At 39.6% G+C, this 85,335-nt stretch carries 84 protein-coding genes, 3 tRNA genes and 4 pseudogenes; 48 read left to right on the top strand and 43 right to left on the bottom strand.

All coding sequences use genetic code 11. The features are described 5' to 3' along the window. The 7 genes from dnaX to MOB01S_RS00405 all read right to left on the bottom strand — a co-directional run. Positions 1-1,205, bottom strand: a 1,205-nt coding sequence (gene dnaX / locus MOB01S_RS00375; RefSeq protein ID WP_157073845.1) for a DNA polymerase III subunit gamma/tau, incomplete at its 3' end; no start/stop codon positions are given. Positions 1,206-1,274: 69 nt separating this feature from the next. Beyond that, positions 1,275-1,943 (bottom strand): glutathione S-transferase, encoded by a 669-nt coding sequence (locus MOB01S_RS00380; RefSeq protein WP_066799941.1) that lies wholly within the window; start codon positions 1,941-1,943, stop codon positions 1,275-1,277. Positions 1,944-1,963: 20 nt separating this feature from the next. After that, complete coding sequence (locus MOB01S_RS00385; RefSeq protein WP_066799944.1) at positions 1,964-2,494, bottom strand: DUF6985 domain-containing protein; 531 nt, start codon at positions 2,492-2,494, stop codon at positions 1,964-1,966. 66 nt (positions 2,495-2,560) lie between these two features. Further along, a complete protein-coding gene (gene gyrA / locus MOB01S_RS00390) occupies positions 2,561-5,251 on the bottom strand; it encodes a DNA gyrase subunit A (protein WP_066799947.1) in 2,691 nt (896 codons plus the stop codon). Between the two features lie 129 nt (positions 5,252-5,380). Then, on the bottom strand, positions 5,381-6,478 hold the full coding sequence (gene zapE, locus MOB01S_RS00395; RefSeq protein WP_066799950.1) for a cell division protein ZapE: 1,098 nt from the start codon (positions 6,476-6,478) through the stop codon (positions 5,381-5,383). Between the two features lie 2 nt (positions 6,479-6,480). Next, entirely contained in the window at positions 6,481-7,026 is a 546-nt protein-coding gene (locus MOB01S_RS00400; RefSeq protein ID WP_066799953.1) for a hypothetical protein, read from the bottom strand. A 15-nt stretch (positions 7,027-7,041) separates the two neighbouring features. Beyond that, positions 7,042-7,398, bottom strand: coding sequence for a hypothetical protein (locus MOB01S_RS00405; RefSeq protein WP_066800150.1), 357 nt, complete (start codon positions 7,396-7,398; stop codon positions 7,042-7,044). Between the two features lie 142 nt (positions 7,399-7,540). Here MOB01S_RS00405 and MOB01S_RS00410 point away from each other — a divergent pair, with 142 nt between their 5' ends. Beyond that, positions 7,541-8,698, top strand: coding sequence for a DEAD/DEAH box helicase (locus MOB01S_RS00410; RefSeq protein ID WP_066800153.1), 1,158 nt, complete (start codon positions 7,541-7,543; stop codon positions 8,696-8,698). Beyond that, positions 8,695-9,909, top strand: a complete 1,215-nt coding sequence (hemW, locus tag MOB01S_RS00415; RefSeq protein WP_066799956.1) for a radical SAM family heme chaperone HemW — start codon at positions 8,695-8,697, stop codon at positions 9,907-9,909. The genes MOB01S_RS00410 and hemW overlap by 4 nt, the downstream gene beginning before the upstream one ends. 87 nt (positions 9,910-9,996) lie before the next feature. On the opposite strand, the gene MOB01S_RS00420 is transcribed toward hemW, so the two are convergent. Then, positions 9,997-10,287, bottom strand: a complete 291-nt coding sequence (locus tag MOB01S_RS00420) for a YbeD family protein (RefSeq protein WP_066799960.1) — start codon at positions 10,285-10,287, stop codon at positions 9,997-9,999. 80 nt (positions 10,288-10,367) lie between these two features. Between MOB01S_RS00420 and xthA the strand changes: the two genes are divergently transcribed. Together xthA and argJ are read left to right on the top strand one after the other, a co-directional pair. Continuing rightward, complete coding sequence (gene xthA, locus MOB01S_RS00425) at positions 10,368-11,180, top strand: exodeoxyribonuclease III (protein ID WP_066800156.1); 813 nt, start codon at positions 10,368-10,370, stop codon at positions 11,178-11,180. A 568-nt stretch (positions 11,181-11,748) separates the two neighbouring features. Continuing rightward, positions 11,749-12,963, top strand: coding sequence for a bifunctional glutamate N-acetyltransferase/amino-acid acetyltransferase ArgJ (gene argJ / locus MOB01S_RS00430; protein WP_066799963.1), 1,215 nt, complete (start codon positions 11,749-11,751; stop codon positions 12,961-12,963). Between the two features lie 425 nt (positions 12,964-13,388). On the opposite strand, the gene MOB01S_RS00435 is transcribed toward argJ, so the two are convergent. Next, positions 13,389-14,945 (bottom strand): aminotransferase class I/II-fold pyridoxal phosphate-dependent enzyme, encoded by a 1,557-nt coding sequence (locus MOB01S_RS00435; RefSeq protein ID WP_084349553.1) that lies wholly within the window; start codon positions 14,943-14,945, stop codon positions 13,389-13,391. A gap of 101 nt (positions 14,946-15,046) precedes the next feature. Next, a complete protein-coding gene (locus MOB01S_RS00440; protein WP_157073846.1) occupies positions 15,047-15,283 on the bottom strand; it encodes a hypothetical protein in 237 nt (78 codons plus the stop codon). Between the two features lie 115 nt (positions 15,284-15,398). On the opposite strand from MOB01S_RS00440, the gene msrB reads away from it, so the two are divergent. After that, positions 15,399-15,818, top strand: a complete 420-nt coding sequence (gene msrB / locus MOB01S_RS00445; RefSeq protein WP_066800162.1) for a peptide-methionine (R)-S-oxide reductase MsrB — start codon at positions 15,399-15,401, stop codon at positions 15,816-15,818. A 22-nt stretch (positions 15,819-15,840) separates the two neighbouring features. Here msrB and MOB01S_RS00450 read toward each other — a convergent pair whose 3' ends face one another. Next, the gene (locus MOB01S_RS00450) at positions 15,841-17,007 is read right to left on the bottom strand and encodes an MFS transporter (protein ID WP_066800164.1); all 1,167 of its coding nucleotides are present in this window, start codon (positions 17,005-17,007) and stop codon (positions 15,841-15,843) included. 153 nt (positions 17,008-17,160) lie between these two features. Here MOB01S_RS00450 and MOB01S_RS00455 point away from each other — a divergent pair, with 153 nt between their 5' ends. Beyond that, positions 17,161-18,039: a LysR family transcriptional regulator gene (locus tag MOB01S_RS00455; protein WP_066799968.1), complete on the top strand. Its 879-nt coding sequence runs from the start codon at positions 17,161-17,163 to the stop codon at positions 18,037-18,039. Positions 18,040-18,047: 8 nt separating this feature from the next. Here the strand turns inward: MOB01S_RS00455 and MOB01S_RS00460 are convergent, their stop codons facing one another. The 4 genes from MOB01S_RS00460 to MOB01S_RS00475 all read right to left on the bottom strand — a co-directional run bounded on the left by MOB01S_RS00460 (position 18,048) and on the right by MOB01S_RS00475 (position 20,120). Then, positions 18,048-18,839, bottom strand: a complete 792-nt coding sequence (locus tag MOB01S_RS00460; RefSeq protein ID WP_066799971.1) for a UDP-2,3-diacylglucosamine diphosphatase — start codon at positions 18,837-18,839, stop codon at positions 18,048-18,050. 202 nt (positions 18,840-19,041) lie between these two features. Beyond that, complete coding sequence (locus tag MOB01S_RS00465; RefSeq protein WP_066799974.1) at positions 19,042-19,551, bottom strand: peptidylprolyl isomerase; 510 nt, start codon at positions 19,549-19,551, stop codon at positions 19,042-19,044. Between the two features lie 67 nt (positions 19,552-19,618). Next, positions 19,619-19,876 carry a Txe/YoeB family addiction module toxin gene (locus tag MOB01S_RS00470; protein ID WP_066799977.1) on the bottom strand — a complete coding sequence of 86 codons (258 nt, stop codon included), beginning with the start codon at positions 19,874-19,876 and terminating at the stop codon, positions 19,619-19,621. Further along, complete coding sequence (locus MOB01S_RS00475) at positions 19,869-20,120, bottom strand: type II toxin-antitoxin system Phd/YefM family antitoxin (RefSeq protein ID WP_066799980.1); 252 nt, start codon at positions 20,118-20,120, stop codon at positions 19,869-19,871. Before MOB01S_RS00475 ends, MOB01S_RS00470 begins: the two co-directional genes overlap by 8 nt. 129 nt (positions 20,121-20,249) lie before the next feature. On the opposite strand from MOB01S_RS00475, the gene MOB01S_RS00480 reads away from it, so the two are divergent. Next, positions 20,250-22,007, top strand: coding sequence for a glutamine--tRNA ligase/YqeY domain fusion protein (locus MOB01S_RS00480; RefSeq protein ID WP_066799983.1), 1,758 nt, complete (start codon positions 20,250-20,252; stop codon positions 22,005-22,007). 101 nt (positions 22,008-22,108) lie between these two features. Here MOB01S_RS00480 and MOB01S_RS00485 read toward each other — a convergent pair whose 3' ends face one another. Both MOB01S_RS00485 and rodA read right to left on the bottom strand, forming a co-directional pair. Further along, complete coding sequence (locus MOB01S_RS00485) at positions 22,109-22,675, bottom strand: septal ring lytic transglycosylase RlpA family protein (RefSeq protein ID WP_066799986.1); 567 nt, start codon at positions 22,673-22,675, stop codon at positions 22,109-22,111. A gap of 74 nt (positions 22,676-22,749) precedes the next feature. Continuing rightward, on the bottom strand, positions 22,750-23,895 hold the full coding sequence (gene rodA / locus MOB01S_RS00490; RefSeq protein WP_066799989.1) for a rod shape-determining protein RodA: 1,146 nt from the start codon (positions 23,893-23,895) through the stop codon (positions 22,750-22,752). 562 nt (positions 23,896-24,457) lie between these two features. On the opposite strand from rodA, the gene MOB01S_RS12975 reads away from it, so the two are divergent. The 4 genes and pseudogenes from MOB01S_RS12975 (at position 24,458) to MOB01S_RS00510 (ending at position 27,610) form a co-directional block, all read left to right on the top strand. After that, a complete protein-coding gene (locus MOB01S_RS12975; RefSeq protein ID WP_439646408.1) occupies positions 24,458-24,862 on the top strand; it encodes a D-Ala-D-Ala carboxypeptidase family metallohydrolase in 405 nt (134 codons plus the stop codon). Continuing rightward, positions 24,861-25,643, top strand: a pseudogene (locus MOB01S_RS00500) (Fe/S-dependent 2-methylisocitrate dehydratase AcnD); the annotation flags it as partial. The gene MOB01S_RS12975 and the pseudogene MOB01S_RS00500, both read left to right, overlap by 2 nt. A 118-nt stretch (positions 25,644-25,761) precedes the next feature. Then, on the top strand, positions 25,762-26,061 hold the full coding sequence (locus tag MOB01S_RS00505) for an AAA family ATPase (protein ID WP_066799997.1): 300 nt from the start codon (positions 25,762-25,764) through the stop codon (positions 26,059-26,061). Further along, positions 26,051-27,610 carry an ATP-dependent nuclease gene (locus MOB01S_RS00510; protein WP_066800000.1) on the top strand — a complete coding sequence of 520 codons (1,560 nt, stop codon included), beginning with the start codon at positions 26,051-26,053 and terminating at the stop codon, positions 27,608-27,610. Before MOB01S_RS00505 ends, MOB01S_RS00510 begins: the two co-directional genes overlap by 11 nt. A 381-nt stretch (positions 27,611-27,991) precedes the next feature. Here MOB01S_RS00510 and MOB01S_RS12920 read toward each other — a convergent pair whose 3' ends face one another. The 4 genes from MOB01S_RS12920 to MOB01S_RS00525 all read right to left on the bottom strand — a co-directional run bounded on the left by MOB01S_RS12920 (position 27,992) and on the right by MOB01S_RS00525 (position 31,744). Further along, on the bottom strand, positions 27,992-28,120 hold the full coding sequence (locus MOB01S_RS12920) for a transposase-like zinc-binding domain-containing protein (RefSeq protein ID WP_157073848.1): 129 nt from the start codon (positions 28,118-28,120) through the stop codon (positions 27,992-27,994). Between the two features lie 95 nt (positions 28,121-28,215). Further along, positions 28,216-29,604, bottom strand: a complete 1,389-nt coding sequence (gene purB, locus MOB01S_RS00515; protein WP_066800002.1) for an adenylosuccinate lyase — start codon at positions 29,602-29,604, stop codon at positions 28,216-28,218. Positions 29,605-29,672: 68 nt separating this feature from the next. Continuing rightward, positions 29,673-30,968 (bottom strand): L,D-transpeptidase family protein, encoded by a 1,296-nt coding sequence (locus tag MOB01S_RS00520; protein WP_245639966.1) that lies wholly within the window; start codon positions 30,966-30,968, stop codon positions 29,673-29,675. Between the two features lie 92 nt (positions 30,969-31,060). Further along, a complete protein-coding gene (locus MOB01S_RS00525) occupies positions 31,061-31,744 on the bottom strand; it encodes an SIMPL domain-containing protein (protein WP_066800005.1) in 684 nt (227 codons plus the stop codon). Positions 31,745-31,948: 204 nt separating this feature from the next. Between MOB01S_RS00525 and glnA the strand changes: the two genes are divergently transcribed. The 3 genes from glnA (at position 31,949) to MOB01S_RS00540 (ending at position 34,406) form a co-directional block, all read left to right on the top strand. Next, the gene (gene glnA / locus MOB01S_RS00530) at positions 31,949-33,358 is read left to right on the top strand and encodes a type I glutamate--ammonia ligase (protein WP_066800176.1); all 1,410 of its coding nucleotides are present in this window, start codon (positions 31,949-31,951) and stop codon (positions 33,356-33,358) included. Between the two features lie 129 nt (positions 33,359-33,487). Then, entirely contained in the window at positions 33,488-33,985 is a 498-nt protein-coding gene (locus MOB01S_RS00535) for a hypothetical protein (protein ID WP_066800008.1), read from the top strand. Between the two features lie 130 nt (positions 33,986-34,115). Next, complete coding sequence (locus MOB01S_RS00540; RefSeq protein ID WP_066800012.1) at positions 34,116-34,406, top strand: CsbD family protein; 291 nt, start codon at positions 34,116-34,118, stop codon at positions 34,404-34,406. Positions 34,407-34,472: 66 nt separating this feature from the next. Here MOB01S_RS00540 and sodA read toward each other — a convergent pair whose 3' ends face one another. Next, complete coding sequence (gene sodA, locus MOB01S_RS00545) at positions 34,473-35,087, bottom strand: superoxide dismutase [Mn] (protein ID WP_066800015.1); 615 nt, start codon at positions 35,085-35,087, stop codon at positions 34,473-34,475. Between the two features lie 176 nt (positions 35,088-35,263). Here sodA and MOB01S_RS00550 point away from each other — a divergent pair, with 176 nt between their 5' ends. The 7 genes from MOB01S_RS00550 (at position 35,264) to bfr (MOB01S_RS00580) (ending at position 41,773) form a co-directional block, all read left to right on the top strand. After that, positions 35,264-36,619 carry a 3-oxoacyl-ACP reductase gene (locus tag MOB01S_RS00550; RefSeq protein ID WP_066800018.1) on the top strand — a complete coding sequence of 452 codons (1,356 nt, stop codon included), beginning with the start codon at positions 35,264-35,266 and terminating at the stop codon, positions 36,617-36,619. A 32-nt stretch (positions 36,620-36,651) separates the two neighbouring features. Then, complete coding sequence (locus tag MOB01S_RS00555; RefSeq protein ID WP_066800021.1) at positions 36,652-37,536, top strand: MaoC family dehydratase; 885 nt, start codon at positions 36,652-36,654, stop codon at positions 37,534-37,536. 69 nt (positions 37,537-37,605) lie between these two features. Beyond that, positions 37,606-38,886, top strand: coding sequence for a serine hydrolase domain-containing protein (locus tag MOB01S_RS00560; protein ID WP_066800024.1), 1,281 nt, complete (start codon positions 37,606-37,608; stop codon positions 38,884-38,886). 72 nt (positions 38,887-38,958) lie between these two features. Continuing rightward, positions 38,959-39,891, top strand: a complete 933-nt coding sequence (locus tag MOB01S_RS00565) for a branched-chain amino acid transaminase (protein ID WP_066800027.1) — start codon at positions 38,959-38,961, stop codon at positions 39,889-39,891. A 293-nt stretch (positions 39,892-40,184) separates the two neighbouring features. Next, complete coding sequence (locus MOB01S_RS00570) at positions 40,185-40,379, top strand: (2Fe-2S)-binding protein (RefSeq protein ID WP_066800030.1); 195 nt, start codon at positions 40,185-40,187, stop codon at positions 40,377-40,379. Positions 40,380-40,787: 408 nt separating this feature from the next. Then, the gene (gene bfr / locus MOB01S_RS00575; protein ID WP_066800033.1) at positions 40,788-41,282 is read left to right on the top strand and encodes a bacterioferritin; all 495 of its coding nucleotides are present in this window, start codon (positions 40,788-40,790) and stop codon (positions 41,280-41,282) included. 17 nt (positions 41,283-41,299) lie between these two features. Continuing rightward, positions 41,300-41,773, top strand: coding sequence for a bacterioferritin (gene bfr, locus MOB01S_RS00580; RefSeq protein WP_066800036.1), 474 nt, complete (start codon positions 41,300-41,302; stop codon positions 41,771-41,773). 86 nt (positions 41,774-41,859) lie between these two features. On the opposite strand, the gene MOB01S_RS00585 is transcribed toward bfr (MOB01S_RS00580), so the two are convergent. Next, positions 41,860-42,624, bottom strand: a complete 765-nt coding sequence (locus tag MOB01S_RS00585) for a MipA/OmpV family protein (protein ID WP_066800039.1) — start codon at positions 42,622-42,624, stop codon at positions 41,860-41,862. Between the two features lie 184 nt (positions 42,625-42,808). Between MOB01S_RS00585 and MOB01S_RS00590 the strand changes: the two genes are divergently transcribed. Beyond that, positions 42,809-44,065 (top strand): NRAMP family divalent metal transporter, encoded by a 1,257-nt coding sequence (locus tag MOB01S_RS00590; protein ID WP_066800178.1) that lies wholly within the window; start codon positions 42,809-42,811, stop codon positions 44,063-44,065. A gap of 74 nt (positions 44,066-44,139) precedes the next feature. Beyond that, positions 44,140-44,340 (top strand): NF038104 family lipoprotein, encoded by a 201-nt coding sequence (locus tag MOB01S_RS00595; protein WP_066800042.1) that lies wholly within the window; start codon positions 44,140-44,142, stop codon positions 44,338-44,340. Between the two features lie 65 nt (positions 44,341-44,405). Here the strand turns inward: MOB01S_RS00595 and purN are convergent, their stop codons facing one another. Genes purN through purM form a run of 6 tightly spaced genes read right to left on the bottom strand, consistent with a single transcriptional unit; the run spans position 44,406 to position 47,393 of the window. Next, a complete protein-coding gene (purN, locus tag MOB01S_RS00600) occupies positions 44,406-45,056 on the bottom strand; it encodes a phosphoribosylglycinamide formyltransferase (protein WP_066800045.1) in 651 nt (216 codons plus the stop codon). Then, on the bottom strand, positions 45,053-45,478 hold the full coding sequence (locus tag MOB01S_RS00605; protein WP_066800047.1) for a DMP19 family protein: 426 nt from the start codon (positions 45,476-45,478) through the stop codon (positions 45,053-45,055). The genes purN and MOB01S_RS00605 overlap by 4 nt, the downstream gene beginning before the upstream one ends. Positions 45,479-45,487: 9 nt before the next feature. Continuing rightward, entirely contained in the window at positions 45,488-45,877 is a 390-nt protein-coding gene (locus MOB01S_RS00610; protein ID WP_066800049.1) for a type II toxin-antitoxin system VapC family toxin, read from the bottom strand. Positions 45,878-45,882: 5 nt separating this feature from the next. After that, positions 45,883-46,161 carry a hypothetical protein gene (locus MOB01S_RS00615; RefSeq protein ID WP_066800052.1) on the bottom strand — a complete coding sequence of 93 codons (279 nt, stop codon included), beginning with the start codon at positions 46,159-46,161 and terminating at the stop codon, positions 45,883-45,885. Positions 46,162-46,163: 2 nt separating this feature from the next. Further along, positions 46,164-46,328: a hypothetical protein gene (locus MOB01S_RS12270; RefSeq protein WP_157073849.1), complete on the bottom strand. Its 165-nt coding sequence runs from the start codon at positions 46,326-46,328 to the stop codon at positions 46,164-46,166. Positions 46,329-46,355: 27 nt separating this feature from the next. Beyond that, positions 46,356-47,393, bottom strand: coding sequence for a phosphoribosylformylglycinamidine cyclo-ligase (purM, locus tag MOB01S_RS00620; protein ID WP_066800055.1), 1,038 nt, complete (start codon positions 47,391-47,393; stop codon positions 46,356-46,358). 187 nt (positions 47,394-47,580) lie between these two features. Here purM and MOB01S_RS00625 point away from each other — a divergent pair, with 187 nt between their 5' ends. Next, a complete protein-coding gene (locus MOB01S_RS00625) occupies positions 47,581-48,339 on the top strand; it encodes a DnaA ATPase domain-containing protein (RefSeq protein WP_066800180.1) in 759 nt (252 codons plus the stop codon). 23 nt (positions 48,340-48,362) lie between these two features. Then, the gene (locus tag MOB01S_RS00630) at positions 48,363-49,010 is read left to right on the top strand and encodes a DUF2057 family protein (protein ID WP_066800057.1); all 648 of its coding nucleotides are present in this window, start codon (positions 48,363-48,365) and stop codon (positions 49,008-49,010) included. Between the two features lie 67 nt (positions 49,011-49,077). On the opposite strand, the gene MOB01S_RS00635 is transcribed toward MOB01S_RS00630, so the two are convergent. Further along, the gene (locus tag MOB01S_RS00635; RefSeq protein ID WP_066800060.1) at positions 49,078-50,748 is read right to left on the bottom strand and encodes an FMN-binding glutamate synthase family protein; all 1,671 of its coding nucleotides are present in this window, start codon (positions 50,746-50,748) and stop codon (positions 49,078-49,080) included. A 239-nt stretch (positions 50,749-50,987) separates the two neighbouring features. Here MOB01S_RS00635 and MOB01S_RS00640 point away from each other — a divergent pair. The 4 genes from MOB01S_RS00640 (at position 50,988) to MOB01S_RS00655 (ending at position 53,774) form a co-directional block, all read left to right on the top strand. Then, positions 50,988-51,063 (top strand) — tRNA-Val (locus MOB01S_RS00640). A gap of 23 nt (positions 51,064-51,086) precedes the next feature. Beyond that, a tRNA-Asp gene (locus tag MOB01S_RS00645) sits at positions 51,087-51,163 on the top strand. Positions 51,164-51,270: 107 nt separating this feature from the next. After that, complete coding sequence (locus tag MOB01S_RS00650) at positions 51,271-52,872, top strand: nucleotidyl transferase AbiEii/AbiGii toxin family protein (protein ID WP_066800063.1); 1,602 nt, start codon at positions 51,271-51,273, stop codon at positions 52,870-52,872. Further along, a complete protein-coding gene (locus MOB01S_RS00655; RefSeq protein ID WP_066800066.1) occupies positions 52,869-53,774 on the top strand; it encodes a nucleotidyl transferase AbiEii/AbiGii toxin family protein in 906 nt (301 codons plus the stop codon). Before MOB01S_RS00650 ends, MOB01S_RS00655 begins: the two co-directional genes overlap by 4 nt. Here MOB01S_RS00655 and MOB01S_RS00660 read toward each other — a convergent pair. Then, positions 53,743-54,201 (bottom strand): hypothetical protein, encoded by a 459-nt coding sequence (locus MOB01S_RS00660; RefSeq protein ID WP_066800069.1) that lies wholly within the window; start codon positions 54,199-54,201, stop codon positions 53,743-53,745. The genes MOB01S_RS00655 and MOB01S_RS00660 overlap by 32 nt on opposite strands. An 84-nt stretch (positions 54,202-54,285) precedes the next feature. Between MOB01S_RS00660 and radA the strand changes: the two genes are divergently transcribed. Both radA and MOB01S_RS00670 read left to right on the top strand, forming a co-directional pair. Beyond that, positions 54,286-55,695, top strand: a complete 1,410-nt coding sequence (radA, locus tag MOB01S_RS00665) for a DNA repair protein RadA (RefSeq protein ID WP_066800072.1) — start codon at positions 54,286-54,288, stop codon at positions 55,693-55,695. Between the two features lie 14 nt (positions 55,696-55,709). Beyond that, positions 55,710-56,546, top strand: coding sequence for an Rpn family recombination-promoting nuclease/putative transposase (locus MOB01S_RS00670; protein WP_066800075.1), 837 nt, complete (start codon positions 55,710-55,712; stop codon positions 56,544-56,546). Between the two features lie 8 nt (positions 56,547-56,554). On the opposite strand, the gene MOB01S_RS12275 is transcribed toward MOB01S_RS00670, so the two are convergent. After that, entirely contained in the window at positions 56,555-56,980 is a 426-nt protein-coding gene (locus tag MOB01S_RS12275; protein WP_157073851.1) for a hypothetical protein, read from the bottom strand. A 1,000-nt stretch (positions 56,981-57,980) separates the two neighbouring features. On the opposite strand from MOB01S_RS12275, the gene MOB01S_RS00680 reads away from it, so the two are divergent. The 10 genes and pseudogenes from MOB01S_RS00680 to MOB01S_RS00725 all read left to right on the top strand — a co-directional run. Then, a tRNA-Leu gene (locus MOB01S_RS00680) sits at positions 57,981-58,066 on the top strand. A 69-nt stretch (positions 58,067-58,135) separates the two neighbouring features. Further along, positions 58,136-59,362 carry an FAD-dependent monooxygenase gene (locus tag MOB01S_RS00685; RefSeq protein ID WP_066800081.1) on the top strand — a complete coding sequence of 409 codons (1,227 nt, stop codon included), beginning with the start codon at positions 58,136-58,138 and terminating at the stop codon, positions 59,360-59,362. 76 nt (positions 59,363-59,438) lie between these two features. Further along, a complete protein-coding gene (locus MOB01S_RS00690) occupies positions 59,439-60,263 on the top strand; it encodes an RNA methyltransferase (RefSeq protein WP_066800085.1) in 825 nt (274 codons plus the stop codon). A gap of 43 nt (positions 60,264-60,306) precedes the next feature. Beyond that, the gene (gene cysE / locus MOB01S_RS00695; protein ID WP_066800087.1) at positions 60,307-61,095 is read left to right on the top strand and encodes a serine O-acetyltransferase; all 789 of its coding nucleotides are present in this window, start codon (positions 60,307-60,309) and stop codon (positions 61,093-61,095) included. Positions 61,096-61,155: 60 nt separating this feature from the next. After that, positions 61,156-61,785 carry a fumarylacetoacetate hydrolase family protein gene (locus MOB01S_RS00700; protein WP_066800090.1) on the top strand — a complete coding sequence of 210 codons (630 nt, stop codon included), beginning with the start codon at positions 61,156-61,158 and terminating at the stop codon, positions 61,783-61,785. A 15-nt stretch (positions 61,786-61,800) separates the two neighbouring features. After that, the gene (locus MOB01S_RS00705; RefSeq protein WP_066800092.1) at positions 61,801-62,277 is read left to right on the top strand and encodes a hypothetical protein; all 477 of its coding nucleotides are present in this window, start codon (positions 61,801-61,803) and stop codon (positions 62,275-62,277) included. A gap of 112 nt (positions 62,278-62,389) precedes the next feature. Next, positions 62,390-62,731: a hypothetical protein gene (locus MOB01S_RS00710; RefSeq protein ID WP_066800094.1), complete on the top strand. Its 342-nt coding sequence runs from the start codon at positions 62,390-62,392 to the stop codon at positions 62,729-62,731. A gap of 17 nt (positions 62,732-62,748) precedes the next feature. Further along, entirely contained in the window at positions 62,749-64,020 is a 1,272-nt protein-coding gene (gene purD, locus MOB01S_RS00715) for a phosphoribosylamine--glycine ligase (RefSeq protein ID WP_066800097.1), read from the top strand. Positions 64,021-64,539: 519 nt separating this feature from the next. Then, the gene (locus MOB01S_RS00720; protein WP_066800099.1) at positions 64,540-65,892 is read left to right on the top strand and encodes an ABC1 kinase family protein; all 1,353 of its coding nucleotides are present in this window, start codon (positions 64,540-64,542) and stop codon (positions 65,890-65,892) included. Positions 65,893-65,925: 33 nt separating this feature from the next. After that, a pseudogene (locus tag MOB01S_RS00725) lies at positions 65,926-66,285 on the top strand (DUF1287 domain-containing protein); the annotation flags it as partial. Between the two features lie 73 nt (positions 66,286-66,358). On the opposite strand, the gene MOB01S_RS00730 reads toward MOB01S_RS00725, so the two are convergent. From MOB01S_RS00730 to MOB01S_RS00760, 9 genes and pseudogenes are all read right to left on the bottom strand, one after another. Beyond that, positions 66,359-66,640, bottom strand: a complete 282-nt coding sequence (locus MOB01S_RS00730; RefSeq protein WP_169798101.1) for an SEL1-like repeat protein — start codon at positions 66,638-66,640, stop codon at positions 66,359-66,361. A 94-nt stretch (positions 66,641-66,734) separates the two neighbouring features. Then, the gene (locus MOB01S_RS12745; RefSeq protein WP_245639968.1) at positions 66,735-66,923 is read right to left on the bottom strand and encodes a hypothetical protein; all 189 of its coding nucleotides are present in this window, start codon (positions 66,921-66,923) and stop codon (positions 66,735-66,737) included. A 60-nt stretch (positions 66,924-66,983) separates the two neighbouring features. Then, a pseudogene (locus MOB01S_RS12925) lies at positions 66,984-67,088 on the bottom strand (hypothetical protein); the annotation flags it as partial. Positions 67,089-67,287: 199 nt separating this feature from the next. After that, positions 67,288-67,662, bottom strand: a complete 375-nt coding sequence (locus MOB01S_RS00740) for a hypothetical protein (RefSeq protein WP_066800112.1) — start codon at positions 67,660-67,662, stop codon at positions 67,288-67,290. A 30-nt stretch (positions 67,663-67,692) separates the two neighbouring features. After that, a complete protein-coding gene (locus MOB01S_RS00745; protein ID WP_066800115.1) occupies positions 67,693-67,962 on the bottom strand; it encodes a hypothetical protein in 270 nt (89 codons plus the stop codon). 3 nt (positions 67,963-67,965) lie between these two features. Further along, on the bottom strand, positions 67,966-68,766 hold the full coding sequence (locus MOB01S_RS00750) for a hypothetical protein (RefSeq protein ID WP_157073852.1): 801 nt from the start codon (positions 68,764-68,766) through the stop codon (positions 67,966-67,968). 380 nt (positions 68,767-69,146) lie between these two features. Further along, complete coding sequence (locus MOB01S_RS12525; RefSeq protein ID WP_169798102.1) at positions 69,147-69,257, bottom strand: hypothetical protein; 111 nt, start codon at positions 69,255-69,257, stop codon at positions 69,147-69,149. A 526-nt stretch (positions 69,258-69,783) separates the two neighbouring features. After that, entirely contained in the window at positions 69,784-70,752 is a 969-nt protein-coding gene (locus tag MOB01S_RS00755) for a hypothetical protein (protein ID WP_066800121.1), read from the bottom strand. Positions 70,753-70,755: 3 nt separating this feature from the next. Continuing rightward, positions 70,756-71,443: pseudogene (locus tag MOB01S_RS00760) on the bottom strand (IS1595 family transposase). Between the two features lie 89 nt (positions 71,444-71,532). Here MOB01S_RS00760 and MOB01S_RS00765 point away from each other — a divergent pair. The 3 genes from MOB01S_RS00765 (at position 71,533) to nrdA (ending at position 78,561) form a co-directional block, all read left to right on the top strand. Further along, the gene (locus MOB01S_RS00765; protein ID WP_157073853.1) at positions 71,533-72,264 is read left to right on the top strand and encodes a hypothetical protein; all 732 of its coding nucleotides are present in this window, start codon (positions 71,533-71,535) and stop codon (positions 72,262-72,264) included. A 57-nt stretch (positions 72,265-72,321) separates the two neighbouring features. After that, complete coding sequence (gene putA, locus MOB01S_RS00770) at positions 72,322-75,879, top strand: bifunctional proline dehydrogenase/L-glutamate gamma-semialdehyde dehydrogenase PutA (RefSeq protein WP_066800127.1); 3,558 nt, start codon at positions 72,322-72,324, stop codon at positions 75,877-75,879. Between the two features lie 408 nt (positions 75,880-76,287). Next, positions 76,288-78,561: a class 1a ribonucleoside-diphosphate reductase subunit alpha gene (nrdA, locus tag MOB01S_RS00775; protein ID WP_066800130.1), complete on the top strand. Its 2,274-nt coding sequence runs from the start codon at positions 76,288-76,290 to the stop codon at positions 78,559-78,561. 107 nt (positions 78,562-78,668) lie between these two features. On the opposite strand, the gene MOB01S_RS00780 is transcribed toward nrdA, so the two are convergent. Next, on the bottom strand, positions 78,669-79,943 hold the full coding sequence (locus MOB01S_RS00780) for a transglycosylase SLT domain-containing protein (protein WP_066800132.1): 1,275 nt from the start codon (positions 79,941-79,943) through the stop codon (positions 78,669-78,671). 355 nt (positions 79,944-80,298) lie between these two features. Continuing rightward, complete coding sequence (locus MOB01S_RS00785) at positions 80,299-81,063, bottom strand: Nif3-like dinuclear metal center hexameric protein (RefSeq protein ID WP_066800135.1); 765 nt, start codon at positions 81,061-81,063, stop codon at positions 80,299-80,301. 129 nt (positions 81,064-81,192) lie between these two features. Here MOB01S_RS00785 and xseA point away from each other — a divergent pair, with 129 nt between their 5' ends. From xseA to MOB01S_RS00805, 4 genes are read left to right on the top strand one after another with little or no spacing between them, the layout of a single operon-like run. Beyond that, positions 81,193-82,443, top strand: a complete 1,251-nt coding sequence (gene xseA, locus MOB01S_RS00790; RefSeq protein ID WP_066800138.1) for an exodeoxyribonuclease VII large subunit — start codon at positions 81,193-81,195, stop codon at positions 82,441-82,443. Positions 82,444-82,500: 57 nt separating this feature from the next. Further along, complete coding sequence (gene xseB / locus MOB01S_RS00795; protein WP_066800141.1) at positions 82,501-82,713, top strand: exodeoxyribonuclease VII small subunit; 213 nt, start codon at positions 82,501-82,503, stop codon at positions 82,711-82,713. Then, a complete protein-coding gene (locus MOB01S_RS00800) occupies positions 82,710-83,372 on the top strand; it encodes a TerD family protein (RefSeq protein ID WP_066800145.1) in 663 nt (220 codons plus the stop codon). Before xseB ends, MOB01S_RS00800 begins: the two co-directional genes overlap by 4 nt. 12 nt (positions 83,373-83,384) lie before the next feature. After that, positions 83,385-84,281: a LysO family transporter gene (locus MOB01S_RS00805; protein WP_066800148.1), complete on the top strand. Its 897-nt coding sequence runs from the start codon at positions 83,385-83,387 to the stop codon at positions 84,279-84,281. Positions 84,282-85,335 lie beyond the last annotated feature (1,054 nt).

The following is an 85,335-nucleotide window of genomic DNA, read 5'->3' on the forward strand; positions in this document are numbered from 1 at the left end:
GAATTTTCAATTTCTGAATTTTCAATTTCTGAATTTTCAATTTCTGAATTTTCAATTTCTGAATTTTCAATTTCTGAATTACGAGAATGATTATTATTAATTATTTCGTGATTGCTTAAGGGGCGAAATGCCAATAAACGCAAAATTGCCATCTCCAAAGCCTGCATGGGTGTGCTGGCTAGGCGAATGGATTCGGTAGATTTGAGGCAAATTTCATAATAAAGCTGTATAACATCAGCAGGAATGGTGTTAGCTAGGTGACTAAATGCTTGTTTTTGTTCGTCATTCATGTCAAGTGGTAAGTTGGGCAAAATCTGCGAAAGTGCCATATAATGTAGGCTGTCCACCAAACGGTCAAGCATGGCGGTAGCATCTACCATTTGTTCACGTAGACGAGTGATGTGATTAGCAACATTGGAACGGTTGTCATGATAAATATCACTAAGCAAGTCAAGAACATCAAGATTGTCAATGAGTCCTAGCATCTCTTGTACAGTCTTGGTGTGTATATGACCACCTCCAAAAGCGATGGCTTGGTCGGTCAAGGATAGGGCATCTCGTACCGAACCTTTGGCGGATTGTGCCAGTTGCCATAAGGCGGATTCTTCAAAACCAATATTTTCGGTTTGTAAAATTTTGTTAAGATGTGTATAAAGCAACTCTTGCGACATTGGACGCAGAACAAACTGCAAACAGCGAGAAACGATGGTAATGGGTAATTTTTGAGGGTCGGTGGTGGCTAAGATGAATTTGACGTGTTCGGGCGGTTCTTCTAGTGTTTTTAGTAGGGCATTAAAAGAATGTGTAGATAACATATGTACTTCGTCTATCAAATAAACCTTATAACGTCCTTGAGTGGGAGCGTAAGGGACATTTTCTAGCAAGTCTCTGGTGTCTTCTACTTTGGTACGAGAGGCGGCATCAATCTCAATCAAATCAATAAATCGTCCATCATCAATGCTGGTGCAGGTATCGCACGTACCACAGGGAGTGCTGGTGACGCCCGTTTCGCAGTTGAGGCATTTTGCCAAAATGCGCGCAATGGTCGTCTTGCCCACGCCACGAGTGCCTGTAAACAGGTAGGCATGGTGCAACCGCTCCATATCAATGGCGTGTGATAGGGCTTGGCTGACATGGGTTTGACCCAACAGTTGGCTAAAATCTTTGGGGCGGTATTTGCGAGCGAGAACTTGGTGATTGGACATGGTTTTGGTATTTAATTTTTTGCTTATTATACAACAAAAATGCCCAATCCCAAAATTTATGGTAACAGCTTAGGTAAACAACGCCCCACCTTTTTTGACTGCCTGCAAATAGGCTGGGCGAGCTTCACATTGATTGAGCCATTTTTGAACATTTGCCCATTGTCCGATACCGCCACGACTTTGCAATGCCTTTACCGCAAAATAGGTTTGTATGTCTGCCCCTGTGAATTTGTCAGTTAGCCATTCTTTATTTGCCAAATGAGTATTTAATAAACTAAAACTTTGGGCAATATTATCTTTAATCATTAAATTTTCTATTTTATCAGCAATCGCTTTGGCAATAGGGCGAATGAGAAAAGGAGATTTGGTGGCAACTTTACTCATGACAAGACGCATGACAAGCGGAGGCATCATGCTACTTTCACTAAAATGTAACCAGAAGGTATAATCTTCCCAATAATTATCATTGGGTGATAGTTTTTTGTCAGTGTCATAATATTTTAATAGGTATTCAATGATAAAACCTGATTCAATGAGTGTTTTATTTTGATTGTTATCCACCAAAATGGGAGCTTTACCCATTGGGTGAATGACCTTCATATCATCAGGGGCAAGGTGGCTTTTATTGCGAGTATGTGTAATGACTTCAAAGGGCGTGCCATATAAGGCATTTAATTCGCATAATAACCATAAAATACGAAATGAACGAGAGTGATTTAGGTGGTGGAGGGTGAGCATTATTTTTACCTTTTTAAGTTTTAATTATCTTTTAAATAAACATTTAATCCATCATCTTCATGATAGCAGGTAATGTCTGTAACGGCTGTTAATATCATACCTTGCTTAATGGTAAGTTGCAATCCGTGTTCTTGCTCCCAATCACAACCACAATACACCAAGATGAACATTTCATCGGTTTCTTCATTATGTTTGATACCGATTGATGTTGGTTCTACATATTGCCAAATGCCGTGTATGTTATCATCTTTGATAAGCTGATGAAGTGGCTCATCACATTCATCATATTCAATCGCCTCTAAAAACTCTTGGCAATTTTGCAAGACATATCTTGAAATCTTTTGGCGGTCTTCTATGGTTAATGCCAAAAATTCTGTCAAAATAGATGCCACTCTTTCCAAAAAAGCCTCATCATCTTCAAAATATTCAAAAGAAACACTGATTTTATCGCTATTTAAAAAGGGTACAAAAACATTGTGCTTAGCCTCATAACTTTCTGTCCACTCTGGGTGCTGATAAAAGTTAAGTGTATTAATAGTAATGGTGTTCATAAAATCTCCAATCGTCATCAATTTTAAAAATCAAACAAAAGGCGAATATCAATCCGCCTTTTATTCTTATTTATCATCGTTTTGGGTTTGGCTATTTGGTGTGATTTCGTCCGTTTCAAGCCCATCGCTCTCATCAGCCTCTTCGTGCTCCACACACGCCACACCGACCAGCACCTCATCGTCCGCTACACGAATCAGTTTGACCCCTTGGGCATTACGGCTGGCAAGCATAATATCAGCAACAGGCGTACGAACCAATGTTCCCTTATCGGAAATAAGCACCACATCGTCATTGTCCGATGTCAAAACCGCCTTCACAAGCTGACCATTGCGTTCCGAAGTTTTGATGGCAATCACACCCTTACCGCCACGCCCTTTGGTTGGATAATCGGCAATTGGTGTGCGTTTGCCAAAGCCATTTTCACAAGCACACAAAATCTCGCCACAACTGTCCGCCCCAAGCACCACCAGCGACACCACACGACTGATGGCAAATCCGCCCTCATCGTCTGCATTGTCATCATCTGATACCTCCTCTTCTTCAAAGGCATTGGCAAGCAGATTGACCTTCATACCTCGCACGCCTTTGGCAATACGGCTCATCGCACGAATGCTACTTTCCTTAAAGCGAATGGCCTTACCTTCATTAGAAAATAGCATAATCTCTTGATTGCCATCTGTAATGGCAACCCCAATCAAAGTATCGCCATCGGCAAGGTGTGTTGCTCTTAGCCCATTGGCACGCAAATTGGCAAATTCTGACAATGCCACTCGTTTGACCGTACCACTTGCGGTAGCAAAAAAGACAAATTTGTCGTCCGCTTTCAAATCGTCCACAGGCAAAATGGCGGTAACGCTTTCATCGGCTTCAAGATTGATTAAATTTACCAAAGGACGACCCTTTGAACCACGAGAAGCAATCGGCACTTCAAAACCACGCAAACCAAACACCCGCCCTGTATTGGTAAAGCACAAAATATGGGCGTGAGTAGAAGTTACAATCAGATGTTCAATAACATCGTCTTCTTTCATTGCGGTGGCGGATTTGCCCTTACCGCCTCGTTTTTGGGCTTGATAGTCGCTGATTGGCTGAGTTTTGGCATAGCCTGTGGCAGAAACAGTCATCACAACGGTTTGTTCTGGAATTAAATCAGCACGGCTAAAATCGGCTCTTGCATCCACAATTTGTGTTCTGCGGTCATCGCCAAAGTTATCTCTAATTTCAATCAATTCACTTTTAATCAAGTTCATCAACACCTTAAAATCTGACAAAATCAAATTTAGGCGTGCAATTTCTGCCAAGATTTCTTGATATTCTTTGCTTAATTTGTCCTGTTCAAGCCCTGTTAGGCGGTGCAACTGCATATCCAAAATGGCAGTTACTTGTTCAGGCGACAAACGGTAATCCTTGTCATCGTTAATCAACCCAAAGGGGGCATTCAAATCCTCACCATCAATGACATCAGGGCGTACTGATACAGCATTGGCGTTTTTGAGCATTGCCACCACACCGCCCGCCTGCCAGATTTTGCCAAGCAGATTTTCACGAGCTTCACTGCGGTTGGCACTGTGCTTGATGGTTTCAATCATTTCATCAATATTGGCAAGGGCAATGGTTAGACCCTCCAACAAATGCCCACGCACTTTGGCTTTGTTTAACTCAAAAATGGTACGGCGAGTAACCACTTCTTGACGATGGCGAATAAAGGCCGACACCAAATCACGCAAGGTCAAAAGGCGTGGCTGACCGTTGTCAAGTGCCACCATATTGATAGAAAAGCTGGATTCTAAGGGCGTTTGGTTAAACAAATTATTAACCATTACTTCACTGTTTTCGCCCCGTTTTAGGTCAATGACAATTCTCATTCCTTCTTTGTCGGATTCATCTCGCACCGCACTAATGCCTTCTAGCTTTTTGTCATTGACAAGCTGGGCGATTTGTTCAATCAGTTTGGCTTTATTGACTTGATAAGGAATTTCGGTAAAGACAATGCGTTCACGGTCTTTTTGTTCCATTGGTTCAAGGTGGTATTTGCCCCGGATATGCACCCTGCCCTTGCCTGTCATATAAGCATCATAAATGCCAGAACGCCCATAAATCACACCGCCAGTCGGAAAATCAGGACCACTAATATGACTCATCAGCTCCTCGCCTGTGATATGTGGATTGTCGGCATAGGCAAGGCAAGCATTGATACTTTCGGTCAAATTGTGCGGTGCCATATTGGTTGCCATACCCACCGCAATCCCTGCCGACCCATTGACCAAAAGATTTGGGATTTTGGACGGTAAGACAGATGGCATTTTTTCAGAGCCGTCATAGTTATCCTCCCAATCCACCGTGTCTTTGTCAAGGTCAGCAAGCAGTTCGTGGGTGAGTTTTTGCATTCGCACTTCGGTATAACGCATTGCCGCAGGTGGGTCATTATCCACCGAACCAAAATTACCCTGCCCATCAATCAGCATATAACGCAAACTAAACGGCTGTGCCATTCGCACAATGGCATCATAAACGGCTGTATCACCGTGTGGGTGGTATTTACCAATGACATCGCCAACAACACGAGCGGACTTTTTGTAGGGTTTGTTATAATCATTGGAAAGCTCGTGCATTGCATACATCACACGGCGATGCACAGGCTTTAAGCCGTCTCTAACATCTGGCAAGGCACGAGAGACAATCACGCTCATCGCATAATCCAAATAGGACTGGCGAAGTTCATCTACAATGCCAATGGGGGTAATGGAGTCGGTCATAATTATTCCAATTCTAAAAAAGTATGATTATACCACAAAACGCACAATTTTGCAGGGTTTTTGATAAAAAACCGCCATGATAGAATATAATTTTTATATATAAATCATATGGTTGTAAAAAAGTTCTATTTACTCCACACGATGTTCCTCAGACAGATAATCTTCAGATTGCATTTCTAATAGGCGTGAGCGAGTGCGTTCAATTTCAAAGGCTAATTTTTCACCTTGATACAGCGCCAAAATGGATTGCTCGGCACGCACCAAAAGTTTAACCCTACGGTCATAAAACTCATCTACAAGGTAAATAAACCGCCTTGTAGGGTCCATAAGGGTATCGGTAAGAGCAGGAACATTATCAACCATGACGGTATCAAAATCATGGGCAATCTCAATAAAATCGCTGGCAGAGCGTGGTTCCATACACAAATCTCTAAAACTTGCAAGTAGGGTGGTTTTTGTGCGTTTGATGATATTGATGGTGCGTCCGCCGATGATGATGGGGTCTGTATGAACTTTTTGACCATTTGCCAACGTATCAAATCGTTCTGACAGCCAATCTTTGGTCTCGTCTGACAATGGTGAGGTGTAGAGTTTTGCTTGTTTTAATAAACGCAAACGATAATCTACGCCTTTATCAATATTCATGATGGTGGTGTTTTTTTCAACTTGGGCGATGGCGGGCAAAAAGCGGTCTCGGTGAATGCCGTTTTTATAAAGTCCTGACGGCTCAATGTTGGAGGTTGCCACAAGCGTAATACCACGTTCAAACAACATGGTAAACAAATCCCCCAAAATCATCGCATCTGATACATTAGATACAAAAAATTCATCAAAACAAATCACCACCGCTTCGCCATGAATGATGTCTGCTACTTTTTTTAGGGGGTCTGATTGCCCTTGTAATTTGACCAGTTCACTTTGTATTCGTTTCATAAAATGATGAAAATGTAGTCGCATTTTACGCTCAATGGGCAAACTGTCATAAAACATATCCATAAGCCACGTTTTACCACGCCCCACACCGCCCCACATATACAGACCTTTGGGAGGGGTTGGTTTGGATTTAAATAGGCTTGCCAAAAATCCAGTCGGTGTATTTTGGTTTGCCATGATGTCATGGTAGAGTTTGTCCAAATAAGCAATGGCGGAGGCTTGGACTTCGTCATGGCTAAAATTCCCTGTGGCTAAGGCTTCTTGGTAGCGTTGCTGGGGGGATAGGTTGGTCATTGTTATTCCTTATTTAAATATCTGTCGGGCAAGGGATTGTGCTTGTTTAATTGGGTTAAGACATAATGCGATATGGCGATTTTGTAAAATGTATAAGACCAAAATATCAACGCAAAAAACATCGCCGTTAATGCGTAATATAATTTACTGCTCACGCCTGCCTGCAATTGGCTCTCACTTAGATTGAGATGGGGATTGTCTTTTACATAATATATCTTGACAGTATCTCCCAAAGGGTCAATACAAGTGGATGCTGTCTGTGGCGTCAAACTTTTGCGATAGGTGGTATTATTGACGGTAAATTGATAATACCTAACAGGGATTTTACTATTGCAAATTTCACGATAAGAAACCGCATAAGTTATTACGCCATTATCTTTTAGGGCTTGGTGCAATTTGATTGCTCGTTTTTCATAAGAATAACTCACACCCAAACACACAGACACAATCAGCGTGGTCAAAATAATAAACGTCCATAATAGGGCTTTATGATTGATGACAAATTTAAAAAAATCGCTTAGGTTTATGTTGTTTGAGTGTTGGGGCATTCTCATTCCTAGTCATTAATCGCATTTAAATTTAATGTGATATTCATAATCATCATCACGGCTTAGGTTGGGTGTTTTTGTACCTAATACCGAGCCGATGACCGCCATGCCATTTTCAAACACACGCCCCATTTTTTCATCAACCACGCCGTTGTAGATGACTTCATCACTTAAAATAATAGGAGTGTGTCTTTTGCATTGGAATTTGGCATTGTTGAGAGCTTGATGTTGGGCGGATACTTTGTCTTTGCCAAGTCCTGTGGTCTCAAAGGTGTCATTGGTGCGAGCAATGATAGGCGTGGTAGGTTGTGGTGTGCTTTGACAAGCGGTTATGGTGGCAAATAATAGGGCGGTGGCAAGTAAACGGTACATTGTTTTCTCCAAATTTTTTAAAATGTCTATTGTAACAAAAAAAGTCATCAATTTGTGAGAATTGGTCATGCTGTGTACAAATAATCGCTCTTACGATAAAAATGTGTTAGAATGTCAAGATGTTAAAAATATTGGATTTAAGATGACTTTTGAATATTTTGAGCAACTGCCTTTATCGCCGACCACCTTAAAAGCAGTCAAAACACTAGGATTTGAGCGACTGACGCCCATTCAAGCACAGATTTTGCCACACACCTTAGTAGGGCAAGACGCCATAGGGCAAGCCCAGACAGGCACAGGCAAAACCGCTACCTTTTTAATTACTGCCATTGAGTATTTATTAAAACACCCTTTTTGTGCTGACGAGACACGCTTTTTGGGTGAGCCACGTGCCTTGATTTTGGCTCCAACCAGAGAACTTGCTCAGCAGATTTATCAAGATTGTAGGGCGTTGGTGCAGTTTAGTGAGTTGTACTGTTTGTGCATGACGGGTGGGGCAGATTTTGATAAACAGGAAAAACAGCTAGACAGGCGACCACTTGATATTTTGATAGGGACGCCAGGGCGGATTATTGATTGGGTGGGGCGTGGCAAGCTATTTCTTGACCGTGTGGAGGTATTGGTACTAGATGAGGCTGACCGTATGCTTGATATGGGATTTATTCCTGATGTCAAACGTCTGATTGCCAAAATGCCAAAAAACACACACCGCCAAAGCCTACTTTTTTCGGCGACATTTAATACAGATGTGATGAATCTGGCATATCGCTGGCTCTATCGACCAACTTTTGTGGAAATTGCCCCAGAAACTCGCACTAATCAAGATATTGAACAAAAATTTTATCTGCTGGCGGATGACCAAAAACTGACCATGCTCACTCATCTACTCAAAGATGAGGGTGTTAAAAAAGCCATTGTGTTTGCCAATCGCAAAGATCAAGTCAATTATTTATATGGTAAATTGCGTTCACAATTTCGTCTCGCCATGCTTTCGGGGGACATTGCCCAAAACCAACGAGAAAAATACTTAGAACGTTTCAAAAACGGTGAGCTAACTGTCATGGTGGCAACTGATGTAGCAGGGCGAGGTATTCATGTAGATGATGTCAGCCATGTCATTAACTATACTTTGCCTGATATGCCTGATGATTATGTACATCGTATTGGGCGAACAGGGCGAGCAGGACAAAAAGGGGTGGCCATCAGTTTTGTAAGTGAAAGCGACAGTTTCAACTTTCCTGCCTTAGAACAGCATTTGGGCAAAAAACTAAAATTAGAACAACCAGCGGAGTTAGTATGAGTGAATTTGGCGACCCTAGCGATCATGCGTTGATTTTGGACCCTGCACGCATTCCCTTGTCTCTTTATATTCATGTGCCATGGTGTCTAAAAAAATGCCCTTATTGTGATTTTAATTCACATACTCTACCCAAAGAAGAGTTGATGAATGCACCTTTTGATGAGTATGTCAATGCCTTGATTAAGGACATAGACAGTCAGCTTGACTTGGTTCAGGGGCGTAGCATACATAGTATTTTTATTGGTGGCGGTACGCCGTCTTTGCTACCAACAGCAGAATTTGGGCGATTATTTACACATTTAAAAAATGTGCTAGCATTTGATAAAAATATAGAAATCACCCTAGAAGCTAACCCTGCGACACTTGAACACGCTCCTTTTGAGGAGTACTTATCGCTAGGAATTAACCGCTTGTCGGTGGGCGTACAAAGTTTTGACAATCAAGCCTTATCTGTGTTGGGGCGAGTGCATGACTGTGATGATGCGGTGCGTGCCATTTTGCAGGCCAAAAAAGCAGGCTTTACTCGTATCAATGCTGACCTCATGCACGGTTTGCCCATGCAAACACCTAAACTGGCAGTTAATGACATTCAAATGGCATTGCAGGCGGGTGCAACACACGTTTCGTGGTATCAGCTCACCATTGAACCAAATACCGCTTTTTATCGCACTCCACCTGATTTACCAAACGAAGATGTGCTAGAAGAGATAGAAAAGCAGGGTAGGGCGACATTGTTGCAGGCAGGATTTACCAACTATGAAATCTCTGCTTGGGTGGGACGTGATGACACCGCCTGTCAACACAATCTAAATTATTGGCAATTTGGTGATTATTTGGCGATAGGGGCAGGGGCTCATGGCAAGGTTACGCTCCTTGACCATGCTAGCCACCCAAATGGCGTGTATCGTTTTGCAAAAACACGCCTACCTAGGGACTATCTAAGTTATGAATATGCCCCAAAAATGGTGGATTTTCATAAAATTGATGAGATAGATTTGCCTTTTGAGTTTATGATGAACGCCCTAAGGCTTGCCAGCGGTGTTAGTGTGGATACTTTTGAGGAACGAACAGGGTTGCTCATCAGTACGATTGATAATGAGTTGTTGCCCCTACAACACCAAGGGTTTATGGTGTTTGACCCCAATCTGATTGCCCCAACCAAAATGGGCTTTCGTTATGCCAATCATCTCATGCAGGCATTTTTGCCCTGATGTGGGTATATTTTAACTGATTGATTTTAATTATTTTTTTATTAAAAGGGTGAATGATGTTCACCCTTGACTCAACTACTTTTTAAATTATACCACCGTTTTGACAGTTTTGGCTTTATCCAAAGCGGTATACAAACGATTGACTTCGTCCGCATTTTGTAAGTATAAATTGACTCGTAAAGCGTGAAAACGCCCTGTTTTTGATGGACGAACTTCCACGCTTGCCATGTCAAAATCAGGAAAAATCTCTGCCAAAATGAGTGCAACTTCTTGGCGTAAGCTGTCGTGTTCGCCTTCGTTGCCAATGATGCTCATGGGGTAATTCATGGGAAATTGCCAAAGTTCAGGTTTTTGAATGTGGGTGCGTGGTGCGTTCATGATTTTTCCAAAAAATTAAAAGTGCTGTTATAATGGGTGTTTATTTTGAATTTTCAAGGGTTTAAACCATGAGCAATGCCATGACATTTGTTAGCTTTAATATCAACGGACTTCGTGCCAGACCCCACCAACTCATTGCTGTGCGTGATGTGCTTGGGGCGGACATCATCGGACTACAAGAAACTAAGGTTCATGATGAGGCTTTTCCGCTAACCGATGTACAAAATTTGGGCTATCATGTGGAATTTTTTGGGCAAAAGTCGCATTATGGCGTGGCAATTTTGTCAAAAACCAAGCCGATTTTTGTCCAAAAAGGCTTTCCCTTTGCTGACCCAGATGCCCAAAGACGGCTGATTCATGCCAGATTTGAGATTGGTGGGCGTGAAATTGATGTGATTAATGGGTATTTTCCACAAGGCGAAAACCGTGAGCATGAGACAAAATTTCCCATGAAGCAGGCGTTTTATGCCGATTTGACCCAATACATCAGCGACCTAATAGGGCAGGGCAGAGAGTTGATTGTTATGGGCGACATGAATATTTCGCCCACTGATAACGATGTGGGTATTGGCGAAGCTAACGCAAAACGTTGGCTCAAAAATGGCACATGTTCGTTTTTGCCAGAGGAGCGTGAATGGTATGATAAGCTCATGGCGTGCGGTCTAAGCGACACATATCGCAAATTTAAACCTAACAATAACGATGAATTTAGCTGGTTTGATTATCGTTCAAAAGGCTTTGAGGACACACCAAAGCGAGGCTTGCGTATTGACCACATTTTATGTACAGACAAACTTATCGCTGATTGTGTGGAGGCAAAGATTAGTTATGAAATTCGTGCCTTAGACAAGCCGTCCGACCACGCACCGATTTGGGCAAAATTTGCATTATAAAGGTAAAAATATTTTTAAAAAACTCTTGAAAAATCAAGAGTTTTTTATTTTATTCAATTAAAACCTAATTTATTTAACATAATCCTTATAATTTTGTGTGATACGACAAATGCCTTATAAAAAGAAAGGGTGGGGGGTGATATTGATTTATAAGAATAGCAAAGTTTACCACCTAATACAAAGTGTGAGTAAGTGTGCGTATTCAAGAGCCATCATACTCAATTTATGTCAAAATCATACAAAAATCATTTGCCCTAAGCTAAGCCTTTGGATGAGGTGGTTTTTCTTTATAGTTTGACAAGCTCACCACGAACAAAAAAACTTTGTTGATTTTTGAATGGAATTTACCATATAAAAACCGTTCTGTCTTTTAATTGGACAAGGTTAAATTTCGCTGTTCAAAAATTCATTATCTTTTAAACTCAAATTTATTTAACATAATCCAGATTAAATCCAAAAATTATAATAATAAACAAAAAACTTTAAAAATCCCAAAAAATTCATTCACCAAACAAAACAGATTTTGGTAGAATAGGGGAAAATCATTAAATTCATTTAAGGAGCTATTATGCCAGTCGGTGATATTAGTTTGGTACCTTTACTACCCATTGATGGAGTTAGAATTGGTGTATGTGAGGCAGGCATCAGATATGCTAACCGCCGTGATTTGACAATTTTTGAGATTTGTCAAGATGCAAACGTTGCTGTTGTAACCACCCAAAACCAATTTTGTGCCAGTCCTGTACAAATTGTACGAGAATTTATTAAAATACAAACGCCGCGTTACCTACTCATCAACACAGGCAATGCCAATGCAGGCACTGGGCAAGATGGTTATAACAGAGCCAAAAGCACCTGTCAGGCATTGGCAGATAAAATGGGTGTGTCTATCAGTGAGGTTTTGCCATATTCAACAGGTGTCATCGGTGAGCCATTGCCCAGCGAACGGATTATCGTAGGACTAGACAAAGCGATTGAAAATTTAAAAAAAGATAACTGGCTCAATGCCTCATATGGCATTATGACGACTGATACCACCCCCAAAGGACATAGTGTGCAAGCCAGTATCCATGGTGTAACCTATACCGTAACAGGCATCAGCAAAGGAGCTGGCATGATACGCCCAAACATGGCAACCATGCTTGGTTTTGTGGCAACAGATGCGTGTATTGACCAAAAATTATTACAAAAAATGCTCACTCACTTAACCAACCAGTCTTTCAACCGCATTACTGTTGATGGCGACACATCAACCAATGATTGCTGCACACTCATCGCCACAGGTCAAGTGGGTGAATGTATTGATAACGAAAATCACCCTCACTATCAGACAGTTTATCAAGCCATTAAAGAAGTCATGTTAAAAATCGCCCAACTCATTGTCCGAGATGGTGAGGGAGCAACCAAATTCATCACTGTCAAAGTATCAGGTGGCAAAAGTACTGATGACTGTGCCAAAATTGCCTATGCGGTAGCTCATTCACCGCTAGTCAAAACAGCATTTTTTGCATCTGACCCTAACTGGGGGCGAATTTTGGCGGCAGCAGGTTATGCAGGTGTAGAATTTGACCAAGCCAAAGTTTGCGTGTCATTAGATGAGGTGAAAATTTATGAACGTGGCGGATTAGTAGATGGATATACCGAATCACAAGGGCAAACCGTGATGAGTCGTCCTGAAATCACCATTCACATTGAGCTTGGACAAGGCGAATGTACTGATACTGTATATACTTGTGATTTATCTTATGATTATGTAAAAATCAATGCGGATTATCGCAGTTGATGTCGTATTGGTTAATTTAGTATAAAAATCGTCAAAATAATCATTGTTTTGACGATTTTTTAAAAATATATTAGATGAATAACTAGGAGGGTGTGCTGAACATTGATAACATTATAGTCAATTCTATTCAAAACCAGACAAAGGTTTTTCGTTCGTGGTGAGCTTGTCGAACCATAACGGAAAACCACCCGCAGGCATAGCTCAGGACGAACGGTTTTGCTGTATGGTTTTGATATGAATTAAGTATATTTATAAAAACGATTAAACTTTAACGCTTTTTATTAATTTTTGCATGAAAAATGGCTAAATCTTGTTTTTCTTCGTCAAAAGTTTGTTTGATAGAATAACTATCAAACTTCACTTTTCCCTTGAAAAACGTGCAATTTTTCTCATTTCTCATTGCAAATACCAATATTCAACACATCCTAATCTGTGCCAAATTCTTTGCGTTTTTTAGCAAAAAATCGTTCCAATCTATCCATAGCGTCCTCCAAATCTATCAAATTTGGCAAAAAAACAACACGAAAATGATCGGGTTTATCCCAGTTAAAGCCTGTGCCTTGTACCATAAGCACCTTTTCTTCTTTTAACAATTCCATCATAAAGGTCATGTCGTTCTCAATGGGATAAATTTCCCTATCAATTTTAGCAAAACAGTAAAACGCCCCTTGTGGCTTAGTGCAACTAATGCCCTTGATGGCATTAAGGCGAGAAACTGCCATTTCACGCTGTTTATACAATCGCCCAGTTGGTGCGGTCAACGCCTGCATAGACTGATAACCCCCCATGGCTGTCTGAATGGCGTGCTGGGCAGGCACATTGGCACACAGTCGCATACTGGCAAGCATGGTAAGTCCCTCGATAAAATCAGTGGCATGGTCTTTTTTACCAGAAAGCATGACCCAACCTGAACGATAACCTGCAATACGATGCGATTTTGATAAACCATTAAAGGTCAAAACAAGCGTCTTATCAGTTATGGTACACATCGGTGTATGAATGGCATCATCATACAAAATACGATCATAAATCTCATCTGCCATGATGACCAAACCATATTTAACCGCCAAATCAGCAATATTTTGCAAGATTTGCTTGCTATATACTGAGCCAGTGGGGTTATTGGGGTTGATAATGACGATGGCTTTGGTTTTTTCGTTGATTTTACTCTCAATGTCCGCCAAATCAGGGTGCCAGTTATCCTCTTCTATACAACGATAATGTACCGCTCTTCCGCCTGCAAGATTGGCAGAGGCTGTCCATAATGGATAATCAGGCATGGGGATAAGCACCTCATCACCGTCATTTAAGAGAGCTTGCAAGGTCATCACAATCAGCTCAGACACGCCATTGCCGACATATACATCATTGACATCGGTGGCTGATAGCAACCCTTTTGCTTGGTAATATTGCAATATTGCTTTACGGGCTGAAAAAATACCCTTAGAATCTGAATAGCCAGAGGCATTTTGCAAGTTCATTGCCACATCTTGCACTATTTCATCAGGCGGTAATAACCCAAACGGTTCAGGATTGCCGATATTAAGCTTGATGATACGCTGACCTTCTGCCTCCATACGATTGGCGGTTTGTAGCAGTTCGCCACGAATGTCATAGCAGACATTGGCAAGTTTGGTGGATTTTTTTAAGGGAGTCATAAAAGTTGCCTTGTGATTGTTAAGATGAGTTGAGGTATTTGTAAAACTGCTTACATTCTCATGTGAATCAGTATGGTATGGTGTGGTGTTGCCTGTTAAAAGATAGCTTTCGGTCGTACCTAACACAAAAGCAACCGCAGGAAGTTTGTTGCTATTGATGCCGTTTTTGCCACATTCCCAGTTGGCAATCGCTCCACGACTAACAGAAGCACCATGTGCATTTAATAAATCAGCGAGGGCTTGGGCGGACAAACCTTTGGCTTTGCGTAAACTTTTTAGGCGTTCACCCTGTGTGGTGCGATTTTGTGAGTTTTCGCTAAACATGATAAAATTTTGCAAGTAAAAATTGCAACTATCATACGCCTAATTGGGTAATTTTGCAAGGGGATTTTAGTGGAATTAAGGTGATTGATTATTTGACTTTATCACAATCCAAGTAATTCATAATATCGGTTGGTTATTAACATACTGCTAAAAAGCCCAACAAGTGTCGCCACCTGTAAAGAAAATTCCCAAAAACTGGCAACCAACACATAGGTAAATAATGAGATTAGAGTGATTGCTAGTACCAAATACATCTCTACTTTGGTGGTCTTTTGCTTAGAAATATTGGCACTAACAACAAATGCTACCATGAGATTTACCATACAAGACAGTATCATACATATCTCCAAATTTCATCAGTTACGCCTTATGATACTTTTTAGTTACAAAAAGCAATTTGCTCCATCGTACTTTTATGCTAAACTTTGTGTTTATTTAATTTTTGAGAAAATCATGTCATCATCCTCACCCAGCCTAACTCCTAGTGACATCGCCCACATGAGCGAACATGACTGGCAAAATCGCCTAACGCCAGAAGAATACTATGTCTTACGTCAAAAAGGCACAGAACGCCCCTTTACAGGTTTTTATACAGACGTATTTGATAAAGGTGTTTATCATTGTAAAGGTTGCCATGCCCAGTTATTTGACAGTAGCAGTAAATTTCACTCTGGTTGTGGTTGGCCAAGTTTTGATAAAACCATCAACAACACCGCTTTGACCGAAACACTTGATTTGTCGCACGGCATGAGACGCATTGAGGTAACTTGCACCAACTGTGGTGGGCATTTAGGTCATGTGTTTGATGATGGTATTACCGACACAGGACTTAGATATTGTATCAATTCGGTGGCGATTTGCCTTGAAAATTAATAAATGCAAGTGATGGTGATGCTTACTCCTTTGCTTTTTTCATCAAAAGCATTACCACTGCCAACGCCATCACTTGCACGATGGCTATTGTCATAACGGTGTATGTCCATTGTCCGTACTTGTAAGCAATCGCACATACCCAAGCACCAATACTCCCTCCACCATAATAACCCATATAATACAGTCCAGACGCAAGCGAACGTCCTTCATTGACATGGCTTGCGATATAACTAATGGTCGCCGATTGGGTAATAAAAACACCCGATGACATCACAGTTAGCCCAACAATGATGAGCCAAAGTGGTGTGGTTAGCGTGATGAGTACGCCCATCATTGAGCAACTAACCGCAAAAATAATGGTATTTGTCATGCCAAAACGAGCAATGAGCTTGCCAGATAGTGGCGTAATCACCATGCCAATCAAATATAACGCAAAAATATTGGCAAGTTGGGAAGCACTTAGATGATGAGGATTTTCAGACAGATGTAGATTGATGAAAGTAAAACATCCCACCAAACTAAACAATACACACCCACCAAGCAAGCAAGCACTCATCACATGGCGGTTTTTGGTATGAGACAGTAGTGTGCGTAGAGCTTTACTAAAATTTTCACTTTTTTTAAAATTGATTGATGTTGGCAGTGTTTTTAATACCCATACCGCCCCCACCAGTGTCAAAAATGCCATCACAACATAGCCTGACCGCCAGCCGATAAGTTCATGTAGATGACCTGCAAAAAACCGCCCACTAAATCCCCCCAGTACAGTCCCAGCCACATACAGACTCATCATGGTTGCCAAATGGTCTTTGTACTCTTCACCGATATAGGCGATGAGTACCACCGTAATCCCTGGTACGCTAAGCCCCTGTAAAAACCGCCAAAAACTAAGACCATCTACCGAGTTTGCCATACCTATCATCAATGTTGGTATGGCAAGAAGTAGTAAAGAGCCAACAATAAACCTCTTACGCCCAAATGCGTCTGACAGCATACCCATAAAAGGCGACATCATCGCAATCGCCATGACCGTTGCCCCTACCGCAATGCCGATTTGGACTTCGCTAGCGTTCAAATCTGTTTTTAAAATGGGTAAAATCGCTTGTACTGAATACACTTGCAAAAATGCAAAAAAGCCAATCATGGCAACGGTGAATTTTTGTACAAAGGTGGGGGCGGTGGTAGTCATCGTGATATTGTTGTTGATAGGGAGTGATAATTTTAACATAAGGCAAAAATGAACGATAGCCATAAAACATAACAAAAAGTAAACAAATCCATTCCAATCAATCAAAAATTTGTTATAATATAAAGATACAATCCATTTTTTTATGAAAAAAAGATGAACACCACCAACCTATCCACTTTTTTGACTGTCATGCAACTTGGGAGTATCTCTGGGGCTGCCGAGAAACTTTTTATTACCCAACCTGCCGTTTCCAAACGCATTAAAAGCCTAGAAGAAGAGTTTGGCGTTACGCTGTTTGATGCGGTGGGGCGTGGCATTATCCCTACTGCATCGGCACATGAGCTTTTGCCCTATGCCAAAAAATGGCTTGAAGATTATGATATTTGTAAAGCCAACTTGCTTTATTCAAAAGAAGTGGCGACAGGGCGACTTGTCATAGGCACAAGCCATCACATCGGCTTACACCATTTGCCCCCCATGTTAAAGCAGTTTATCCAAACCTACCCTGCTGTGCAAGTTGAGGTTAAATTCATGGATAGTGAGACTGCCCATAAGGCGGTGATTGAAGGTGAAGTGGCATTGGCATTTTTGACCTTACCACCCACCTTTGATAGGCGTTTGGAATATCATACGCTTTGGTCTGACCCTCTTTATTTTGTAACAGGATTACTTAGTCCACTTGCCCAAGAAACAGATGTTACTTTATTAAAACTGGCTCGCACGCCTGCCATTTTACCATCTGCCACGACATTTACCAGTCAGATTACCCTTGCTGAGTTTGGCAAACATAACCTGCACCCCTATGCCACCATGAGTACCAATCCCTTAGAATCTATTCGTATGCTTGTATCGGTAGGGCTTGGCTGGTCAGTATTACCAAAAACACTCATCAATCAGGATTTGGTAAAAATTGACATGAAAGACGACATTGAACTGCAACGACATCTAGGCTTGGTCATCAACCCTGCACTCACCCGTTCGTCAGGGACGCAGGCTCTACTTGACATGATGGGCATAAAACTACAAAATTAACGCCATGTTCAACTTGTGATAAATTCCCACAAGTCCAACTCATCTGCCACCACAGCTCCGATGATTGCGTGAATGGTATTGCCATCTTTGTGCCAATCACCAAGCACTATTCTTTGCTTGGTATATTCAATATGTATATATGGTCTGTGCGTATGCCCATGAATCAGCACATCACAAGTATCTAAGGCATTTTTTACTGCCAACGCATTGACGTCCATAATGGCGGTGGATTTTTGAGTTTTATCATCTTGGGATTTTTGTTTGATTTTTTGGGCAAGTTTTCGGCGTTTGGCGAGTGGTTGTTTTAATAAAAACCATGAAATGATGGGATTTTGTATGATTTTGCGATAACGCTGATAATGTGCATCATCAGTACACAGACGGTCGCCATGTTCAAGGCGATAAGTTTTATCTAGTTTCAAAAAATACGGCTCTTTGATGAGTTTGCCATGAAAAATATCGCACAAACTTTGACGAATGGTAAAATCACGATTGCCATGCATAACATAAATATTTGTTTTAAAAGATAAATTTTTCAAAGCAGTTAAAATTGGTGTCAAAAAATGTGTCTGCTTTTCATCATCATTTAAACTTAAATAATCATCATCACCAATCCAACCGTCCAGCCAATCACCTAAAATAAATAACCTTTGCAGATTTGGCAAGGCGGTCAAATCTTTTAAAAGCACCAAAAACGCCTGATTTAGGGCAGGCGTGCTGTCCGATAAATGCAAATCACTAACAAATACCGTATGAATCTCATGGGGGCGTGTGGTTAACAGGTGGTCAAAATTTTGCATAATTATACTCAATTCATATCAAAACCGTATAAAAACCATTCGCCCTAAGCCTAGTTAAAGGGTAACGGTTTTTCATCATGGTTTAACAAGCTCACCACGAACGAAAAACCTTTATTTGTGTATTATGAAAAAAAGTAAGCCAAAAAAATAAGAGCGAGAAAATCGCCCTTATTTTATCAAAAATTAGCCAATGGCGGTTGGATTATTTATGAATCACTTTGGCAGAATTAATCACGATTGGCGTGGTGGGCACATCACTGTGATAGCCATAACGCCCAGTCGGTACGCCTTTGATTTGATTGACTACGTCCATACCATCAGTTACTTTGCCAAATACAGCATAGCCCCAACCTTGTGGAGTTGGACTGCTATAATTTAAAAAGTCGTTATTTTTGACATTGATAAAAAATTGGGCAGTAGCAGAGTGTGGGTCGCTGGTACGAGCCATGGCAATCGTGCCAATGTCGTTTTTAAGACCGTTGTCCGCTTCGTTTTTGATGGGGGTGCCAGTACGCTTTTCGTTCATATCAGCGTCCATACCGCCACCTTGAATCATAAAGCCATCAATCACACGATGAAAAATCGTGCCATCATAATGACCGCTTTCTACATAGTCCAAAAAGTTGGCGACCGTAACAGGGGCTTTTTCGGCATTAAGTTCAATAACAATCGCACCGTGTGTGGTGTCAAATTGTACAACAGGCATGTCCATAGGAATTCCTTAGGGGAAGTGAAAATTGGTGGCTATTATATCAACTTACCAATAATTTGGCAAAAACTTATGAGTCATAATGGTAACGACATGAAATGATGATGAGCGTCTCATTTTCATAACAATAAACCAAACGGTTGGTATCATCAATGCGTCTTGACCAGCAACCTGTCAAATTATGGCGTAACGGCTCAGGTTTACCAATGCCATCAAAAGGGCTACGCTGACAGTCTTTAATCAAAGCATTAATGCGTTTTAAGGTTTTCTTATCTTGACCTTGCCAGTACAAATAGTCTGACCATGCCTCATCAAACCAACTAATCATCAATCAAATCCCTTTGAATAAGCTTTCGGTCTTTTACTGCCTGTATGCCACGCATAAGATGTTCGGCATTGGCAGGATTTGATAAAAGATAATCCGTTTCTTTAAGGGTATTGTATTCGTCAAGACTAATTAGCACCGCCGAAGTCTTGCCTCGTTTAACAATCACAGGGGCGTGCGCGTCTTCGACATAATCAAGGGCGGAGGCAAGGTTTTGGCGAAATTCACTATAATTCATTACTTGCATGATTTTCTCCTTAAATAAGTACTTATAATTGTACCATTTTGTTGAATACTCAGCAAGAAAACTTTATGTTTATTTAAAAAATTATGCTAGAATAACCGAATTTACCCTTTTAAAATTTTGGAAAAAATCATGAGCGACATCAGCACTGAAAAAAACAACTTTATCCGCCAAATTATTCGTGATGACTTGACCTCTGGCAAACACGACAGTATCATTACTCGTTTTCCACCCGAACCAAATGGCTATTTGCATATCGGTCATGTCAAATCCATTTGTCTAAATTTTGGGGTGGCAAAAGAATTTAATGGTCTGTGTAACCTACGCTTTGACGATACCAACCCAACCGCAGAAAAGCAGGATTATGTGGATAGTATCAAAGCAGATGTAGAGTGGCTTGGTTTTAGCTGGGCAGGTCAGGTGCGTTATGCCTCTCATTATTTTGACAAACTTTATGAATGGGCGATACAGCTTATCAAACAAGGCGATGCTTATGTGGATTTTCAAACACCTGATGAAATTCGTGAACATCGTGGTGGTTTTGGTAAGCCGTCTGTGGAATCACCACAACGTAATGCCACGATTGATGAGAATTTGGCTCGTTTTGACGACATGAAAAACGGCAAATACCAAGAGGGCGAGGCAGTACTGCGTGCCAAAATTGACATGAATCACCCCAACATGAACATGCGAGACCCTGTCATCTATCGTGTGCTTCACGCCCACCACCACCAAACAGGCGATAAATGGTGTATTTATCCGATGTATGACTATGCTCACCCATTGTCAGACGCTACTGAGAACATCACACATTCCATTTGTACGCTAGAATTTGAAGACCATCGTCCCTTTTATGATTGGGTGGTAGAAAAAGTGGGTTTTGATGTGCCACCTCGTCAATACGAATTTAGCCGTCTTAACATTGACCATACCTTAACTTCCAAGCGTAAACTTAAACGTCTTGTGGAAATGGGTGTGGTGTCAGGTTGGGACGATCCACGCATGCCAACGATTGCAGGCATGAGACGACGTGGCTATACACCAGAGGGCTTACGAGATTTTTGTGAACGCATCGGCGTGTCTAAGGCAGACGGTGTGGTGAGTTTTAGTCAGCTTGAATTTAGTATTCGTAATGCCCTAGAAAATAGTGCAAGTCGTGGCATGGCGGTGCTTCGCCCACTTAAAGTTACCATCAAAAATTTTGATGAGGCGGTGGCAAATTTTGCAACACTCAAAAAAGACAGTGTCAAAGCTCGCCTTGATGATGGCGTGCTGTGGCTGACCCAGCCCAAACATCCTCATGCTGATAATGGCGAACGAGAGATTCCCTTTACCAAGACGATTTATATTGACAAATCTGATTTTGAAATCACACCCCCAGATGGTTATAAACGCCTCTCACCAGAAAATTCCGAGATTCGCCTGCGTAATAGTTATGTGCTAAAAGTGGAGGAGCATATTTGCGATGAGCGTGGCGAGGTGATGGAGCTTATTGCCACCATTGACGAAAAAACGCTTGGCAATAACCCCGAAGGTCGCAAAGTCAAAGGTGTGATTCATTGGGTATCTGCCACACATGGTGTGCCTGCCACTGTACGACTTTATGAACATCTGCTTTTTGAAGATGATGAAATTTCAGAAGAATACATCAACAACATCAAGGCACAAAATCCAGATGTAGATGATGATACGTTATGGGTTTTAACACACATCAATCCCAACTCTGTACAAATCATCAATGCTGTGGTTGAGCCATCATTGGCACAGGCAAATCCTGATGAAAAATTCCAGTTTGAACGTGAAAGCTACTTTGTGGCGGATAGGGTGGAGCATACTGCCGACAAGCCTGTATTTAATCAGATTGTTGGGTTAAAAGACGGATTTAAATAAAATAAACAAGGGAAATGATAAATTTCCCTTTTTTGTTTTTTTAAATTTTTAAAAACAAAAAACCAAACTCCATATTGAGTTTGGTTTTTTTAATCAATTATTTAGGGGTTATCCACACGTTCAATCACAACATTGCTAATGTCTTTTAGGTCAATCCTTTGGGCAGCACCATAAGATAAATCCAATGTACGGCTACTTTGTGGGCGGTCATTGACACGCACCACCACAGATTTACCATTGTCTTTGTTAGTAACCTTGATGTAGCAGTTCATGGGCAGGCTAGAATGAGCCGCTGTCAGAGCATTCATATCAAAGGTCTCACCACTGGCGGTGGGTTTGCCGTGAAATTGGCGACCATACCAAGAAGCAATGCCATTTTGCTTAAATTTACTGACCGCACTAGACGCTACCGCCGTCAATTGGTGAATGACATCGCCATCACTCTCCTTTTTGGCGACTGGTTGACTGGCAAGCACGCTATTTAATGCCAAAGATGTGGGCTGGCGTGCCTGTTTTACCAAATTTGAGGCGTTATTGTGTTGACTGGTTAATTCGCCCAATACCTTATCAATGTCTGTGTTATTTGCGTTGTTGGCGTAAGCAGACAATTGTAGGCTTGCTCCAATAATACTGGCAAAACCAATCTTTTTTAAATTGTCATATTTCATCAACAAATACCTATTTTATAAAGGGGTTATTATTAATATAACCCATTTTATAAAAATAGTCAAATTCATGTCTGTTATGGAATGTTTCGGTGTGTATGTATGCACGTTAATAAACCAAATCCCGCCATCAGTGTAACAATCGCCGTACCGCCATAACTGATGAACGGTAGGGGTACACCCACCACAGGTAAAAGACCACCTACCATGCCCATATTAACAAAAATATACACAAAAAATGATAATGTCAATGCACCGCCAAGTAAACGGCAATAAATATCAGGATTGACAAAGGCAATATAAAAAGAACGAATCAGTAAACAAGCATACAAAAATAATAAAAATATCACGCCCACAAAGCCAAATTCTTCACTAAATGCCGCCACAATAAAATCTGTATGACCTTCTGGCAAAAAATGTAAATGCGACTGTGTACCCTCCAAATAGCCCTTGCCCATCAGACCTCCAGAACCGATGGCGGTTTTGGATTGAATAATGTTCCAGCCTGCCCCCAACGAATCAGCTTCGGGATTCATGAGTGTTAAGACCCTTGTTTTTTGATAATCATGCATGAGATAATGCCACATAATCCACAAAAATGGCACAAGCAATGTCAATGCACCGCCAATAAACCACCAAGGCAATCCTGCCAAAAACAAGACAAATGCCCCACTTGCCATGACTAAAATCGATGTTCCTAAATCAGGTTCTTTGGCAATAAGCACCACTGGCACAATGATGATTGCAAGGGTGGTTAAGATGGTATTTAAGTTGGGTGGTAATTCTCGCTTGGATAAATACCATGCACACATCATGGGCATACCAAGTTTCATAAACTCAGATGGCTGAACACTACCAAATCCAGGTATGTCAATCCAACGTTTTGCCCCCATTCGCACCTCACCAATCAGCTCTACCAATACCAATGAAAACAATCCTAGCACATAAAAAATAGGCGTGAGTGTGCGATAAAAATTCGGTGGAATTTGAGCCATCATCGCCATGACCACAAAAGCAATGCCATAACTCACCATTTGACGAGTAATCATCGCCATATCCTGAGTGGAGGCACTGTACAATACTGTCAAGCCGATAAAACAGATACTCAAAAGCAATAAAGTCAGCCAGGGGTCAATATGAATGCGTTGCCACAGATTGTTTTCTGTGTCTTTGCTAACAAAGTGATGGCTTTGCCGAGAAAAGCGGTACTGTTGATTGGTCATAAGAAATTAGGGGCTTAAATGGCTTAAAATGTTACTAAGTATCATTTGTCTGCAATAAAAGTACACAAACAAACGCATTATTCTAATCCATATTTAATAATTTTGGTAGTATAATAGTACATATTACCATTTTATGCGATTTGTTATGAAAAAATATTGTGCCACTTTGCTGTTGTTATCCTTGCCTCTCACCACTCATGCAGGTCTTTTTTCATGGAACAACAAAAAGCAAGAAACTGCCTCTACACATACACCCTCTCCAATCATTGCACAAACATCAGTAACACCCAAACCAAACAACCAAGTGCAGTTTGACGACCATGACCATGATGGACATAGCCATGAGATAGAGCGTCAGGTAGGCACAGAAGCTGATTATCAAAAATGGCTCAATGAACGTGCTTATAACCGCCAAATTGCTACCGAATATCAACGTTTTTTGACCTATTATTTGGGTGCAAACAATGTGCCGCCAATGCGTGAGCTTTTAACCACCGCTCGTTCATGGCAAGAATGTGGTTATGACCCTTATCAAGTACCGCCCAAAGAACTGTGGGGGCAAATGTTACCCACCATTCGTCTTTATAATGAATTACGTCAGCGTGGTATTTTGCCAGCCAACACTCAGATTCGCTCTGTCTATCGCAATCCAGACCTTAACCGTTGTGCAGGCGGGGCAGTCGGAAGTAAGCACATGACCAATGGTGCGATGGATATTTGGGTGCCTGATTATGAAGTGGGTAGTTGGCAGTTGTATAATGTACAAAACAAACTGTGTCAGTTTTGGATTGCTAATGGTGAGAGACACCGTTTTGGGCTTGGGATTTATGCCACAGGGGCGATACACTTAGATACACAAGGTTATCGTAAATGGGGCGGACAATTTTCCCAGTTGGGTTCGCCATGTCGTTATAACCCACCAAAACCTGAAAAATTGTATATTGATGGGCAAGGTTGGTCGGAATAATTGGCGTGAAAAGTCCACCTATATCCGCCGTCCACCCTATTGGGAGGGAGCATTGGCAAAAGAATGTGAACTTAAAAACTTACGACCGCTTGCCATTTTGCCTGATAATATTACCACCGACCATTTGTCGCCCTCTAATGCCATTGTCAAAAATTCAGCCGCAGGCGAGTACCTTGCCAAAATGGGCGTGCCAGAGGAAGATTTTAACTCTTATGCCACACACCGAGGCGACCATTTGACCGCACAAAGAGCGACTTTGGCAAATCCAAAACTCTTTAATGAAATGGTCAAAAACGCTGATGGTACAATCAAACAAGGCTCACTGGCACGAGTTGAACCAGATGGCACAGTGATGAGAATGTGGGAGGCAATAGAAACTTATATGAACCGCTCACAACCTCTTATCATCATTGCAGGGGCGGATTATGGGCAAGGGTCAAGCCGAGACTGGGCGGCAAAAGGCGTGCGTTTGGCTGGCGTGGAAGTGATTGTGGCAGAAGGCTTTGAACGCATTCACCGCACCAATTTGGTGGGAATGGGCGTGTTGCCGCTGCAATTTATAAACGGTCAAAATCGCCATACCCTTAACTTAGATGGTACAGAAATTTATGCGGTACAAGGGGAAATTTCAGCTCGCTGTGAATTAGAGCTTGTCATTGAACGCAAAAATGGCGATATTGAAAAAGTGCCTGTCTTATGCCACCTAGATAGCGATGTGAAAACTTATAAGGCGGGGGGGGGGGGCGTGTTAAGGGAGTTTGCGAGTAAATTCCTAAGTTAATAGGCGTAAGAAATTGTGGTATAATCGACAGATAGCGTGGTGCTGTCTGTCAGTTAAAATAGATAGTGATTGTTGTAGAATAATTTTGCCATGGTACTATCCAATCAAAGGTGATGAAATGAAACTTAAAAATATTGTCATAAAAAGATTCCGTTCTATCAATGATATTAAACTAGAAATTGATACCAATCATAATTTTATTAGTATTTGTGGAGCTAATAATGTTGGAAAAACAAATGTATTGCGTGCATTGAATTTATTTTTTAATCCAAATAGCTATATCTTTGATAAAGACACTCCGTATTTAAAACAGAATACAAGAGGAGGGTCTATAGCGACGGAAATTCAGTTGCAATTTGACGATGGTACAGAATACAAGAGGAGGGTCTATAGCGACGGAAATTCAGTTGCAATTTGACGATGGTAATGGAAAAACATACGAATTAATCAGAAATATTGAGAAAAAAGATGGTAAAATTAATATAGAAAGCAAATGCACTTTAATTAATAAAGTTGGTAAAAATACTTCAAAAAGTAGTTTACCAGAAAGTAAATTTAATGAAATATTAAAGAATATTGCATTCTTTTATATTCCAGCTATTAATATTTCCTTTCCTGATTTAATTAATATTATTATTAATGATGTATATGAAATTGAATTTGATAAATCTAGGTTTTCTGGTCTTAAAGGGGAGCTAAAAGATTCTTTTGAAAAATACAATAAAGGATTAATAGACGTTTTAAGTAAATTGGCAGAGGAAATAAACCCACTTTTTGAAAGATTTAATGAAAATTGGTCTGTTGAGTTTAAAAGTAATGCGGAAGTGAAAAAATTCCAAGATTTAATATCAGCGGATATTAGTTTTCATATTAATGATAAAGCTGGTTTTAACAATGATACAAAGGGTTCTGGTTTGCAAAAATTAGGATTTATACTATTGCATCAAAAAATTATTGAGAAACTATCTAGAAAACATGTTATTTTTTGTATTGATGAACCAGATGCTTTTTTACATAGAGGACTTCAATTAAAACTCAAAACTATTCTATATGATATAGCTAAAAAGCATCAAGTAATTGTTACTACTCATTCTCCTGAGTTTATAGATTATTCCAGTTTAAGAAATGTGATTCTATTAGATCAAGAAATTAGTGAAGAAAAATTTTATAAGAGAACCCAAACTTATATTAACCCTATTAATACAATTGCCATAGATTTATCGCAAGAAGATGGTGCGAAAAAAATTAGAGAATACCTAGGTCTTGAGGAAGATAAAACAGATCTATTAGACCAGTATAACATTTTCGTTGAAGGAGAATGCGACAAAAAATACATTACTGAATTATGTCAGTTCTTTGGGATAAAAAACAAAAGAATTTTTTCAATAAATTCAGTTGATAAATATGACGTTCAGCTACAGTTCTATGATGATTGGTATGCTAATTTGCAAAAGAAACCTCATATCCTTGTGTTATTTGACAATGATAGTGCTGGTAGAGAAAGTTACAAATTGATTAAACGAAAGACTTTTAAAAATATTCAAGTTGATTGTCAATTTATTCCTAATGTTTATGGTGAGTTACCAGATCTGGAAAATTTACAAAAAGTGAAAAGTAACTTAGAAATAGAAGATTTTATCTACCCTGAATTATTTTTTCAACTATCTATGCTGATACTAAATGAAAAAACAAATTTATCTAAATTTAATTTTAAAGAATTAGATAAATATTTACAAAATAAGAGTTTTGCAAATGATGGTATCTTGGCCATTATGGATTTGTTATTAAAAAGCAAAAATCCTGATGGTTTAGGTTCTCTAAGTTTTTCCTCTCCAAATATGAAAGGTGGAGTTGCATCAAAATTGAATGTATCTGGCAATCTTAAGATTACAAATATATTAAATGAAGCTAATAAAAAATATCCTGAAGTTAAAAAATTTTTAATGCAGATAATGAGTAAAAATTAATAAAAGTAAGATGATTGATATATACTATTAAAAATTCACCAAAACGGTGCGTTCTACGCACCCTACACTCCACACTAAAAGGAATAAGGAACTTAAAATGCAAACCCCAATCCCAGCCACTTATCTTATATGCGTCGTGGCAGTGTCTTAGCATATTCTGACATACAATTGCCCTAGATTGGTAAGTTTAAGCTTGTAATTTTTATTAAAAATGCCAAAATAAGACCTAAATTTCATCTAGAATTTAGGTCTTATTACAATGAAACCTTTACCCTTGCTGACCTGTTCTAGTATCATACTGTCAGCAATGCTACAACCACGAGCCAACATTAGGTGTATTTTGCCATCTATGCAAGCTTGGCAACCTTTGTAAGTAAGCTGTCAATGATGAACAAACCGTCGGTGGCAGTGTTTACAAAAATAGTTCTGCTTACCATAGCTTTTTATGCCATTTTTCTTTATACTAGCAGATAGGCAACTTGAGCAAGTAATGGTAATTTGTGTCTTCATAACCCTAAATTACTAACTTTTGTTCAAGTTGCCTTTTTAGTTTTTGTTACAGCATACTTTTTGTATGAGTACCTATTTTTAAATAAGGTTAAAAACTATTTTAGATGGTCTTTTAATTGCTTTGCTTGCTCATTGGCATTACCAATATAGGTTGCAGGGGTTAATTCTGCCAAACGGTTTCTATCATTTTGAGGTACAGTCGATAATTCATCACCACTGACAAAACCTACCATCATTTCACGAGTCATTGTTTGCCCACGAGTGAGTGCTTTTAGTTTTTCGTAAGGTTTTTCAACATTATAGCGTCTCATCACTGTTTGAATCGGTTCAGCTAAGACTTCTTGAGCATTATCCAAATCTTCTGCCAAACGCTGTTCATTGAGTTCTAATTTACCAATCCCTTTTAAGCAGGCTTCAAAGGCAATCAAACTTTGAGCAAAGCCCACGCCCATATTACGCAAAACCGTACTATCCGTTAAATCTCTCTGCCAGCGTGAAATGGGTAATTTTTCACCTAAATGAGCCAAAACTGCATTGGCAATGCCTAAATTGCCCTCACTGTTTTCAAAATCAATGGGATTGACTTTGTGGGGCATTGTCGAGCTACCCACTTCGCCTTCTTTTAATTTTTGTTTAAAATAACCCAGTGAAATATAGCCCCATACATCACGATTAAAATCAATTAAAATGGTATTAAAACGGCGTAGGCTATCAAACAGCTCTGCCATATAATCGTGCGGTTCAATTTGTGTGGTATAAGGATTAAAGGTTAAACCCAAACTTTCTACAAAATTTTGGCTATGTTTTGCCCAATCAATATCAGGATAAGCGGACAAATGGGCATTATAATTGCCAACTGCGCCATTGATTTTCCCGAGTAATTCTACCGATTTAAATTGCTTAATTTGACGATAGAGGCGATAAGCCACATTTGCCATTTCTTTGCCCAGTGTGGTTGGGCTGGCTGTTTGACCGTGTGTGCGAGAGAGCATTGGTACATCGGCATACTTTTCTGCCAAGTTTGCAATATTATCAATGATGGCTTGCATAGATTGAATTAAAATATCTCGCCCTGATTTTAGCATTAAGGCGTGCGATAAATTATTAATATCTTCTGATGTACAGGCAAAATGAATAAATTCACTAGCGTTTTTAAGTTCGTCAATGCCTACAATTTGTTCTTTTAAAAAGTATTCCACCGCTTTCACATCGTGATTGGTGGTGCGTTCAATTTCCTTAATCCGCTTGGCATTTTCAAGTGAGAAATTGTCAATAATGGCGTTTAAGCGAGCATTGGTGTCAGCCGAGAATGGTGAAATTTCGGTGATTTCGGGGTGATTGGCAAGGGCTTGTAACCAGCGAATTTCTACGGTAACACGAGCGTGGATTAAACCAAATTCAGACAAATAAGGACGCAAAGCATCGCATTTACTAGCATAGCGACCGTCAAGCGGAGAGAGGGCGGTAAGAGCAAAATCGGACATGATTTTTCCTTAAAAATGTAATGGTTAAAAATAAAAACCCACCAAATAGGCGGGCTTTTGGCTTAAAACTACTTAATCTCAACAGTAGCACCAACATCAATCACAGAAGAAAGTTCTAGAACATCCCAGTTGGTTAGACGCACACAACCAAGCGAGGACTGACGGCTAATACCCTCTGGCATGGGCGAGCCATGAATGCCATAAGAAGGCTTGTTTAGACCCATCCATACCACGCCCACAGGGCTGTTTGGTCCAGGTGGTAGGATATAGCTTTTTGGATTTTCGCTGTCCTTGTCTACTGTTGCTTTATAATGTGGCATTTTTACTTTATTGACAATCTTGTAAGTACCGCCCGGCGTATTGCTGGCTGCACCGCCTACGGTGGTAGGATAGGCTGCGACCAATTTGTCGCCATTGTAGGCATATAGGATTTTTTCGCTACGGTCAGCAATCACACGAGTGATTTTACCGCTAAATGGTTTGCCTGTATTAATGACTGTAATGGTCTCGCCTGCGACAAATTTTTTATTAGGATTTAGTTTTTTAAGATAACCTACGTCCATATGAAAACGCTCACCAAACATCTCTACGATGTTCTCATAATAAAGCCCTTTGACTTTGGAGCGTTCTTCGGCACTTGCTGGCAGTCTAGCAAATCTATTGTTTACATCTTCTTGGGTGATGGTGTAGGATACAAGTGCAGGCTGACTGGCAGGGATATTGGCGGTCAATGCCTTCCAAGTGGCCTCGTCCATTTTGCCAGTGGCTGGCAAGCCTTTGATTTTTTGGAAATTGGTTAACGCTTTTTTGCTGTTCATGCCCCAACCACCATCAATAGGACCTGGTGAAGCATGATTCCAGTCAAGTAACACCTGTAATTTAACCGTCATGGCAGAGTTGACTTTCATGTTGGGCGACCAAACAGATTCATTGACTGCCTTCGCATACTCAGACAGATTGACGGTGGTATGACGTTTACCATCTTTTTCAATACTGTTGATGGCGGTATCATCAACTTTGGTTGGTGTGGTTGGGATTTCTACATCACCACTGCTGATATCTGCTTCTTCGGGGGTTGTGGTGGTGTTGACATCTTCAACGGTATCATTAGTCTCAAAAGACACTTCACTTTCACCATCGCCAAAAGAAACAGTCGTATCTAAAACGCCTGCTGTGGCAATGGTATGGTCAGTTGTGGTAGATGTGTCTTTGGCAAGAGCTTCTTTGAGCTTTTTAAAGCGTTGTTTTTTGGTATGTTCGGTTGTCTCTACACTTTCCAAAGGGTTGGCAACAGCTTGGTGAGCCATCAACCCAATATTAAGTGCAACAATCAATGACAATGTGGTCTTGGTAAAAGTTTTCATTGGTCAATCACTTCAATATCAATCAAAATAAATTTTGCTATTATCCCCAAAATTCTTGCAAATAGCAAGCGTATTTGGTGCATTTTTGTTGTTTATTTAACCAGCTCAATCACGCCTGCGATTTGGTAGCTGATTCGGCTCTCGCCTGCCTCAAATTCTTGGGGAGCAACTTTTGCTGAGGTGACACTTTCATTCATTGCCATCATGGGTCTGGCATGATTTGAAAATACATCAACATGGTTTAATTCAACTTTAACCAAACGATAGTCTTTTGCCCCAAAATTTTGGCTAACAAAGGAGGCTTCTTGTTGAAAATCAGCAATGGCTTCACTCATGATGTCTTTTTTGTGTTTTTTCTTGGTGGTATCTGACACACCAAAACTCAAATTGTCAATGGTCATGTATTCTTGTAGTTTGGCAATAAACTCGCTTGCTTCGTTAAAATCTTGGCTAGTAACATCAACGGTAGCCTGACCTGTATGACCGATGATTTTACCAGTACTGTTATAGCGTGGATAAGTGTGCTGACTGCCTGTGGTAACTTTGACATTGGGGTATTTTTTAGCCAATGCAGTTGCTTGGTTGAGTGTATTATTTAGAGTGTTGGCAAGCGTTTTGACATCACCAGCTTGGGCAGTTTTACTGAGTGTGGCTTGTAGCTCGTCATTGGGCAAGGTTTTTTCAATTTGAGTGGAAAAGCTAATTTGGTTGTAATGCTGTTCAGCCAACGCAGGCGTGGCAAATACCGCCAAAATCAAAGGTAAATACATTCTCATCATAATCTCCATTCAAAGATAAATAAGGCGTTATCTTAGCACAATTGTTCTTGCCAATTTGGTGAAATTTTGTTGTAAATTTGATAAATTAATTATCATTGATGACTTATGGCAAAAAACTTATTTTTTGGATTTACATGACGTTAAAATTAGCGTATGATTAGCCCTAGTTTTTGTGTTAATTTTGTTATTTTGGAGCAATCAATGGCAAATAAACTACTTGATTTGATAGAATCCTCAGGGGCAAAGTGGGTGGATTTTCGTTTTACCGACACGCATGGCAAAGAAATGCACTTAACTTTTCCAGCATATAGCGTAGACGAAGACACCCTAGAAGATGGTAAAATGTTTGATGCATCAAGCGTTGCAGGTTGGAAGGGTGTTGAAAGCTCGGACATGATTTTGCTTCCTGATGCTGATACTGCATACCTTGACCCATTTTTTGAAGTACCTACTGTGGTCGTAACCTGCGATGTCATTGAACCAAACACTCGTCAAGGCTATGAAAAAGACCCACGTTCCATCGCTCGCCGTGCCGAAATCTACCTAAAATCCACAGGAATTGGTGATAAAGCCTTAATTGGTCCTGAACCTGAATTTTTCGTGTTTGATGAGGTTAAATGGGACATTGACATGTCAGGGGCTAGACACACCGTCATCTCTGAGGCGGCAGCATGGAGTACCAACAAAGACTACCCATGGGGCAATAACGGTCAGCGTCCTGCGGTCAAAGGGGCTTATGCGGTTGTACCGCCCATTGACCATTATCATGACATGCGTTCGGTGATGTGTGACCGTATTCATGATGTGATGGGTGAAGGGCGTATTGAGGTTCATCATCATGAAGTGGCAAGCAGTCAGCTTGAAATTGGCATTTCATTTAACACACTTGTCAAAAAAGCAGACGAAGTCCAACAATTTAAATACATCGTCCAAAATGTCGCCAACCAATTTGGTAAAACTGCCACTTTTATGCCAAAACCTCTGGTGGGCGATAATGGCTCTGGTATGCACGTCAATATGTCTATCTCCAAAGATGGCGTCAATACCTTCTCTGGCGATGAGTATGCAGGACTTTCCAAAACAGCCCTATATTTTATTGGCGGTGTCATCAAACACGCTCGTGCCTTAAACGCCATCACCAATCCTAGCACCAACAGCTACAAACGTTTGGTGCCACACTACGAAGCACCCATTAAACTGGCTTATTCTGCCTCAAACCGTTCGGCATCTATTCGCATTCCGCATGTCAATAGTCCAAAAGCGGTGCGTGTAGAAGTGCGTTTCCCAGACCCATCTGCAAACCCTTATTTGGCGTTTTCAGCGTTATTGATGGCAGGACTTGATGGCATTGAAAATAAAATAGAACCAGGTGAGGCATCTGACAAAAACTTATACGACTTACCTCCAGAAGAAGAAGTGCTAATCCCAACCGTTGCTGAAAACTTGGAAGTGGCACTCAATGCTTTGCGTGATGACCATGAGTTTTTGTTAAAAGGTGATGTGTTTAGCAAAGAGATGATTGAGGATTACATCAAACTAAAAATGAAAGAAGTGCAACGCATGAATGAGGCGGTACACCCCTTAGAGTTTGATATGTATTATCGTTGCTAATCAACGATAGTCCACTCAAAAATAAAAAACGGCATAAGTTTTATCTTGTGCCGTTTTGTTTTTTCGTGCAATTTATTAAAATTTTGGGTAAAATAAATAAAATAACTTAAATATTAGCGGAAAAAAGCCATGAGCATACTTTTTAAAACCACCAAAATCGCAGGCGTGATGTTGTCTTTGACATTATCATCAATGGCGTGGGCTTATAGCATTACCATTACCGAACCTAGCGAAGACAGAGCCTATCACCGCCACGCCCAAAACATAGAAATTGAGGCTAACATCTCGCCTGCACTGGCGGTGGGCGACACTTCGGCGATTTTGTTTGATGGTAAATTGGTGGCGGACGGCAAAAAAACCACCATCCCAACAGCGGACTTGGCGTTGGGTGAGCATACCATTACTGCCATCGTGATGGATAAAAATGCTCAAACGATTGCCAAAGACGAACGTAAAGTCTATGTCTTGCAACGCAACAACCTTGTCAAAAAAAAACAAGAAGCCATAAAAAAACGTGAAGAATACGAAGCCCTACCCTTGCACAAAAAGCTCTATATCGGACTTCGTCAGGATTTGCACGCCCCTCAAGATGTGGACGCAAGTACACCCACATGGGCGATTAAATAATGCCACCAACATTACAAAAGGCATACAAAACACCCTTATCCATTCCCAAAGATTATGTTATGATAAACTTATACTTATTCAATAAGTATTTTTAATCGTTTTAATTTAATTTTTTAATAGGAGAATTGCAATGTCCATTGATGGTATTGTTGGCAAAGCCAAAGAAGTTGCAGGTAAAGCACTTGACGATAAAGAACTACAAGCCAAAGGCATTCTTCAACAAGGTGTCGGTGAAGTCAAAGACGGTATTGACAAAGCCAAACAAGAGGTTTCTGATACCGCTCAAAAGACCAAAGACGAAGCAAGTAGCTTGCTTGGCAATCTTGGCGATAAAACCAAAGGATTGTTTGATAATGCCAAAGAAAAAGTTGCCGAAACGGTCATTGATGTCAAAGAAAAAATTGACGAAAAAACCAGCTAAGTTAATCACTTAAATAAAATAACCCATTGTTTATCAATGGGTTATTTTATAAATCAATGCTTTTAATTAGGCATTATCAAAGTTTTCTTGGGCTTTGTCCCAGTTTACCACATTCCAAAACGCCTTGATGTAGTCTGGGCGTTTGTTTTGGTATTTTAGGTAATAGGCGTGCTCCCACACATCAAGACCAATGATAGGCGTGCCTTCACACCCTGCAATTGCCTTACCCATTAGTGGGCTGTCTTGGTTGGCGGTTGAAACCACTGCCAACTTGTCGCCTTGCTTGACAAGCCACGCCCAGCCAGAGCCAAAACGAGTGGTCGCCGCCTTTTCAAACTGCTCTTGAAAGGCTTCTACCGAACCAAAATCACGCACAATCGCCTCTTTTAGTGAACCACCAAGCGTTGTGCCAGTTTTTAGAATGTTCCAAAATAGGCTATGGTTGGCGTGTCCGCCGGCGTTGTTACGCACCGCAGTTTGTTTGTCGGCTGGCAACTTGTCAAGATTGGCAATCACTTCTTTGACACATTTGTCTGCCCACTCAGTGCCTTCTAGGGCGGCGTTGGCGTTATTGACATAGGCTTGATGATGGCGAGAATGGTGAATTTCCATCGTTTCTTTATCAAAATGTGGCTCTAATGCGTCATAGGCGTAGCCTAATTCTGGTAGGGTAAATGCCATGAATGAATCCTTATAAAATGAATGAATAAAACACAATCAAAAGATTGTCCTAACAATATAAGATTTGGATACAAAAAAATCAAGGGTGTTTGATTTATTTTTGATTTATTTTTTAAACAATGATGATTTTTGTGTTAAAATCACGCTCATTCATCAAAAAATTTAGGAGTGGTAACATGACAGACCGTTATGGCGAACTTGTCCAAAAAGGCTTGGGCAGAACTGTGGCAAAAAATCTAGGCTTACCCACCCCCATAAAATTGGACCGTCATGTCGCAGGTCAGCCTGTGATTCGTGGTGAGGTGGCACTGGGTGTGGCAACTGGCGATGACACATCGGTAGCAGACTGCCTAAACCAATTTTTACAAAACCATGATGCCAAAATCACCACCCAAGACAAGCTTAGTGAGCGATTGGCAGATGAAAACGCCCGTTTTAAAGTGGCAATTTTTGATGTTACCAACATCAAAGACGTGGCAGGTTTGACCCAAGTTTATGAGTTTTTTCACACCATTGCCAGACGCATCAAATCATCAGGACGTATCGTCATCATCGCTCGCCCTGAATGCTGTACGGACACAGACATTGGTTTTGCACTTGCCCAGCGTGCGGTGCTAGGTTTTGCCAAATCCATTGCCAAAGAGTTTAAAAAAGGCATCAGTGCCAACGTACTGTACACTCAAATTGGTGCAGAAAAACACCTGCCCCATGCCTTGGAGTTTTTCTTGTCTGCCAAATCTGCCTATGTCTCAGGGCAAGCAGTCAAACTCACCAAACGTGGCGATGTCATTGCCATTGATGATAAAAAACCCCTAAAAGGCAAAAAAATCCTAGTTACGGGAGCATCTCGTGGTATCGGTGAAGCGGTGGTGAATATTCTTGCCAGAGATGGGGCTGATGTGTATTGTTTGGACGTGCCTGCCTTACTGGCGGATTTACAAAAAGTCGCTGGCAAAGTTGGTGGTCATGCCTTACCACTTGATATTACAGACCCAAATGCAGGCGGACAGATTATCAAAGCCTGTGGCGTACTTGATGGCATTGTTCATAATGCTGGGGTAACTCGTGATAAAACCATTGCCAATATGAGTGCTGACAAATGGGAGATGGTGCTTAATATCAACCTAAACGCCATTTACCAAATCAACACCCATTTGCTGACCAATAACGGTTTTTCTGACATGGCTCGCATTGTGTGTGTGTCGTCCATTTCAGGGATTGCAGGTAATGTAGGACAAACCAACTACGCCATGAGTAAAGCGGGCGTGATTGGACTTGTAGAAGCAACCGCCAAAACTTTCAAAGACACCACCAAAACCATTAATGCGGTTGCCCCTGGATTTATTGAAACCAAAATGACAAGCACCATTCCTTTTGCCATACGAGAAGCTGGCAGACGCATGAACTCTATGAGTCAAGGTGGAGAGCCTGTGGACGTGGCGGAGACGATAGCATGGCTTTTGTCGCCAAAAGCGGTGGGCATTAACGGTCAGGTTGTGCGAGTATGCGGTCAAAGCATACTTGGGGCGTGATTTTATTTTAAAAATATGGAAAGGTAACTTTTATGGCAGAACAACACTTTAAAGAATTGCCCAAAATGCACACAACTTATGCCAATGTGGTTAAGAGTTTAATACCACTTGGCGATAACAAAGCCACCGATTTGCCAAATTCGGTATATTCTGTGGATAAACTGGCAATTGACGAACCCAATCTTAAAGAATACCGCCGAATCTGTGGTTTTGTTGATGATGGGCGTGTGCCACCAACCTATTTTGCGGTACTGTCGCAAACTTTACAAATGAACATGATGGCAAAACCTGATTTTCCTTTTGCCATGCTTGGGCTTGTTCATACCCAAAATAGCGTAACTCAGCACCGCATTATTTTTGATACCGAAACGGTCAGTATGTCAGTAACGCTTGGTAACTTACAACCACATGACAAGGGTCAAACTTTTGATTTTATTACCACCGTCAAAATCGGTGATGAACTGGTTTGGGAGGGTACTTCCACTTATTTGTCTCGCCAAAAAAAGAGTGCTGATGAACGTGCCAAAGACAAAGATAAACCCAAAGAGGACATCACTCCCAAAATTGAGGTAGGTGAAAACGGTTGGTCGGAGTTAATCAACATTCCAGAGGACATTGGGCGTAGATATGCTTTTGTGTCTGGGGATTTTAATTTGATTCATTTACATCCTTTATCAGCACGGGCATTTGGTTTTCCTAAGGCGATTGCTCATGGTATGTGGTCAAAGGCTGCCAGCATTGCCCAATTTTATGATTTACCCAAATCTTATCGGGTAGATGTTTCTTTTAAAACACCGATTTTTTTACCCTCAAAAATTGAATTTGTTGCTTGCCCAAGTGGCGATGGTTGTGAGTTTGGTTTGTATGTGCCAGACAGCGACAAACCACATTTGATTGGTAAAATCACCTATTTATAACGTTATTTTATACAAAACCGTTTTGCTAACGCATGGCGGTTTTCTTGTTTTTACAAAATAAAGGTTAATATGAATAAAAATTGGCAAGATTTTTCAAGCATTTTACAAAAGCTACAATTTGAGGACTCGCCTGCAGGCGGGTCGCTGGTTATCTTTAAAGATGGTCAAATGGTGGTTAATGAAAGTGTTGGCAAAGCAAGACTTGATGGTACAGATGAGGATAATGGCGATTGGCACGATAAGAGATTGTCGGTAAATTTTTCTATTGGTAAGGGCGTATTGGCGACATTGATTGCGGTACTTGTATCGCATGGACTGCTAGATTATGACAAACCTGTGGCATATTATTGGCAAGAATTTGGTTGTGCTGGCAAAGAGCATATTACTCTACGCCACATACTGACACATACCGCCAGATTGTTTGATGTTTCTAGTTTGACACATGATTTGGAGGATTTGACCAACTGGCAGATGATGCTAGATAAAGTTGCCCAAATGTCGCCTACCACCCCCAAAAATCAAGAACAACATCACTATGCCAGTGCATACAGTGCGTTGGTGTCTGGGTGGATTTTGGGTGGGCTTGTGGAGCGTGTTACCAAACTTAGCTTACAAAATGCCCTTGATGAATATTTGGCACAGCCTTTGGGTGTGGCAGGCGAGATGTTTTGGGGTGTGCCATCTGATAGATTGCACCAAGTTGCCAAACCTCTTCGCTATTTTAACGAAGAAGAAAACATCAAACGCAAACCCACCCTAAAACCAGAATCACTCCATGTGTTGGAGGTGCTTGGTAGTTTTGAAATAGCCAAACTTTGGCGTGATAAGTTGGCAGAGAGTCCACTAAACACTGCCAATATCAACAAATTGTATTTTGATGCTACCAAAATGAATTTGGCAAATTATAAAAACGCCCTCATGCCAAATGGTAAAGATGGTCTGGCATATCATGCCAATGCTGTACTACAAGCAATGATTCCTGCCGCCAATGGTGTATCCACCGCCAATGCACTGGCAACAATGTACGCCATGCATGCCAATGGTGGTGTATGGCAAGGTCAAAGACTCATCACTCCTTCTGTGCTGTCAGACATGAGACTTGTGCGTATTGATGGTTTTGATGCAGTCATGCCTGCCAATATGCGATGGCGGTCTGGATTTCATCGCTTGTTTAGCCTACAACATACACCTAGTGCCTATGGACACATGGGTTATAATGGCTCGGTGGCTTTTTGCGACCCTGACAGACGACTGGCAATGGCATTTATCCATAATTTTGATACCACCATGATGAATGATGTACGCCAATTTGTGTTAAGCGAAACGGCAATTAACTTGGTAAAATTTTAAGCATTTTTTATAAAAAACTGCTATAATGCAAAATATTTTTATGATTTTTTATTTTTCCAAAAGGAATATGTTATGAATATGGCAACTACCGAAGGCAAATTGTGGCTTGATGGGCAAATGGTGTATCAACCTGACGCCAAAGTCCATGTTTTAACTCATAGCCTACATTATGGCTTGGCGGTTTTTGAAGGCGTGCGAGCCTATCAAACACCAGATGGGCGTACAGCGATTTTTCGTTTGCATGAACATACCGAGCGTCTTTTAAATTCTGCCAAAATCTTTCAACTAAACGTACGTTTTGACCACGACACATTGGTACAAGCCCAAAAAGACGTGGTGCGTGAAAATGGGTTGGCTTCTGCTTACATCCGTCCCATCATTTGGGTGGGCTCTGAGAAACTTGGTATCTCATCAAGAGACAACACCATTCATTCAGCCGTTGCCGCATGGCAATGGGGAGCATATCTTGGTGAAGACGGCATCAAAAACGGCATTCGTGCTAAAACATCAAGTTATACACATCATCACCCCAATGTAACCATGTGTAAAGCCAAAGCGGCTGCCAACTACCCTGTATCTATCCTAGCCAACCAAGAAGCAACTCGTGCAGGCTACGATGAAGCGATTCTCATGGATCCACTAGGCTATGTATGTCAAGGTTCTGGAGAAAACCTATTTTTGGTAAAAAATGGCGAACTACACACCCCAGATCTTGCAGGCGGGGCGTTGGACGGCATTACTCGCCGTACCATTATCCAGTTTGCTCATGATTTGGGTATCAAAGTGGTAGAAAGACGGATTACTCGTGATGAGTTTTATTTGGCAGATGAGATTTTCATGACAGGTACGGCCGCCGAAGTAACGCCCATTCGTGAGTATGATGACCGTGTGATTGGTAAGGGTGGTCGTGGTGAGCTGACCGAAAAATTACAAACGCTATATTTTGATGTCGTGCAAGGTCGCAATGATAAATATAAACATTGGCTATCATTCATTGATGAGTGATTGTAAAATGATTGTAAGTTCTAACCCTAAGGTGTCTGCCTTAGGGTTTTTAAATTCTATTTAAAACAAACAAAGGTTTTTGTTCGTGGTGAGCTTGTAAAACCATGACAAAAAACCGTTTTTATGATTTTGATGTGAATTAAGTAAAACATAACAAGGATTATTTCTCGTGATTAAATTTTCTTAATTTTTTTGTTAAAAAATACAATTAACACTTGCAAATAATAACAATTACTGATAATATGGCATTATCAAGAGCCAAATATAACCATTCTCATTTAATAGGATTTGTTATGTACGTTTGTATTTGCCATGACATCAAAGACCGTCAAATCAAAAATGCCATGCTACAAGGAGTGGATAGCATGGAAGCTCTACAAAATGAATTATTGGTAGGAACGTGTTGTGGGTGTTGTGTACCAATGGTGCAAGATTTGCTTGATGAACATCATGCCAAATATGTGGCAATAGATGCTATGGCGGTATAGTTTTGTTAAAAAATGTAAATTTATTGCCATAATATTTCCAATTGGTATGGATAGAAGTTTTCTCCGTTATCATCTTGACTAAGTTACCAATAATCACTTTCAATTTAAAATAATAAAATAATAGCCATTTTTGTTTATTCATCATCATGATGATAACTTGTGGTTGTATTATTTTAAAAATTCATTAAAAATCATATAGATATAAATCTATATCCTTAATCGTCATCTTTTCACCCAAACAATTTGTTGGGTGAAAATTTTTGTCATTGTGATAGCCATTCTCATAGCGTAAGTCGTTCGCAGTTCGTTTGTTGTACAATTTTTTTCTTTTAAAAATTCCGCTTTATGATAAGATAGACAAAGTTGGGTTTATGCTCATTTTATTTCATTTTTATCATAGGATTTACCATGAAATCATCTCAAAAAGTCATTGACTATCTTAACTTTCTGTTGGCAGGCGAACTTGGTGCCAGAGACCAATATCTCATTCATTCACAAATGTATGCCGAATGGGAGCTTGGGAAGTTGCATGATCGCATTTATCACGAAATGGAAGATGAAACTTATCACGCACGCCTCATCATCAATCGCATTATCGTGCTTGGTGGCACGCCAAATATGCAAGTTGGCGAACTAAATATTGGTACTGATGTACCTTCTATGCTAAAATCCGACCTTGACCTTGAATATCGTGTCCAAGAAGACCTCAAAGAGGGCATTGCATTGTGTGAAGCCGAGAAAGATTATGTTACTCGTGATATGCTGGTTGGTCAGCTCAAAGACACCGAAGAAGATCATGCTCACTGGTTGGCAAAACAACTACGTTTGATTGAAATGATGGGATTACCAAACTATCTACAAATGCAAACCGCCACACCAAACATGGTAGATTCTGCTCATTGATAGATTTGGGAGGTTATATGCAAGGTGATAAAGACGTCATTCGTCAGTTAAATTTGGTGCTTGGTCAATCTCTAATTGCCATCAATCAGTATTTTTTACATGCTCGCATCGTCAAAAATTGGGGGGTGGAAGAGCTTAATGACTCATTTTTTAAACAATCCATTGCTGAAATGAAATGGTCTGATGAGTTGATTGAACGCATTTTATTATTGGAAGGTTTGCCAAACTTGCAAGAGCTTGGTAAGTTGATGATTGGCGAAGAAGTAGAAGAAATCTTGTCTTGTGATCTACGTTTAGAGCAACGCAAACATGATGTTTTGGTTGAAGCCATTGAAGTGTGTACCCAAAAACGTGATTTTGTCTCTCGTGAATTACTCATCAAACTCAAAGATGGCAACGAAGAATACGAAGATTGGCTACAAACACAACTTGAAAAAATTGAGGAAATTGGTATTCAAAACTACATTCAATCACAGACAGGTGAAGAGTGATTGGTTGTTGTGATTCACTATTTATCCAAAAATAAAGGCAAATATGTTATTTGCCTTTATTTTTTTTAGACCAAGCCAAGTAGGTGCTAAAATGTATAAGTAACACCCACATTGGTGCTTAGATTGATGTTGTCATCTGTCAGAGGGCTATTTTTTTGATCAGATGATAACCACTGAGCATTTTGATTACCAAACAAGCCCCATTGTTCGTTGATTTTGTATTTGGCACTAATGGCCACAAATGGTGCGATACTGTCTTTTAATGTGTACTGCCGTATACCTGAACGAGCAGATTCATCTGCCGAAACTCCGTAATAGTACTCATTATACTTATCACTTTGCCAAGTAACCCCAAATTTGGGATAAATGGTCAATTTTTCATCAAGTAACTCAAATTTACTGCGGTGGGCTAGGGTGATTTTTTGCCCAGAGCTATGACTTAGTACATCTGTCATGGCTTTGACTTCAAAACCACCAACAGGAGTAATGTGCATATAACTGATATGAGCATTCACTGAAGATTTGCGTTTGTCTAAGCTATGTAGGGCAGGGGTGTTGGCATCTTTTGGGTTAAAACTTGTACTGTCATAAGTTAGTCCAACTTTTAGCCAGTTTTTGTTATCTTTATAGGGGAATACACCAAATTCGGCACCTTCGGCATACAGGCGGTTATTGTCATACAAAACAAGTGGTACAGCAGAAACCTTGTCATCTACGGCGTAACCATTTGAGCCAAAAGTAGCAAGCACGCCTGCGGTAATTTTGGCGTTTGGGTCGGTAGGCAGACTTTGTGCAAAGGTGGTTACGCTTACCAAAGCAAGTAGTGATAATGAGAAAGTGGATTTTTTCATGTTATGTTCCAAGTGAGAGTAAAATTTACCAAATTTTAGTTAGTTTTACTTCGCATAATAGTAATTATGTTAAATAATGGATATTGTTATCTATGATAACACCCTATTGGTTAGAGAAATATCACACAAACGATACAATTTGCATTATAATACAAAAGCCCCTATTTTTATATGATTTTTTATGATGCAAAATTCACAAACACACACTACCCAAAACCAAAAATTAACTTGGAAGGCTTTTGGACCAGGCATTCTAATGGCTTCTGCCGCCATTGGTGGCTCACACCTAGTTTCATCAACACAAGCAGGTGCATTGTACGGTTGGCAATTGGCGATTATGATTGTACTTGCCAACCTATTTAAGTACCCTTTTTACCGTTTTGGCACAGAATATGCTTACAAAACGAGTGAAAGTTTGGTGGTTGGTTATGCCAAAAAATCCAAAGTTTATCTTTGGGCATTTTTTATTTTAAGTGTTGTCTCTGGTATGATTAGTACAGGTGCGGTGGCACTTTTATGTGCGACCATTTTGGGCTTTATGCTCCCTTTTGAGGTCAATCCACTTGTTTTATCTGTCACCGTCATGGCATCTGCATGGGGTTTGTTGATTGCAGGACACTATAAGCTTTTGGACAACCTTTCAAAATGGATTATCATTGCTTTGACAGTTGCCACCATTGTTGCCACCATAGTGGCAGGCGTGTCACCAAAACAAATATCACCAGATTTTATCCCTGCTTCGCCGTGGAATCTAGCTTCTTTGGGCTTTATCATTGCTTTGATGGGTTGGATGCCAGCACCACTTGAATTTTCTGTCATTTCGTCTGTTTGGACGTCCAAGAAAATTGCAATAGACCACCCTACCCCACAGCAAGGCATGCTAGATTTTAATGTGGGTTATTTCGTATCGGCGATTTTGGCATTATTTTTCTTGGCATTGGGTGTGTTTGTACAATATGGTACAGGACAAGAAATCGCTACCAAAGGCGGTGCTTATGTCGGACAGTTGATACAGATGTACACATCAACCATTGGAGGTTGGTCAAAAATGCTCGTGGCATTTATTGCTTTTTTATGTATGTTTGGCACGGTCATCACCTGTGCGGACGGCTATGGACGCACCAATGCAGAGAGCTTGTCGCTCATCAAAACAGGTACGACCGAAGCCACCGAAAAATATGTCGTCACATGGATTACTATTACGGTGGTTGCAGGTTTTACTTTGATTAGCGTGTTTGCAGGTCAAATGGGTGCATTACTCAAATTTGCGATGATTAGCTCTTTTGTTTCCGCCCCCGCTTTTGCTTATCTAAACTACTCTATCATCAAATCCGAAAATTTACTCACCCCAAAAATGAAGTATTTTGCCCTATCAGGCATTACCTTTTTGGTGGGATTTGGCATACTATTTTTATTACAGTTTATGGGTATTATTAAGTAATTATAAAAATAGGCATAATAAAAGATAAATTATGCCTATTTTTTAAATTGTTAATACAAATTAAAAGGTTTTTTATGAAAAAGTCACTTTGTCTATTCATGCTAACTCTATCTGCTTTACTATTACAGGGTTGTATTCATAAAGTAGTTACAACGCCTGTTAAAGTTGCTTACAAAACTACCAAAGGTGTGGTTAAAGGTACTGCCAAAGCGATTAATGCCCTAACAGATGATGACGAAGAGGAAAATAATAAAAAGAAGAAGGACAAAGACTGATTTGTGATGTGTGAGATTGTCAGATAAAGGGGTGTTTTTTCACCCCTGTTTTTTTGCTGTATTTGTTATTTATGGCTAAAAAATTGGTAAATCTGCTTTACATCATCTAGGTCAATCACGCCTTTGATGATAAAATCAATGGTGCGAGGAAGTAGTGTGTGTTCTAGTGCGTGTACACGCTCTTGCAATGTGGTAGGCGTGTCATTAGGCTTGACGATGAGAACGGATTGGGTTAATATCTGCCCAGCGTCCAGCTCTTCTGTTACCAAATGCACGCTGCAGCCGTGCAGTCTTTCGCCTGATTTTAATACTCGTGCGTGTGTGTCTAGCCCCTTATAAGCAGGCAAAATAGATGGGTGCAAATTAATCATTGGAATGTTTAAGTCGTTATTGACACCACCTATAAATAAGGGTGTCAAAATTTTCATAAAGCCTGCCAAAACCACCAAATCAGGCTGTAATTGCCTTAAAATATCCAATGCCCTTTGTTCAAATTCCACTCGTTTATAAGGTTTGCCTGTATCATCTTTATCAATAATAAAGGTGTTGATATTAGCACTCTTGGCACGAGTAAGAGCATAGGCATTTTCTTTATTGCAAATTACACAGGCAATGTCTATGTTTAATTCATTGTTTAATTGTTTGTCAATTAAAACTTGTAAATTACTGCCACTACCAGAGGCTAGGATAGCGAGTTTTAGGGGAATATTTTTCATAATTTTTCATCTTTTGGTTGAATATAGTAATTGTAAGCTAATATAAAAACTTCTTCAGATATTTCCCAATATTGCTCATCAAGTTCACCAATATCATCAAAACCTGCTTTATTAAAATTGGGATTGTCAAAATCAATATCTTGAAATTCTATATTTTTAGGAAATCCATCTAAAATGGATTGAAATTTTTGTAATATGTCTAAGCATTGAATTGCGCCAATCTTTTTATAAATTTGATAAATTTCTTGGCGAATTTCTGTGGTAGAATGTTCAAAAAATGATAAAAATCCGCCACTATTGATTTCTATTTCCGTAAAGGCGATTAAGGCAATTTCTCGTTTATCACTCGTTAATTCGTTTTCTTTACCCAAATATTCAGTCGCAATTTGTGAGAAATGTTGGTATTTTTCATCATTGGTCATTTTTATGCCTTAATTGATAAACTTAATTGGGTATTTAATAATATCTTCATCAACTGTTAATAAGGTCAAACCATCAATCATTGCCTGACTGATGATAATACGGTCAAATGGATCTTTATGAAAATATTCTAAATTTTGTAAATTTAAAATATGGGTTTCATTGATTGGTAATATTTCATAAAGATGATACTTTTTGATTTGGGCAATCAATTCTGCAATGCTTTTGGTTAAAGGCAATTTACCAAGTTGATGTTTAATTTGCATTTCCCAAAAAGTTGCCATACTGACACAAAAATCATTGTCTGAATTTTCTAAAATTTTTAAAATGCTTTTTGGTAAGCGTTCGGGATAACAACTTGCCCAAATAAAAATATGTGTGTCTAATAAATATTTTGCCATTGTTATCACTTATACAAAATATCATCTTCTGGAAACCAAAAATCATCGCCAAGATAGTCATCAAAATCATCACTCATTGTTATCTGACCTTGAAAAAATCCTAGGCGTTTTTTGGCGATTTCTTCACGGCTTAATGACAAGGTTTGCTCTGATTTTTTAATATTTTTTTTGGTTAAAAAATTGAATAAAAAATCATAATCTTCGTCTTTGAGATTTTCCAAGATGGGCAAAATGGCTTGCACTTGTGGTGATAAAGTAGCTTGATTGATTGTAGAAGTTTGCATTTTTATTCTCCTTCTTGACTTTCGCCAAACCAAAATTCATCGCCCAAATCCTCATTAAAATCGTCAGAAATATAGACAACTTCAAATAATTGACAGTCTAAGGGCGATAATTTTTTGCTTAAAACAGGGGTATTTTCTATGTTGTTTTCGTTATCATAGTTATTCATGAAAATACCCCTTTTTAAATGCGTTAATTACAAATAAACCACCGCTTTATCGTCTCGTTTGCCAATTTGCCCCAATTTCCAAGCCGTCTCGCCCTGTGTGGTCAAAAAGTCAATGGCTTTGTTTGCCAAATCAAAAGGAACAACCACCACAAAGCCCACACCGCAGTTAAAGGTGCGAAGCATTTCGTTTTGTTCAATGTTACCCTTCTCTTGTAGCCATTGAAAGACGGGGGGGAATTGCCAAGAATTTAACTCAATTTGAGCGGACAGCTCATCAGGCAATACTCGTGGCAGATTTTCGGTTAAGCCACCGCCTGTGATGTGTGCCATTGCGTGAATGCTTGTGTTGCCCAGCTCTTTTTGTAGGGCGTTTATGGATTTGACATAAATTTTGGTGGGGGCAAGGAGGACATCTTTTAGGGGGTTGCCGTCAAGGGTAGCGGTTTTTAAATCGGTGTTTGACACTTCAATCACTTTGCGTACAAGCGAGTAGCCGTTTGAGTGCACGCCAGAGCTTGCAAGTCCAATCAGTACATCGCCCTGTGCCACATTTGCCCCTGTGATGACCTCCTCTTCTTCCACCACACCGACACAAAAGCCTGCCAAATCATAATCATTGCCGTGGTACATTCCGGGCATTTCTGCTGTTTCGCCACCGATTAAGGCACAGTTTGAGAGTTTACAACCATCGCCAATGCCACGAATCACACTTTCGGCAACATCGACATCTAGCTTGCCTGTGGCATAATAATCTAGGAAAAACAGTGGCTCTGCCCCACACACCAAAAGGTCATTGACACACATTGCCACCAAGTCTTGACCGATGGTGTCGTGCTGGTTTAAGTCCAATGCCAGCTTTAATTTTGTGCCAACGCCGTCCGTACCAGATACCAAAAGCGGTGATTTGTAGCCTTGTGGAATACGGCACAATGCCCCAAATCCGCCAAGTCCGCCGATAACTTCTGGGCGAGAGGTTGCCTTTGCCACCGATTTGATACGCTGTACGAGTGCTTCGCCTGCGTCAATGTCCACGCCTGCGTCTTTGTAGCTAAGAGAGCTTGTCATAAAAATCCTTAATAACCAATAACAATGATAACACATCACGATTATACCAAAAAATTGCTATTTTTAGTGTTAATTTGCCACAAAATGCAAAATTATGGGGAAATTTAACAAAAAACTTGCAAAATTTTTTAAATATGTTATATATAAGGCATTTTGCATTATTATAAATCAATTGTCTGGGTCATACATGACATCATTTCAACCTTCTTTTAACCTTGATGTGCGTCAAGAGGCTAGCCTTGATGATTTTGACGCTCAAAACTACACCTCCATCATACAAGCAGTAGATAAATTGTGTTTGGGACAACTTTCTGAACTTTATATTTTTGGGGAAAAATACGTTGGCAAAACCCATCTGGCATTATCCATTTATAACGCCTATATCACCCAACAAAAAAATGCCATAAGCCTATCCTTGATAGACTTGATTGACGATGATGATGTTGATGCATTAAATAACCTTGAAATGTTTGATTTGATTATCTTAGATGACATACAAGCTATCAACAACAACTATGTCTGGCAAGAGGCAATGTTTCATCTCATCAACCGCATTCGTGAACAGCACAAACAATTGGTATTTTTGGCAGACACGCCTGCCCGTGAACTTGATATCGCCCTACTTGATTTGGTAACAAGATTATCACTTGCCCCCATGATAAAGCTACCTAGTAGCACCCTAGAAAGCGATAGAGCAACTTTACTTCGTGCCATTTTACGCCGTAAAAGCTGGCGATTGCCTGACAGCATTTTTGAGTATTTAGTCAAAGAAGGACCTCATACTGCTGGTGAAATTATTGAGGTCTTAGACAGTATTTCTCCCCTACTGACCCATTTGACACGCCCCCAAGTACCCAAAAAGACCATAGAAGAAGCCAAAGCCATCATTCAAAGAAAAACTGTTTTGTTAGAAATCAGCCGTTATACTGCTGATACTGACCAGTAACCACACAACACAAGGAAAAATTTATGAAAAAAATCACTCTCATCACTGCAATTATCGGTTCGCTTTTAACCATGAATGCTTTTGCCGAAGTTAAACTTATGGTTGATGACAACATCAAAGTTACCGCCATCAACGGTCAAGAAATCAAACATGGGGCATTACAACCCCTAAAACGTGAGTTTACGCTAAACAAAGGTCGTCATGTCATTACTGCTCGTTATGATCGCCTATTTGATTTAAATCGTGAACACGATTATCTAAAATCAGGTAACATCACCATTACCGCCGATTTGTCAGATGGTCAATACGAGCTTATTATGCCAAACCAACCAAACAATTACCATTCTGCCAAAGAATATGCCAAAAATCCAAGTCTTGCCATCTCTCAACAAGGTAAAATCTTATTTCAAGAAAACACCCAAACAGAACGCGAAGGTATTTTATCAGGACTGGGTGCCAGTTTGGGTGGCTTATTTCATCGTGATAATGCTGTTCAAGCCAACCAAAAAGTCATTGCTTCATTGGATACGCCTAGCACCAATACCACACCTGTAAACACCCCAAATCTTACCCCCAATGCTGGCGACGACAATTTGGACGGATTTATGAAAATTTGGCTCAATTCTAGTGAGTCAGAACGTGAAAAAATCCGTCAATGGATTGAAAAATAAGTATCTGGATTATCAGTCAACCAATAAAAAAACAGGATTTACTCCTGTTTTTTTATTGGTTGAGAAATTAGGAGATATGGCGAATGCGTAAATTGACCGCATTAACGATTTCATCAGCAATGCCCATCGCCTGAAAACTGTCAGGATCAGCCAGTTTCCACATATCATCTAACACCTTGCGACCACAATCACCAGTCAGTAGCGAGCCTGTGGCTATAAACTGATAATGCTCTGATAGCAGTTTAATCCAACCATCAGGCTGACGACGCACCACGTGATGAGGGCGAAGCTGACTTGGGTGGTCAAGCCCCACTGTGCCAACAATATCCGCCAATGCTTTTAAGGTATTGGCATGAAAATTTTTGACACGCTCTGCTTTGTCGGGTACATATAGTGCTTTTTGGCGAGATTGGTCTTGGGTGGCAACCCCCACAGGGCATTTGTTGGTGTGGCAGGAACGAGACTGAATACACCCCAATGCGAACATGAAACCACGAGCCGAGTTGCACCAATCTGCCCCCAACGCCATCATTTTAGCAATATCAAAACCGCTAACAATTTTACCACTCACGCCAATCTTGATTTTATCACGCACACCTGCACCGACCAGCGTATTTTGTACAAAAATCAACGCATCAACCAATGGCATACCCACCGTATCCATAAATTCCACAGGTGCAGCTCCTGTACCACCTTCTGCCCCATCAATAACGATAAAATCAGGATAATTATCTTCTTCAATCATTGCCTTGACAATCGCCATAAACTCCCATGGAATGCCAATACATAGTTTAAATCCGACTGGTTTTCCCCCTGACAACTCACGCAATTTTTGCCAAAATTTAACCAGCTCTCTGGGCGTGCTAAATTCTAGATGTCCAGCAGGCGAGATACAATCAATCCCCATAGGAATATCACGAGTACTGGCAATTTCTGCGGTGATTTTTGAGGCGGGAAGCACGCCACCCTTGCCGGGTTTTGCCCCTTGTGAGAGCTTGATTTCTATCATTTTTACTTGGTCAAGACTGGCTTTTTGGACAAATGTGTTGGGGTTAAACTGTCCATTTTCATCACGGCAACCAAAATATGCCGTACCAAGTTCCCAAATCAAATCCCCACCATGTTTATGATAAGGACTGATACTGCCCTCGCCTGTATCATGGGCAAATCCCCCCATTTTTGCCCCACGATTTAAAGCCTCAATGGCAGCGGCTGATAACGCCCCAAAACTCATTGCCGAAATGTTAAAAATAGACAAATCATAAGGCTTGGCACACCGTTCATTACCAATACGAACAGTGAATTTGCTATCTACGATTTTTTTGCTAAGTCCAGAATGCAAAATCCACTCACTACCCACTGTCTGTAAACTATTAATACTACCAAAAGCGGTGGTACTATCTAGGTTTTTAGAACGTTGATATACCAATGAGCGTTGCTGGCGTGAAAATGGCACTTCATCTTGGTCAGTTTCTAAAAAATACTGACGAATTTCTGGGCGAAAATTTTCCAAGAAAAAGCGAATATGCCCAGAAATGGGATAATTTTTTAAAACAGCATGGCGAGTTTGCAAAATGTCATGTGTGCCAATCAAGGTAAAAATTAGGGCGATTCCAAATAGCCACCAGTTGGCTATCCACGCTCCCACAACCGTCAGTACGATAGCAAGCCAATAAATGCTTTGGCGGGGTAGCACCAAAAATTCATAATTTTTTAATTTGTTAGTTGATGAACTCATATTAATTTTGATGAAATGATTGAAAATGCCTATTATAGTACAAATTTTTGTAAATTTTAATGATAAAAATATGATATTTTATCAATATTTTTAATAAAATAAACAACAAAACAGATAATTATTTGAAAAATAATCTATTAAATTCAATATATTATAAAATATTTAATGATATTTTTACAAAAAGAATTTGACAATATAAAAATAACCGATATAATACGCAACACATCAAGTGATGTAAGGGGCGGTTAGCTCAGTTGGTAGAGCGTCTGCCTTACAAGCAGAGGGTCAGCGGTTCGAATCCGTTACCGCCCACCATACATACCTTGATAGCGACCTTAGCAGCGGTAGTTCAGTTGGTCAGAATACCGGCCTGTCACGCCGGGGGTCGCGGGTTCGAGCCCCGTCCGCTGCGCCATCTTAGTTGGTTTTACAATTTATACCCCAAATCTCCCCTGATTTGGGGTGTTTTTTTATATCTTTAAAAGAATTTAAAATAATTATTTTAAAATGAAAGGAGTTATTATGTATTTATTTGAAATCCATTTAACGGTTAATGAATTAAATAATGATAAAATTAACGATTTTGAAAACCTTTGTCAAAATTTGGGTGGTAAAGCCATTTTGATTGAATTGCCAATGGGTGAATATACCCAGCAACCAATGATGACTTATGTCAAAAAAGCAAATAATGTAACCGAAATTTTGGCGGAAATTGATACACTAAAACCGCAATTTTTCAATCAAGGCTTTGAAATCATTCGTACCAAAATTGAAATCCCTGCTGACCAATACGATGAGTATATCACAGAATTTCCTAATACCAAAGGGTATTTTGAATGGCATGGGAAAGTTGAATTTTATAAAGATAATCAAGGTTTGCAAATATTAAGATATGCCGTAGAAAGTCTTGACATTCCAGCTCATATTTCCAAAAACGCCTTAAAACATCAACAAAATATCCGTTTTATTACATATAGAAATTATGATAAAAATGAATTTTATCAAGGTATTGAAAAAATTATTGATAAGTTAAATCGTAATATTCTGGGTAAGGATTATTTCAATTTAATCAAACAACAATCCGAATATTGTATTTATGATGATAAATTAACGCTTGATGATGGATGGGCAAAGCCGTTTTTGGAAAATACCATTTTAGAAAAATATTATTCCGCTTTTCCTGATATTGATGATAAGGAAATGATAAGAGATTTATGTATTTTTGAAGCCATTATTCGTAGAACGGCAAAATTAGAAAATTCCCCATTTATGTTAAAGGGCAGTTTGGTTACTCGCCAATATTTTAACAGCCCCAATGACCGTTTTCCAATGGACATTGATTTTGTTTGCTTAACACATTTACCTGATGCACAGACCGCTCGTGAAGTGTTGGATAATTGGTTGATTGAGATAACCACAATGCCATTAGATGACGGATTGCATTTTGTGGATTTTAGAGAAAATCAATTTTGGCGGTGTATTGACTATGCAATGCACGATGATTTTCCAACGGTAATGACGGATATAGATTGTTATATTGGCAATGAGTGTTACAGATTATTTTTAAGTGTATCATTTAATTTACCCATTCCCTTTCCGCCTGTGCCATTAACTTATAAAACACCGACTGATGAATTTATTTATCCCAAAACCACGCCATTATCTCTACAAATTGCGTGGAAAATTCATCAAACCATTGTCCGTCCACGCTTAAAGGATATTTATGATTTGACTTATTTGGTAAAAAAGGTGGATAATCAACAAATGATTGATGATGTGATTTTTGCCTTATTACAAGAATGCGAAAAAGACAATATTGAAATTGATAAGGTAAAATCATTCTTTGAATATGATTATCAAAAAATATTTTTTGAATATAGTTACCATTTTGAAAAATGTTATTTTCCATTGCTACCAGACAGTTCACCAGGTAATAATAAGATTTTGTTTGAACAATTTAAAGAAAGTATGCAACAAGCGGGATTTGTATTGGAAAATTTAACGTTGCACTATCCTAATTTACAAAATGAAATCACAGAAATGCCAATACAGGATAATATAATGCCAAATCAAGAACCACCAAAAAATTTATGGCAAAAAATGGTAGGAATATTTAAAGAATGAATATCATTGAACATTACCAAAACCATTATCCCAATTTGCCAGAGCAACAATTACTAAAATTGATTGCCAATGAAGCGTTTTTAAGGCGAATGGGTGAGTGTTATGAACCTTTTATGGTGAAGGGTAGTTTCATTAGTCGCACTTATTTTGAAAATGCTGATTTTAGAATACCCAATGATTTGGATTTTGTCTATTTTGGTAGTGTTAAAGATGTCAATAAAACCGAACAATTATTTGATGATTGGGCGGATAAAATTACCCAAATGCCAATGAATGATGGCGTGGTATTTAAAAGATTTTCCAAATATGATGGTTGGAATGGAATAGATTATCAAATGAATCAAGATTTTCCAACGGTCAATGGTAGAATTTATGCGGATGTTTTGGGTAATGAGGTGGTTATTTCTTTGGATATTTCCTTTAATTTGGATATTTTAAGCGAACCTGTACAAGCACTTTATGCTACTTTAAATGATGTGATTTATTTGCCATATAGTGTACCACTTGCCATTCAAATGGCGTGGAAAATTCATCAAGGCATTGTTAATCCACGCTTTAAGGATTTTTATGATTTGACTTATTTGATACCCTTATTAACTCGCCCAGATGATATTAAACTGATGCTCCAAACTTTAAAAAATGAATGTCAAAGGGATAATATTGGGTTGGATAAAGTTGGCTTATTTTTTGAAGGTCAAAAAATCTATCATCGTCAATATGAAGTTTATTTAAATGGCAATTATAAAACATTGTCCAGCCAGCAATATTATGAACATCAATACAAAGAATTAAAAAATTATTGCACCAATTTACCCAATGAATTTGATGAATTTTGGCAAAATTATATAAACGCCATAAAAAACGCCAAGTTTAATGCGTATTTGGGGGAGTTTGGGATTTAAATGTTGTTAAATGGTTTGTGATTGTATCAATCCATTGCTTTTTATCAACTTGTCTTAACTCTTTGGCAGATTTAACTTTAAAAATATAGTTTAACCATTCTTTTTGCCAATAACAAATTAAACCCAATTCGCCTTGTAAGGTTTTTAAATAATTTTGATATAAAATATTGACAACATCTATGTTTAAATGATGAAATAAATATGCCATATAAATATTAGCATAATTCATAGAGTATTTATCATCGCCATCGTGTAATCTATCCCAAAAATAATCATATGTATCAAATAAATCATTGGGATAATGGCTTAAATGAAGATTGGGAAAATCATTGATTGGCTTTAAATAATTATCTAAATGACTATCTACAACCATAATACAATCATTTTCAATATTAAGAGTGGCAAGGATATTTTTGTCAAATGGCATTGAAATGGATTTTAATTTTAAATAATGTGTGATTATAACAAATTTTTGCTATAATAGGCTTTATTTTTATTAAAATTTTTAAAAATGTCCAAAAAATCCTCCTATGTCTGCCAATCTTGCGGTGCCAATTATGGCAAATGGGCAGGGCAATGTGCCGATTGTGGCGAATGGAACACTTTGGTAGAAAGTGTGAGTGTCGCCTTGCCCCACCACAACAAAAGCAAAAGCACCAAGCCCACCTCTCGCACAGGCAACTATGCTGGGGCAACCAGTGGCGTAATGACCCTAAACAATGTCGGTTTTTCGTTAGAAACCCGTATGCCCACAGGCATTGGCGAGTTTGACCGTGTGCTTGGCGGGGGGCTTGTGGCAGGTTCGGTGGTCTTGATTGGTGGCGACCCTGGTATTGGCAAATCCACCATTTTGCTCCAAACCGCTATTTTTATGGCAGGCAGTCAATCACTCTCAGGTTCTGCCCTTTATATCACAGGCGAAGAGAGCTTGTCGCAAGTGGCAATGCGTGCGGTGCGTTTGGGACTGCCAACCGACCGTTTGCGTGTTTTGGCGGAAACCAATGTAGAGACCATCTGTCAGGCACTCACCGCTGAACAACCTGCGGTGGCGGTTATTGATTCTATTCAAACTTTGTTTACCGAAATGATACAATCCGCCCCTGGGGGTGTGGCTCAAATTCGTGAAACGGCGGCGATTTTGACCCGTTATGCCAAACAAACAGGCACGGCGCTATTTTTGGTGGGACATGTAACCAAAGAAGGGGCTTTGGCAGGCCCTAGGGTGCTTGAACATATGGTGGATACGGTACTGTATTTTGAGGGCGAGAGCGATAGTCGTTTTAGAATGATTCGGGCGGTCAAAAACCGTTTTGGGGCGGTCAATGAGCTTGGGATTTTTGGAATGACCGACACAGGTTTAAAGGAAGTTGCCAATCCGTCCGCCATTTTTCTAAGCCGATACGAAAAGCCGATTGCAGGCTCGGTGGTGATGGTCAGCCGTGAGGGAACTCGTCCGCTGTTGGTCGAGGTGCAAGCGTTGGTGGACGACTCGCAAGGTCAGCCAAGACGAATGGCGCTTGGGCTTGATTATCAACGCCTTGCGATGCTCCTTGCGGTAATGCACCGCCACGGCGGTATTCATACCAGTGGGCAAGATGTCTATGTCAATGTCGTGGGCGGGGTGAAGGTGATGGAGACAGGCTCTGATTTGGCGGTGCTTTTAGCTTGTGCGTCTAGTATCAAAGAAAAACCGCTCCCATCAAGGCTTTGCGTGTTTGGCGAAGTGGGCTTGTCTGGCGAAATACGCCCTGTACCAAACGGTCAAGAACGCCTAAAAGAGGCGATGAAACACGGCTTTACCCACGCCATCATTCCTGTTGCCAATGCCCCCAAAGCAGGCGATAAAAATTTTGCAAAGATAAGCATTATTGCGGTGGATAGACTGGATACGGCAATTTATAAAGCATTTGAGATTGTATAAATGAGGAGAAAATAATGGCAAATGTATTTATCAATCCTTTTACCGATTTTGGTTTTAAGCATTTATTTGGAACAGAACCAAATAAAGAATTGCTAAGACATTTTTTAAATGAATTACTCTATCAAGAGCAAGGTAAAATTATTGATATTCAATATTTAAATAATGAAAATCTTGGCAATACTCTGCCAGATAGAAAGGCAATTTTTGATTTGTATTGTACCAATGAGCGAGGCGAAAAATTTATTGTAGAATTACAAAAAACCAAACAAAAGTTTTTTAAAGACCGTAGTATTTATTATGCTACTTTTCCCATTCGTGAGCAAGCCCAAAAGGGCGATGCTTGGGATTTTGAATTGACCCATATTTATACCATTGCCATTTTGGATTTTGTCTTTGATGATGATAAACAAAATAATCAATATCGTTATGATGTCAAATTAACAGAATTACACACAGGTGAGGTATTTTATGATAAATTGACTTTTGTGTATTTATCAATGCCAAAATTTAAAAAGACATTGAGTGAATTAAATAATAATTTTGAGAAATGGTTGTATGCTTTTAAGCATTTATCAGAATTTGATAGTGTTCCAAATGAATTAACAGAAAGCATTTTTTTGCAATTTTTTGAACGAGCCAAAATCGCCAATTTTAGTCCTGATGAATACAAAAGCTATGAAAACAGCTTAAAATATTACCGTGATTTAAAAAACTCTTTGGATACAGCTAGGGAGGAGGGTATTGCTTTGGGTATTATAGAAACCGCCAAAAACTTAAAGTCTTTGGGTGTAGAGATTAAAACCATTCAACAAGCCACAGGATTAAGCGATGATGATATTAAAAAATTGTAACTAATGTTTTAATCTGTGCAATATCTTACCCATTCTTGCGTTTCAAAATTAAACCGATGACGGCAATAAGGGTTTTTAAATTCTTGCCAATAAAAATAAGGCCATTGATTGTCTGTATTTTGGTTATTAAAATGGTATTTAATATAATCACGGTCAATCATAATAGTTTCACTATTAGGGTATTGACCTGTTTTGTTTTTGTATTCTATGACTTGATTTAAAATTGTTTTGGTATTATGTTTGGTTAAATGATTTTGGTAATAAGCATTTGCTTCAAAAAAAATTAAAGAAATGATGCTAAGTATCAGATTGATAATTTGTGATTTTTTAAAAGAATTTTCTAATAATAATCGCATTACCCAAACAGCCATCGCCCCGATGAGAAAAAATGAGATGACCATACCAATTAAACCATCTACATAAAATTCTATCATAATTGGGATAAAAATCAAAGGTGTTAGGGATTTTTTATTATTATTGGCGTATTTTGTGAGCGATAAAAAGAAAATACCAAAGAAGAGAAAACCAATAATCACCAATAAATTTTGTAATAAATTCTCTTGTGGAAATACAATCAAACCAAAATCAAATTTTAAAAAATTATCATCAAGATAACCCAAAATAGATAAGGTACAAAACCAGACAAGAAATTGAAAAAATACTAACAATTTGTAATTGTTTTTGCTGTTCTTTAAAGTGAATAAAAACCCAATCATTGGTAAAAATAAAAACAAAAATAGATAAATCAGACCTGTAATACCGTTGGCTAAAATTTTGCTAAAAAATAATAAAACCGCCAAAAAACTATGAACAATCGTAAATTGCCATAATGATAAATTCTTTATGGTAAGGGATATTGGATTGGTATTTTTATGGTTTATCATAGGAATTTAAAGTTGTTTTGGTTTTGTGGTTATTGTCATTTGGATATGGCTAAAAAAGTATTGATTTGGGCATTATACGAACGGTTATGCGTATAAAATCATTTAATTTTTTATATTATAACTTTTGGTGAATAATAATGCAACTTTTATCAAATCAAACCATTCTAACGATTACCATTGCCCTTTGTTTGTAGTTTGGTTTGAATGCTAGCATTCTATTGATAAATAAGTCCCAAAACCTATTTAAATCCATGAATAGCTACGACTTATTTAAACATATTTATTTTAAAATGCCATCAGCAAAAGCAATTTGCCAACCCGTCCGCCATTTTTCTAAGTCGATACGAAAAGCCGATTGCAGGCTCGGTGGTGATGGTCAGCCGTGAGGGAACTCGTCCGCTTTGCAACGAGTATTTAAAATTTATGATTAAAATCAAATAGTTATAAAATTTTTAATGAATTTTAAAAAATTTTAGTAAAAACTGCTTGACCTACGGCAAAAATAGCGTATAATACGCACCCATAGCAAGCAGTTCTGTTAACCACTTATGCCAGTGTGGTGAAATTGGTAGACACGACGGATTCAAAATCCGTTGCCTAATAAGCGTGTCGGTTCGAGTCCGACCACTGGTACCATTATGAAAACCCTTGATTTTTCAAGGGTTTTTGTTTTTTTGCCCTACTAAATTTATCTTGGGAACTTTTATGTCAGATGTCAAAAATCATATCGTCATCATCGGTGGTGGTCATGTGGGACTTTCTTTTGCATTATTGCTTGCTCATCGGGGCATTAAAAGCACACTTCTTGAAAAAGTTGCCTACCCCACCATTTCTCCAAGCGAAGATACTCAACGACAGTATTATCTAGACTGTCGCAACACCGCCCTATCTAGACGTACGGTACAGATTTATACCCAAATTGGATTGTGGGATAAACTATCTAGTCACGCCTGCCGTATTGATAAAGTGCTGATTAGTGAGCTTGGTGGATTTGGGCAAGCTACATTAGATAAACACGCTGAAAAAGTAGAGAGCTTTGGTGTGGTGATGGAAAATGCATGGTTTGGGCGTGTGCTTCTGCAAGCCGTTAAAGCCAATTCTTTAATTACGTTGATTGATAAAACGAATGTTACCGATATTCATCAAAACGAAGCAGGCGTAACGGTGTCAGCTTTGACGGATAGCAACTCCACTCCATTGACATTATCAGCTTCCCTTGTGGTGGCGTGTGATGGTCAGCATTCGCCCAGTCGCCAACTGCTTGGGGTGGGTGTAGATACACATGATTATCGCCAAGTAGGTATTGTTGGTGTGGTGGAAACAGATAAAGCTCACAACCATGTAGCGATTGAACGTTTTAGTACGGCGGGACCTTTGGCGGTATTACCATTGACCGATAATGGCGATATACATCGCCGTTCGGTGGTATTTATTTGTCCAAAAGGAGAGGAGCAACGTTATTTAGATGATGATGAATATTTTTTAGCCACGCTCCAAAATGTATTTGGTAATCAAGCAGGTACATTTATTAAAGCAGGCAAACGAGGAGCGTATCCGCTGACTAAGGTCTTGGCTCATAGACAAGTTGTAGGAAGGTGTGTATTAATGGGTAATGCTGTTCACACGCTACACCCTGTGGCAGGTCAAGGCTTTAATCTATGTCTTAGAGATGCTCATGCTTTGGCAAATCTTTTGGGAGAAAATCTCGCTCATGGGATTGATTTTGGTAATACATCAAGATTGCAACAATACGCCAAATCTCGCCAAAAAGACCAACATCGAGTCATCAAATTTTGTGATACGGTTGTTGGTAGTTTTACCAGTACTAGCTCTATTATGAAACTGGCTCGCAATGTCGGTTTGGTTGCGTTTGATAAGGTGCCATTTATCAAACCCATGGTGGCAACTTATGCAATGGGTTTAAAATCGTAAATTTTTGGGTTTTCCCCCTCCCCTGTTTTTGTTTCTGTTGTTTTTAAAATTTTAGAGTTTAGAGTTTATATAGATTATGTTAAATAAATTATGCCAAATCCACACCATACTAGTAAACACCACACTACCTGCCAACATTGGCTCAACCGCTCGGGCATTGCACACCATGGGCTTATCACATTTAACGGTGGTCAATCCACGCCTGCCCATTGATGACACCAGTTATGCCAACAGTGCAGGTGGTGCGTGTGTGCTAGATCATGCCAAAATTGTAGATACGCTAGATGACGCACTCTCCCCCCACTCACTAATACTTATGGCATCGGCACGTTGTCGCCATATGCCACGCCCCATACTCACACCCAGTCAGTCTGCGGTGGTGATTGATGATTTTTTAAATAAAAACCCCACATCTAGTGTGGCTTTGGTTTTTGGGCGTGAAGACAGAGGGCTTACCAATGATGAGCTTGCCCTCGCCCACTATCATATCCAAATCCCTGCTAACCCAACCTATCCTGTACTTAATGTCGCAAGTAGTGTGCAAGTTATCGCAAGTTTTATCTACGCCCATTTTCATACCCCCGCCAATGATGAACATGGCTATAACAAACATAAACCCAAATATACTCTTGACATCACACACCGCACAGATTGGGACGAGCCGGCCATCTCTTTTGATGACAACACCAAATTACAAAAAGCAGTTTTGGACTTATTTGTACAATTAAATCTTGCCAATGACGATAATTTAGCCAACCTACCCAACCGCTTGACAAGATTGGCAAACCGAGTACAATTAGATAAAAAAGAATTTGCGTTATTGATGTCACTCATTCATCGGATTAAGCAACACATACCTTCATCAAATCCCATTGAAAAGGCAAAATCCACCCCCAATTAACCAAGCACTCAAAAATCCCAACCAAACATCAAAAGGAAACATCATGAACCCCCTAAAAACCTTACTTACCCTAAAAAACGACATCATGGACGACATTGATAACATTTTACAAAAAGACCCTGCTGCCAAAAATCGTCTTGAAATTGTGCTTGCCTATCCAGGTTTGCACGCTCGTACCTTACATCGCCTATCTCACACACTTTGGCAAAAAGATTATAAAGTAACTGCCCGTACGCTATCACACATCACACGTGTGGCAACAGGCATTGAAATTCACCCTGCCACCAAAATTGGCAAACGATTATTCATAGATCATGGCATGGGTGTGGTGATTGGTGAAACAGCTGAAATTGGTGATGATGTTACTTTGTATCACGGTGTTACCTTGGGAGGCGTATCTTGGGAAAAAGGAGCAAAACGCCACCCCACGCTTGGCAACAATGTCGTGGTGGGTGCTGGAGCAAAGATTTTGGGCGGATTTACTGTGGGTGATAATGCCAAAATCGGCTCAAATGCCGTCGTTGTCAAGCCCGTACCAAACAACGCCACAATGGTAGGGGCTGCCGCTCGTATGATTGATAAAGAAAAAGAAAACCACCAAAAAAGCAATACCAACCTTAATAATCAAGCTTTGTTTAATGCTTATGGTTTAAAACCAGACAGTAATGACCCTGTTGCCAGTAGCATTAGCACGCTGTTGATACATATCCAAAAACAAGACAAACAAATAGAAAATCTTGCCAATACTCTGTGCCATCTTGACCCCAATTTTTGCAAAGAAGAAATACACCCCATTTGCAAAGATGATTTGGAAGTTTTAGAAAATGAATAATTGAAAAAAATTTAGAATTGTTATTTTTAAATTGACATTATTTAATTGGGATAATATCTAATGAAAACTATTCTTTTAAACACCACTCCAATGCCTGTTAATAATATTTATTGTATTGGCAGAAGTTATGCTGAACATATTAGTGAATTAAATAATGTGCCTAGTGATAATCCTGTGGTATTTTTAAAACCAACCACCAGTTTAACCACTGCCAATCAATTAACCTTACCTAAGTTTTCCAATGACATTCATCACGAAGTAGAATTGGTTTTATATATTGGCACAGATATTGATGATCATAAAATACCCACTTTGGACGATATTGCAGGCTATGCGGTAGGGCTTGATTTGACAGCACGAGACATTCAAAGTCAGTTAAAAGCAAAAGGACACCCTTGGACACTTGCCAAAGGCTTTAAAAATGCGGCGTGGGTATCGCCCTTTGTGGCAGGCGTGCCAAGCGTTCATCATTTGTCTTTAGCGGTTAATGGGCAACTCCGTCAAAATGACAGCACCGATAAACTGTTGTATAATTTTACTTATCAATTGCACTATTTGCACGCCCATTTTGGACTAAGAGCAGGGGATTTGATTTTTACAGGCACACCAAAAGGGGTTGGGCAATTAAAGACAGGCGATACATTAGTGGCAGGACTTGATGATAAACGCTTTGAATTAAGTGTGATTTGATATTAGATATTTAAGATGAAACTACCAAAGAAAAAAGGTTGGTTAAAGTTTTTTGCTTTGATTGTTGCACTTACTGCAATCAGCATTATTATGAGTTTGGATTTGATTTTTGCATTGCCTTTAATGGTGCTTACTCTTATTTTGTATTATTTTGATAAAAGCACACCACAGCGCCAAAGTAAAATAAAAATCATCTCTTATTTAATACTCTTATTTTTTGTTATTTTTGGTAAATCTTTGGTTGGTTCTATTTTTAAAGATAATACCGAGCAAGTTTGTGGGATATTGATTAAAAATGACTTTGAGTTTTTTAATAGATTTATTTTAAATAAGCCCAATATCCTTATTCAAAAATATAATCAAATCCTAGAATTTCGTTTCATTACGAACATTCCCTTAAATTCTAAGGTGTGTGTTAATTATGTTGAATCAGATGATAGCATTTGGTTTTATAATGATTATGTATTGGATATTCAAGAAATTAAAAATTAGCAAAAATAATTATTTTCAATATTATTACAAATGATTTGTGTGATTATAATTAGGGTATATTATAAATTTATTAAAAATTTTCTTAATGTTTTTTTTAAGATAAGGATACAATATGATTTCCATTAAAGAATTTATTAAAAATGAAGTTATTCCGTTATTGATACTTGATGTGATTGTTTTATTTTTTGCGTTACTTGAACCAATATCTTTTGGATTAAGTATTCGTTCTGAACTCCCATTTTTTGAAAAAATTTCTGATATATTTTTATTTGTATCCATTATTTCCATTCCTTATTTTTTAATTTGGTCTGTTATTTACTTTTTGATTTATCTTTTGTATAATAAGACCAACAAAAGAGAAAGACTATCTCCATTCGTTGCTTTTATTGTATTTATGCTTAAAGTTTTTATGGGATTTTTTATTTTTGCATTTTTACAAGTCGGCAGAACTTAATTTTAATAGGAAACTCTATGAACCTTTTAGTATTAGGCACTGGCGGACGAGAACACGCCCTAGCATACAAACTTGCCCAAGATGACAAAGTTAAAACCGTCTTTGTCGCCACAGGCAACGCAGGCACAAAAAGCGAGCCAAAACTACAAAATGTGGCTTTGGACATCAAAGACCATAAGGCTGTTGCCACCTTTTGCCAAAATAACGGCATTGAATTTGTGTTGGTGGGTGCAGAAGCTCCCCTAGTGGCTGGCATTGTGGACGATTTACAAAAAGAGAACATCAAGGTTTGGGGGTGTAGCCAGTACTGCTCACAGCTTGAAGGTTCAAAAGCCTTTGCCAAAGATTTTATGGTCAAACACGCCATTCCCACCGCCTTTTATGAAGTGTTTAGCGAAGTTGCCCCTGCCAAAGACTTTGTCAAACAGCAGGGTACGCCCATTGTCATTAAGGCGGACGGCTTAGCAGCAGGTAAAGGCGTGATTGTGGCGATGAATGAAGCGGAAGCCTTTGGTGCTATTGATGATATGCTCTCTGGTAATAAATTTGGGCAGGCAGGCTCTCGTGTCGTCATTGAGGAGTTTTTGGCAGGGGAGGAGGCGTCCTTTATTTGTATGATTGATGGCAAAAACATTTTGCCGATGGCAACCAGTCAAGACCACAAACGCATTTTTGAAGGCGATAAAGGCGATAACACAGGTGGAATGGGGGCGTACAGTCCTGCCCCTGTGGTAACGGACGAGGTTCATCAAAAGGTGATGAACCAGATTATCCGCCCTGTGGTGCAGGCGATGGCGGACAATGGCACGCCTTATACAGGCTTTTTGTATGCTGGTTTGATGATTGATAAGGATAGCAACCCTAAGGTCATTGAGTTTAATTGCCGATTTGGCGACCCTGAAACCCAGCCGATTATGATGCGTTTAAAATCATCTTTGGTGGATTTGATTATGCTTGGGCTTGATGGCAATTTGCCAAGCGTGGCAGAGTGGGACGACCGCCCTGCTTTGGGCATTGTGCTGGCTGGCAGGGACTACCCACAAGGCTCTAATAAAGGCGATGTCATTACAGGTCTTGGTGAGACTGATGATGTCAAGATTTTTCACGCAGGCACGGCGGTCAATGACAAGGGCGAAATCATTACGAGTGGCGGTCGTATTGTCTGTGTTACCGCACTTGGGGAGAGTATCAAAGACGCTCAAACAAAGGCGCTGGCAGTGTGTGAGCAGGTGCAATTTGACGGCAAGCAATACCGCAGGGATATTGGCTGGCGGGCGATTGGGCGTTAATCACCTTGCTCTATATCAGATAAAAACCGACCATGATTGTCGGTTTTTATTTTATTAATATCTAAGCATGGTTTTGGCTTGTGTCATGGCAAAATCCAATAATTACCACAAGTAATCAGGCGTATAATGCACCATGAAAAGCTAACAAATCCAATGATGCCTACAATTCATCTAAATATTTATGGTTCTTTAAACATGATAGGCATTCATTTGGTCTTTTTATATCATCTTTTTTGCCCATTCGTTTAAACGCATACTTTGACAAATTTATCATTAGCAATTGATCAAGCAACGTTCAACCATGTTATATTTACACACTTATCAAATTTAAGATATGCCATAAGCACCGCTTTACCCCACCCTATCTTGTTTGGGTTTTGAAAAAAAAAAATTAGGATTATGTTAAATAAATTGAGCCAAAACTGCATTTAGTAACACTTGTTTGATTTACTGATTTGTTTCTGCCAATTTGTGGCAAATTTTTGCTATAATATCCCAAATTTTATTCATACAAGTACAATGACTGACAAACCCCTAAACACCCTAAAAACTTCCCCACTAGACCGTCAGTTGTCCCTTGCCAAAACATCACTCACCATTGGCAAAAACTGGGCAAAAACTGGGTTATCAGGACTATTTTTATCCAAAGAACAACGAGAAACCCAAAAAGATGCTTTTATGCAAGAGCAAGCCAATTATCTGGTGGCAGAGCTTGGCAAACTCAAAGGTTCAGTCGTCAAAGTCGGTCAAATGCTTGCCTTATATGGTGAGCATATGCTCCCCCCTGCAGTCGTATCTGCCTTACATACCTTAGATGCTGATACCGCACCGATTGCATGGAGTGTGATTTATGAGGCATTAAAACATGAACTTGGCGAGCGAATTGATGATTTTGAGATTGAGCAGACACCGATTGGCACAGCAAGCCTCGCCCAAGTACATAAGGCATACCACAAATTTTCAGGGCGTACAGTTGCTTTAAAAATTCAGTATCCCAATGTCGCAGGAGCGATTGATGCTGATTTGGCGGTTTTTAAAAAATTACTCAAAGTAACAGGCATTTTACCACAAACTCGTGCCTTAGATGATTGGTTTGATGAAATTCGTGAACTTTTGTACCGTGAAGTGGATTATCGCATGGAGGCTGACACCACCAAACGCTTTGCCACCTATTTGGCAAATGATGACCGCTATGTTGTGCCGACCATTTATGATAATTATTCTACTGACCGCCTGATTTGCATGAGTTTTGAGTCAGGGTTATCACTCAATGATGAACAAATTTTAAACCTGCCCCAAGACCGCAAAAATGCACTTGGACAATCCGCCATTGACATCGTCATGCGTGAACTGTTTGAATGGGGGGAAATGCAAACTGACCCAAATTTTGGCAATTATTTGGTACGACTGGGTACACAAGGGGAAACCGACAAACTGGTATTATTGGACTTTGGGGCAATCAAACAGTTTGATAAAAAACTGCTTACCATTGCCAACAATCTACTTGTGGCGGGGTTTTACCAAGATAAAACAATGATGAAAAATGCCATGACAGGCTATGATTTTTTTGATAACCTAAATGGCAAACCCAAAGACGACATGGCAACGGTATTTTTAATGGCATGTGAACCTTTTGCCAAGCCTCATCTGATTGATGAAAAATTGCTAGATGATGGCAGATACATTTGGGCAAATTCAGATTTGTACAACCGTGTGATGGTGAGTGCCAAAGATGGCATGACTTCCAAAGAATTTACCTTGCCACCCAAAGAGATGATGTTTATCAGTCGCAAATTCATTGGAGCATACGCCCTACTCTCCGCCATTGATGCACGCACTGACAGTTTGGGACTGATCGGTCAATATGTTTAGGGCTAAAACACCGCCTTATATTATGGAAAAACGATGAGAATTTTATTAATATTACTTGGTCTAGTCAGCACCTACGCTTTTGCCATCTCTGGTAGCGAACTTGTCAAAGATGCACGTACCCAAATTGGCAAAACTACAAGCTACGACCCTGCCTACACCTCGCTTACCTATCCTATGGGTGACGTCCCCATTCATAAAGGCGTATGTACAGATGTGGTGGTGCGAGCATTACGTCATCAAGGCATGGATTTACAAGAACTCATTCACAAAGACATGAAAAGCAACTTTTCGGCTTATCCCAAAAAATGGGGGCTAAAATCACCCGACAAAAACATCGATCACCGCCGTGTCCCAAATATCGCCACCTATTTTAAACGCAAAGGCTACACCGTCAAAGGCGTATAGTACAAGCAGGTATGCAAAGCAATCAATAACCTTATCCTTAATGCCAATCTCTTCGGCTTCCTCAATTTCTTCTACCATCTCTCGACCACTCCGTTATCTGCAAAAACCGACAATACACCATCAGCTCTTCTGCTCTGTCATCACCCAATGTTTTGGCTTTTTCTAGCCAAGCCATACTTTTGGTAAGGTCTTTGGGTAAGTATTCACCTTTAAAATAGCACCAACCTAGCATATAGGCAACATCGGCATTACCCTCATTGGCTAGGGTTTCTAATTTTGTTAGGTTGTCTGGATTGCTATGTATATGTTCTAATAGTGATTGATGATGTGATATTTTATTCATTTTTTTGTTGTACTTTTGTTTAAGGTTTGCCATTCTAACACAATATACAAACGTTTTTTTGTTATCTTACTGATGATTTAAAAAAATAAAATAGTTAAGCAATACATTTATAATCATCTTCATCATTGATAGGCAACGCAATAGAAAAATTTAGTGGATTATCCCTATTTTTGATAGCGGTGTAGAGTATATTTCCTTGATTGTCTTTGGCTTCCCAGATGCCTGTATTGTGTGTTTGTTTGATAAAGGGTTTTGGTAGGGCTTTATCATTAAACATAATCATACCCTTATCATCAGAATCAAAAATGGTGTCGTGGTCTTTGATGTGGTAGGTGTCGTAGCCTGTGCGACCTTCTAGGTAGTCGTTGCCTTCGCCACCGATTAGAGTGTCGTTGCCTTGCCTACCAAATAGGAAGTTGTTATTGTCGCCTACATCTTTGGCATTTATAGGTTAAGTTCGTTGTTTTGGTTGTGTTTGGTGTAATCAATGCTATCACCAGTCAAAATAAAGGGATTCAAATGTTTAATGGCATACCTTGTAGCTATTGATAATTTAGAATCTTGATTGGCAACTGACAGTAGTTATTAATTGATTTAGTACTTGGATTTTGGTACCACAATAAGATTTAAATAACGCTTGCGTATTACTATCCTTCCAAAACAATCAACCAATTACCCAATGCTTTTTGCATACCTTTTTCACTGTTTTCCACATCATCCAAAACTAGCTTAATAAATAATTCACCAGAAAAGACTTTGTTTAGAACGGAAGCTAAATTTCCACCATAAGTGTTGTAATCAGGATGTATGCTACTTACCAATTGATTTAAAATTTTATCATTATCTTGACCTTCCCATACTTTTTTTAGATGCGGGTTTCTTGTTATATAATCAGACAAAATATCACCTGCTTCATCCATACCTTTTTGTAAGGTTTGGCGATAGTTTAACAGCTTTTGTTGCACTTCTGGAGATAAACTATTTAGGTTTGCATTAGTAAATTTATCCCATTCTCTTGCCATATCGCTCAATGTTCTACGATAAATGGCTGCTTAAATTGCTTTTTCATAATCTTGAGGTATTTTATCTAGTAAAGTGGGTGATAATGTGCCATTTTCTAACTGGCTACGAATAATACTCTCACCCACAATCTGATACATTAATTTGTGGATGTTGCTTAATGAAAAATCACGCACATAAGTATCAGAAGTCAAATCCACATCTGAAAAATTATCACTACCAACCGAGCGTTGGGAAAATTTTTCACGGATAACATCCACGGTAGCTTTGACAAACTTACCGAAATCTTGTTCATTGCTCATTGTTTAGCTCCTAAAATGATTCATAAAATCACAAAATAAAGAAAAAGTAGAAACAAAAAAATTGCACAGTAATTTTAAACCAATAAAGGCGTGTCCCCAAGCAAAAACACTTAAAACAATGCTTCCTATCCAAAAGTATGAATATTCCTCAGACGCGTCTATAAGTGACATAGAGGATTCGCCCATATCTATAGCGTATATAGATAGAAATGCACAACCGCCGAAGAGTGTTACAAACATTGCCAGCCCCACCCAAATCTTACCACCAACACTTCCTTTTTTCTGTTTATGCTCCAACTCTGATGCCCCATAAGCAAACAAAAAATGCCATAAGACGATGGACAAACAGGCACCAATTGGCAAAAGAAAACACAATCTAAAAAAATGCAAGACAAATGTCGCATTAGCGATGGGTTTATGGAGTAGTTCTGATGCAGAGTATTCGGCATAGGCACTACCAAATATAAACAATTTTGGCTCATCAAGATGTGAGAAAGGTTCAATATGCGAATTATTGCTAATCCACACCCCCACTTTTTGCAACCAGTCAGGTTGCCAAATTAAAGTTTTTTCCACCCCCACGCCTTTGACCCAAGCATAAACAAAAAACACCTCAAACAGCCAAATGCAAAACAAAATTGCTAAAGCGTTGTTGTAGATATGGTTAAGAGGTAATTTACCATATTCTTCATAATATTCTACAAAAGTTGATTTTATACTCTCGTCACGGATATTGGCAATAAAATTTTTTGCGGCAAGGAAGGATTTTGGGAAAAGCAATTCTGTGGTAAAGCGATGAATCATTGGGCAACAAAAAATCAACACAACCAACAACACATACCAAAGAAAATTTACCAACAGATTTTGATGATTTGAAAAGCCAACCAGCTCAAAGCCCAATGTTTGCGAACCCAACCACAATATCACACACATCATCAGCATATAGTGAGTGGCGTAATCTGAATAAAGTATGTTTTTTAAAGGCAATGTCAATGTTAATGGTACATCCAAATCAATGCGATACATCTTATTACACCCTTGAAGTTTTTCTAATTTTTTTGGTAGAGAGTTTCATTTATAACTGAACAATTTGTAAATATTGTTCTCTTTATAATACCATAAAAATGATGTTGATTCCAAAATTTAAACCTAAAAATACTTTTTTCTGTCTGCTTTTTCTACCATCAAAACTTTTTTTCCAACCCACCGCCATAGATGATGTCGCTGTCTGCCCCACCTTGTAAAAAATCATTGTTTGTACTGCCGTGAATAAAGTTATTGCCACAACCACCCATCTTGTAAATCGTAATAACCAGTCTTATAATCCTTATTGGGTAAAGTGATTTTTGCTTTGCCCTGTTGAATAACAAACACAATGTCTTTGCCACTTTTAATTTGTTCTTCTTCCCATTTTTGACAAAATGCTTGGGTTTTGTTAAATGGGTCGTTATCAATTTTATACTTGTTATATGGAATTAATATGCATAAAAATATAATAAATCATAAAATTAATAACCGAATTAATTTAAAAGAAATTTTTTTAAAAAAATGACTTCATAGATTGGATTGGGATAGTTTAATCAAATTCTTAACTTTCTTGGTTTCATAGTGTGTGATGCAATGATGCTACAAATTTCATCGCATTGGGGACATAGGTGTTGAAAATTCATTAAAATCGCCATTTTTCAATTTATCAAAATTGATTGTACCGTAGCCAATCGTATTATTTTTAGACTGGTGGCAGAATGTATTCTACAATAAATGTTGAAAAATCGTTTTGATTGTCTTGGTTTGACATAATAAACTCCGAAGATTGATGGATTAATTTCTAAAAATGATTTGTTTCCAAAATACAATCCAGCCGCTAAAGAATCGGATTGCCATAGCATTAAAAAAGAAAAAACCTACCATTAAATAAAAGTTAGACAACCATTGAACAATACTTTGGACATTGAAAGAAAATTTCCCAATGATAATTACAAGACCAAACCAAGTCATAAAAAAGAAAAATCCCATCACAATAGACCATGCACAAGCACGGATAAAGGATGAAAATCCATCAATATGCTCAGGATTGATGTTGCCAACACCCAACCAAAGTAAAGGTCGCCATAATAAGATAGAAAATGTAGTCAAAACAGGGATATAAAAAAATACACGGATAAAGTGATAAAATAATATAGTCTCTCCATCTGTAGAGTGTATTAGTTCATAATCATCTGTAAAATCTTTATAGACCCAACCATGTTTGAGGCTAAATATAGCACCATCTACATTCAATGGTCGAATAATCACATGATTTCTCACCCATTCCACAATCCCCATCACCCAATCAGGTTGCCACACCAATACCATGTCTTTGACCCATGCCGAAATAAAAAACACTTCAAATAAAAAGTATGACCCTAAAAACACCAATGCCCATCTTTGAACAGGTCGCATCGCAAGCCCTCCTGTTTGGGTGAGATAGTCTATGACTTCTTGTCTGTCTTCATCGTCTAGTTCGTTAAGATGAGCATTGAGTTCTTGTTCTCGTTTGGCGGTGTGGGTTTTGCCAAAAAACAACTTAAACCAAACAGAACACAATGCCATCATGGTGCAGATAAATAGATAAAAGATAAAATTAAAGAACAGATTTTGTTGTAAGCTAAATCCTTCTAGCTCAAAACCAAGAAAAGCAAACCCCCAAAAGAACCAAAAGCAAATAATCAAGGCATAATAAAACAAATTATCTTCATAAAGCCGATTAGAAACAAGCCAGTCTTGGATGGTGTCGGAGTGGTGGGGCATAAATTACTCACAGTGTTGTTTTAAAGTTAAGGGCTGTACCAGATTAGCCCAAACTCCACACCATTTTCTCAGCATTTTAAGTTGATTTGATGGTGTACCATAGTTAAATCTAAACTCAGTCTTTAATGAATAAATGAAAATGTTTCTTGTTAATGCCGTTGTAGTGTCGGTGGTACTTGTGTTTGGCTTGCGACCAGAAGTTTTCAATACCGCCCACGTGGTTGTGGTCTTTGGCAAATTCTTTTGAATGATTAATTCTAAAATGTTTAAAATCACTCACATCAAGGGCATTGTAGCTTTTATAACTGTCAGTATAGACAATGCTATCAGGTTTGATTTTGCTTGCAATGATTGGCATTAGGGTGTCAGTTTTGGTGTCTTTAACCACAACAACAAAGACTTTACCATGACGCTTTAAAAGACCAAAAACGGCTGTTTTACCACCTGCACCACGCCCTTGTTTGCCTTTGCAAATACCGCCTTCGTTGCTCTCATCAAGCTTAAATCTCACCATCAAAAAGATCTTTGGCTTCTTTCTATCACAAGTTAAGATTTTGTAGTAGAATAAAGCAGATGAATTGTGCTGAATACCAAGTAAATCACTTGCTGTTCTAGCTGTTACTTCTACGACAAAAAATTCAAGTAGTTTTAACTGTACTTTTTTGCTTAGTTTACAATGGGTTATCTTCATAAAACTAGTATAACATGAGAGTTATTCTAGTACAGCCCCAAATTTTAAATTACATTGATTTTTTATGTAAATAAGTGTATAGTTGACCGATGAAATTTCGTTATTATTGCCTAATCCTACTCACTTCCTTTGCAATCATTTACGCTTGTAATGTTTTTTATATTTATTATTTTATAGAAAACCCATCTGATTATATGGATAATCTACAATATGCAAAATCTCGTTCAGTTAATCTCTTGATTAGTGTGTGTTTTGCAATACTATTCACTTTAGTATTTTGGGCACCTGGAAAAACTTTAATGGACTGGACAGAATATGATGATGTCCGTACCTATGGCAGAAAAATGCTAAGATTTTTGGCTTGTACTGGCTTGGTTATTCTTACCTTAACATTGCCAAGGCTTGAGCTTAGAAATTATGCTTATTTAAAGCAAGTGAACGAAGAAGTTATAGATAATATGATTAAGAATCTAGAAGTAAGAGAGGTTATTTTTACGCCAGAAAGTCCAGCTACTCAATCCAAAAGGCATGGCATACATTTTTCATTTGTAACCGATGTTAATACCAATAACAAATATATGATTAGTTGTATCAATCTAGCCAAAAAATCACATGGTGGATATTGTGGTGATGTTTTTAATACAAAGTACAAAAATGCCACACATATTATCAAAGCATTCCCTTTTTATTATAAAGAAAAGAGTTATCCGACTAATATTTTATTTGAAATACAAGGAGATACAACACGAAGTTTGTCTTATTATACAACTTTATATAAATCAGAACTCTTGAAAAATAAAAAAATGCCCTTATTATTTTGATACAAATTTTTATTTATAACAACCAATATTTACCAGATATTTGAACAGGGGCAACCAATGTTTCATTTTACCGAACCTAAAAAACTGCTTAGAGATGCCATTAGCACCGCCTATCGTTTGGACGAAATCACTGCTGTACAAAATTTAGCCAAAACCATTCATTTCACCCAAGCTCAACAAAAAGACATTGATTCACTGGCTCGCACACTCATCACCCAAGTGCGTGCCGAGCGTAGCAAATCATCAGGCGTAGACGCACTCATGCACGAGTTTTCGTTATCTAGTGAAGAGGGTATTGCTCTGATGTGTCTTGCCGAAGCTTTGTTACGAATTCCTGACAATGCCACTCGTGACAAACTTATCCGTGATAAAATCTCTCACGGCGACTGGCAAAGCCACATAGGACATAGCCCCTCTTTGTTTGTCAATGCTTCTGCTTGGGGATTGGTTTTAACAGGCAAACTCACCAAAATACCCGACAAAGACATGGAATCTACCCTAACTCGTATACTCAAAAAAGGCGCAGAACCTTTCATTCGCATGGGCATGAATTATGCGATAAAATTACTTGGCAATCAATTCATCACAGGACAAACCATCAACGAAGCTCTAGCCCATGGCAAAGACCGTGAAAAAATGGGCTATCGTTTTAGCTTTGATATGCTTGGCGAATCTGCCATGACTGCTGATGATGCGGAGCGTTATTTTCAAGACTACATCAACGCCATTCACGCCATCGGTAAAGACGCACGTGGGCGTGGCGTGTATCATGGCAATGGCATTTCAGTCAAATTATCTGCCATTCACCCACGATACACTCGCTCACAACATCATCGGGTAATGAGTGAATTACTACCCAAATTAAAAACCTTATTTTTACTAGCCAAAGAATATGACATCGGTATTAGCATTGATGCCGAAGAATCTTACCGCCTAGAACTCTCGTTGGATTTGCTCAAAAAATTGGTGTCAGATTCTGATTTGGCAGGTTTTAAGGGTATTGGTTTTGTGGTGCAAGCCTACCAAAAACGTTGCCCTTTTGTCATTGATTACATCATTGATTTGGCACGCCGTTACAACCAAAAACTCATGATTCGTCTTGTTAAAGGGGCATATTGGGACAGCGAAATTAAACAAGCCCAAGCAGATGGCATGAGCGACTACCCTGTTTATACCCAAAAACTGCATACAGACATTGCTTATCTGGCGTGTGCCAAAAAACTACTGTCCGCCCAAGACGTGATTTTCCCCCAGTTTGCCACACACAACGCCCAAACGCTTGCTACCATTTATGAAATGGGCAAAGAACTAGAATACGAATTTCAATGCTTGCATGGTATGGGCGAGACACTTTATGATCAGGTGGTTGGCAAAAAATTAGGGCGTCGTGTGCGAATTTATGCCCCTGTTGGCACACACAAAACACTCCTTGCCTATTTGGTTCGCCGTCTTTTGGAAAATGGTGCAAATTCATCTTTTGTCAATCGCATTGTTGATGAAACGGTCAGCATTGACGAACTTGTCATGTCTCCCCTAGATGTCATTGACATAAACCACATCACCCCCAATCCACTCACACCCAACCCAAGAGAACTTTATACCACAAGAGCAAACTCACAAGGCGTAGACTTGACGGACGAACATACCCTTTTGGAACTTCAAACCAACATGAGTATGGCAAGTGATATTTATTTTGATATAGAATCACTCACTTATTATTATACGCCCCACACGCCTGCTTTACCTGTGTTAAACCCTGCCAATCACACCGATATAGTGGGAGAAGTTGCATTTATTGAGCCTAATGCCATTCCCAAAGTCGTAGATGTTGCCCTAAATGCCAAAGAACACTGGCAAACGGTCAGTGCCAGCGAACGTGCTGACATGATTCGCTCATTTGCTGATTTATTAGAAGAGCCACGCCACATGGCATTACTGATGATGTTGTGCGTGCGTGAAGCAGGCAAGACCCTACCCAACGCCATAGCCGAAGTGCGTGAAGCGATAGATTTTTGTCGTTATTATGCTGACGAGTGCGAACGGCTAAACCTCAACACACCCATAGGCACAGTAGTCGCAATTGCTCCTTGGAATTTTCCTTTGGCGATTTTTGCAGGAGAAGTTGTCTCTGCCCTATGTGCAGGCAACACCGTGATTGCCAAACCTGCCGAACAAACCTCCATCATTGCCCATCTGGCAGTATCTTGGCTACATGAAGTAGGCATTCCTACTGATGTATTGCAACTGGTGCTTGGAGCAGGCGATGTGGGTCGTGCCTTGATAGCAGATACACGCATTAATGGGGTGATTTTTACAGGTTCTACCGAAGTCGCCAAACATATTAACGCCCAACTTGCCAAACGAGATGATGACCCTGTGCTGATTGCTGAAACAGGAGGCATGAACGCCATGATTGTGGACTCAACCGCCCTACCCGAACAAGTATGTAGCGATGTACTTATGTCCGCCTTTGATTCGGCAGGGCAACGTTGCTCAGCATTACGAATTTTGTGCGTGCAAGAAGAGATTGCTGACCACCTAATTAACATGATTAAGGGAGCAATGGACGAATTGGTCATCTCACAACCTCACTTTTTGCACACCGATATTGGACCTGTCATTGACCACGAAGCCCAAACAAACCTACTGGCACACATCAACACCCTAAAACAAAACTACCCCTACCACGAAGCACCAATCACGCATGGAGAAAATGGCACATTTGTCGCCCCCATTTTGTTTGAACTCAAAGATTTGTCCGAACTTCACCAAGAAGTTTTTGGACCTGTACTGCATGTGGTACGTTTTAAAGCACACGAACTTGATGAGTTGATAGACAGTATCAACAAAAAAGGCTACGCACTCACTCATGGCATTCACAGCCGTATTGATGGCACCACAGACCACATCACAAGCCACATACAAGCAGGCAATATCTACATCAATCGCAATATTGTGGGGGCGGTTGTGGGTGTGCAACCATTTGGAGGGCATGGCTTGTCAGGCACAGGACCAAAAGCAGGTGGTTCATTTTACCTACAAAGGCTAAGCCATCTTAATACATGGAATACACCTACAAACACCACGCCTGCCAAACTTTATGACAACCTAACTGGCGTGATAGAAGTGGCAAATGCCAACAATATTAACCTTGACGATATTATCCAAACCGCCAAAGAAACATCACTCAATCAAGCAAGCATCACCCTAGACAGTATCACAGGTGAAATCAACACCTTATCATGGCACGCCCCAGAATCAGTAGCATTATATGGTGGTTTGCTTGATGTTGCCCTGCCCGTATTGGCAATATTAGCCATCAACGGCACAAAGGCACACATCACCCCACAACATGAATTGGCGATGTATGCAGACAAACTGAGCGACATCTTAGAAGTTATGGAACAAGAAGGTGTGGACAAAAACACCATCATTATCGCCCTATCCAAACCGCCCGCCACCGAAAAAGAGCGACTGGCAAGTCTTGACGGTGCTATCCGCCGAGTGGTTGATGCAACTCATGGCTTTGACATGACACGTTTATACCACGAAGTCAGCACAAGCCACAACGCCACCGCATCAGGGGGCAACGCCAGCCTTATGGCAAGTGTTTAACAGCAAAATACAAAAGACGAATTTTTGAATTCGTCTTTTTTTAACCAAAAAACAACCACATCAACCCTAAAAAAACCACCCCTTTTATGTCCTATTTTATCCCTTTTAAACCATTTAAAAATATCATCAACTTTTAAAAAATTCATTAAAAATATCATTAAAAAATAACCCAAACCCTCTTGACAACCGCTAGCCCTTACCAGTACTTATCTTGCCAACGAGACCCAAAGTATTTGCCAAGTCATTCATAGTTTTTCAAAAAAAACAAGCTGGTATTTTAAAAATTTTTAGGATATATTGTGCTACTTTAAAAATACATCACTATATTTAGTGGTTGATTTTTAGGCGAGTGGTTTTCCCTAAGTCATTCATTTTAGGGAATTTTTATACGATTAAGGGCGATTATTTATGACACACATAGACCAAATCAAAGTAAAAAAACGCAATGGCACGTTTGAACCAATTAATCTAGACAAAATCCACAAAGTCATCACATGGGCAGCCGAAGGATTGGACAATGTCTCTGTTTCACAGGTTGAACTCAAATCACACATTCAGTTTTATGATGGTATTGCCACCAAAGACATTCATGAGACCATCATCAAGGCTGCTGCCGACCTTATCAGTGCGGACGAACCTGATTATCAATACCTATCTGCACGTCTTGCTATTTTTCATTTACGTAAAATTGCCTATGGCGATTTTGAGCCACCACACTTATATGACCACGTCAAACAACTCACAGACGCTGGCAAATACGACCCACACATTTTGGCTGATTATGACCGTGCCGAATTTGATGAGCTAAACAACTATCTTGACCACAACCGAGACATGAACCTTGCCTATGCTGCCGTTGAGCAGATGATGGGCAAATATCTGGTACAAGACCGTGTAACCAAGCAGGTCTATGAAAGCCCCCAATTTTTATATATATTGGTAGGTATGTGTCTATTTGCTAATTATGACAAGGCAGAACGGCTCAACTACGTCAAACGTTTTTATGATACTACAAGCCAATTTTACATCTCGCTCCCCACCCCCATCATGTCAGGCGTGCGTACGCCCACTCGCCAGTTTAGCTCGTGTGTACTGATTGAGTGTGGCGATAACCTAGACAGTATCAATGCCACCACATCCGCTATTGTTCGTTACGTCTCTCAACGTGCTGGGATTGGCGTGAATGCAGGAGCAATTCGTGCCTTAGGTTCGCCCATTCGTGGTGGCGAAGCACAGCACACAGGGTGCATTCCTTTTTTTAAAATGTTCCAAGCAGCGGTAAAATCGTGCTCACAAGGTGGCGTGCGTGGTGGGGCAGCGACTTTGTTTTATCCACTTTGGCATTTGGAAGTGGAAAATCTACTCGTCCTTAAAAACAATCGTGGTGTGGAGGATAACCGTGTCCGTCACATGGATTATGGCGTACAAATCAACAAAATGCTCTACACTCGCCTTATTCAAAACAAAGACATCACACTATTTTCACCATCAGATGTGGCGGGACTTTATGAAGCGTTTTTTGCTGACCAAGATGAATTTGAACGTTTGTACATCATGTACGAAAATGACGAAAGCATTCGCAAACGCAAAGTATCCGCCCGTGAACTGTTTAGTCTCATGCTCCAAGAGCGTGCCAGCACAGGGCGTATCTATGTCCAAAACGTAGACCATTGCAACACCCATAGCCCCTTTGACCCAAAAGTCGCCCCCATTCGCCAATCCAACTTGTGCATGGAAATCGCCCTACCCACCAAACCGCTAGATAACATCAATGATGAAAACGGCGAAATCGCCCTTTGCACGCTGTCTGCCATTAACTTAGGTAAAATTGAAAAAGTAGAAGACATGAAAGAGCCTGCCGAGCTGATTGTGCGTGCTTTGGACGCTTTACTTGACTATCAGGACTACCCTGTCATCTCTGCCAAAAACGGTAGCATGAAACGCCGTACCTTAGGCGTAGGTGTCATCAACTACGCTTATTATCTTGCTAAAAATGGCACTCGTTACTCAGACGCTAAGGCACTTGGGCTAACTCATCGCACTTTTGAAGCATTCCAATATTATCTTTTAGAAGCGTCGGTCAAACTTGCCAAAGAAAAAGGAGCTTGCCCTGCTTTTGGTGAGACAACTTATGCTCAAGGCATTTTGCCGATTGATACTTATAAAGCTGACCTTGATGATGTGTGTAATGAGCCATTACATTTTGATTGGGAAAAATTGCGTAATGACATCAAAACGCATGGACTTCGCAACTCCACCCTATCAGCACTTATGCCATCTGAAACATCAAGCCAAATTGCCAATGCCACCAACGGTATTGAACCACCAAGAGGCTTGGTATCCATCAAACAATCTAAAGATGGTATCCTAAAACAAGTCGTGCCCGACATTGAGCGTCTACGCTTTGAATATGAACTGCTTTGGCAAATCCCTGATAATAGCCATTATCTAAAACTTGTTGGACTTATGCAAAAATTCATTGACCAGTCAATTTCTGCTAATACCAACTACGACCCTGCCAAATTTGAAGGTGGTAAAGTACCAATGAAATTACTCATTCAAGATTTGCTAACCGCCTACAAATACGGTGTCAAAACCTTGTACTATCACAACACCCGAGACGGTGCTGACGATTCCCAAGGAGAGCTTGATGACTGTGCAGGCGGGGCGTGCAAAATCTAAACACACAAAACAAATCCCCAATCGTCATGGTTGGGGATTTTTTGTATAAACATTGGTAAAAATAGGTTTATTAGCCGTCAGCCAACCAACACACTTTTATACCATCATCAAACCTGCATTTCTTTAATCACTTCTAGATAAGTACGAATATTCGTTACATAGTGCATACACTGAACATACCTACTGTTGTTATGAGCATTGTTTGCCAAATAAGCATAAACTTGCGACCAATTATTGCCGTCTTTACCTTGCTCATCTAGCTCCTTTTGGATATTTTTTACCGCATTGGGTCCCATGTTATAGGACGCAAGCACAAACCACATACGTTCAGATTCTGGTACGTCCATAAACATTTTTTCAAGTTTAGCAAGGTATTTTGCCCCACCTTGAATGCTTTGGACAGGGTCGGTACGGTCAGTTACCCCAAGCTCTTTGGCGGTTTCACTAGTTAGCATCATCAAGCCTTGCACGCCTGTAAATGAAGTCGCATTGGGGTTTAGATGAGATTCTTGGTAACTAACCACCGCCAACAATCGCCAGTCATGATTATGCTTTTTTGCCCCTGCCTTAAAGGCTTGTTTATACATGGGCAACTGTTCAGCCAAAGCACGTTTAAAATGCTTTTCGCTATACGCATTTTCTAGCAATGTTTGGTCATAAAATCTAGCAACCGATTGATTATAAACCAGTTGTTCTGGTTGGCACAAAAAATCAGACGAGTGTTTGAGGATTTTTTCATCACTCTTTAAAAAAGTAAAACCCACCGTTTCGTCAAGCCCATAACCCACCAACTTATCTTTGGTTGGTTTATCACAAGCAATATGGCTGGTTGCTAGCGATTCATCGTCATGAGTCAGCGTACTCAACGCCATGTCCACTTCGCCATCTTTGAGTGCTTGTAGAGCCTCTTGTTCACTATCAAAAGTTTTTAATTCCAACGAAACGCCCAAATGCTCGGCATAATGTCTGGCAACATCATAACCAAAACCATGTAAAATCGTGCCATCTTGAAATAACGTAGAATCGCTTGTGGTGGTTGCCACCACCATTTCTTGTTTGTTGATGATGTTGTCAAATTTGGTAATGGGTGTGATATTGACTGCCATCAGACTACTTACAGGAATGGTTGCCAATGATAAAATGCCCAGATTAAGCAGGTACTTTTTACAGGATTTTTTAAAAGATTTTAAACTAAACGAAGTGGTGCGTGATGTTTGATTTTTTAAAACAGTTTCTGATGGTTGTAAATGAGAATCAATCAATACCTCAACTTGGGGCAATTCCTTTGAAGTGTAAAACACCATGTTTGGCAAATGATGATGATATTCTTTGTGGCAATCAACGGGTTTTGTATATACATTTCTAGGGTAGGTTGCTCGCATATCGTATCCTTGTTTTTATCTCAACTACATAAAAACAACACCGCACAACCAATCAATGTACGATGAAAATAGCTTATAAGATTACTCACTCACAATTCATTGATGAGATGACTAAATAGTAAGTTTTATAAAAAAATACCATACATCTATAATATCCTAGATTTATGACGAGTATGCAAATTGAATTTTGTAAAATGCAGATAAACGGTATAAAATTAAAGATATAATGTCAAAATAAACAATTCTTTACATAAAACAACAATATACAGTCATGCTCTTAAACTGCATAAACCATTTACACCATTAATCAAGTATTTTTTTGTAAACCCATCAATTACTTGACCAAAACTGACCATCATACAGGATTATCAATATCCACAAAGACCACGTCCACACCAAACCGCTTAGCGACAATCTCACCCAATGCCCGAATCCCCCCTTTCTCGGTGGCATGATGTCCCGCCCCAAAATAATCTACACCCAACTCTCGTGCCATGTGCGTGGTGCGTTCGGACGCCTCGCCAGAAATGAACGCCTGACAGCCCATGTGATAGGCTTGTTCTATCATGTCCTGTGCTCCACCTGTACAAATGCCAATTTTAGTTAAAAGACGCTCAGGGTTGGTACTGATGTGCAAAGGTTCACGCCCAAGCGTGGTGGCGATTTTGAGTGCAAAATCTTTGGCGCGAATGGGCGTTGTGGTTGCTATATTACCCACAGGGTACTTTTCATAGGGATACAAAGCACCTACAATATCAAGACCCAACTCTCTGGCAAGCACAGCATTATTGCCAATATCAGCATGAGCATCTAGGGGTAGATGATAGGCGATGAGTGAGATATTGTTTTGAAACAAGGTGCGAATGCGTTTGCCCTTCATGTGCGTCAAGGGAGCAGGCTCACCTTTCCAAAAATAGCCATGATGCACCATGATGGCTTGGGCGTTTTGGCGGACAGCTTCGTCTATCAAAGCTTGGCAAGCAGTTACGCCTGTGATGATTTTGGTGATGGGTGTATCAGCGTCCACTTGTAATCCGTTGGGGCAGTAATCATTAAAGGCAGAGGCTGATAAAAATTCATCACAAAATTGGGTCAAATCATGGGGAGTAAGGGTAGTCATGGCGGTTTTTTTCAAAAAAATTTTTGTTATCTTACGCCAAAAACATCGGTTTGGCAATGTATGGCTGGTAGAAATTGGAAAAAATTTTGACAAACTGCCGATTTATGTTATAGTTTTTATTTTATCATCATGACCACCTTATCATTAAGCGATTATTTGCAAAGCGTTCATGCCGTTATCGGGCAAGTGTTTTATGAACCAGTTTGGGTACGTGCCGACATTCAAGCTCTCAACAGCAAAGGCGGGCATTATTATTTTGAACTTGCCCAAAAAGACGACACAGGACAAATCATCGCCAGTTGTCGTGGTACATTGTGGCGGTATCATGCTGGCAAAATCCTCCAAAAATTCATGCACAGCACAGGACAATCGCTACAAACAGGACTTAGCATTCTCATCAAAGGCACAGCCACCTTTCACGCTCAGTATGGATTTAGCTTTAACATCACCGACATTGACCCTACTTATACGCTGGGCGAGATTGCCAAAGCCTACCACGCCATGCTTGCACGCCTGCATGGCGAGGGACTGACCGATCTTAACCGTTCCTTAGCCATCGCCTTTGACCTAAGGCACATCATCGTCATCGCTCCCAAAGATGGGGCTGGACTTGGGGATTTTCGGGCGGAGGCTGATCGCCTAAGCCAGTTTAAAGCGTGTGAATTTCATTATCACCATGCCACCTTTCAAGGCAACCACGCCCCCCAAGAACTTCGCCAAACCATCACCACTGCCATCAAACAACACCAAGATGAATATCACGCCTTGCCTGATTTACTTGTCATCATTCGTGGTGGTGGTGCGGTGGGGGACTTGGCATATCTAAATGATTATGAACTTGCTTGTCTTGTGGCAGAGCAACCTGTGCCTGTATGGGTGGGGATTGGACATGAGCGAGACAGGGTGATTTTGGACGAGGTGGCTCATACCAGTTTTGACACGCCCTCCAAAGTGATTTTTGGAATTGAAAAAGAGTTAAGAGAACGATTATACCTTTTTAAAACTGCCATCAACACCATCAAATATCAAAGCAAACAACGCCTAGCCACCGCCCAAGCCCAATGCCAACGTGAACAATACCGCACCCAAACCCACGCCAACGCTCGCCTGTCAAACGCTCGCCACGCCCTAAGCCATCACACTCATCAGCACAAAACTGTCCTTGCACGCCTAACCACCCTGCGTGAGCATTGTCGCCATCTACAAAGTGTGGTACTCTCATCTCATCCCAAACGTATGCTCGCCCAAGGCTATGCCATCGTTCGCCAAAACAACAATATCGTCAGTTATGGCACCATCAATCCACAACAAAAGATTGACATAGAATTTTTTGACGGTAAAATGTCAGCCACCATCAACAAAACCACGCCCACCCAATGATGTTGGGTGTTGTGGTTATGCAAAGATTTATGAACACCAAGCCCATTTATTACAATCATGACAACACCGACCACTTTTAAAGATGCCTACGCCATCTTAAAGGCAAATGCCGACCACCTAGAGCACAGTCCCCAACTTGACATTGACAATCTGGTAGCAATTGTTGATGAATCCATACAAGCCTACAAAGTTTGTCAAGACCGCCTCAACGCCATTGAACAAGCCCTAGCACACGCCTTTGACCATTTTGATGAGGGGCAAGCATCGTGAGTACACCCCTAGAAAAATTCTTGGTACCAACCACCCTACATCAGCTTGATATTACTGGCAATTCTTTACTCATCAAACTGTCTTATGGCAACACACAGCTTAACAAAACAGGCATCAACGCCCTACTTGGCAAAATGCCTATTTTAAAAAAACTCACCCCCTTTAAAGCCAAACAACAAAGTATGGATATTGACCTATCCTGCGTGGCATTGGATAACACAGGAAAAGCTCTGTCTGTCATATGGTATGGCAATCTACGCAATACTAACCACAGCATACGCCACACAGGCGACACGCTAAGAGGGGCGGTTAATTTTGAAGAAAGTTTACACCCCCAAGAAACCATCACTGTTCGCCTGCATGAATTGCCCGATGAGGTACATCATTTGGTGTTTTTTGTGAACAGTGAACATGATTTGTCATTGGCTCACAAAGGCATGGTGATACTGACCGATGATGAAAAACACCACGCACAAAAAATTGATTTTCACCATCTAAATGCCGACACCAAAGCCATCATTGCATGGCACATACATCGTCAAGATGATGATTTTGCGGTGTATACACCAGCCAAGAGTATTCAGCTAAATCTCAATCCCAACACCTTTGCCAACTTGTTATCCCAATTTGCCAAAGACTTGGTGCTTGGTACCTCCTAACTGGAATATTTTATGCAAAGCATTTTGGCATTATCACTCATCTTAGCCCCCATGTTTGCAGGTTTTGCCTTGCCACACCACAAAACATGGCACACACTCGCCGAAAAATCGCTTGGCTACCTTGTATATCTCATACTCATCATCATTGGCATAGAGCTAGGAGGTGTACAAAACCTACATCACGAACTTTCCAATATCACCCTATACCTTGCCACACTCATGGCGTTGACTTTGGGTGTGGGGCTTATCCCATTGGTGATTTTTGACAAACTGACCGCCAAACACATCAACGCCCAAACCACACATCGCCAACCCATTCCCTTTAAGGGCAGTTTGGTTCAACTTACTTGCTTGGCGGTCGGATTTATCATTGCAAAATACATACACCCAACCCCACCAGAACACACCATCACCGCTTTACTGATGATATTACTATTTTTGGTAGGAATTTGCCTAAAAAATTCAGGAGTTAGCCTAAAACAAGCCCTACTCAACAAACAAGGACTACACATCAGCATCATTTTTACACTATTTACCCTAGCAGGTGGGGCGATTTTTGCGGTATTATTTGACGATGTAACAATCACACAAGGATTGGCTTTGGCATCTGGCTTTGGTTGGTATTCACTCTCAGGCACGATTATGACAGATGCTTATGGAGCAGTTTGGGGAAGTGTGGCACTTCTTAATGATTTGGGGCGTGAAATTTTGGCATTGATTTTTATCCCTGCCGTCATGCGTCTATCACCATCAGCATCTATTGGTCTAAGTGGGGTTACAGGACTTGATTTTACTTTACCCACACTCACCCAAGCAGGAGGAATGGCTCTTATGCCCACCATCATTAGCTTTGGATTTATTACTAATATCATTTCTCCGATTTTAATGGTGTTGTTTGCATCGTGGTAGCTAACTCAAATTTTGAAGAATGATATGCCAAATGAACTTAAAATATACTACGGATTGTAGGAGCAAATTGCAATTTGCCCCTACTACCAAAAATAAATTTGTGGCACTTTTAAGATGAATTTGGTATATTTACTTCTACATAAGAATGAATGTCCACACAATCAACAACTTGTCATTTTTTGTCTAGGCTTGGGGCAAATATTTACAATACCATTGACCTTAGCAGTAGCAATTAGCAATGATTTAAAAATGCACTTACCAAACACCCACATATAACATGATTTTTCAGGATAAGTTACAATTTGTCTCTACATTCTGATGAGAAGTTTACATCATTTTTATAGTTCCTGTTGGCAATTATTTTTAATTAACTTTTTAAAAAAAATAAAACTGACACTTTTTATTATTAATGAAAAATAAAAAATAAGTCAAATATGGTATTTTTTAGTAAAAATAACAAACTTATTAATAATAAAAAACAATCCTCAAACACCATCAATACCAAACATATAAAATGTCATTTTTACAAAATATTATTTTTATTTTTTATAAAAAAATACAGAACAGAAACAATAAAGAAACATATTATATTTTTTAAATAAATACTAATATTACACGTAAACCATAAAGAAATATATTAAAAAATTTTTATACAAAACAAATAGTTATATTAAAAATACCGCAACCTCATTACAACCACTTTCATCACCTTGTATGTTTTTACCAAAAGTACATTGGCATTCATGTGTGCTATAACAAACAAAATCAACCAAATCCTTTATTCATCATGATTTTTATACATAACATTGGCTTCTTATTTCACATTCCATTTTTTAACAAAATACTAGATTTTAATAAAAATCGTTTGATATAATCACCCAAACAATAATAATCATTAGTAAGTAATGAAAGTGCTTTGATTGCATTAAAAAACCAAAAAAAGATTTTTAATGTAATCTAATCACTAACATCACTTACCTGATGTCTAATGGTTATCACAACATCAACGCTGTTGCCACCGAACCCAAACGCAATATCGGGGGGGGGGGGGGGG

The organism is Moraxella oblonga NBRC 102422 (assembly GCF_001598275.1).
Classification (GTDB): Bacteria; Pseudomonadota; Gammaproteobacteria; order Pseudomonadales; family Moraxellaceae; genus Moraxella; species Moraxella oblonga.

What these genes read in the sequence shown, in the direction of transcription:
- MOB01S_RS00750 (WP_157073852.1), bottom strand. Translation starts at nt 68,766, where the DNA reads ATGATTCATCGCTTTACCACAGAATTGCTTTTCCCAAAATCCTTCCTT.
- MOB01S_RS00385 (WP_066799944.1), bottom strand. Translation starts at nt 2,494, where the DNA reads ATGAACACCATTACTATTAATACACTTAACTTTTATCAGCACCCAGAG.
- MOB01S_RS00615 (WP_066800052.1), bottom strand. Translation starts at nt 46,161, where the DNA reads ATGCAAACTTCTACAATCAATCAAGCTACTTTATCACCACAAGTGCAA.
- MOB01S_RS00525 (WP_066800005.1), bottom strand. Translation starts at nt 31,744, where the DNA reads ATGAGAATGTATTTACCTTTGATTTTGGCGGTATTTGCCACGCCTGCG.
- putA (WP_066800127.1), top strand. Translation starts at nt 72,322, where the DNA reads ATGTTTCATTTTACCGAACCTAAAAAACTGCTTAGAGATGCCATTAGC.
- MOB01S_RS00400 (WP_066799953.1), bottom strand. Translation starts at nt 7,026, where the DNA reads ATGCCCCAACACTCAAACAACATAAACCTAAGCGATTTTTTTAAATTT.
- MOB01S_RS00740 (WP_066800112.1), bottom strand. Translation starts at nt 67,662, where the DNA reads ATGGCAAGAGAATGGGATAAATTTACTAATGCAAACCTAAATAGTTTA.
- xseB (WP_066800141.1), top strand. Translation starts at nt 82,501, where the DNA reads ATGACAACACCGACCACTTTTAAAGATGCCTACGCCATCTTAAAGGCA.
- MOB01S_RS12270 (WP_157073849.1), bottom strand. Translation starts at nt 46,328, where the DNA reads ATGAATAACTATGATAACGAAAACAACATAGAAAATACCCCTGTTTTA.
- MOB01S_RS00720 (WP_066800099.1), top strand. Translation starts at nt 64,540, where the DNA reads ATGACTGACAAACCCCTAAACACCCTAAAAACTTCCCCACTAGACCGT.
- MOB01S_RS00755 (WP_066800121.1), bottom strand. Translation starts at nt 70,752, where the DNA reads ATGCCCCACCACTCCGACACCATCCAAGACTGGCTTGTTTCTAATCGG.
- MOB01S_RS00435 (WP_084349553.1), bottom strand. Translation starts at nt 14,945, where the DNA reads ATGTTTAGCGAAAACTCACAAAATCGCACCACACAGGGTGAACGCCTA.
- glnA (WP_066800176.1), top strand. Translation starts at nt 31,949, where the DNA reads ATGGCAAATAAACTACTTGATTTGATAGAATCCTCAGGGGCAAAGTGG.
- MOB01S_RS12745 (WP_245639968.1), bottom strand. Translation starts at nt 66,923, where the DNA reads ATGATTATGTTTAATGATAAAGCCCTACCAAAACCCTTTATCAAACAA.
- MOB01S_RS00440 (WP_157073846.1), bottom strand. Translation starts at nt 15,283, where the DNA reads ATGATACTGTCTTGTATGGTAAATCTCATGGTAGCATTTGTTGTTAGT.
- sodA (WP_066800015.1), bottom strand. Translation starts at nt 35,087, where the DNA reads ATGGCATTTACCCTACCAGAATTAGGCTACGCCTATGACGCATTAGAG.
- cysE (WP_066800087.1), top strand. Translation starts at nt 60,307, where the DNA reads ATGAACCCCCTAAAAACCTTACTTACCCTAAAAAACGACATCATGGAC.
- MOB01S_RS00485 (WP_066799986.1), bottom strand. Translation starts at nt 22,675, where the DNA reads ATGAAATATGACAATTTAAAAAAGATTGGTTTTGCCAGTATTATTGGA.
- MOB01S_RS00705 (WP_066800092.1), top strand. Translation starts at nt 61,801, where the DNA reads ATGAAACTACCAAAGAAAAAAGGTTGGTTAAAGTTTTTTGCTTTGATT.
- purD (WP_066800097.1), top strand. Translation starts at nt 62,749, where the DNA reads ATGAACCTTTTAGTATTAGGCACTGGCGGACGAGAACACGCCCTAGCA.
- MOB01S_RS12975 (WP_439646408.1), top strand. Translation starts at nt 24,458, where the DNA reads ATGTTACCCACCATTCGTCTTTATAATGAATTACGTCAGCGTGGTATT.
- rodA (WP_066799989.1), bottom strand. Translation starts at nt 23,895, where the DNA reads ATGACCAATCAACAGTACCGCTTTTCTCGGCAAAGCCATCACTTTGTT.
- MOB01S_RS00595 (WP_066800042.1), top strand. Translation starts at nt 44,140, where the DNA reads ATGAAAAAGTCACTTTGTCTATTCATGCTAACTCTATCTGCTTTACTA.
- MOB01S_RS00660 (WP_066800069.1), bottom strand. Translation starts at nt 54,201, where the DNA reads ATGCCATTTGACAAAAATATCCTTGCCACTCTTAATATTGAAAATGAT.
- MOB01S_RS00670 (WP_066800075.1), top strand. Translation starts at nt 55,710, where the DNA reads ATGGCAAATGTATTTATCAATCCTTTTACCGATTTTGGTTTTAAGCAT.
- bfr (WP_066800033.1), top strand. Translation starts at nt 40,788, where the DNA reads ATGAAATCATCTCAAAAAGTCATTGACTATCTTAACTTTCTGTTGGCA.
- MOB01S_RS00590 (WP_066800178.1), top strand. Translation starts at nt 42,809, where the DNA reads ATGCAAAATTCACAAACACACACTACCCAAAACCAAAAATTAACTTGG.
- MOB01S_RS00455 (WP_066799968.1), top strand. Translation starts at nt 17,161, where the DNA reads ATGAACACCACCAACCTATCCACTTTTTTGACTGTCATGCAACTTGGG.
- bfr (WP_066800036.1), top strand. Translation starts at nt 41,300, where the DNA reads ATGCAAGGTGATAAAGACGTCATTCGTCAGTTAAATTTGGTGCTTGGT.
- purN (WP_066800045.1), bottom strand. Translation starts at nt 45,056, where the DNA reads ATGAAAAATATTCCCCTAAAACTCGCTATCCTAGCCTCTGGTAGTGGC.
- gyrA (WP_066799947.1), bottom strand. Translation starts at nt 5,251, where the DNA reads ATGACCGACTCCATTACCCCCATTGGCATTGTAGATGAACTTCGCCAG.
- MOB01S_RS00450 (WP_066800164.1), bottom strand. Translation starts at nt 17,007, where the DNA reads ATGACTACCACCGCCCCCACCTTTGTACAAAAATTCACCGTTGCCATG.
- MOB01S_RS00745 (WP_066800115.1), bottom strand. Translation starts at nt 67,962, where the DNA reads ATGAGCAATGAACAAGATTTCGGTAAGTTTGTCAAAGCTACCGTGGAT.
- MOB01S_RS00565 (WP_066800027.1), top strand. Translation starts at nt 38,959, where the DNA reads ATGAATATGGCAACTACCGAAGGCAAATTGTGGCTTGATGGGCAAATG.
- MOB01S_RS00805 (WP_066800148.1), top strand. Translation starts at nt 83,385, where the DNA reads ATGCAAAGCATTTTGGCATTATCACTCATCTTAGCCCCCATGTTTGCA.
- xseA (WP_066800138.1), top strand. Translation starts at nt 81,193, where the DNA reads ATGACCACCTTATCATTAAGCGATTATTTGCAAAGCGTTCATGCCGTT.
- MOB01S_RS00625 (WP_066800180.1), top strand. Translation starts at nt 47,581, where the DNA reads ATGACATCATTTCAACCTTCTTTTAACCTTGATGTGCGTCAAGAGGCT.
- radA (WP_066800072.1), top strand. Translation starts at nt 54,286, where the DNA reads ATGTCCAAAAAATCCTCCTATGTCTGCCAATCTTGCGGTGCCAATTAT.
- MOB01S_RS00650 (WP_066800063.1), top strand. Translation starts at nt 51,271, where the DNA reads ATGTATTTATTTGAAATCCATTTAACGGTTAATGAATTAAATAATGAT.
- MOB01S_RS00555 (WP_066800021.1), top strand. Translation starts at nt 36,652, where the DNA reads ATGGCAGAACAACACTTTAAAGAATTGCCCAAAATGCACACAACTTAT.
- nrdA (WP_066800130.1), top strand. Translation starts at nt 76,288, where the DNA reads ATGACACACATAGACCAAATCAAAGTAAAAAAACGCAATGGCACGTTT.
- MOB01S_RS12920 (WP_157073848.1), bottom strand. Translation starts at nt 28,120, where the DNA reads ATGAAGACACAAATTACCATTACTTGCTCAAGTTGCCTATCTGCTAGT.
- MOB01S_RS00785 (WP_066800135.1), bottom strand. Translation starts at nt 81,063, where the DNA reads ATGACTACCCTTACTCCCCATGATTTGACCCAATTTTGTGATGAATTT.
- MOB01S_RS00585 (WP_066800039.1), bottom strand. Translation starts at nt 42,624, where the DNA reads ATGAAAAAATCCACTTTCTCATTATCACTACTTGCTTTGGTAAGCGTA.
- MOB01S_RS00710 (WP_066800094.1), top strand. Translation starts at nt 62,390, where the DNA reads ATGATTTCCATTAAAGAATTTATTAAAAATGAAGTTATTCCGTTATTG.
- MOB01S_RS00610 (WP_066800049.1), bottom strand. Translation starts at nt 45,877, where the DNA reads ATGGCAAAATATTTATTAGACACACATATTTTTATTTGGGCAAGTTGT.
- MOB01S_RS00690 (WP_066800085.1), top strand. Translation starts at nt 59,439, where the DNA reads ATGTTAAATAAATTATGCCAAATCCACACCATACTAGTAAACACCACA.
- MOB01S_RS00380 (WP_066799941.1), bottom strand. Translation starts at nt 1,943, where the DNA reads ATGCTCACCCTCCACCACCTAAATCACTCTCGTTCATTTCGTATTTTA.
- MOB01S_RS00505 (WP_066799997.1), top strand. Translation starts at nt 25,762, where the DNA reads ATGAAACTTAAAAATATTGTCATAAAAAGATTCCGTTCTATCAATGAT.
- purM (WP_066800055.1), bottom strand. Translation starts at nt 47,393, where the DNA reads ATGACAAGCTCTCTTAGCTACAAAGACGCAGGCGTGGACATTGACGCA.
- MOB01S_RS00655 (WP_066800066.1), top strand. Translation starts at nt 52,869, where the DNA reads ATGAATATCATTGAACATTACCAAAACCATTATCCCAATTTGCCAGAG.
- MOB01S_RS00550 (WP_066800018.1), top strand. Translation starts at nt 35,264, where the DNA reads ATGACAGACCGTTATGGCGAACTTGTCCAAAAAGGCTTGGGCAGAACT.
- MOB01S_RS00460 (WP_066799971.1), bottom strand. Translation starts at nt 18,839, where the DNA reads ATGCAAAATTTTGACCACCTGTTAACCACACGCCCCCATGAGATTCAT.
- msrB (WP_066800162.1), top strand. Translation starts at nt 15,399, where the DNA reads ATGTCATCATCCTCACCCAGCCTAACTCCTAGTGACATCGCCCACATG.
- MOB01S_RS00685 (WP_066800081.1), top strand. Translation starts at nt 58,136, where the DNA reads ATGTCAGATGTCAAAAATCATATCGTCATCATCGGTGGTGGTCATGTG.
- xthA (WP_066800156.1), top strand. Translation starts at nt 10,368, where the DNA reads ATGACATTTGTTAGCTTTAATATCAACGGACTTCGTGCCAGACCCCAC.
- MOB01S_RS00475 (WP_066799980.1), bottom strand. Translation starts at nt 20,120, where the DNA reads ATGCAAGTAATGAATTATAGTGAATTTCGCCAAAACCTTGCCTCCGCC.
- MOB01S_RS00730 (WP_169798101.1), bottom strand. Translation starts at nt 66,640, where the DNA reads ATGAATAAAATATCACATCATCAATCACTATTAGAACATATACATAGC.
- MOB01S_RS00520 (WP_245639966.1), bottom strand. Translation starts at nt 30,968, where the DNA reads ATGAAAACTTTTACCAAGACCACATTGTCATTGATTGTTGCACTTAAT.
- hemW (WP_066799956.1), top strand. Translation starts at nt 8,695, where the DNA reads ATGAGTGAATTTGGCGACCCTAGCGATCATGCGTTGATTTTGGACCCT.
- MOB01S_RS12525 (WP_169798102.1), bottom strand. Translation starts at nt 69,257, where the DNA reads ATGGGTGGTTGTGGCAATAACTTTATTCACGGCAGTACAAACAATGAT.
- MOB01S_RS00405 (WP_066800150.1), bottom strand. Translation starts at nt 7,398, where the DNA reads ATGTACCGTTTACTTGCCACCGCCCTATTATTTGCCACCATAACCGCT.
- MOB01S_RS00605 (WP_066800047.1), bottom strand. Translation starts at nt 45,478, where the DNA reads ATGACCAATGATGAAAAATACCAACATTTCTCACAAATTGCGACTGAA.
- MOB01S_RS00410 (WP_066800153.1), top strand. Translation starts at nt 7,541, where the DNA reads ATGACTTTTGAATATTTTGAGCAACTGCCTTTATCGCCGACCACCTTA.
- MOB01S_RS00765 (WP_157073853.1), top strand. Translation starts at nt 71,533, where the DNA reads ATGAAATTTCGTTATTATTGCCTAATCCTACTCACTTCCTTTGCAATC.
- MOB01S_RS00480 (WP_066799983.1), top strand. Translation starts at nt 20,250, where the DNA reads ATGAGCGACATCAGCACTGAAAAAAACAACTTTATCCGCCAAATTATT.
- MOB01S_RS00540 (WP_066800012.1), top strand. Translation starts at nt 34,116, where the DNA reads ATGTCCATTGATGGTATTGTTGGCAAAGCCAAAGAAGTTGCAGGTAAA.
- MOB01S_RS12275 (WP_157073851.1), bottom strand. Translation starts at nt 56,980, where the DNA reads ATGATAGAATTTTATGTAGATGGTTTAATTGGTATGGTCATCTCATTT.
- MOB01S_RS00465 (WP_066799974.1), bottom strand. Translation starts at nt 19,551, where the DNA reads ATGGACATGCCTGTTGTACAATTTGACACCACACACGGTGCGATTGTT.
- MOB01S_RS00470 (WP_066799977.1), bottom strand. Translation starts at nt 19,876, where the DNA reads ATGATTAGTTGGTTTGATGAGGCATGGTCAGACTATTTGTACTGGCAA.
- purB (WP_066800002.1), bottom strand. Translation starts at nt 29,604, where the DNA reads ATGTCCGATTTTGCTCTTACCGCCCTCTCTCCGCTTGACGGTCGCTAT.
- MOB01S_RS00635 (WP_066800060.1), bottom strand. Translation starts at nt 50,748, where the DNA reads ATGAGTTCATCAACTAACAAATTAAAAAATTATGAATTTTTGGTGCTA.
- MOB01S_RS00535 (WP_066800008.1), top strand. Translation starts at nt 33,488, where the DNA reads ATGAGCATACTTTTTAAAACCACCAAAATCGCAGGCGTGATGTTGTCT.
- argJ (WP_066799963.1), top strand. Translation starts at nt 11,749, where the DNA reads ATGCCAGTCGGTGATATTAGTTTGGTACCTTTACTACCCATTGATGGA.
- zapE (WP_066799950.1), bottom strand. Translation starts at nt 6,478, where the DNA reads ATGACCAACCTATCCCCCCAGCAACGCTACCAAGAAGCCTTAGCCACA.
- MOB01S_RS00780 (WP_066800132.1), bottom strand. Translation starts at nt 79,943, where the DNA reads ATGCGAGCAACCTACCCTAGAAATGTATATACAAAACCCGTTGATTGC.
- MOB01S_RS00700 (WP_066800090.1), top strand. Translation starts at nt 61,156, where the DNA reads ATGAAAACTATTCTTTTAAACACCACTCCAATGCCTGTTAATAATATT.
- MOB01S_RS00630 (WP_066800057.1), top strand. Translation starts at nt 48,363, where the DNA reads ATGAAAAAAATCACTCTCATCACTGCAATTATCGGTTCGCTTTTAACC.
- MOB01S_RS00420 (WP_066799960.1), bottom strand. Translation starts at nt 10,287, where the DNA reads ATGAACGCACCACGCACCCACATTCAAAAACCTGAACTTTGGCAATTT.
- MOB01S_RS00560 (WP_066800024.1), top strand. Translation starts at nt 37,606, where the DNA reads ATGAATAAAAATTGGCAAGATTTTTCAAGCATTTTACAAAAGCTACAA.
- MOB01S_RS00570 (WP_066800030.1), top strand. Translation starts at nt 40,185, where the DNA reads ATGTACGTTTGTATTTGCCATGACATCAAAGACCGTCAAATCAAAAAT.